Annotated in this window: 92 protein-coding genes (2 of these 92 cut by a window edge); 53 read left to right on the forward strand and 39 right to left on the reverse strand. The window is 48.2% G+C overall.

The window, feature by feature from the left end; genetic code table 11:
• A protein-coding gene (locus KE626_RS23890; protein ID WP_211975529.1) for a DoxX family protein crosses the window boundary here: on the forward strand, window positions 1-338 show its 3' portion. It extends 40 nt beyond the left edge of the window; only the last 338 of its 378 coding nucleotides appear in the window; the start codon falls outside the window, past its left edge; it ends in the stop codon at window positions 336-338.
• A 115-nt stretch (window positions 339-453) separates the two neighbouring features.
• On the opposite strand, the gene KE626_RS23895 is transcribed toward KE626_RS23890, so the two are convergent.
• The gene (locus KE626_RS23895) at window positions 454-1,467 is read right to left on the reverse strand and encodes a LacI family DNA-binding transcriptional regulator (protein WP_211975530.1); all 1,014 of its coding nucleotides are present in this window, start codon (window positions 1,465-1,467) and stop codon (window positions 454-456) included.
• Between the two features lie 339 nt (window positions 1,468-1,806).
• On the opposite strand from KE626_RS23895, the gene KE626_RS23900 reads away from it, so the two are divergent.
• The 10 genes from KE626_RS23900 (at window position 1,807) to KE626_RS23945 (ending at window position 23,052) form a co-directional block, all read left to right on the forward strand.
• The gene (locus KE626_RS23900; protein WP_211975531.1) at window positions 1,807-4,974 is read left to right on the forward strand and encodes a SusC/RagA family TonB-linked outer membrane protein; all 3,168 of its coding nucleotides are present in this window, start codon (window positions 1,807-1,809) and stop codon (window positions 4,972-4,974) included.
• A 19-nt stretch (window positions 4,975-4,993) separates the two neighbouring features.
• Window positions 4,994-6,583 carry a RagB/SusD family nutrient uptake outer membrane protein gene (locus KE626_RS23905; RefSeq protein WP_211975532.1) on the forward strand — a complete coding sequence of 530 codons (1,590 nt, stop codon included), beginning with the start codon at window positions 4,994-4,996 and terminating at the stop codon, window positions 6,581-6,583.
• A 33-nt stretch (window positions 6,584-6,616) separates the two neighbouring features.
• The gene (locus KE626_RS23910) at window positions 6,617-7,507 is read left to right on the forward strand and encodes a DUF5017 domain-containing protein (RefSeq protein ID WP_211975533.1); all 891 of its coding nucleotides are present in this window, start codon (window positions 6,617-6,619) and stop codon (window positions 7,505-7,507) included.
• Window positions 7,508-7,538: 31 nt separating this feature from the next.
• A complete protein-coding gene (locus KE626_RS23915; RefSeq protein WP_211975534.1) occupies window positions 7,539-9,257 on the forward strand; it encodes a sodium:solute symporter family protein in 1,719 nt (572 codons plus the stop codon).
• A gap of 10 nt (window positions 9,258-9,267) precedes the next feature.
• Window positions 9,268-11,883, forward strand: coding sequence for a glycerophosphoryl diester phosphodiesterase (locus KE626_RS23920; protein ID WP_211975535.1), 2,616 nt, complete (start codon window positions 9,268-9,270; stop codon window positions 11,881-11,883).
• Window positions 11,864-15,286, forward strand: a complete 3,423-nt coding sequence (locus tag KE626_RS23925; protein ID WP_211975536.1) for a hypothetical protein — start codon at window positions 11,864-11,866, stop codon at window positions 15,284-15,286. The genes KE626_RS23920 and KE626_RS23925 overlap by 20 nt, the downstream gene beginning before the upstream one ends.
• Before the next feature lie 6 nt (window positions 15,287-15,292).
• A complete protein-coding gene (locus KE626_RS23930) occupies window positions 15,293-16,717 on the forward strand; it encodes an SGNH/GDSL hydrolase family protein (RefSeq protein WP_211975537.1) in 1,425 nt (474 codons plus the stop codon).
• Between the two features lie 149 nt (window positions 16,718-16,866).
• The gene (locus KE626_RS23935; protein WP_211975538.1) at window positions 16,867-18,768 is read left to right on the forward strand and encodes a glycoside hydrolase family 97 protein; all 1,902 of its coding nucleotides are present in this window, start codon (window positions 16,867-16,869) and stop codon (window positions 18,766-18,768) included.
• Window positions 18,765-20,741: a glycoside hydrolase family 2 protein gene (locus KE626_RS23940; RefSeq protein ID WP_211975539.1), complete on the forward strand. Its 1,977-nt coding sequence runs from the start codon at window positions 18,765-18,767 to the stop codon at window positions 20,739-20,741. The genes KE626_RS23935 and KE626_RS23940 overlap by 4 nt, the downstream gene beginning before the upstream one ends.
• Before the next feature lie 34 nt (window positions 20,742-20,775).
• Entirely contained in the window at window positions 20,776-23,052 is a 2,277-nt protein-coding gene (locus KE626_RS23945) for an FAD-dependent oxidoreductase (protein WP_211975540.1), read from the forward strand.
• Between the two features lie 37 nt (window positions 23,053-23,089).
• Here the strand turns inward: KE626_RS23945 and KE626_RS23950 are convergent, their stop codons facing one another.
• The 3 genes from KE626_RS23950 to KE626_RS23960 all read right to left on the reverse strand — a co-directional run bounded on the left by KE626_RS23950 (window position 23,090) and on the right by KE626_RS23960 (window position 25,420).
• The gene (locus KE626_RS23950; protein WP_211975541.1) at window positions 23,090-24,043 is read right to left on the reverse strand and encodes a S41 family peptidase; all 954 of its coding nucleotides are present in this window, start codon (window positions 24,041-24,043) and stop codon (window positions 23,090-23,092) included.
• Between the two features lie 56 nt (window positions 24,044-24,099).
• Complete coding sequence (locus tag KE626_RS23955; protein WP_211975542.1) at window positions 24,100-24,897, reverse strand: helix-turn-helix transcriptional regulator; 798 nt, start codon at window positions 24,895-24,897, stop codon at window positions 24,100-24,102.
• A 70-nt stretch (window positions 24,898-24,967) separates the two neighbouring features.
• Window positions 24,968-25,420, reverse strand: coding sequence for an SRPBCC domain-containing protein (locus tag KE626_RS23960; protein ID WP_211975543.1), 453 nt, complete (start codon window positions 25,418-25,420; stop codon window positions 24,968-24,970).
• Window positions 25,421-25,602: 182 nt separating this feature from the next.
• Between KE626_RS23960 and KE626_RS23965 the strand changes: the two genes are divergently transcribed.
• From KE626_RS23965 to KE626_RS24000, 8 genes are all read left to right on the forward strand, one after another.
• Complete coding sequence (locus KE626_RS23965; protein WP_211975544.1) at window positions 25,603-26,184, forward strand: Crp/Fnr family transcriptional regulator; 582 nt, start codon at window positions 25,603-25,605, stop codon at window positions 26,182-26,184.
• 71 nt (window positions 26,185-26,255) lie between these two features.
• Entirely contained in the window at window positions 26,256-27,059 is an 804-nt protein-coding gene (locus tag KE626_RS23970) for an ester cyclase (protein WP_211975545.1), read from the forward strand.
• A 68-nt stretch (window positions 27,060-27,127) separates the two neighbouring features.
• Entirely contained in the window at window positions 27,128-28,519 is a 1,392-nt protein-coding gene (locus tag KE626_RS23975) for a S41 family peptidase (protein WP_211975546.1), read from the forward strand.
• 96 nt (window positions 28,520-28,615) lie between these two features.
• Window positions 28,616-29,209, forward strand: a complete 594-nt coding sequence (locus tag KE626_RS23980) for an RNA polymerase sigma factor (protein WP_211975547.1) — start codon at window positions 28,616-28,618, stop codon at window positions 29,207-29,209.
• A 100-nt stretch (window positions 29,210-29,309) separates the two neighbouring features.
• Entirely contained in the window at window positions 29,310-30,308 is a 999-nt protein-coding gene (locus KE626_RS23985) for a FecR family protein (protein WP_211975548.1), read from the forward strand.
• A 45-nt stretch (window positions 30,309-30,353) separates the two neighbouring features.
• Window positions 30,354-33,572: a TonB-dependent receptor gene (locus tag KE626_RS23990; protein WP_211975549.1), complete on the forward strand. Its 3,219-nt coding sequence runs from the start codon at window positions 30,354-30,356 to the stop codon at window positions 33,570-33,572.
• A 103-nt stretch (window positions 33,573-33,675) separates the two neighbouring features.
• On the forward strand, window positions 33,676-35,145 hold the full coding sequence (locus tag KE626_RS23995) for a hypothetical protein (RefSeq protein WP_211975550.1): 1,470 nt from the start codon (window positions 33,676-33,678) through the stop codon (window positions 35,143-35,145).
• A 72-nt stretch (window positions 35,146-35,217) separates the two neighbouring features.
• A complete protein-coding gene (locus KE626_RS24000) occupies window positions 35,218-35,964 on the forward strand; it encodes a hypothetical protein (RefSeq protein ID WP_211975551.1) in 747 nt (248 codons plus the stop codon).
• Window positions 35,965-36,291: 327 nt separating this feature from the next.
• On the opposite strand, the gene KE626_RS24005 is transcribed toward KE626_RS24000, so the two are convergent.
• Window positions 36,292-37,269 (reverse strand): GlxA family transcriptional regulator, encoded by a 978-nt coding sequence (locus KE626_RS24005; RefSeq protein ID WP_211975552.1) that lies wholly within the window; start codon window positions 37,267-37,269, stop codon window positions 36,292-36,294.
• 119 nt (window positions 37,270-37,388) lie between these two features.
• Here KE626_RS24005 and KE626_RS24010 point away from each other — a divergent pair, with 119 nt between their 5' ends.
• Complete coding sequence (locus KE626_RS24010) at window positions 37,389-37,820, forward strand: VOC family protein (protein ID WP_211975553.1); 432 nt, start codon at window positions 37,389-37,391, stop codon at window positions 37,818-37,820.
• Window positions 37,821-37,905: 85 nt separating this feature from the next.
• On the opposite strand, the gene KE626_RS24015 is transcribed toward KE626_RS24010, so the two are convergent.
• Complete coding sequence (locus KE626_RS24015) at window positions 37,906-39,006, reverse strand: acyltransferase family protein (RefSeq protein ID WP_211975554.1); 1,101 nt, start codon at window positions 39,004-39,006, stop codon at window positions 37,906-37,908.
• Between the two features lie 217 nt (window positions 39,007-39,223).
• On the opposite strand from KE626_RS24015, the gene KE626_RS24020 reads away from it, so the two are divergent.
• On the forward strand, window positions 39,224-40,126 hold the full coding sequence (locus KE626_RS24020) for an NmrA family NAD(P)-binding protein (RefSeq protein WP_211975555.1): 903 nt from the start codon (window positions 39,224-39,226) through the stop codon (window positions 40,124-40,126).
• A 178-nt stretch (window positions 40,127-40,304) separates the two neighbouring features.
• Window positions 40,305-42,230, forward strand: a complete 1,926-nt coding sequence (locus tag KE626_RS24025) for a glycosyl hydrolase family 8 (protein WP_211975556.1) — start codon at window positions 40,305-40,307, stop codon at window positions 42,228-42,230.
• Between the two features lie 55 nt (window positions 42,231-42,285).
• Here the strand turns inward: KE626_RS24025 and KE626_RS24030 are convergent, their stop codons facing one another.
• The 5 genes from KE626_RS24030 to KE626_RS24050 all read right to left on the reverse strand — a co-directional run bounded on the left by KE626_RS24030 (window position 42,286) and on the right by KE626_RS24050 (window position 47,549).
• Complete coding sequence (locus KE626_RS24030; protein WP_211975557.1) at window positions 42,286-43,311, reverse strand: AAA family ATPase; 1,026 nt, start codon at window positions 43,309-43,311, stop codon at window positions 42,286-42,288.
• On the reverse strand, window positions 43,304-43,933 hold the full coding sequence (gene pnuC, locus KE626_RS24035) for a nicotinamide riboside transporter PnuC (protein WP_211975558.1): 630 nt from the start codon (window positions 43,931-43,933) through the stop codon (window positions 43,304-43,306). Before pnuC ends, KE626_RS24030 begins: the two co-directional genes overlap by 8 nt.
• Window positions 43,933-45,936, reverse strand: coding sequence for a TonB-dependent receptor (locus KE626_RS24040; RefSeq protein WP_211975559.1), 2,004 nt, complete (start codon window positions 45,934-45,936; stop codon window positions 43,933-43,935). The genes pnuC and KE626_RS24040 overlap by 1 nt, the downstream gene beginning before the upstream one ends.
• Before the next feature lie 211 nt (window positions 45,937-46,147).
• Window positions 46,148-46,390: a DUF4342 domain-containing protein gene (locus tag KE626_RS24045; protein ID WP_211975560.1), complete on the reverse strand. Its 243-nt coding sequence runs from the start codon at window positions 46,388-46,390 to the stop codon at window positions 46,148-46,150.
• A 79-nt stretch (window positions 46,391-46,469) separates the two neighbouring features.
• Complete coding sequence (locus KE626_RS24050; protein ID WP_211975561.1) at window positions 46,470-47,549, reverse strand: DUF2652 domain-containing protein; 1,080 nt, start codon at window positions 47,547-47,549, stop codon at window positions 46,470-46,472.
• Between the two features lie 132 nt (window positions 47,550-47,681).
• On the opposite strand from KE626_RS24050, the gene KE626_RS24055 reads away from it, so the two are divergent.
• Both KE626_RS24055 and KE626_RS24060 read left to right on the forward strand, forming a co-directional pair.
• On the forward strand, window positions 47,682-48,911 hold the full coding sequence (locus tag KE626_RS24055) for an MFS transporter (protein ID WP_211975562.1): 1,230 nt from the start codon (window positions 47,682-47,684) through the stop codon (window positions 48,909-48,911).
• 360 nt (window positions 48,912-49,271) lie between these two features.
• Window positions 49,272-50,552: a TCR/Tet family MFS transporter gene (locus KE626_RS24060; RefSeq protein WP_211975563.1), complete on the forward strand. Its 1,281-nt coding sequence runs from the start codon at window positions 49,272-49,274 to the stop codon at window positions 50,550-50,552.
• Window positions 50,553-50,767: 215 nt separating this feature from the next.
• Here KE626_RS24060 and budA read toward each other — a convergent pair whose 3' ends face one another.
• Window positions 50,768-51,598: an acetolactate decarboxylase gene (gene budA, locus KE626_RS24065; RefSeq protein ID WP_211975564.1), complete on the reverse strand. Its 831-nt coding sequence runs from the start codon at window positions 51,596-51,598 to the stop codon at window positions 50,768-50,770.
• Window positions 51,599-51,721: 123 nt separating this feature from the next.
• Between budA and KE626_RS24070 the strand changes: the two genes are divergently transcribed.
• On the forward strand, window positions 51,722-52,975 hold the full coding sequence (locus KE626_RS24070; RefSeq protein ID WP_249207654.1) for a cation:dicarboxylate symporter family transporter: 1,254 nt from the start codon (window positions 51,722-51,724) through the stop codon (window positions 52,973-52,975).
• 2 nt (window positions 52,976-52,977) lie between these two features.
• On the opposite strand, the gene xth is transcribed toward KE626_RS24070, so the two are convergent.
• Window positions 52,978-53,757 (reverse strand): exodeoxyribonuclease III, encoded by a 780-nt coding sequence (xth, locus tag KE626_RS24075; protein ID WP_211975565.1) that lies wholly within the window; start codon window positions 53,755-53,757, stop codon window positions 52,978-52,980.
• A gap of 242 nt (window positions 53,758-53,999) precedes the next feature.
• On the opposite strand from xth, the gene KE626_RS24080 reads away from it, so the two are divergent.
• Window positions 54,000-54,599: a hypothetical protein gene (locus KE626_RS24080; protein WP_211975566.1), complete on the forward strand. Its 600-nt coding sequence runs from the start codon at window positions 54,000-54,002 to the stop codon at window positions 54,597-54,599.
• A gap of 21 nt (window positions 54,600-54,620) precedes the next feature.
• On the forward strand, window positions 54,621-55,166 hold the full coding sequence (locus KE626_RS24085) for a DinB family protein (protein WP_211975567.1): 546 nt from the start codon (window positions 54,621-54,623) through the stop codon (window positions 55,164-55,166).
• A 19-nt stretch (window positions 55,167-55,185) separates the two neighbouring features.
• On the opposite strand, the gene KE626_RS24090 is transcribed toward KE626_RS24085, so the two are convergent.
• Entirely contained in the window at window positions 55,186-57,708 is a 2,523-nt protein-coding gene (locus KE626_RS24090; protein WP_211975568.1) for an alpha-galactosidase, read from the reverse strand.
• Between the two features lie 211 nt (window positions 57,709-57,919).
• Here KE626_RS24090 and KE626_RS24095 point away from each other — a divergent pair, with 211 nt between their 5' ends.
• From KE626_RS24095 to KE626_RS24105, 3 genes are all read left to right on the forward strand, one after another.
• On the forward strand, window positions 57,920-59,212 hold the full coding sequence (locus KE626_RS24095; RefSeq protein ID WP_211975569.1) for a hypothetical protein: 1,293 nt from the start codon (window positions 57,920-57,922) through the stop codon (window positions 59,210-59,212).
• 127 nt (window positions 59,213-59,339) lie between these two features.
• Window positions 59,340-59,720 (forward strand): PH domain-containing protein, encoded by a 381-nt coding sequence (locus KE626_RS24100; protein ID WP_211975570.1) that lies wholly within the window; start codon window positions 59,340-59,342, stop codon window positions 59,718-59,720.
• Entirely contained in the window at window positions 59,720-60,205 is a 486-nt protein-coding gene (locus KE626_RS24105) for a hypothetical protein (protein ID WP_211975571.1), read from the forward strand. Before KE626_RS24100 ends, KE626_RS24105 begins: the two co-directional genes overlap by 1 nt.
• Before the next feature lie 48 nt (window positions 60,206-60,253).
• Here KE626_RS24105 and KE626_RS24110 read toward each other — a convergent pair whose 3' ends face one another.
• The 6 genes from KE626_RS24110 to KE626_RS24135 all read right to left on the reverse strand — a co-directional run bounded on the left by KE626_RS24110 (window position 60,254) and on the right by KE626_RS24135 (window position 65,886).
• Window positions 60,254-60,889, reverse strand: a complete 636-nt coding sequence (locus KE626_RS24110) for a response regulator transcription factor (protein WP_211975572.1) — start codon at window positions 60,887-60,889, stop codon at window positions 60,254-60,256.
• Window positions 60,879-62,888, reverse strand: a complete 2,010-nt coding sequence (locus KE626_RS24115; RefSeq protein WP_211975573.1) for a tetratricopeptide repeat-containing sensor histidine kinase — start codon at window positions 62,886-62,888, stop codon at window positions 60,879-60,881. The genes KE626_RS24110 and KE626_RS24115 overlap by 11 nt, the downstream gene beginning before the upstream one ends.
• Before the next feature lie 490 nt (window positions 62,889-63,378).
• Window positions 63,379-63,936: a dihydrofolate reductase family protein gene (locus tag KE626_RS24120; RefSeq protein ID WP_211975574.1), complete on the reverse strand. Its 558-nt coding sequence runs from the start codon at window positions 63,934-63,936 to the stop codon at window positions 63,379-63,381.
• A gap of 81 nt (window positions 63,937-64,017) precedes the next feature.
• The gene (locus tag KE626_RS24125; RefSeq protein WP_211975575.1) at window positions 64,018-64,809 is read right to left on the reverse strand and encodes a helix-turn-helix transcriptional regulator; all 792 of its coding nucleotides are present in this window, start codon (window positions 64,807-64,809) and stop codon (window positions 64,018-64,020) included.
• 61 nt (window positions 64,810-64,870) lie between these two features.
• Complete coding sequence (locus KE626_RS24130) at window positions 64,871-65,536, reverse strand: hypothetical protein (protein ID WP_211975576.1); 666 nt, start codon at window positions 65,534-65,536, stop codon at window positions 64,871-64,873.
• Window positions 65,537-65,574: 38 nt separating this feature from the next.
• The gene (locus KE626_RS24135) at window positions 65,575-65,886 is read right to left on the reverse strand and encodes a DUF1905 domain-containing protein (protein ID WP_211975577.1); all 312 of its coding nucleotides are present in this window, start codon (window positions 65,884-65,886) and stop codon (window positions 65,575-65,577) included.
• 355 nt (window positions 65,887-66,241) lie between these two features.
• Between KE626_RS24135 and KE626_RS24140 the strand changes: the two genes are divergently transcribed.
• Both KE626_RS24140 and KE626_RS24145 read left to right on the forward strand, forming a co-directional pair.
• Window positions 66,242-67,378 carry an amidohydrolase family protein gene (locus tag KE626_RS24140; protein WP_211975578.1) on the forward strand — a complete coding sequence of 379 codons (1,137 nt, stop codon included), beginning with the start codon at window positions 66,242-66,244 and terminating at the stop codon, window positions 67,376-67,378.
• A 94-nt stretch (window positions 67,379-67,472) separates the two neighbouring features.
• The gene (locus KE626_RS24145) at window positions 67,473-68,048 is read left to right on the forward strand and encodes a hypothetical protein (protein WP_211975579.1); all 576 of its coding nucleotides are present in this window, start codon (window positions 67,473-67,475) and stop codon (window positions 68,046-68,048) included.
• On the opposite strand, the gene KE626_RS24150 is transcribed toward KE626_RS24145, so the two are convergent.
• The 3 genes from KE626_RS24150 to KE626_RS24160 all read right to left on the reverse strand — a co-directional run bounded on the left by KE626_RS24150 (window position 68,049) and on the right by KE626_RS24160 (window position 72,074).
• On the reverse strand, window positions 68,049-69,617 hold the full coding sequence (locus KE626_RS24150) for a serine hydrolase domain-containing protein (RefSeq protein ID WP_211975625.1): 1,569 nt from the start codon (window positions 69,615-69,617) through the stop codon (window positions 68,049-68,051). It abuts the gene before it with no gap.
• A 315-nt stretch (window positions 69,618-69,932) separates the two neighbouring features.
• The gene (locus tag KE626_RS24155; RefSeq protein WP_211975580.1) at window positions 69,933-70,598 is read right to left on the reverse strand and encodes a hypothetical protein; all 666 of its coding nucleotides are present in this window, start codon (window positions 70,596-70,598) and stop codon (window positions 69,933-69,935) included.
• A gap of 9 nt (window positions 70,599-70,607) precedes the next feature.
• The gene (locus KE626_RS24160; protein WP_211975581.1) at window positions 70,608-72,074 is read right to left on the reverse strand and encodes a patatin-like phospholipase family protein; all 1,467 of its coding nucleotides are present in this window, start codon (window positions 72,072-72,074) and stop codon (window positions 70,608-70,610) included.
• 141 nt (window positions 72,075-72,215) lie between these two features.
• Here KE626_RS24160 and KE626_RS24165 point away from each other — a divergent pair, with 141 nt between their 5' ends.
• Window positions 72,216-73,232, forward strand: coding sequence for a DUF3500 domain-containing protein (locus KE626_RS24165; RefSeq protein ID WP_211975582.1), 1,017 nt, complete (start codon window positions 72,216-72,218; stop codon window positions 73,230-73,232).
• A 96-nt stretch (window positions 73,233-73,328) separates the two neighbouring features.
• Here KE626_RS24165 and KE626_RS24170 read toward each other — a convergent pair whose 3' ends face one another.
• The gene (locus KE626_RS24170) at window positions 73,329-74,864 is read right to left on the reverse strand and encodes a sulfatase family protein (RefSeq protein WP_211975583.1); all 1,536 of its coding nucleotides are present in this window, start codon (window positions 74,862-74,864) and stop codon (window positions 73,329-73,331) included.
• A gap of 320 nt (window positions 74,865-75,184) precedes the next feature.
• On the opposite strand from KE626_RS24170, the gene KE626_RS24175 reads away from it, so the two are divergent.
• Window positions 75,185-75,382, forward strand: coding sequence for a hypothetical protein (locus KE626_RS24175; protein ID WP_211975584.1), 198 nt, complete (start codon window positions 75,185-75,187; stop codon window positions 75,380-75,382).
• Here the strand turns inward: KE626_RS24175 and KE626_RS34930 are convergent.
• The gene (locus KE626_RS34930; protein WP_283093173.1) at window positions 75,379-75,510 is read right to left on the reverse strand and encodes a hypothetical protein; all 132 of its coding nucleotides are present in this window, start codon (window positions 75,508-75,510) and stop codon (window positions 75,379-75,381) included. The genes KE626_RS24175 and KE626_RS34930 overlap by 4 nt on opposite strands.
• Window positions 75,511-75,537: 27 nt before the next feature.
• On the reverse strand, window positions 75,538-76,086 hold the full coding sequence (locus tag KE626_RS24180) for an AAA family ATPase (RefSeq protein WP_211975585.1): 549 nt from the start codon (window positions 76,084-76,086) through the stop codon (window positions 75,538-75,540).
• 71 nt (window positions 76,087-76,157) lie between these two features.
• On the opposite strand from KE626_RS24180, the gene KE626_RS24185 reads away from it, so the two are divergent.
• The 9 genes from KE626_RS24185 (at window position 76,158) to KE626_RS24225 (ending at window position 89,774) form a co-directional block, all read left to right on the forward strand.
• Window positions 76,158-77,531 carry a sensor histidine kinase gene (locus KE626_RS24185; protein WP_211975586.1) on the forward strand — a complete coding sequence of 458 codons (1,374 nt, stop codon included), beginning with the start codon at window positions 76,158-76,160 and terminating at the stop codon, window positions 77,529-77,531.
• Window positions 77,532-77,640: 109 nt separating this feature from the next.
• The gene (locus tag KE626_RS24190; protein ID WP_211975587.1) at window positions 77,641-78,084 is read left to right on the forward strand and encodes a DUF7832 domain-containing protein; all 444 of its coding nucleotides are present in this window, start codon (window positions 77,641-77,643) and stop codon (window positions 78,082-78,084) included.
• Window positions 78,085-78,197: 113 nt separating this feature from the next.
• Window positions 78,198-78,881, forward strand: coding sequence for a response regulator transcription factor (locus KE626_RS24195; protein ID WP_211975588.1), 684 nt, complete (start codon window positions 78,198-78,200; stop codon window positions 78,879-78,881).
• Window positions 78,878-80,236, forward strand: coding sequence for a HAMP domain-containing sensor histidine kinase (locus tag KE626_RS34745; RefSeq protein ID WP_211975589.1), 1,359 nt, complete (start codon window positions 78,878-78,880; stop codon window positions 80,234-80,236). The genes KE626_RS24195 and KE626_RS34745 overlap by 4 nt, the downstream gene beginning before the upstream one ends.
• A gap of 409 nt (window positions 80,237-80,645) precedes the next feature.
• On the forward strand, window positions 80,646-83,396 hold the full coding sequence (gene mgtA, locus KE626_RS24205) for a magnesium-translocating P-type ATPase (RefSeq protein ID WP_211975590.1): 2,751 nt from the start codon (window positions 80,646-80,648) through the stop codon (window positions 83,394-83,396).
• Window positions 83,397-83,430: 34 nt separating this feature from the next.
• Complete coding sequence (locus tag KE626_RS24210; protein WP_211975591.1) at window positions 83,431-84,534, forward strand: efflux RND transporter periplasmic adaptor subunit; 1,104 nt, start codon at window positions 83,431-83,433, stop codon at window positions 84,532-84,534.
• Between the two features lie 28 nt (window positions 84,535-84,562).
• On the forward strand, window positions 84,563-87,646 hold the full coding sequence (locus KE626_RS24215; RefSeq protein WP_211975592.1) for an efflux RND transporter permease subunit: 3,084 nt from the start codon (window positions 84,563-84,565) through the stop codon (window positions 87,644-87,646).
• Between the two features lie 33 nt (window positions 87,647-87,679).
• Window positions 87,680-89,026 (forward strand): TolC family protein, encoded by a 1,347-nt coding sequence (locus tag KE626_RS24220; protein WP_211975593.1) that lies wholly within the window; start codon window positions 87,680-87,682, stop codon window positions 89,024-89,026.
• 37 nt (window positions 89,027-89,063) lie between these two features.
• Window positions 89,064-89,774, forward strand: a complete 711-nt coding sequence (locus KE626_RS24225; protein WP_211975594.1) for an SDR family oxidoreductase — start codon at window positions 89,064-89,066, stop codon at window positions 89,772-89,774.
• Between the two features lie 31 nt (window positions 89,775-89,805).
• Here the strand turns inward: KE626_RS24225 and KE626_RS24230 are convergent, their stop codons facing one another.
• Complete coding sequence (locus KE626_RS24230) at window positions 89,806-90,228, reverse strand: 3-hydroxyacyl-ACP dehydratase FabZ family protein (protein WP_211975595.1); 423 nt, start codon at window positions 90,226-90,228, stop codon at window positions 89,806-89,808.
• Between the two features lie 239 nt (window positions 90,229-90,467).
• On the opposite strand from KE626_RS24230, the gene KE626_RS24235 reads away from it, so the two are divergent.
• Window positions 90,468-91,610, forward strand: coding sequence for an FG-GAP repeat domain-containing protein (locus tag KE626_RS24235; RefSeq protein ID WP_211975596.1), 1,143 nt, complete (start codon window positions 90,468-90,470; stop codon window positions 91,608-91,610).
• A gap of 18 nt (window positions 91,611-91,628) precedes the next feature.
• Here KE626_RS24235 and KE626_RS24240 read toward each other — a convergent pair whose 3' ends face one another.
• Entirely contained in the window at window positions 91,629-91,853 is a 225-nt protein-coding gene (locus KE626_RS24240) for a hypothetical protein (protein ID WP_211975597.1), read from the reverse strand.
• Window positions 91,854-91,986: 133 nt separating this feature from the next.
• On the opposite strand from KE626_RS24240, the gene KE626_RS24245 reads away from it, so the two are divergent.
• The 3 genes from KE626_RS24245 to KE626_RS24255 all read left to right on the forward strand — a co-directional run bounded on the left by KE626_RS24245 (window position 91,987) and on the right by KE626_RS24255 (window position 95,827).
• Complete coding sequence (locus tag KE626_RS24245; protein WP_211975598.1) at window positions 91,987-92,466, forward strand: inorganic diphosphatase; 480 nt, start codon at window positions 91,987-91,989, stop codon at window positions 92,464-92,466.
• Window positions 92,467-92,872: 406 nt separating this feature from the next.
• Window positions 92,873-95,140, forward strand: coding sequence for a sensor histidine kinase (locus KE626_RS24250; RefSeq protein ID WP_211975599.1), 2,268 nt, complete (start codon window positions 92,873-92,875; stop codon window positions 95,138-95,140).
• A 171-nt stretch (window positions 95,141-95,311) separates the two neighbouring features.
• Complete coding sequence (locus KE626_RS24255; RefSeq protein WP_211975600.1) at window positions 95,312-95,827, forward strand: hypothetical protein; 516 nt, start codon at window positions 95,312-95,314, stop codon at window positions 95,825-95,827.
• A 4-nt stretch (window positions 95,828-95,831) separates the two neighbouring features.
• Here the strand turns inward: KE626_RS24255 and KE626_RS24260 are convergent, their stop codons facing one another.
• The 4 genes from KE626_RS24260 to KE626_RS24275 all read right to left on the reverse strand — a co-directional run bounded on the left by KE626_RS24260 (window position 95,832) and on the right by KE626_RS24275 (window position 101,909).
• Complete coding sequence (locus tag KE626_RS24260; RefSeq protein ID WP_211975601.1) at window positions 95,832-98,180, reverse strand: ABC transporter permease; 2,349 nt, start codon at window positions 98,178-98,180, stop codon at window positions 95,832-95,834.
• A 19-nt stretch (window positions 98,181-98,199) separates the two neighbouring features.
• Entirely contained in the window at window positions 98,200-98,604 is a 405-nt protein-coding gene (locus tag KE626_RS24265) for a hypothetical protein (protein ID WP_211975602.1), read from the reverse strand.
• 108 nt (window positions 98,605-98,712) lie between these two features.
• Window positions 98,713-101,199: a YfhO family protein gene (locus KE626_RS24270; RefSeq protein ID WP_211975603.1), complete on the reverse strand. Its 2,487-nt coding sequence runs from the start codon at window positions 101,197-101,199 to the stop codon at window positions 98,713-98,715.
• A 92-nt stretch (window positions 101,200-101,291) separates the two neighbouring features.
• Window positions 101,292-101,909: a hypothetical protein gene (locus KE626_RS24275; protein ID WP_211975604.1), complete on the reverse strand. Its 618-nt coding sequence runs from the start codon at window positions 101,907-101,909 to the stop codon at window positions 101,292-101,294.
• Window positions 101,910-102,054: 145 nt separating this feature from the next.
• On the opposite strand from KE626_RS24275, the gene KE626_RS24280 reads away from it, so the two are divergent.
• Complete coding sequence (locus KE626_RS24280; RefSeq protein ID WP_211975605.1) at window positions 102,055-102,765, forward strand: hypothetical protein; 711 nt, start codon at window positions 102,055-102,057, stop codon at window positions 102,763-102,765.
• A gap of 54 nt (window positions 102,766-102,819) precedes the next feature.
• On the opposite strand, the gene bla is transcribed toward KE626_RS24280, so the two are convergent.
• Window positions 102,820-103,536, reverse strand: coding sequence for a subclass B1 metallo-beta-lactamase (gene bla / locus KE626_RS24285; protein WP_211975606.1), 717 nt, complete (start codon window positions 103,534-103,536; stop codon window positions 102,820-102,822).
• 126 nt (window positions 103,537-103,662) lie between these two features.
• Here bla and KE626_RS24290 point away from each other — a divergent pair, with 126 nt between their 5' ends.
• The 5 genes from KE626_RS24290 to KE626_RS24310 all read left to right on the forward strand — a co-directional run bounded on the left by KE626_RS24290 (window position 103,663) and on the right by KE626_RS24310 (window position 109,514).
• Window positions 103,663-104,478: a serine O-acetyltransferase gene (locus KE626_RS24290; RefSeq protein WP_249207655.1), complete on the forward strand. Its 816-nt coding sequence runs from the start codon at window positions 103,663-103,665 to the stop codon at window positions 104,476-104,478.
• Between the two features lie 99 nt (window positions 104,479-104,577).
• Complete coding sequence (locus KE626_RS24295; RefSeq protein WP_249207656.1) at window positions 104,578-106,635, forward strand: TonB-dependent receptor; 2,058 nt, start codon at window positions 104,578-104,580, stop codon at window positions 106,633-106,635.
• Between the two features lie 274 nt (window positions 106,636-106,909).
• Window positions 106,910-107,710, forward strand: coding sequence for an MlaE family ABC transporter permease (locus KE626_RS24300; protein WP_249207658.1), 801 nt, complete (start codon window positions 106,910-106,912; stop codon window positions 107,708-107,710).
• Window positions 107,711-107,714: 4 nt separating this feature from the next.
• The gene (locus KE626_RS24305; protein ID WP_211975607.1) at window positions 107,715-108,488 is read left to right on the forward strand and encodes an ABC transporter ATP-binding protein; all 774 of its coding nucleotides are present in this window, start codon (window positions 107,715-107,717) and stop codon (window positions 108,486-108,488) included.
• 3 nt (window positions 108,489-108,491) lie between these two features.
• Window positions 108,492-109,514 (forward strand): MlaD family protein, encoded by a 1,023-nt coding sequence (locus KE626_RS24310; protein WP_211975608.1) that lies wholly within the window; start codon window positions 108,492-108,494, stop codon window positions 109,512-109,514.
• A gap of 221 nt (window positions 109,515-109,735) precedes the next feature.
• Here the strand turns inward: KE626_RS24310 and KE626_RS24315 are convergent, their stop codons facing one another.
• From KE626_RS24315 to KE626_RS24340, 6 genes are all read right to left on the reverse strand, one after another.
• The gene (locus KE626_RS24315; RefSeq protein ID WP_211975609.1) at window positions 109,736-110,443 is read right to left on the reverse strand and encodes a 3-keto-disaccharide hydrolase; all 708 of its coding nucleotides are present in this window, start codon (window positions 110,441-110,443) and stop codon (window positions 109,736-109,738) included.
• A 58-nt stretch (window positions 110,444-110,501) separates the two neighbouring features.
• The gene (locus tag KE626_RS24320) at window positions 110,502-111,203 is read right to left on the reverse strand and encodes a CDGSH iron-sulfur domain-containing protein (RefSeq protein ID WP_211975610.1); all 702 of its coding nucleotides are present in this window, start codon (window positions 111,201-111,203) and stop codon (window positions 110,502-110,504) included.
• Window positions 111,204-111,337: 134 nt separating this feature from the next.
• Complete coding sequence (locus KE626_RS24325) at window positions 111,338-112,681, reverse strand: alpha-L-fucosidase (protein WP_211975611.1); 1,344 nt, start codon at window positions 112,679-112,681, stop codon at window positions 111,338-111,340.
• A gap of 6 nt (window positions 112,682-112,687) precedes the next feature.
• The gene (locus tag KE626_RS24330) at window positions 112,688-113,872 is read right to left on the reverse strand and encodes a DUF4998 domain-containing protein (protein WP_211975612.1); all 1,185 of its coding nucleotides are present in this window, start codon (window positions 113,870-113,872) and stop codon (window positions 112,688-112,690) included.
• A 25-nt stretch (window positions 113,873-113,897) separates the two neighbouring features.
• Window positions 113,898-115,067: a DUF5000 domain-containing lipoprotein gene (locus KE626_RS24335; protein WP_211975613.1), complete on the reverse strand. Its 1,170-nt coding sequence runs from the start codon at window positions 115,065-115,067 to the stop codon at window positions 113,898-113,900.
• Window positions 115,068-115,100: 33 nt separating this feature from the next.
• A protein-coding gene (locus tag KE626_RS24340) for a RagB/SusD family nutrient uptake outer membrane protein (protein WP_211975614.1) crosses the window boundary here: on the reverse strand, window positions 115,101-115,343 show its 3' end. The gene runs 1,656 nt beyond the window's last position; the window shows 243 of its 1,899 coding nt (coding positions 1,657-1,899); the start codon falls outside the window, past its right edge; its stop codon occupies window positions 115,101-115,103.

Below are 115,343 nucleotides of genomic sequence, written 5' to 3' on the forward strand. Positions count from 1 at the left end.
GCTTGATGTTCATTAATGCGGGGCTGAATAAATTTTTCAATTACATGCCGGTCCCGAAAGACATGCCCGAAAGCCTGATAAAGGCCATGACAGCCATGATGCAGATAGGCTGGCTGATGCCGTTAGTTGGAGTAGCGGAGATTGTTGGTGGCATACTTTTCATTCCCGGCAAAACCCGCGCACTTGGCGCCCTCGTTATTTTACCGGTGATGGTAGGTGTAGTTTTGACAAATATATTTATTGCGCCGTCTGGCCTGCCGATCGCGTTGGTGATGTTCGCCATTAATATCTGGGCGATCATCGATAACCGCGAAAAGTATTTGCCGATGGTCAGATAAAATATTGTGAATTCAAATCAATCTTATTATGGCGCCGGGTTTTCCGGCGCCATTTTTCTAATCAACCATGCGCCATCAACCGTGCCAAAAGGTTAGGAAAATCAACCCCATCCACTCAACTCGAATTCCGCACAATCAACTCCGTCTTCAGCACCCGGATAATACTCTTCCAGTCACTCACATCCCGGCTCATCTGGTCAATAAGCAGCTGTGCTGCGGTGCCGCCGATTTCTTTCACCGGCTGCGATACCGTGGTTAGCGACGGATGAATAAGGCCCGCGGCAAAGTCGTTGCTAAACCCTACTACCGCAATATCTTCCGGTACCTGCAAGCCTCTTTTCTTCACCACCTGTATGATCTCTATCGCGGTAGGATCGTTGATCGCAAAAATAGCATCCGGAGGATGTGGCAGGTTTAGCAAGTGGTTCACATAAATATGTACCTTATCAAGATTCAGGTCGTAGGGAATCACCAGTTCTTCATCCAGCTCAATATTGTTTTTTCTTAAAGCGGCTTTGTAGCCGTTCAGTCGTTTCTCACTGATCTTCAACGACGGAGGACCCGATAAATGTGCAATCCTTTTCCTGCCTCTTTCCACCAGGTGATTCACAGCCCGGAAGGCGCCGTCGTAATCATCTACAATCACTTTGGGTACATCCATTTCATCACATACACGGTTAAAAAATACGATGGGAATACCCTTCCGCTGGAATATCTTTAAGTGGTCGAAGTTCTTTGTCTCCTTTGTAATGGACACCAGCACGCCATCTACCTGGTTAGCCAGCATCACTTTGGTGTTGGCAACCTCTGTTTCATAGGTTTCATTGGACTGACAGATCACCGTGTTGTAACCTGCCTTGCTGGCCACTTCCTGCGCGCCTATCGTTATATTGGGAAAATAGGAGCTGGTGAATTCCGGTACAATAATGCCTATCGTATTTGTTTTCCGGGTAACCAGGCTAATTGCGAGCATATTACGCTGGTAGTCCAGCTTTTCAGCCAGTTCCAGCACCGCCTGCCTGGTAGCCGCGTTAACGCTGGGATGCCCGGTGAGGGCACGTGATACGGTTGATTTAGAAAGATTAAGCGCTTTGGCAATATCAATAATCGTGATCTGATGTCGCTTCATGACCGTTCTTTTTTGTAAAGAAACATAATATTATCAAAAATGGGAACATTCCCAATTTATGGGAATGTTCCCATTCGTAAAATGATCATTTTTTTATTCATCGGGTAACAGTTAGTTATAATCTTTGAACCCAATAAATTCTCACGATATGAAAGAACTGTTGCTCACAACCTCTTTTGTGCCAGCTATGCCTGTACCTGTCACGCTACACCAACCAATTACGGTACACCGGTTACATGACGACATGGAGTAACCGCCCGCAGCCTGTTATGGCCGGGATCCGACAATAATGATGTGAATGAACTATTCTGACTAAAACATTTAAACACGTTTGGGGGTATGCACAAAAATGTTCGCTTATCTGCAGGATACTTATTGATCCTGTTATTGATCACCTTTCCTGCTGCCGTCATAGTAGCACAACAGCCCGTTGTTACAACGGCGGAAAAGAAAGCCATTACCGGCAAAATAACAGAAGCCGCGGGCACGCCACTGGCAGGCGTTACCGTAAGGGTAAAAAATGATAAGATCTCCGCCATCACCAATGAGGAGGGCTTATACAGCATTACGGTAAGCACGGCGCCCGGTACCACCCTCGTATTTACCTATGTGGGGTTTCTCAGTAAAGAAATAAAAGTTTCCGCCGCGAAGAGCGTTTACAACACCGTACTGGAGCCATCTGTAAAAGGACTGAATGACATTGTGGTGATCGGTTATGGCAGCGTAAAACGAAAAGACGTTACCGGATCAGTAGCCGCCGTTAAAATGGCCGATCTGGCCAAAGCTCCGGTTCCCTCTTTTGAAGAAGCGCTGGGCGGCCGCGTAGCCGGCGTACAGGTATCTGCCAGCGACGGGCAGCCAGGGTCATCTCTTAACATCGTGATCCGCGGTAACAACTCCGTTACACAAGATAACTCCCCCTTGTACGTAGTGGATGGATTCCCGATGGAAAATCCTTCCAACAATATTTTTAACCCGGAAGAAATAGCCTCCATCGAAGTACTGAAAGATGCATCCGCTACGGCTATTTATGGGGCCAGGGGCGCTAACGGCGTTATTATCATCACCACCAAAAAAGGTAAAACAGGGGCGCCCACCGTTTCCTATCAAACCTGGATGGGCTTCCAGGAGAATATCAAAAAACAGGAAATGATGAGCCCCTACGAATTCGTGAAATACCAACTGGAGCAAAACAGCGCCTTTTATACACCCATCTACCTGAAAGAAGGCAAAACATTGGAAGATTATAAAAGTGTAAAGGGCATAGACTGGCAGGACCAGGTATTCAGAAAGGCATTTATGCAAAATCATAGCCTCTCTTTAAGAGGCGGCAACGACAAAACCACTTATTCCCTTTCAGGGTCCCTGTTGGACCAGAACGGTATTATCATCAACAGCGGTTTTAAACGATACCAGGGCAGGGCCATCGTAGATCAACAGATCAATGAAAAAATAAAAGCCGGTGTCAATCTTAATTATACCGCCACCAAAACCTATGGCGCCGTAGCTTCGCCAACACCATCCGGACCCACTTCCAGCCTGATGTACAGCGTTTGGGGGTACAGGCCCATCACCGGCGATTCCGCCAGCGACGCCTCCGCCATCGATGAACCATTTGATCCGGATGTGGATCCGTTGAGTGAATATCGTATGAATCCCATCATCTCCACCAAAAATGAATACAACCCGCTGTTCAATAATACGCTGATCACAAACGCGTATATCGAATATAAACCCGCAAAGTATTTCACATTGAGAATAGCAGGCGGGCTCACCAAAGAAACGCTGCGGAAAGAAATTTTCAATAGCTCCAATACCCGGTTGGGAAATCCGAAAAGCAGTCAGCTGGGCGTGAACGGCTCCGTCAGTAACACGGAAAGAACTAACTGGCTTAATGAAAATACGCTCACGTACGCCCGTGTGATCAACAAAGATCATCATCTGAATGTATTGGGTGGCTTCACTATGCAAAAAGCGACCTATTACAACTACGGTTTCTCCGCCAGCCAGCTGCCTAATGAGTCGCTCGGTATGAGCGGCCTCGACGAAGGTATTATCAACACTGCCCCCACGGCGAAATCATCCAGTGCATTAATGTCTTTCCTCGGAAGGGTCAACTACGGGTATAAATCCCGCTACCTGCTGACCCTTTCCCTCCGGGCGGACGGATCTTCCAAATTCCCCGCCAGCAACCGATGGGCTTATTTCCCCTCAGGCGCAGTGGCATGGCGTATTATTGAGGAACCGTTCATGAAAAATATTTCCTTTCTCTCGGATGCCAAAATACGCGCGGGATACGGTACTACGGGTAATAACCGGGTAGGGGACTTCGCTTATCTCACCGCACTGCAGCTGTTTCCTTACTCGGGTTACAGCTTCGGGAACTCCCCGGTACAGGGGATCATCCCCGGCAACCTGGGATATCCAAAGCTGAAATGGGAAACTACCGCACAAACGGATATCGGAGTAGACCTCGGCTTTTTAAAAAACCGGATCATGCTCACGGTAGACTACTATAAGAAAAATACCAAAGACCTGCTCCTGAATGCCACGCTGGCGCCCTCTTCCGGTTACCTGAGCGGTATCAGGAATGTAGGGAAGGTATCTAACGAAGGACTGGAATTTTCGGTGAATACCACCAACATCCAGGGGAAAAAGTTTACCTGGTCCACCGGTTTCAATATCTCCTTTAACCGCAACAAGGTGCTGCAGCTGAACGAAGGAGAACCCAGTTACGCATCGAGGATCACCTGGGGTAATTTTAATAACGCTTATCCCTATATCGCTATACCCGGCCATCCGATTGCATCGCTCTACGGGTTTATGTTTGACGGCGTTTACCAGTACAGCGATTTTGACCAGGTTGGCAGTACCTATGTGCTGAAAGATAAAGTGCCTAACAACGGTAATCCCAGGAGCAGCATACAGCCCGGCTATATTAAGTTTAAAGATATCAATGGCGACGGGCAGGTAGACAATAACGACCTGACCATCATCGGGAATCCAAATCCCATACACACGGGCGGTATCTCCAATAATTTTACTTATAAGAATTTTGATCTGAACGTTTTTTTCCAGTGGAGCTATGGCAACGACATTCTTAATGCCAATCGCATAGAGTTTGAAAACGGCGATGTAACCAGGTCGTTTCTGAATATGTTCGCTTCCTATGCGGATCGCTGGACACCGGACAACCAAACCAATAAGCTGTATAAGGTAGGTGGACAAGGCCCGCTGGTATATTCTTCCAGGACCATTGAAGATGGCTCTTATCTCCGTTTAAAAACAGTAGCACTGGGTTATACCTTACCGGCGCCATTGTTAAAACAGGCCAGGATAAAAGCGTTACGCATATATACATCTGCACAAAATCTCATTACCTGGACAAACTACTCAGGACTGGATCCGGAAGTGTCGGTAAGACAATCAGCCCTGACACCGGGCTTCGACTGGTCCGCCTATCCAAAAGCCAGAACCATCACCGTCGGTCTTGACGTTACCTTTTAATGCACAAAAAGCTGCGATTATGAAATCAGGAACCATAAACATCAAAAAATATCTCCTGCTGCTTTGTCTTATCGGCAGCAGCTTCAGCGCCTGCAACAAATTCCTCGATACCCGGCCGGAGGATTTTGTAACGCCCGAGAATTATTATAATACAGAAGCCGACCTCGACAGGGCTTTAAATGGTGTGTACAACCGGTTAATAGATAATTTCGGGAGAATGTATTCAAGAGGATTGTATTCCTTCCTCGCTATCAGCGACGAGTTTTTCTATAAAAATGTATCGGTCAATAATCTGAAAGTAATGGAATTTGACGCCGGGCAGCTGGATGTAGGCAAGCTTTGGGAAGTGCTCTACCAGGGCATCGACAGGGCCAATCTCCTGCTGGAAAACATAGATAAACCAAAGATGGATGAGAAAAGGCGCGCCGCCATAAAAGGACAGGCATTGTTTTTAAGAGCCTACTATTATTTCGTCCTGGTAGATAATTTTGGCGGCGTGCCATTAAAACTTTCTTCCACCAAATCACCTGCCGATCCTGCGCTGCCACGCGCCTCCGTAGCCGCCGTGTACGACAGGATTGTAAGCGACATGAAAGCCGCCGAGCCCATGGTCAATGATATCAGTACTTATACCAGCAACGAAAGGGTAACCACTACCGCCGTACAGGCCATACTGGCAAAGGTATACCTGGCAATGGCCGGGGAACCGCTGAAGGATGTATCCAAATATGCGGAGGCGCTTGCCTACGCCGATAAGGTAATTACATCTGCCAAACACTCCCTGAATCCTGACTACAGCGCCATCTTTATCAATCATTCCAAAGACATCAATGAGCCGCAGGAATGCCTGTGGGAAATTGGGATGTATGGCAACCAACAGGGATCGCAGCAACTCGCAGGTGGCGTAGGTATCGAAAACGGACTGGAATCAGCCTTTGATGATATCGGCTATTCCAATGGCCCGGTACATCCCACCGGGAGGATCTTCAGTTTGTTTGACGCAGGCGATAAGCGCCGGGACTGGGCCATTGCGCCTTACCGGTACGGTACCGTTAACGGCGTAACAGGCAGGGTAGTATATACAGAAACACAGATCTATGAGCGCACCGTTGGTAAGTGGCGCCGGGAATATGAAACCCAGGTGCCCAAAAACAGGCTTTATAATTCCACCAATTTCCCGGTGATCCGTTATGCAGATGTATTACTGATGAAAGCCGAAGCGGAAAATGCGGTCAACGGACCCGTGGCTGCTGCTTACAACGCTATTAACATGGTAAGGAGAAGAGGATACGGTAAGCCGGTAACAACACCCGATCCCACGGTTGACCTGCCGGCAGGTTTAGGTAAGGATGAGTTTTTTGCCGCTTTACAGGACGAACGCGCCCGTGAATTATGTTTTGAAGGGGCGCGTAAGCATGACCTGATCCGTTGGGGAATATACGTGTCAAAAATGCAATCGCTGGCCACGGAAATTAACGCCACGGCCCCCAGTGCCTGGAGATATGCGGGCAATGCCGGGAAGAATACCACCGCACGGAATGTACTGTTCCCGATTCCAACCACTGAGCTTACCATTAATCACCTGGTGGAACAGAACAAAGGTTGGTAAACAGGAATTAAAAAGCTTTAAATGTATTTTACTATGCGAAATTTATTATACCTGTTGATGGTTGTTTTTATATTTATATCCTGTGCAAAGGAGAAGGTAGAAACGCCGTCGCTGGAGGTTACCACGGCTTCATCGACCTATAAAGCAGGCGATACCGTTACTTTTAACTTTAAAGGCAACCCGGATAATATCACTTTCTATTCCGGTGAGCCAGGCCACAACTACGCGTTCCGGGAGCGAACCAGCGCAGAAAATGACCTGCAGATCAATTTCAAAACCTATGTTCAGTTCGGAATGATCTATAAAAACCTGCAACTGCTGGTATCCAATGATTATAACGGCGTTGCTGATACCACCAATGTGAGAGCGGCCACCTGGAAGGATATTTCCGACCGGGCTGTGTTCTCTGCCGGGCAGGACAACACCGCCTCCGGTGTTATCAGTTTGAAAGAATTTGCAGACCCGAAAAAACCGGCCGCCCGTATTTATGTGGCGTTTAAATATACCGACCATAAAAAGCCGCAGGGACAAAACAGGTGGGTGGTCAGGACCTTTGAAGCCAGCAACATTTCAGCCGATGGGGTAGTGTCGCCGCTGGCGGTAATGTCGTCCGCAGGATGGAAAGCATATGATTTCAAAAATCCGTCGTTTGTATGGTCAATTACCACCGCCCAGTTATTAATGCCCGGCAGTAATAAAGATGCAGACGATAACGAAGACTGGGTGATCACCAAAGGATTCGACCCTTTTTATATTAAACCGGACGCAGGTGTTGCATTAAAGAATATCAGCACTACCTTACCTGCGTATAAATACAGCTACACCAAACCCGGTACGTACAAGGTCGTATTTGATGTATCGGCTGTGCGCTATAACGGGGAGAAGAGAGCAACAAAAGAACTGACATTAACCATCACTCCATAGCCGCAGGCCGGGAGTTAAACGGAAGCATCTGATGAACACTGTAATTGATACGTCTGTCATTATTGTATTTTCCTTATTTATTATGCTGGTGGGATTCTCGTTTTCCAGGACGGGGAGAAACCTGAAATCCTTTTTTGCAGCCGGTGAATCCGTACCCTGGTTCATCGGCGGCTTATCGCTTTTCATGAGCTTCTTTTCCGCCGGCACTTTTGTCGCCTGGGGATCTATCGCTTATAAATACGGATGGGTGGCTGTTACCATTCAGTGGACCATGTGTATCGGCGGACTGGTAACAGGTTTGTACCTGGCCCCACGCTGGAAAGCGACCGGCAATCTTACGGCGGCAGAGTTTATCAGGGAACGCCTGGGGGTAAACGTACAGAAGGCGTACATCTATATCTTTATGGTGGTGTCGCTCCTGATCAAAGGTTCCGTATTGTACTCAGTAGCCAGGTTGGTGAGCGCATCACTGGGGTTGCCGCTGATGCCGTCTACCGTAGTACTCGGATTGTTTATGATAGCCTATACTGCGGTGGGTGGTTTGTGGGCGGTAATGGTAACGGATATATTGCAGTTTGTGATCCTCACTGCCGCCATTCTCATTATCATACCCCTCGCTTTTGATGCTGCCGGCGGTGTGCAGCATTTTCTGCATTTTTCGCCGGAAGGATTTTTCAACGTGGTAAACGGTGAATATACCTGGGGCTTTATCCTCGCTTTTGCATTGTACCATGTTTTTTATATTGGTGGCAACTGGACCTTTGTACAGCGTTATACCAGCGTGGATGTGCCCCGATCGGCTTCAAAAGTAGCCTACCTTTTTGCCGGACTATATATCATCAGTCCCGTGTTATGGATGCTGCCCCCCATGTTGTACAAGAGCATTAACCCGGGTTTGCAGGGACTGGAAACAGAGAACGCTTACCTGATGATGTGCCGGCACGTGCTGCCGGCAGGTTTGATGGGGCTTATTCTTACCGGTATGTATTTTTCTACTTCCGCATCCGCTAACACCGCATTGAACGTGGTGTCGGCAGTTTTTACCAACGACATCTACAAAGGCTCTGTCAACCCGCAGGCTACAGATAAAAAGCTGATGCAGGTAGCAAGGATCTCTTCCTGGTTTTTTGGACTGGGTATGATTGGCATCGCATTGATCGTACCCTATATCGGGGGGATCGTTGAGTTTACATTAAGCATAGGCGCCGTTACCGGTGGTCCGTTACTGGCCCCGCCCATATGGGCTTTATTTTCAAAACGACTAACGGGCAAGGCTACCCTGTATATTACCGGGATCAGCCTGGCTATCAACCTGGTAGGCAAGATCATCCTGCCGCTGGCCACCGGTCAGGGTTTGAGCCGTGCCAACGAAATGCTGCTGGGTGTGGGACTGCCATTTGTAGTGCTGGCACTGTATGAGGCATATGCTTCTTACAAAGGACTCAGCAGCGGGGAATACCGGCAGCTCATTATCCTGAAAGCCCAACGCAGGGAAGCCATACGGGAAATAGATGAACAGGAAGAACTGGAAATAAGAAAGCAGAATAAATTCGGATTGAAAGTCATTGCCTTTTCTCTTTCCTTTATTGCCTTACTGTTATATGGACTGTGTTTCTTTTCCGGCAAAAGCGCCGGGCTGGTAGCGGGTATTGCCACGATGATCCTGTTGTCGGCGGCTATTCCTTTCAGTGCATCCCGCAAGGTGAAAGTTAACCCGGTGGCTGCACCGCCGGCACATTTGGTGAATTAAAAATAATCCTTTGAGAAAGTTATTATCATTCTGCATATTATTTTATGCCGCATGGATATATGCGCTGCCCGCGAATGCCCAGCAACAGGTGCTGCTATCCAATGGTTCGTTACAGCTTTCCTGGGCAAATCAGAACGGGCAATGGCATGTAAAAAATATTTCGGTAAAAGATAAAGACCGCTGGGAGGAGCTGCCGCATGTAAGCGGGGAGTATACATTGTTGTATGCGAAGGAAAAGCCGGGTAACATACCCGTTACATTATATAATAAAACCGGTCAGGCAATTATTTTCCCGGAGCCGCAATACCGGTATATCATACCACTATGGGAAGCGGCCTTGCAGCCGGTGCCCATGAATACCGCCGGGGAAGCGATCCATTTTTATCCTTCTGCCGTAAGGAAAGCCCCCGGCGAGCTTACCTTTACCGCGGAAAATGAGAAGGCGGTTATCACTTCCCAATGGCGCCTCGATGAAACGTTTGGTGGGGATGTACTGGTGGAAATATCACTGGAGGCAAAGCAGGAAGGCTATTATTCTCTTGCCACACCCACGCTGGCTACCGTTGCTGAAAAAGAACTGGCATGGGCGGGAATACCTGGTTATTTTCAAAGTAATACCATAGAAAAAGATTTTATAAAAGCCTACGGGTATATGCAGGGCATCCCCGATAAACCTGTAATTGTACGGGAGAGAACAGCCGCTACATTGTCGCCCTTTATCAGTACTAAAAACAAGCTGACCATTGCGGTTATACCGGCTCCCGGTACGGGAAGGGATCCCTGGGAAACAGATGCCAAAACGCAGAACAGCTGGCAGCTTGGACTGTCGCTTATGAACCGGAAGGCCGCACTTACCCCCACGCTCTATCACCCGGTACTGGGGGAAAAAGGTTCTTTCCTCAAAAAGAATGATACCGTTACTTTTTCCTTCCGGTATACATTGCAACCGGCCGGCTGGTACACCGTGTTTAAACACGCGGTAAACGATGTGTATCATTTCAATGATTTTCTTGCCCTGAAAAAAACACGGCAATCGCTGAGCAGCCGTATACTATCGATGCACCAATACCTGGTAGATACTAAAACCTCTCTTTGGAACATCGAAAATTATAAAGGCCTCGATATCGGTGCGCAATCTTACCTCGGTGGCGTTTACGGGTCACAGAAAGATGCGATGAAAAACTCCGATTATGGCGCTATGTGGATGCTGGCGGCTGTTACAGGCGATTCCGTATTACAGCGAACACGCCTGCCTTATGCCCGCAACTTCAAACTGCAACAGCAGGATACACAGCCCGGCTTTTTTTATGGCGCCGCCGCAGGGCAATATTATCTTTCAAAAAGTAAAAGATTTACGGAAGAATGGGGACCTTATGTGGAACCTATCGGTGTAACCTATTACATGATGATGGATATCGGCAATATGCTGCTCTTCCATCCGGGCGATACCGCATTGAGAAAGGAACTGAAATTAGCTGCGGATCGGCTGCTGGCGTGGATGAACAAGGAAGGGAAGTGGGCAGTGGGATATGATCATGCCGCCGCAAAAGAACTATTCACCGATATAGAAGATCTGCGTCCTACGTTTTATGGTTTACTGATCGCCTGGAAAATATTGAAAGAAGAAAAATACCTCGCAGCCGCAAAACGTGGGGCCGACTGGTATATCCGCGAGGCCGTTGCTAAAGGACATTTCCTGGGCGTTTGCGGCGATACCCGCTTTGCACCGGATTTTGCCACAGGACAAAGTGCACAGGCATTGCTGGACTTGTACGATGTCACTAAAGAACGCAGGTATTTACAGGCAGCTATCAGCACGGCACAATTGTATACTACTTCTATCTATACACATCCTGTTCCTTCCGCCAGAAGTAAGATGGTGAACGGTGTGCCACGGCAGGACTGGGAAATAAGCCAGGCCGGGTTAAGTTTTGAGCATGGCGGTATACTCGGTTCTGCCAACCACCGTGGACCTATTCTGCTGGCCAGTCACGCCGGTATGTTTGTGCGGATGTTCATGTTAACCGGCGACTCTCTTTTCCTGAACATGGCCAGGGCAGGCGCGCTGGGAAGGGACGCATTTGTAGACAGCGCCACCAGCGTAGCCTCTTACTATTGGGATGTAATGAACAAAGGCGCAGGTCCCTACCCGCATCATGCCTGGTGGCAGGTAGGATGGATCACCGATTACCTGTTGTCCGAAGCAGAAATGCGGTCGGCAGGTAAAGTAAAATTCCCGGGAGGATTTATTACACCAAAAGTAGGACCGCATCAAACCTATGGTTTTACGCCAGGTATGGTATATGGCACTCCTGCCGGGTTGCTGTTGAAAGAAGGGTTACTGAAGACAGATAATCCTTATCTCGACTACTACTGCGCCATCAACCCAAAGGAGCAAAAACTGTTTTTGCTGTTGCTGAACGATGACGATGACCCGCTGAAAACCACGTTGCAGCTGGATTACGATAAGGTGGTCAGCGGAAGAAAGATAAAGCCGGTGCATTGCTACCGCATCAGCGCGAACGGAACAAAGGAAACAATCGATAATGGCAGTGCTTTCGGGGTAGCGATACCAACTTACGGGCTGCAGGTAATAGCCATCAATTATGAATATGCCACTGAGTAAATATATTTTCCGGGCGCTGATAGGTTGTCTGCCAGCCATACCGGCGCAGGCGCAAACCAGCTACCTGCTGGAAGCGGAAGACTTTCAGTTTAAAGGAGGCTGGCAACCGGAAAGCGTAGCTGGTGCACAGGTATCCAATCATCATATTCTCCGTGTTTTTTCAGGGAAAATAAAAGCCGCGGATGCCATGACCGTCATCAATATCAAAGCAGCAGGGAACTTTGCTATCTGGGTGCGAACACCGGATTATCCCGCTGACCGGCCCGGCACCCGTTTATTCGGCATAACGGTAAACGGACAAGCCCTTGAAAAAGAATCCGGGCAGCATGGGAAGGACGGCTACTATTGGGAGAAAGCAGGCACCGCTGCGCTGGATGCCGGCGAAAATGTAATTGCCCTGAAGGATACCAGGAGTAATTTCGGACGCTGTGATGCCATTTTTCTGACAGCAGCGGGCGCCGATCCCAACGAAGAAAAACTGGCGACGTTGCAGCGTTTTAAAATAACACCACTAACGGCAACGTATACCCCGCCAACGGACAAAACTGCAGCAGCAGCTGTAAGGGTGCCTCCGGGAAGCGCGGCGATGGCGACCCTCAGCAATGATAGGCTACAATTACAGTTTGTAAAAGCTTTAGCGGCTGACGGAGCACCATGCCTGGCTGCCATCAGCAGTATTAAAGAAAATAACCGGTGGCGCCACCTGCAAAACGGCAGCGATGCCCACCGTATATTCCTGCTAAGCGCCGTTGTGCCGCAGATTAGTTTTGGCAGCTTCTTTCCTTCCTGGAACGGATCCACCGCCTACGGCAGTTTCCAAAGCCGCGGTAAAATATTCCCGGTATTGGCGCCCGAAAGTCTTGCTAATCCTTTCCTGGCAGGGCTGCGCCGGGAATGCTTCCCGGTAGCGGTGAAGCAGTTGAGCAGCAAAACCATCGAGGTGACCTATGAAACCAACGATAAGGAAACGCTCCGCGGCGTATGGCAACTGGAAACCGGCAGCCGCCATTTGTTGCTAACGTTAACGTATATCCCAAAACAAACCGGCTATTATAGCCTCGCTGTTACTGCTTTCAGCGGCGTGGAAAAAGAAGAGGTGACCTCCATACAGCTGCCGCCCATGTTCCAGTACCAGCGTATTCCGGATAACCCGGTGATGTTGCCTTCGGCTTTAATGCCGCAGCCGCTGGCCATGATGGAAACGAAACAGCCGCAGGGAAACCTCACTACATTTATTACAGGAACCCTGGCGGATTTCCCGCCGGATTGGGGCGAAGCAACGGTGTCGCCGATGGGCTTTGCCATTAAGAATGCGGCCAACCAGGTGCAGCCGGCGGCATTTTCACCGGTGCTGGGACTGGACAACTCACAGGTGGAAGCAGGAAAAACACTTACCCGCCAATTTGCATTGGGAGCGTTGGCATCGGGCTGGAACGATGCCATGGAGTATATATCAGACAGCATTTACCACGTAACGGATTATCGTACGCAGGAGCGAACATCGCTCACAGAAACCATTTTCAATATTACAGACCTGATCAGGAACGATACCGCTGCCGGCTGGGCGCATGATCTGAAAGGATTTTACGACATAGAAGCTAATCCCGCTGTGGTACCCACGGTAGTACAGGCGGCGCCGCTGGCGGTTATTTCGGCGGCCATACTGGAAAGAGACGAAGCATTTTATACCAGCAGGGCATTGCCTGCCATTGAGTATACACTGTCACGCAGCGGTTTCAGATGGGCAAAAAACGTTTCCGGTACCTCGTTTAATACAAATAAGCAGTCGTTGTTGCTGAGCCCTTTTAATTCACAGTTTACCACCGCCTATTATGAAGCGTTGCATCAATTGCTGGGCGGGGCTAATCCCTGGCTGGAAGCAATTGCGCTTCCCGGTAATAAGGTCAGGCCAGCCCGGGGATATTCGGTAAACATACCGGTGTGGACGCAGGAGCTGGCTGCTTATCGTCTTACAAAAAATAAAAACTGGTTGAACGCAGCGGCCGCGCATGCAAAAGAATTTATTGCATCCGAAGTATATGGCACTAAAACTGTTCCGCTCGGCAAACAGCCTTTTTATAACGCATCTTTTTATGCTTACTGGTGGGAGCTGCCAGACCTCTACGAGGTAACCGGCGATACGTCTTTCCTCGCAGCGGCCACCACGTCAGCGTTTCAAACCTTGGCAGGAATCAGGGTATACCCCGAAGTAAAAGATCAGCTGCAAACCATTCATCCCGGCGGAAAGTATGAAGGCAACACTACCTTATGGTGGAAAGGCGGGGAAAAGTACCGGCTTGGTTTCCCCCGGAAGCAGGGAGATGCCCCGGAAAAACAGGTGCCACAACGACTGGTATCGCCGGTAGGACTGGGCTTTGAACAGCCTTATACCTTTTTTGATCCGGGTAAACTGGTAAGACCGGTATTTATGAGCAGTTGGGCGCCACATCTGTTGCGGTTGTTCCAGGATGAGCATCGGGAGATATTTGAAACCTATGCGCGTAATGCAGTGATAGGCCGTTTTACCAACTATCCCGGTTACTACGGTACCGGGTATACGGATATTACCATGCAGCCGGACTTTCCCTATAAAGGCCCGGATGTAAGTTCTGTGTATTATCATCACATTCCGCCGCACCTGGCATTTACACTCGATTTCCTGGTAACGGAAGCTATACAGCGTTCCCACGGAAAGGTGAATTTTCCCTATGGCAAACAGGATGGTTTTGTATGGTTTAACAACCGGGTTTTTGGCGGCGGCAGCGGTCGCATATTTGACGATGGAGCCGTACGCCTCTGGATGAAACGGGGACTGGTAAAGGTAGATCAGCCTGCCCTGAATTACGTTACCGCTATTTCCGGCAGCCGTTTTTGGATGCTTCTGCTGAATGAATCACACAGCGAAACTGTCGGCACTGTTCATATCGGGAAAGAAGTAATGGTGAAAGATAGTACTGCTGCCACCTGCTATGCCTGTGCCAATGATTCACTATCAGTGTTACCGATGAGTAACCGGCAACTGCGTGTAGCCGTACCCGGTAAGGGATTCATGGCGTTGTCCTTTCCGCTTTCCGCCCGCCCTGCCTCAATACCGGTTGATCCGGTACAAAATGGTATGCAGGTGCTGGACCTGGGCGCCGGAACCGGGAAATGTTATGCATTCAGGATACGCAGCCCATTTGGATGGGACGCTATTTACACTTACCTGGAATCAGCCCCGGAAGCGGGTTTACAGGCCACCTTTATCATGAACGGAGAAAGCCGCACCGTGGCTGCGTATCCTTTTGAAAGTTCATTTTACCCGGTGAAGATGGCCGCCGGCGCCGTGCTGAAGGTAAAGGTGCGTAATGCCGGTGGAGAGGAAAAAGAAGGGACTATTATTTTTAATAAAAGCGCCAAATAATTGTTTATGAAACACTATTTTATTTGCTGCAGCCTGGTGATCGGGATGTGCATGTCATTGAAAACAACGGCACAAAGCAAGGAAGACATCGAACGGAAACGGCTCATCGAAGCATCGCAGGGAGCCGCTTCTCCTTTATATTTTGATCCGGCCAGCCAGGAAGTATCGCTGGTTATACCCGGCAGCTTTCATAACGCGGCCGAATATACGATACGGGGTGGTTTGCCTCATTTCTTTAAAAAGGTGAATGCAGGAAAACCGCTGACCATCGGCTTTATAGGCGGCAGCATTACCCAGGGGAAGTTTTGCTACCGGCTTCAAACGGCAAAGTATATACGGTCGCTATATCCTTCCGTTGCCATGAAGGCCATCAATGCCGGTGTTTCAGGAACAGGAACGGATCTCGGGGCCTGTCGCCTGCAGGACCAGCTGTTGCAATATCATCCCGACCTCGTATTTGTGGAATTTGCGGCGAACGGCGCCTATACCGATGGGATGGAAGGCATTATCAGGCAGATCAGGAAATATGATCCTGCCATCGACATCTGCCTGATCTATACTATCTATAACGGGCAAACGAAAATCTATGCCGGCGGTGGTATACCGGAAAATATAAAAGGGTTGGAAAAAGTGGCTGCTTATTATAACCTGCCATCCATACACCTGGGTATGGAAGCGTCGATGTTGGAAAAGGAAGGAAAATTGCTGTGGAAAGGAGATAGTACCGAGGCCGCCGGCAGCATCCTTTTTTCAACCGATGGCGCGCATCCATTGCAGGCAGGTGGCAACCTTTATGCTGCGGCCATTGCCAGGGCTATGAACGGTATGAAGCAGGTGAGTGGCGTTGTTACCCCAACAATACCCGCACCGCTGATCGCGGATAACTGGGAAGATGCCGGCATGTATCCGCCACAGGAAGTAGCCACCTTTAGTTCCGGCTGGAATGCTGTTACTACCAAAGGTTCTCCGCAGCAGCAATTCACCGGCTGGTTTCCCTACATCATGAAGGCAACGCAGCCGGGCGCTTATTTTACCTGCCGGTTTAAAGGAACCATGTTTGGCTTCTTTGATATCGGCGGACCAGAAGCCGGACAGCTGGAAGTGCTGGTAGACGGTGCGCCTGTGAAACTGGCCGAACGCGGTATCACCGGCACCCGGCAGCTGGAGGTGCTGGACACCACGGCTGCCAGCGGCAGCCGCCTCATCAACCGGTTTAACAGCTATTGCAACAACCGCTACCGGGGCCAGTACGAATTTATAACATTGCCACCGGGTGTGCATACGGTGACCATCCGCGTGTCCGCTGAAAAGGCCGATAAGAGGAAGATCCTGGGAGAAAAACAACTCGAAGATATCAGCGGTCACCCGGCAAAATATGACCAGACAGTAGTGTATATAGGTAAGATCCTCTTGCGTGGAGTACCGTATTAATAAAACCATGTCCTCTTCCTGCTATGGGAACATTCCCGGGAAATGGGAATGTTCCCACTTTTTTTAGCCACCCGATATTTTGAAGTTACGAAAGGCAGACTGTTAATTTGAAGGATCAAAAAATAACGGATATACTATTTCACGTTTTTATGCGGTGTTTGTTCATCATAGCTTTATTATTAATACCGTTTCAGGTGGCGGTGGCGGCAGATACGCTGTCGCTACAGAGTCCGCATAAAAACCTGTGCGCAAAACTTTACACCAGGGAAGGGCGCCTGTTGTACCAGGTGCAGGCCGGCGCACAGGAAGTGGTGCTGCCATCGGCGATGGGCATAAAGATAAATCATCGCCTGTATGGTACCCGCGTGCACCGGATAGCCATTTCCCGGCAAAAAGTGATCCGGGAAGTACTGCCCGCGCGTTTAAACGCCGCTGCAGCTGTTAATCACTGTGTCGACTATACGATTAGCGTAAATGAAGATCGCGATCAGTACACCATCGCCTGCAGGATGTTTGATAACGGCTGCGCCTTCCGTTATATCATCCCGGGGAAGGAAGAAAAACAGGTACAGGAAGAGATAACCACCTTTACCTTTCCTGTTACTACCGGGGTATGGTATTTTGAACGTAATAACAGCTGGAAACTGCAATCGTATGCTGGTTTATGGCAACGTACTACGATGGATCAGCTGCCGGTAGTTTCCGCGCAGGGGCCCATACAAGGCAAACCTCTGGTGATGGAGCTGCCGGGAGGAAAGTACGCAGTGATCACTGAAGCTGCATTGTATCGCTACAGTGGTATGCGACTGAAGGCCACCGGCAATGGAGCGGTGCAGGTAAACTATACGGAAGGTGATACCGGGTTTACTCTCAAAGGTGAACTGGTAACGCCGTGGCGGACTATCCTTTATGCTAACAACCTCAACGAACTGGTAAATAATCACGTCATAGAAAATCTGAATCCGCGTCCTGACCCGGTATTGTTTGCAGATACACGTTATATAAAGCCCGGGAAAAGTGTATGGAGCTGGATTACCAGAGACGAACACTACATGGAACCCGCGGAGGAATTGCGCTTTATTGACGCCGCCGCCGAACTCGGATTTGCCTATACACTACTCGACGAGGGCTGGGAAACCAAATGGCCGGATAAATGGAAGCAGTTGAAAATACTAAGCACCAGCGCTGCAAAGAAAGGGATACATATATGGGTATGGAAAAATTCAAAGGAAATAAGAGATAGTGTATTACGCAACAGTTTCCTCGATAGCGTGGCTATGGCGGGCGCAGTGGGTATCAAAACGGATTTTATGAACAGCGAAGCCCTGCCGCTGATAATGTTTGAAGAAGCGCTGCTGAAAGGGGCTGCCGCCAGGAAACTGATGGTTAATTTTCACGGCTGCCAGGCGCCTGCAGGAGAAAGCCGCACCTATCCCAACGAAATGACCCGGGAAGGTATCCGCGGCATGGAACTGAATGTGATGAAAGAACCGTTGCCAGCCTGGCATAATGCGGCCTTGCCCTTTACCCGCTTTATCTGCGGCCATGGAGATTATACACCCGGATTATTCAGTCTTCGCGGACCCACCACGGTTACCCATCAGCTGGCGCTGCTGTACCTGTTTAATTCCCCGTTTCAATGTATGGCTGAAAATCCGCTGCGACTGCTGAAAGACAGTACCTGGCAACCCATCCTACCCCTGTTAAAAACATTGCCGGTAACATGGGATGAAACCATCGTTTTACCCGGCAGCGATATCGGGAAAATAGCCGCTTTTGCCAGGAGAAAAGGACGCGATTGGTATGTGGCTATGATCAATGGCACAGACAGCCTGGTCAGTTTCCGGCTGCAGCCCACATTTCTCCGGTCCGGGCAAACATACAAAGCCATGTTAATAACTGATACCGCAAACGGTAACTCGTTTGTATCAGCGACGGAAGACATGCGTAAACGGGATGATAGGAAAGTAACCATTCCGGCTACCGGCGGTTTGGTAGTACGTATAGCCGATACCGGTATACCGGCTGAAAGCGTAAATGAGCACAAATGAAGAAAAGAAATATACTGCTGCTGTTATTGCTATGGCCGCTGTTTTCAGCGGGACAGGGAACTGTCAGGTTGCCGCTAAACGGCGTATGGACGTTTGCGTTAGATCCGCTTAATACAGGGGTGCCTGACAAATGGTATACACCGGATTTTCCGTCTGCCGGGTTCGATAAAGTAACGGTGCCGCATAGTTTTTCGGTAGATAAACGCTACTTTTTTTATACAGGAACAGCCTGGTATTTTAAAAAATTTAACGCGCCTGTTGTACAGAAAGATAATCGTACGTTCCTGCACTTTGATGCGGTATTTTATAAAACCAGCATCTGGCTGAACGGACAACTGGCAGGAGAGCATGAAGGAGGTTACACGCCGTTTGAAATAGAGGTAACGCATTTGCTGAAAGAGAAAAATACATTAGCCGTTTCCGTGAGTAACGCCTGGGATACGACTACGATACCAGGGGCCAAAGCCAGCGATGCCAGTGAATCTCCCGCCATGGCGCAACTGTATCCCTGGATGAACTATGGCGGTATTACCCGGCCGGTACAGCTGCTTACCCGGCCGGCTGCTTTTATACAAAACGTAAAAGTAACTGCAGAACCGGATCTGAAAAAAAGAAATGCACGTATTGCAGTTACCGTGTTCCTGGAAAATTTCCAGGCCTCCGATGCAGCTGTAAAAGTGAGTATCTCCCGGCAGGGACAACCGGGTAATATCCGCTTCAGACAGTTATCCGCAAACGCCGGACAGGTAGTGCTGGAAGGAACAATGCCCGATGCCAGGTACTGGAACCAGGATGCCCCCAATCTCTATGAAGCGGAAATAACGGCAGGTAACGATACCATGCGGAAAACATTCGGTATCCGTAAGCTGGAAATTAAAGGCACGCAGTTACTGCTGAACGGGGAGCCCGTTCGTATGGGCGGCTGCAACCGGCCACTGGATTACCCCGGCTACGGGTCGCTTGATCCGGAAGAAGTATTGGAAAAGGATCTGACCCTGATCAAAAGCGGAAGCATGGAACTTTCCAGGATCAGTCATTACCCGGTATCAGAAAGTATGCTGATCTGGGCCGACAAACACGGTTTACTGATCATCGCTGAAGCAGGTAACTGGCAGATGACGCCGCGGCAGATGGCAGATCCGCTGATGCGAAAAAAATATAGGTCGCAGCTAACGGAAATGATTAAACGCGACTGGAATCATCCCTGTATTGTTGCTTATAGTGTAGGCAATGAATTTCAATCGCAAACACCGGAAGGGATTGCGTGGGTAAAGGACATGGGCGCCTTTGTGAAATCACTCGATGCTACCCGTCTTATTACTTTTGCCAGTTTCAATGTATGGCGGGACTATGTAAAGCATCCGGAAGATGAAGCCTCGCAGTACGTGGATTTTATCAGCACCAATATTTATGGTAACGGGCAACTGGCGCACCTGCAGCATATCCATGAAGTATATCCCAACAAACCTGTTTATATCAGCGAGTTTGGTATGCGGCTGCCGGCCGATGGTCAGGAAGAAGAACGCATCCGTTATTTCAGAAAGGCGGTGGAGGTATTCCGGCAGTGTGATTACCTCATCGGCGCTTCTGTATGGACGTTCAATGACTATATGAGCCGGTATCCCGGAACGGATGCCAACGGCTATCGTGCCTGGGGGCTGATAGCGCCGGACAGGAGTATACGTCCTGTTTACGCTGTATGGCAAGAAGAATTTGCTCCCGCTGTTATTGAGCTGTTGAAGATAAAGGATGGTAATGCCATTGTTAAAGTCGCTGCCCGCCTGGATTTTCCCTCTTATACACTTCGTCGCTACAGGCTTAGCTATGGAGGACAATCGACGGAACTGCGGACACTTAAACCCGGAGAAAGCCAGGAACTTACAATACCTGTTACCGGCAATACACTGACGGTGTCGTTGGTAAAGCCAGGAGGCTTTACTGTGGTAACTAAAACCTTTGATGCCTTGCGTTAGCCGGCGTCATTATTAAAATTATAAATGTACGATCATGATAAAATCTGGAGAAACCAACAGCCGGTCTTTCCCCGGTATCACCATCAGCACGGATCTTGTAATAACAGGTGGTGGTCTTTCAGGCGTATGCTGCGCCATTACGGCGGCCAGGCAGGGAATGAAAGTCGTATTGGTGCAGGACAGGCCTGTGCTGGGAGGTAATTCGAGCAGTGAAGTGCGGCTATGGATATTGGGCGCCACCTCACATATGGGTAATAACAACCGTTGGGCGAGGGAAGGAGGACTGGTAGATGAGATCCTGGTAGAGAACACCTGGCGTAACCCGGAAGGCAACCCCGTTATATTCGATATGGTATTGCTGGATAAAGTGAAGAAAGAGCCCAATATCACGCTGTTGTTAAACACCGCCGTATATGCCGTTGAAAAAAAAGATGCCGCAACCATTCGCTCATTGAAGGCATTTTGCAGCCAGAACCAGAAAGAATATATCCTCACGGCGCCTCTATTTTGTGATGCTTCCGGCGATGGGGTAGTGGGATTTTTGTCCGGGGCGGCCTTCCGGATGGGCGCCGAAAGTCGTGATGAATTCGATGAAAAATTTGCGCCCTCAGCCACCTATGGAGAGCTGCTTGGCCATACCCTGTATTTTTACAGCAAGGACACCGGCAAACCGGTAACATTTATCCCTCCGGAGTTTGCATTAAAGGATATTACAAAGATCCCGCGGTTTAAAACGTTCAATGCAAAAGATTTTGGCTGCCGGCTTTGGTGGGTGGAGTATGGTGGTCGCCTGGATACCGTGCATGATACCGAAGAAATAAAATGGGAGCTGTGGAAGGTCATCTACGGCGTATGGGATTATATCAAAAACTCGGGCAATTTCCCGGAAGCAGATACCCTTACATTGGAATGGGTAGGCGCCATTCCGGGTAAGCGCGAAAGCCGTCGCTTTGAAGGGGACTATATCATGCGGCAGCAGGATATTATTGAGCAACGTACGCATGAAGATGCGGTGGCATTTGGTGGCTGGTCCGTGGATCTGCATCCTGCCGACGGCGTTTTTAGTGAAAAGCCGGGTTGTAATCAATGGCATAGTAAAGGCATCTACCAGGTACCTTACCGGAGTTTATACAGCAGGAATATCAGCAACCTGTTCCTGGCAGGCCGTATCATCAGCGCTTCGCATGTAGCTTTTGCCTCTACAAGGGTAATGGCTACGGCGGCATATGTATCACAGGCGGTGGGCGTAGCCGCTGCAATATGTAAGGAGGAACGTCTTTTACCGGCGGATATTATTCACGAAGGGTATATCGGAGCCTTGCAACAGCGACTCTTAAAAACCGGGCAATACATTCCCGGGCTCGTGCTGGAAGATAAGCAGGACCTGGTGCAACTGGCTACCATTGCGGCATCCAGCGAACTGGTGCTGACAGGTTTTCCCGGTAAACCATTACTGAAGCCATTAACGCTTTCTGTAGCGCAGATGCTGCCGCTGCCGGAAGGCGCTGTAGCGCCGGTTGTTTTTCACGCTGAAGCTACCGCTGACACTACGTTACAGCTGGAGTTGCGCATCAGTAGCAAACCAGGAAATTATACGCCCGATGTAACGCTGGCTACACGAACCATTCCGCTGCATCCCGGCAGAAACTGCATCACGTTGCAGTTTGATGCTGTATTGGAGAAGGCGGGTTATGCCTTTATTACTTTTATAAAGAATCCGCTGGTAGCACTGCATTTCACAGAGAAGCGGGTGACGGGGATACTGTCGGTATTCAACAGCGTAAACAAAGCGGTTTCCAACTATGGGAAACAAACACCTCCGGAAGATATCGGGATGGAAGCGTTTGAGTTCTGGTGTCCGCAACGCCGGCCGGAAGGGCATAACATCGATCTTAAATATCAGCAGGGCATTCGCCTGTTCCAGGCCGAAAGTATACGTAATGGCACCGATCGGCCGGCTGGTCAGCCCAATGCCTGGGTAGCGGACTGGAATGACCCGCAACCTGCGTTGACGCTGACCTGGCAGCAGCCGCAGCTGATCAGTTATATTGACCTGGTGATGGATACCGACTTTGACCATCCTATGGAGTCGGTATTAATGTCGCACCCGGAATCGGTAATGCCTTTTTGTATAAGGCATTACCGGATCAAAGATGCTGCAGGGAATGTGCTGGCAGAAAAAAGGAACAATTATCAAACGCATAACCGCCTTGAGTTTGCTACGCCTGTTACAACAGATACGTTGATCATCGAGGTGGAACATCCATCGGAGCAGGTACCGGCTGCGTTGTTTGCCGTGCGTTGTTATTAAAACAGGCGGGCAGTCTGTGCCCCCGGTTACCGGCTGCCTACCTGGCAATTTGCTTCAATACTTCTTCCATTTCCTTTCCCGGGCTGGTCACGTAATCCGGCTGTACACCGGCGCCTTCCCAGTTTTTTTGAGTACCGGGTAACACCGGTGCTGCTTCGGAAATAGAAATGAAAACATCGTCATTCACTACAAATAATACGTTGTGGTTAGCGCCTCCTGCTGATGGCTGGCCGGTTACCTTTGCCCGGTGTTGCGCCTGCATCACGTAGGCGAATGCTTCCGCTGCGGAGGCGGTTTTTTTGTTGACAAGTATATGCAGGGCGCCTTTGTAAACAAGGGCAGGATCTATGGTAATAGTGCTGTCTGTTTCTGTATCGCCGGTGCGGGAATGAAATGTCAGCAGGGCTTTGTTACCCGGTAAGAAGTAGCTTTCAAGTACCGGTTTTATTTCGCTGCCCCCGCCTCCGTTGTCACGCAGGTCTATGATCAATGCGCGGGTGCGGGATACCAGCGCCATAGCGGCTTGCAGCACCGGTAAACTTTCGTCCGAAATATTAATTTCATCCAGTTTTATATAACCGGTATTCCCCTCCAGCACCTTAACTTCCCGGAAGCCGTAGTTATGTTCCCGGGCCTTGGGGCTGTGAAAAAAATCATCCACGCCATGCGGCTGTTGTTCGGAACGCAGGTTTTTAACTTTCTCGGGACTATACCGCATATATAAATGACCATCCTGGCTATAGCTGCGGAGTATGGCGGTACCCACTGAGTCAAATGTTTTCCAGTTGGGCGTGTTGTTAAACGCACCTGCCTGGTGTTGTTCCCGCAGGTGTTTGGCGATGCTTTCTCCTTTTGCAGCAAAAACATAGTGCCGTTGTATCAGTGCCGCGGCACTGTCTATTGCCCTGGAAATTTCCCGTGGAGGGAGTTGTGCGGCTGCCGGCAGCGCGAAACTTACAGCCCAGCAACAAAGTAATCTTCTTATCAGCATAAAAAATATTTACGCGTCAAAGGTCCGTTTACGGGCTGTAAAGAAATAGTATGAAATTAACCGGCAGATAGTTGCTGAAATTGTTTGGGAAGAAAACCGGTAACCTGTTTGAACGTACGGGTAAAATGGCTTTGGTCAAAAAATCCGCAGGCATGGGCGATCGCCGTAAGCGGCGCCTGATTGCCTTGTATCATCAGTATCGCCTTCTCAATTTTTATCTTGCGCATATACGCTCCCAGGGAGCAATTAAAATAAACGGGGAAGTAGCGGGAAATCGTAACGGGATGTACATCCAGGATCACCGACAGTTCTTCTAAAGCCAGTGTTTCATCCCAACGGTCAAGCAGCAATGCTTTGAGTTGTTGTATCCACGGTGGCATGGCCCGTTTGCCGGCCAGCGGCGGTTCAAAACAAGGCAGTAACAGGGAAGGGATCGTTGCGGCTGCAATAGCATCGCCACAGCTGCACTCCCTGTAAATTTTCAGTAAGGCGTATTTCATATCCGCCCGCTGTTCCGGATAGCGTTCGGATGCGCTGAATTGCAGCTCATACTTCGATAAAAAATCATCCGTTATTTCAACATTGATATTTTTGGAAGGATGTTGGGTATGGCTGTTTTTATGACGCTCGCCGCTATTGTAAAAGAGCAGCTGTCCGGCGCCAACTTCCTGTTCTGCGCCGGAGCGCTGCTCCCGGTTGCCTCCCTTTATCAGCAGGGATATATGATGATGTTCATGACAATGCCAGCCCTGGTATGCCTGTTCATAGTATGCGGCCTCGCTTACTATAATACCTTCCTGCCGGAATAACTCCTGCACTACTCCTAAAAAGCGGCCTTCTTCTAATTGCTGCATCTGTGCTGGTTTTAGATGCCCGGAATATCCCCGGCAGATTTTAAAGATAGGATTTTAGCCGCCTATCCGGTCATGATACCAATACTTTTTTAATGGGTGCTCCTTTTCCGTTGGTGATCAGGTTAAACAGGCTTGTTTTGGTGAACTGATCCCAGCTTTTTACACAGCTGTCATAACACTCAATGCCTGGTACGATGCCGATATGCATAAAATCGATCGTGGTTAAATGTGCCTCCGTGGTAATCTCAAAGCTGATGCGGGTGTCGTTCCATTCCTTTTTGTCTTTAAGCTGGGGGATAAAGCAGTCTGTTACCAACCACACTGCTTTCTTGTTGGGTACAAATTCAACGACGTTAAAGGTCATATAGGTGGCGCCAAAATGTACGGTGAACACGTCGTTCAGGCGTGTAGCAGAGCCTTCGGTATTTTCTGTCCACCAGGCGGCAACGTTGTTAATGCTGTTGAATGCTTTGCCGGCCGTAGTGTTGGCCACTATCCGGGACTGGTAATCTTGCTGGTTCATGTTGTTTGATTTGTATTTAATGATGAGCGTTTAATACGTAACTTTAAAGTTACACAAACTTATATGTAACTTTTGAGTTACCCAAATTTATTTTTGAAAAACGACAGCAAAGGGTACTCCACTGGTCTTCTCCCGGAAAATACCTATCTTCATTGCCTGTTATAACCGCCTGCAACTGAAAAATGGAAGATGAACTTATCCTGAAAAATATTGAACGCCATATTCATCTTGAAAAAGAAGAAGTCAACCTGTTCTACTCCCTGCTAACATCCCGTTCTCTCAAAAAGAAGGCATACCTGCTCCGGCAGGGCGAAGTCTGCAAAACGGAGAACTTTATTGTCAAGGGCTGTCTGAGGATGTACACCATCGATGAAGCCGGTCTGGAACACATCGTGATGTTTGCGGTAGAAGGCTGGTGGGCAAGCGATCTTTTCAGCTTCTTCACCGGCGCGGCATCAGATTACTATATAGATGCACTGGAAGACACGGAACTGTTACAGATTTCAAAGCCCGACCTCGAGCTGTTGTATGAAAGGGTCCCTAAGTTTGAGCGCTTTTTCAGGATACTGCTGCAGAATGCATTTATAGCGCAGCAACGCCGTATTAATCAAAATCTGTCTTTTACCGCAGAGCAACGCTACCTCGATTTTATAACAAAATACCCCCAGCTGGAACAGCGCATCCCCCAAAAACAGGTGGCTGCTTATTTAGGCTTTACTCCGGTATTCCTCAGCATGCTCCGGAAAAAATTAAGCCGGCAATAATTTCTTCAACCAGTTTAATTTTTTTGGTTTTCCCGCGTCGTTTATTTGTGTTTCTAAATACATACAAATAGATGAAACAGCAAATTTTTAGCACACGCAATGACTGGACCGGCCTGATCTTACGCCTCACGCTCGGCTTGATATTATTTCCTCATGGCGCGCAAAAAGTATTCGGATGGTTTGGCGGCCCCGGGTTTACTAATGAAATGGCCTTTTTTACGGATACCCTGCATTTACCCTGGCTGATCGCATTCCTGGTGATCGCCATTGAATTCGTTGGCGCTCTTTCCCTGATCATTGGTTTTGCCTCCAGGATATGGTCGATAGCGATGATCTGTTTGTTTACCGGTATTATTTTTACGGCCCACGCAGAGCATGGCTTTTTTATGAACTGGTTCGGCACCCAAAAAGGAGAGGGGTACGAGTATCATTTACTGGTAATTGGCTTGTCGCTGGCTTTGCTGGTGAACGGCAGCGGCAGGTATGCCATCGATAATAGCTTGATTAAACCGGCAAAGATGCCGTTGCCGGCACTGGTGTTGCCCGTAACCCTGCTCCTGTTATTCACGGCCTGTAATCATTCTGCTCCGGCTGCGGAACAAAAAAATAAGCAGCTGGTAGAACGTTACTTCAACGAAGTATGGAATAGCGGACACGTGGAAGTACTTGATGAATTGCTGAGCCGGGATTATATCAATCACACGCCATCTGTGCCCGATCCGCAAAAGGGCCCGGATGGTTTGAAACCAATTGTAAACGCAATACGGAAAGCTTTTCCGGATCTGCACTATACGATCAAAGATATTATTGCCACCAACAACAGGGTGGTGGCGAGGGTGGTGATGACCGGCAGCAATTCCTGTTTGATCTGTTAATGTAAACTTCACAGCCATTATTTTCTCCTCTACCTGAAAAGGGCTAATTTACTTTTAAATTACCCTATGTGCAATCCGCTGTTAAACTAATCGCCCTTTTTACAGGTTTGTTAATGCTGGGCAGCTGCTCTAAAAAAGAAGCACTGCCGGCGCCCGACTCAACGGATAGTTTGGGTAAGATCAACAAATGGGTATTGGACAGCATGCGCAGATTTTATTACTGGAGTGATCAAATACCTTCCAACCCGGACTATGCGCTCAGCCCGGAACTTTTTTTTAAATCACTATTGTCTGTTAACGATCGTTTTTCCCATATCAGCGGACCAGATGTACCTCCCGCCAGCAATGCCTATTTTACATTCGGATGTCAGTATGCTTTTTTACAGGTACCCGGTCTTGATCAGTATATCGGGGTCGTTACGTTTATAAATAACGGTGGCGCGGCAGACCAGGCCGGATTTAAACGCGGCAGTTATTTTATACAGGTAAACGGCATGCCCGTAAATGCGCAGAACATGGGGAAGGTTAACCAACTGCTGAATAGCAGTGGTCACCTTATGCTAACCACAGCTACCTATCAGAACAACACCTGGAAAGCGGGCGATACAAAGGCGCTGGATCCCTACTACCAGTCTGAAAATGCCGTTTATTATACCCGTCTTTTTTCCGGAAATAGTAACAAAACCGGCTACCTGTATTACACCAGCTTTAATGAAAATGTAGATGAAAGCCTGTTGACAGCCTTTGCAAAATTTAAAAGAGAAGGCGTCAGCGAACTCATAGTGGACCTCCGTTATAACGCCGGCGGGAGCATAGCCTCCTGCGCCAAACTAGCCGCATTAATAGCCGGCAATCTTGGTAGCAACGACATCTTTGCCGTTTACCAGGGTAATCAGCAGGAAGGAAAGCACGCACATAGCCTGCAAAGTGTGCTGAATACCTCGGCAAATGCAACAGGCCGCCGCTTTGCTGACCTGCAGCCCGGGCAACTGCAGCTGAACAGGGTTTTTGTGCTGACAACAAATGCCACCGCCTCATCGGCCGAGCTGCTGGTAAACAACCTGAAACCTTTTATCAATGTGATCCAGATCGGTGAAACAACCACCGGGAAAGACGAGGCCAGCTTTACTATAAAAGACCTGCACAATCCTCCGTTGATCGACTGGACACTACAGCCCATTGTTTACAAACTGTTTAATAAAAACAACGAGGGCGGATATGCCGGCGGCCTGGTACCGCAGTATAAACTCAGCGAAACGGGAACCTTACCGCTGGGCGACATCGGCACCAACAAAGACGTATTGATACATAAAGCGCTGGAAATAATATATGGCGCCGGTTATAACGGTGATCCGACAGATCTGCGGATACCTGCATTACATCCGGTCCTCAGCGCAACAACCATTTACAGATCAGCTGTGGAACAGGCATCCAAAGCCGCGCCGGTACTTATCCGGTAGCCAGCAATGGTATTGCCCCAATTAACCTTTTAATAATGTTGGATAGCAGGGCGGTTGAAATATATTTGCCCGGCTGCTAAAAAATATAGGTAGCATATGGATCTCCTCGCACTCAAAATAAAGAATGGTAACGAGTTAGCCTTCAGAGAGTTTTTTGATAAAACTTATGCCAGGGTGTATGCATACCTGGTAAAAGCATTCGACAGCAACAACATCCACCTCGATGATATTGCACAGGAAGTATATGTAAAATTATGGCAAAACAGGGCACAGATAGATGAAGAACAATTCCTGGAAGGCTACCTGTTTAAAATCCTCAGGAATACCGTTATCTCTCATTTCAGAACACTCGCGAAAGACAAAAAACGTAATAGCGGGTATACCCGGTCCATACAGGAAACCCACCGGAACCAGCTCTATGGCAGCTATACCGACGCTTTTAAAAATATCCACGAAAAAGAAAATAACCAGCACTATGAACAGGTGATGAAGGGAATAAGCCCTTTAAAACAACAATGCTTTCGCCTGCACCGGGAGTTTGGTCTTACCTATAACCAGATTTCACAAAGGGAAGGGATCGCCATCAAAACCGTAGAAAAATATATCCGCCAAACGTCCCGTATCCTGCAGTCAAAATTATTGACAAAAATACAGTTTCTTCTCATCAGCATTATTTTATTGGTAGCCTGAATAGCCTGTCCCTGCTGCATTACACCTGGTTCGCCACCACTTAACAATTCCTTAATACATTTTGAGGAGGGATGACAGGTATTTCCAGCGTACTTCTTACATGGATACCGGAAAAATACGCTCATACCTGGCTGGACTGAAAGCCGGCACCTTAACCGCCGCGGAAGAAACATGGATTTTGCAGTTCCTGGAAAATGCGTCGGAAGAAGAGCTCCTGCAAATCTTTCCGGAAGAGGAATGGCTGGAGCAACAGCCCGTGCAGCTAAGCAGCACGGTACTGGATCATGCTTATGAGCATATTGCTCCGCATGTATCCGGTAAAATAATCCGCCGGCCGGCAGCCTGGTGGAAAAGACCGGCAGTTGTCAGTGCTACTGCGGCGGCAGTATTGGTGGTTGGTATCGTTGTATGGTGGACCAACAAACCAGGCGTCCGGAAAAACAGGGAGGTGGTGATGGAATGGAAAACGGTTGCAACCCTGCCAGGGGAACACATAGTGGTGTATCTCCCCGATAACTCCCGGGTATATGTTAACGGCGCCTCCAAAGTAATGTATCCTGAAAAATTTTCGGCACAGCTCAGAGAGGTGAAGCTGCTGGAAGGCGAGATCTTCCTGGATGTAACAAAAGATGTGCATAAACCATTTAAAGTGATAACCGGTAAAGTAGCCATTGATGTGCTGGGAACATCTTTTAATGTACGAAACTACACAACAGAAGGTACTACGGCCATTGCCGTTAAAACAGGTAAAATAGCCGTCAGCAGCAGCGGAAACCCGGATAGTGTGATGCTGACACCCGGAAAAAGAATTGTTATTTCGGAAGCCACCGGTAATTCACTACTAACGGAAACGGACCAACGTATTGTAGACGGATGGATAAAAAATGATCTTGTGTTTACCGATATGAAGATGCAGGATGTATTCAGAAGCCTGGAATATAATTACGGGCTAACATTCGAAATACATAATTCCGGTATACTGGATAAGCATATCAAAGCTACGTTCCGCCATAAAAGCAAATGGGAGATTGTTCACCTGTTAAGCAAGATGGTGCAGTTCAAATATGAAGTGAAAGATTCATTGATCATCATAAAATAATTGGAAAACCTGTCATATTAGCACACGCTAAAAAAAAGAACAAGAATGCGCAATTGTACAACAAATGGCCCCCGGAAGGGGGAACGGCGGAGTATTGTCAACACTTTTACGGGTCGCCTGCTCAGCTGTTTTATGTTAATTATTTTATGTGGGAACGTTTTGTTTGCACAACAAGGTGCAAAGAAACTGGATGTTTCTTATAACCAGGCGCCGTTAAGCCAGTTAATAAAACAGATTGAAACGCAAAGTAATTATGTGGTAAATGTGGTAAAGGAAGATGTAAACCTGTTGACAAAGGTCACCGTAAACATTAGCAGCGGCACAGTGCCGGAAATACTTTCCGCCGCATTAAAAGGCACAGGGTATAATTTTCAGCTGGAAAATGATGTGATTACCCTTCATAGAAAAGCCAGGGAAAAAACCGCTGCCGGTAAACTCACCGGGCAGGTGCTGGATGCAAAGAACGGAGAGCCGGTAATCGGGGCTACGGTGAAAGTGGGCGCCCAGGGAACCGCCACCGATGTAGAAGGGAAATACCAGCTGGAGCTACCTGTTGGCACTTACGCCCTGCAAATCAGCTCTATCGGTTATATCAGCAAAAAGATCAATGAAGTGATTATCAGGGGAGAAACACCCGCGTTGTTGAACATTACATTAAATGCACAAAAGGGCACGTTAAAAGGTGTTGAAGTAGTGGCTTCTGCCAGGAGGGAATCAATTGCTTCCCTGTATCTCCGGCAAAAAAATAATGCAGCTATATCTGATGGTATCAGCGCAGAACAGATCAGCCGCACACCGGATAAAAATATAGGAGAAGTATTAAAACGCGTAAGCGGGATCGCTACCATGGATAACAGGTATGTGGTGGTGCGCGGCCTCAGTGAACGCTATAACCAGGCGGTGATGAACGGGCAGGTGATGCCGAGTACAGAGCTGAACAGGAAGAATTTCAGTTTCGATATCATCCCCTCCAATATCGTTGAAAATGTAACGGTGATCAAAACGTTGACGCCTGACCGTAGTGCCGAATTTGGCGGCGGATTGGTAGAAGTGAACACGCTGGATATACCAACGGAGAATTTTTTGAACCTCAGTGCAGGTGGCAGTTATAACAGTAAAACGACCGGGAAAGATTTTGTGTCACTTAAAATGGATGGACGTGAGTATTGGGGCCAGGTGTCAAAACACCGGGAGTTGTTTGGCACGCTCGACTGGAAAAGCCGCAACGATATTATCGACCGATACCAGTCACACAGTAACGATCCCGCTATTATCAATAATAACTGGGGACTGTATCGCTTTACGGCGCATCCCTCTCAGAATTATCAGCTGTCGGGCGGCCGTGTATTCCCCGATCATAAGGGAGGGCAATTTGGTGTGGTGGCATCCGTGAGTTATCGCAATACCTTGTCCACACAGGATATACGTATGAGTCGCGATGGTTTTGATGCGCAACTGAAACCGGGTGACCCGGCCGGGGAGTTTGTGGGTTATAATGGCAAACGTTATGGATTTACCACCAATGTGGGCGGTTTGTTTGGAGCAGGATACCGTAATAAGCGCCACAAAATTGGCTTTCAGAGTTTGTATCTCCGCACACTGGATCAGCAGTTGCAATTGGGCGGCGACTCTGTTGCATTAGGCTACTATGATCTTACAACACAAACCAGGCTATGGCAAAACCAGTTGAAAGGAGAGCACCTGCTGGGCAACAAGGGAATAAAGTTCAGATGGATGGGCAGTTATATCCACCTGGATCGCCAGAAGCCCGACAATCATCAGAACACAACAGGTTATACCCAGGTGAATCCGGGTGATCCGAGCGATTACAATATTGGCGAGGCCAAGAGCAGCGGAGTGAGCGCGGGCGCACTGCGCTGGTGGAACCGCGCGCTGGAGAACAATTTTACCTGGGATGCATCCTTGTCGGTACCCTTTAGTTTCAACGCAGGGAAGCTGCCTTTTAGTAATACCCTTAAAGCAGGGTACGCCGGCTGGAGTAAGGACCGGCTTTTTTATGTGGTAAATGCAGCAACGGGTTTTTCATCCAATATTTATACGCCTCCTTTATCAAAAGCTTTCTCTGCGGAGAATAAGGTCACTTTTGCTTTTGATAAGTTCGGCGACAATTTCCACCGCACTGCTGCTTTACACGCATTTTATGCGATGCTGGATGATAAGATCGGCGAAAAATGGCGACTGGTGTGGGGGGTACGGGCGGAGTATTATGATCTCAATAATGCGAACGCCAATCTCGATTCCGCATTTGCCAACATTAACAGTACAAGGAATACCGGCCAGCAGTTTGATTTTTCTGCGATAAAAAGCCGGGAGCCTAACCTGAGGTGGTTTCCTTCCGCCAACCTGACCTATCGCGTTACACCAGCTATGAACCTGCGTTTGGCCTATGCAGAGAGTATTATACGGCCCGATCTGCGCGAACTATCCTATTTCAAGGAATATGATTTTGAGCTGGGCGGCGTTTACCAGGCTAACCTGGTAAGGTCATCCTTGCTGAAACACCTTGATTTTCGCTATGAGTGGTATCCGGCTCCGGGGGAGGTGTTATCTGTTTCCCTGTTCTATAAAAAAATAGATTATCCTATGGAGATATATAAGCAGGGAGATAACCGGGAATATGAACTAAGGAACAATCGTTCTGCAAAAAATTATGGTATTGAACTGGAAGCCCGGAAATCACTGGCTTTCACTAAGGTGCCTGTGCTGCGCAATATCACGCTGTTTGGCAATTTTACCCGCTTATATGCCAGCGTATTACGGATGACCACCAGCATCAACGAACTGGATCCGAATAATCCGTTAAAGATTGTGCCAACAGATGTTATAGGAGCGGAAGAAAAACGCCCGCAGGCGGGCGCCAGTAACCTGATGGTAAATGCGGGATTGTATTACGATACCAGGCCTGTTTCTTTGAGCGTCACCTATAACTATGTTTCCAACCGCCTGTTCAGACCTTCTGAAATATATTTTCAATCGCTGTTTGAACGGCCTATGCAAAGCCTGGATGCCCAGCTGGCAGTACACCTGTTGAAGAGGCGGATGGAACTTAAAATGAACGTTGCGAACCTGCTGAATAGTTATTCGCTGGTGTACTGGAATCCTTTTTCCGGTCAGCTGGATATACTGGATCATAAAAAAGATCCGACCACCAAACAACTTTTATACAAACGAGGTGAAAGCCGGATTGATTATGAAGCCCGTCCTGGCACCACCTGGAGCGGAACGGTGAGTTACCGCTTCTGATGAAGACGGATGGTTGATGCGGAAAGTAAAGAGAAGACATACGCGTATCCCCATATATGTACCCTGATCAGGTATGCTTTTTAACCTAAAAAAACAAAAACAAATGAAAAGAAAACCATTGATTTTTTTAGCATTGCCTGTTGCCGCATTAGGCATGATGTTAATCTCGTCCTGCAAAAAGGATCTTCAACGTACCGACGATCGTCCCCTGAACGCCGGCGTACTCGCTACCGGCTGTCTGGATGCAACTGTCGACAGCACCATTACCGGTGTTATTAATACTAACTTATCTTTAAGCAATACCAAACGCTACAAGTTAAGTGGTATCGTATATGTAACAGCAGGACATACCCTCACTATCCAGCATGGTACACGTATCCTGGGTCTTGCCGGTACTTCCACTACTCCTGGTGGCGGTCTGGTTATTACCCGTGGTGCAAGGATCAACGCGGTTGGTCAGGCTGATTGCCCGATCGTATTTACTTCTTATCGCTACAATGATAACACCGTTTCTGATTCTGCGAAATCAGGTGACTGGGCCGGCGTTATTATCCTGGGTAGAGCGCCTATCAACAATCCAAGCAGCGGCGATTCCGCCCGTATCGAAGGTATTCCTAACGGCTTCCCTGCAAGCCCTTACTATGGTGGTACCAACGATGCAGATAGTTCCGGTATCTTGAAATATGTTCGTATAGAATATGCAGGTTATGAACTGGCGGTTGACAACGAAATCAACGGTTTAACACTGGGAGGTGTTGGTAGCAAAACAGTGATCGATTACGTTGCTGTAACAGAATCAAAAGACGACGCGTTTGAATGGTTTGGTGGTTCCGTAAATGCAACTCACCTGATCTCTATCAATGCACTGGATGACATGTTTGATACCGACAACGGTTACAACGGTAGTATCACTAACGCATTAGGTTTGGCCGATCCGCAACGCGCCGACAAGAGCCAGTCTAATGGCTTTGAAAGTGATAACAGGGCTGATGGCGCCGTAACTACCCGCATCACACATCCTAAGTACAAATTTGTAACGATAGTAGGTGTACAAACGGCTGCAGCAGCACTGGATTCTACCAAAGGACCATCAGGTACCGGACGTTATGGTCGTGGCGCTCAGCTGAGAAGAAATGCAGAGTTTGAAATCACTAACTCTATCTTCATGGGTTACAACTTCGGTGTTTCTATCGACACCGCTTTAGGTAGCACCGGACCTAAGTACCGTGCCGGTACATCCTTTATCAAGAGCAGCTTTGCACATGGCTTTGGTCCAACTCCGTTCGTACTTAATACTACGCCATTTGTAGCAGAAAGTAATGGTCTTCCTAATAAGGGCGTAAGGTTTGATAACGCCAAAACCTGGTTTTATACAATGGCACTGGCAGCCAGCCCAGCTAACGTAGGTATTAAAAATGCAAACCCGAATGCATCTTTGTGGTTGGTTTCTCCGTTTAACAGAACAGCTGTGACCAACTTCCAGTCCAGCGGAGCTGCAAGCGGCTCCGGTTCCCAGATCAATACATGGGCATTGGGTACTACACCTAACAAGTGGATACAGGTTAGATGGTAAAATTCTTTTAAAATTGGTAATAACGTATAAGGTGCTGCCTTATACGTTATTACTTTATCAAAGTAAGGCATTATGCAAAAAATCGGTTTGTTCGTTATATTAGTTGTTATTTTATTCAGCGCCTGCAGTAAAGGTAAAGCACCGGAGGAGCATTATTTCGGCGCCATCAAGGTCACTTACCTGAATCTTCCTGATGCAGGAAAGGCAGACATATTCCTGGGTACGGAAAAACTGGGACAGATAGATCCGGAGGCAGCAGATAACCTTGATTTCATGTTTCCCGCCGGTAAATCCGGTGTGCTTAAAATTTATAAGGCAGGCACCACTTCCCTGATCGCAGATACCAACATCGCTATTGCTGCCAACAAAACACAGCAATTCAGAGTGGGCTACAGCGAATCACTGCAAATAAAGGGTTTCATCAGCGATGTGAACGTACCGGCAGATTCTATCCGGATCCAGTTTATCTATAATGTGAGGAAACCGTTTAATCCTTATCCCGAGGTAGATGTACATCTCTATACGCTTTTTATGGAAGATGCCGGCATAGTGATAAAAGGGCTGAAGCTGAACGACGCTAATCCCAAAGTATGGACATTCCCGAAGTTGGGAGAGGGAGATAATCCTCCCGGCTATTTTTTTAAGCTGAAAGATGTGAAAACAGGGGAGTTTATTAAGCAAACCGCGGATGGCGGCGATATGTTTCCATTGATTGCAGGCACTCCCGATTACTACGGTCATTATCTTTTTGTAAATATCAATGACGATCAGGGGGAGGAAACAGAAAATTACATAACGGCTACCATCACGGTACTATAACTTATTTTTCATCCGTTTGTGACACGCCTTCAAGGCTTCGTTCAACAACTTTTTTAACGCGGGTGCATGGATCTCCTGCTCTGAACCTATCTCCACATACCGGTGTACTTTGCCCGAACCTTTGAGCAATTTAGCAGGATCGGGCAATTCAATGCCTTTGTAAAACCCCGCCTTCAATAAAGCCATCCAGCGATATGGCTAAGTTCAGAATGATCTTTCTCATACCCTGATTTTTTTGAGTTAACAGATAGGGTAATAGAACAAGCGTACCCAAAATATAGGAAAGAGACGTGAATATGCAAACAGCGGCGATCATGAGCGGGCCCGTCAGTCCAGCATTTTCCTGGAATATTTGCTTTTGTATTCCACCGGGGTCATCCCTGTATTACGCCTGAAAACGTCCCGGAAAGTTTGTGTATCCGTATAGCCAACATTCACCATTACCTCCTGGATGGATTTTCTGCCGATTTCCAGTTGCTTTTTTGCGCCTTCAATTTTGACCCGCTGTATATATTCAGCGACGGTGTTCCGCGTAGCTTTCTTAAAGCGCCGTTCAAACGATCTCCGGCTCATGTTGAATTGTTTCGCTAACTCATCCACCGTAAGCTTATGCCTATAATGCTTTTCAATGAATAGCTGTACTTCTTTTATGATGTCGTCGTGATGGTCTTTCAGACCATGGAACACGATGAAGGGCGACTGTATGCTTTTGTCGAGGTCGATCACGAAATACTTGGCTGCATAGATGGCAATTTCCCTGCCTGCATATTTTTCCACCAGGTGCAGCAATAAATTCCAGTAAGCATTACCGCCTCCGCTGGAATACAGCCCATGCTGGTCGGTGATCATGCGTTCATCGGCCACATCGATAGAAGGGTAGAAGTACTTCAATTCGTTGGCATAGCTCCAATGGGTAGTACATTGTTTGCCTTTCAGGAGACCGGAAAAGGCGAGCAGAAAAACACCGGAGCTTAAACAGGCTATTTCCACACCTTCCTTGTATTGTTCCACAGCCCAAAGCGAGTAGGGCGTATTGAGCATAACGGCGGTGGTCATGTCGCCCGTTAACGCGGGAATAATAATGAGATCGGCGGTTTGTATGGCCTCCAGCCTGACATCCGGTGTTACTTTAAAAAGGCCGCCATTGTACTTTACCTCCCCGGTAATGCCGGCCAGCTTTACCTCAAACAGGGGCTTTTTCCCGCGCTCGGTCAGAAAGGTGTTTACCATGGTAAAAACATGCTGGCAGTCAGCAATGGAAGCCACAGCGGCATTTCTTATGGTAAGAATGAATATCTGGATCATGATCATCAAATATAGATCAAATGGATGACGCAAATACCCACCATAAGTTGCCGTATTTACCATTTATACCCATTGCTTTCTGTCTTTACCTTTGGTGCATCATCATTAAACATATTATCATGAAGGCAATAACCACGTATTTTAATTTCCTGGGTAATACCGAGGATGCCATGAATTTCTACAAATCTGTTTTTGGAGGAGAGTTTACTAACCTTGCCCGTTTTAAAGACACTCCCGGCAGCGAAAATATGCAACCTCATGAGCGGGATAAGATCATGAATATTACATTGACTACAAAAAGCGGCGCTATTCTGATGGCAACAGACTTTCTGGAGTCAATGGAGCAAAAAGTGGAGTTGGGAAACAACATACACCTGGTTATTCATACGGATTCGGAAGAGGAAGTAGATAGCCTGTTTAAATCACTGTCGGCAGGCGGAAAAATAGAAATGCCGGTGAACAAAACTTTCTGGGGGGCTTATTTTGGCATGTGTGAAGATAAGTTTGGCATCAAATGGATGCTTAATTATACTTATCCCGCTGCCAATTAAAACAGTTGCCGTTGCCTGCCGGAAGCAGCGCCCGGAATATACGGGACGGTTTTCCGGCAGGCAACGGGATGTTAAATATTCGTCTTTATGATCGTTGTATGGCTGTTTGCTTTCTCCTGGCGCTCAGGTATTTTCTTACCGGGATATCATACGCAATCATTACCAGGTAAGCGAATGCCACTAAAAGCAATGTGCCGCCTATTACAATAAACGTGAGTTGAGTGGTATCAGGTTTATGGCTGTTGTAATAGTTAAGAAACACCCAGATCGCAACGTAATGTGTCATGTACAACGGGTATGATATTTTCCCGGAAAACACACAGATCTTTTTAAACGCTGGCGTAAGCCTGGCGCCGGCTCCGAGGGCAATCAGCAAAGGAAAATAGAATAGTACCACGATCACTTCCGCCAGCCAGTTCCAGCTGAAATAAGGCATTAAAAGGGCCGCTAACAGCAACAGGCACATACCTGCAAAGCCCAGCCTGTTTTTGATAACCAGGTTGAAACGGAATATCAGCAGTCCTGCCAGGAAAGAATAAGAGACACGTGCGCCGCCATCCCAGAAACTATCTTTTCCCCAGCCACCCATCACACCTCCTGCACGATAACCGACATAGGCAAGCGCTGCTGCCGACAGTATCGTTAATATCACCAGGAAACGGCGGCTGATTTTATGCAGGATGACTGCATACACAATATTGGCCACGTATTCCCAGAACAACGACCAGGCCGGCGCATTTAAACCAAACAGGTTAAATGACCGTTCCTGCATTACCGGGAAAGGGATCAGCAGAAGAGACGTGAGGAATATCAGTGCAATCCGGCTAGCTCCATAGGTTTCAGGATGACCGCCAAACGGATCGAAGAGAAAACTTAACAGGCCCAGTACAGTACCCATTAGTACCAATGGATGCAACCGGATGACACGCGATTTGAAAAATTCCAGTATCCCCATTTTTTTTATCCTGTTATCATAGGCATATCCGATCACAAAGCCCGACAGGCAGAAAAAGAAGTCGACCGCCAGGAAACCATGGCCAACAAAATTTTTACTATAGTCAGTAATGGCCATTTCCATAAAATGGAAAACCACAACGGTTAACGCAGCGATCCCCCTTAATCCGTCCAGAATTTCAAAATGTTGTTTTGTTTGCAGCAGATCCGGGCTCAGTTTGTTCACGTTCATTGTACAGTTTTATAGGCAGGTCGCTTACCAGCGCTGTTTTACAGCCCATCGCATGCCGCCCGTTTTTTTTAAATGCCGGGTAAGATACTGTGAACATTTTAAACTTTCACCACTATGCCTTCATTTGTTGAACATCTATGTATAAAACCCCCCACCGATTGTCAAAATCTCCCCCCGCATTGCTGCGGCATAACAAATAGCTTTGTGTAAAAGGAATATGAAGACTTCAGCATCAGCGGCAACACCAAAGATACTGGTGACCGGTGCATCAGGACAAAGCGGCTCGTTGGTGATCAACGAATGTATCAGGCAGGGGATTGCCGTCAGGGCGCTGGTCAGAAACCCCGATAAAGCGGCTGCATTTAAAGGTGCCGCAACAGTGGAAATGTTAGCGGGGGATATGCTTAAACCCGAAACTTTAATGCCCGCATTGCAGGGGGTGGAGCGGGCATTGCTCATTTCCAGCTCCAACGAGGTGATGGTGGACACCCAATGCACGTTTATTGATACATGCAGAAAAGCAGGAGTACCTCACGTGATAAAATTTTCCGGAGAAGAATGCCAGACGGGATATGACTTCAGGAATTTCCGTTTTACAAAAGAACACCGGCAGATAGAAACACACCTTGAGCATTCAGGACTGCAATGGACACACCTATGCCCCAGCCAGTTTATGCAGGTATATCTGAGGGAAGCCGGTTCTGTCAGAAATAAAGGAGCACTGTTCTTATCGCTGGAGGATATCAGCATGTCGCCGGTAGACCTCGAAGATGTGGCAAAGATAGCAGTGGCGCTGCTGCAGCAGGGTGGGCATCAATCAGAACGGTTACGCATCACCGGTCCGGCTGCGTTAACGATGTCGCAAATTGCAGCGATCATCACCAGTGTAATAAATAAACCGGTAAACTATGTGAAGGTTTCCCAGGAAGCCAGAAACCAGCTGCTGCTGAATGCAGGGGTTCCGCTATATCTCGTGGAAGCGATAGCTGCGCAAAGTGAAGAACGAAGAAGACATCCGGATGCATTTGTTGATCTGAGCACACATCAACGCTTTAATATAAAGCCCTCCCATTTTGAAGCATTTGCACTACGCCATGCCGCGGTATTTGGCCTCTCTTAAATACATCTGATGATATCCCCGGAAAATCCTTTCCGGGGAATTTATTTTTTATTGTTTTCCTATGGAAAAATATTAACTTTATTTTTATACAATCGATTGTAAAACCTATTTCTGGATTAGCCCGACAAAACCAAAATTGCTGAACCGTATAATCAATTAAACCCTTCAAAAACATCTTATGACTAAGCTCTGCACTGTAATTGCAGCCGGACTGCTATGTCTCGGCGGTATGCCTGTACATGCCCAAAACAAACCTTACCCACAGGCCCTCAGTTACCCTAATTGTATCAAACCCAATAACGTTACGCAGGCTGCCATGAACAGCAGTGTAAGCAGTTATTATGACTACTGGAAAGGCAAGTACCTGAAAAATAACCTGTCGTCCCTGCCCGGAGGGTACTATGTAAAAGGAGAAATCACCGGCGACGCCGACGGCTACACGCCTTTAGGCTCTTCCGAGGGACAGGGATACGGCATGGTGATCACGGTACTGATGGCCGGTTATGATCCCAACGCCCGCACCATTTATGACGGGCTTTTTAAAACGGCCCGGGCCTACCGCAGCTCGGCCAACAATAACCTGATGGGTTGGGTAGTAGCTGATAATGCCGGCGCCCAGGGGCATTTCGATTCCGCTACCGATGGTGATATCGACATCGCCTATTCGCTCATTTTAGCCCATTATCAATGGGGTTCCGGCGGGACCATCAACTACCTCAATGAAGCAAAGAAAATGATCACCAACGGCCTTAAAGTGAGTAACGTTACTACTAACAACCGGTTAAACCTGGGCGACTGGGATGAGAAAAGCGCATTGAATACCCGGCCTTCCGACTGGATGCTGAGTCACCTCCGCGCCTTTTACCAGGAAACCAATGACGCTGCGTGGCTCAACGTCATCAATAACCTGTATTCGGTATATACACAGTTCTCAAACGCCTATTCTCCCGGTACCGGCCTCATCTCCGACTTTGTAGTGAAGAACCCGCCGGAACCGGCGCCGATGAACTACCTGGATGAATTCCCGGAAACAAACGAATACAATTATAACGCCTGTCGCGTGCCCTTACGCATCGTGATGGATTACGCATTTTACGGATCATCCAACGCGTTAACCATCTCCAATAAACTGGTTACCTGGGTAAAACAAAAAACCGGTGGCAATCCTGCCAGTATTGTGGATGGCTACAAACTGAATGGCAGCAACAGCGGCTCCGGTGCGGAAGCCGTATTTATAGCGCCTTTCGTAGCTGCATCGGTGACCGGCAGCGGCAACCAGGCTTTTCTGAACAGCGGGTGGACCTATATGAAAAGCGCCAAATCCGGCTATTATAACGACTCCTACAATCTCCTCTGCCAGTTGTTTATTTCGGGCAACTGGTGGAAACCGGAAGGCACCACTACGCCTCCTGCCTGTGTGCCGGCTACCGCCAGCAGCGATGACGGCAATGTAGCGGCCAATGTGCTCGACAACAACCTGGGTACGCGCTGGTCGGCCAGCGGCGACGGACAATGGATACAGCTTTGCCTGGCCAATAGTACTTCCGTAACCGGGGTAGACATCGCCTTTTATAACGGCAACACCCGGCGGGCAAAATTCGACATACAACTGAGCAGTGATGCCAATAGCTGGACTACCGCCGCCGCCAACCTGCAAAGCAGCGGCACATCTACGGCATTGGAAACATTCAGCATTACACCCGCCACCGCAAAATATGTAAGAATTTTAGGGCATGGGAATAATGTAAATGCCTGGAACAGCTATACTGAAGTAAAGGTGAAAACTGCATCGCCACTGGCAAAGACCGCCGCAATCGCTGTGGTGAAAGAGGAGCCAAAAGAGGTCCGGCCCCTGGTGATAAAGGTGTATCCTAACCCGGTGCAACAAACCGCCACCATTACATTTACGCTGAAAGAAGCGGGGTTTACCAACCTCGATGTATATGATGCAAGTGGCAAACGGGTATCTCAACTCATCAACGGACAACTGCCGGCAGGGGTACAAAAAACAACCTTACACGCAGGGACTATTCCGGGTGGTGTATATATCCTGAAACTGGTACACAAGGGAACAACCGTTACCACCAAACTGGTGAAGGAATAAATGATTCAGCACAGCCTGCCCCGTCGGGCCGGAGCAGGCTGTGCTGAATTGTTATTCACGATTGCCGCGAAGAAAGTTGTTCACGGTACCAGCTATTTCCTTTACGTTGTATCAGCTGTTCCACCAGTCCTACCGCCTGCTCAAACCTTTCTTCCCAGCTGCCGGAAATAGTTTCGTACCGGATGTTGAATTTATCCAGCACCCGGCGATGCAACAAATCCAGCCGGTCCCGCTCTTCTTCGCTCAGGCGCGTACCGTCCTGCACATAAGGCACATCGTTGTTGAGGTACAGATACAGATCCGCTTTGTTGTCGTTGTAAATGGCAGTAGGAATATCCAGCATTTGTTCAAAGGCGTATTCGCCGTAAGACAAGGTAATATGAACATCGGTGTCAATGATCAGCAGCGGACTCACGCCAACGGCTAAACGCCTGATCCTTGCGGCGTGTTCTTCCGCGATGAGATATAGCTCGGGGATGCCAAAATCATTGGAGTCCGCCACAATATCCCTGCCTGCTTCTGTTACCGCGCTGCAGTTGAAGTGGGCCGCCAGTTTTCCCGTCAGTGTTGTTTTGCCGGTTGACTCTGTACCCAATATAACCACTTTCGTGGCCAGTGATGCTTTTACGCTGTCAGGTAAATATGGCCAGCTGTTAAACAGGTCTGATCTTACCTGGGTGGCGGAAACAGGGTAGTGGTTTTTTTCGATGTTAAAAGGAATATGCCTGATGCCCATAGCGTCGGCCACCAGTTCGCCATAAGGCTCAGAGGTGACCAGGATGCTGTAATCGGGGAATAAGGCTTTGAACTGTTCCGCCCATATCGCTGATACCGCCGGTGATGTTTCGGAAGTATTCGGCAACTGGTCTTCATCGTACGAATACAGGCGGATGGCCATATGCGGCGTATGCTGATAGGTATCTTCCAGCCAGGAAACCCGGATGTTGCCGGGGATCGGTTCCCGGTCGCTGCAACAAACCAGTACCGTTAAAAAATCACAGGTGGTTAAGGCAAAGTCAATCATTGCCTGGTGACCCTTGTGAAACGGCATAAATTTACCAAACACAAATCCTTTAGTCATACTGTAATTTTTTCCGCCATTGAATAAAGCCGCTATAGGCCAGCCCCAAAAAGATCACGTACTCGAGCGATAAAAAATAAATGCCTTTGATAAGATATAAAACGATGCTCACCACATCCAGCGTAATCCACAATATCCAGGTGTCTACCTGTTTCTTTGCCAGCAACAATGTAGCCAGGATACTGGCCGTCATTACAAAAGAATCCACATAAGGGTAAGCGGCTGGTAAAGGAAAGTATGCCGGTAGCCAGTGGTGTACCCGGCTGATCATCATTCCCATCAGCACTGTACCGGCGATCAATATTATACCATATACCGCCACTGCTCCATTACTCAACCGGCTGACCGGCAGCTCCGTGGTTTTCATCTTCCAGTTATACCACCCAAAGATAGTGACGATCAGGAAAAATACCTGCAACAACATATCTGCATATAATTGCACCTGGAAAAACAGGACAAACAGCGCTATTTCATTGATAATACCGGTGGGCCAGGTAAGCACGTTGGCCCTGGATGCATAATATACAGAGATCAGCCCAAATAGGGTACCGATCAGTTCTATGTAGCTGATGGGATAGTCCAGCACCCGGAACGCAACATGATTAATACTAAAGAAGTCCATCAGAAACTATATTTAAAAGCAACATACATATTGCGCGGCGCCTGTACAAAATATTTCACGCTGCCATCTGCTACCACAGATCCGTTATTGTAATATTCCGTATTGGAAATATTATTGATAAAAAATGAGATGATATAACGTTGAAGACTATACTGCAGCCTGGCGTTTACCAATACATAGGCTTTGATGGTGGCCTCGTTGGCAAAGTCGATATAGGAACGGCCCTGGTACCTGCCGGATACCGCCAGCAGCCAATGCCGGTAATGGTACACCGCTTCCTGGTTAATGATCAGCGCGGGCGTTAACACCGGGCTGAAGGTAGCGGTTTGTTCTTTTATACGACTGTAGTTGAAAGAGGAATTATTCGTCAGGCTAAAGGCCGGTGTCAGCTGGTAGTCGGCATACAGTTCCAACCCTGTTCTGAAACTGCGGCTTACTTTATTGGTCAGCAATAAACCATTGGGACCCAGTTGCCCGTTCAACACAATTTCATTTTTGAAATCCATGTAATAGCCATTCACCTGGAATGCCAGGCGGCGGCTGTTGATCCGGATGCCAAGCTCCTGGTCTGTTACGGATTCGGGATCACGGTTATAGATAAACGGTTTCCCGATACTGTCTGCCGACAGGTCATCGTTACCGCCGAAAATATCATTGCGGGTTGGTTCGCGTCCTGTTTTGCCGATGCTGTAATAGAGACTGGTATACCTATCTATGGCAAAGCTCACGCCTGCTTTGGGATTGAGGAAGTGCCAGTTCATTTGCGGAAACGCCACACTGCCTTTGTAATCAAAGGAAGTGTAACGGTATTGCATATCCGCGTAGAGTGTAAACCGGTGCAGGTAATATTCTATTTTGCTGAAGGCGCTGAGATCGTTTTTATAGCCATCGTTTTTATACAACTCACCCAGCAGATCATCGGTGCCCCGGTGCTGCCGGGTGTATATATTACCATGTATACCGCTGATCCATTTGAAACGGTTATAGGTCAGCGTATAGTTGCTGAAAAAGCCGCCAAAGTGAGAACGGAAGTTATAATGAAACAGGTTGCCATCTGTTGGCAAACCACTGAAATTATTGACGTCAAAGCCATAGCCGCCTTTCAGGAAAGTGTAGTACAAGCTGGAGGTAATGGTGCTATGCAGTGCGGGCTGCCATACATTTTGCAGTTGTACCAGGCCCTGGAAAAACTGGTCTTTCTCCGCTTTTGTATTGGCATTTGTTCGTTTGTCTTTCGCAATCAGTGAATCAGCTACGGGCAGCCAGGCCATCCCGTTTTGCTGATGTCCGGCCATAACATTTACTTTCCAGGTGCTTTTATCATAGAATAATCCCCCGCTGATAAAAATGGATTGGGAATTATTAAAAGCATGATACTTATAGCCGTCGGTATATATCTGCGAAGCCCTTACATACAGGGCCTTCCGGTTTTTGATGCCGCTGTTGTATTCACCAAAGATCCTGAAACTGTTGTAAGCGCCGTAGCCTGCGCCAATAGTGGTTTTGGCGGAGTCGCTGAGTTGGGGTGAAAACAGCTGCAGGCTGCCGGCATAGCTGGCGGCGCCATTTTTAGAGGTACCTGCGCCGCGTTGTATCTGTAGCTGGCTCACCGAATTCAGTATATCGGGATAATTGGAAAAGTAGGCGCCCTGGTCTTCCGGTTCATTCAGCGGCATGCCATCCAGCGTAGTGTTGATCCTGGTTTGGTCCATGCCCCGTAAACGGTAATAGGAGTATCCCTGCTGGTTACCGGCGTCGGAATACACGGTGATAGAGGGTGTTGCTGACAACAGAAAAGTAGGTTCCTGGCCGGTATTTTTTTCTTCCAGCATTTTCATGTTGATGTTTTGCCAGGTAACAGGAGTGGTTTTGCCGGCCTGGTAGGTAACCACCACTTCTCTGAGGGTGCGGCTGCTGTCTTTTTGTTGTGATAATGAATCCTGGGCGTTGGCAAACAAACTGCATAACAGCCCTGCCATCAGGGCCAAAAAATTTCGCTTCATACCTGGTGTACTAAACTTACCAGCCGGAAAGCCGTCGCCAGTAAACGACCACTTTCAAACATGATAAAATGCAATTATTGTAATAAGTACACAAATATAGTGAAAAAATAAGAATAAAGAATTACGAATTACGGAGTTGTGTGTAGAGATAAGCGAAGACCATCCGCTAATATCTACACACAACTCCGTAATTCCTAATTCCTAATTCTTTCTATTCCTGTTCTCTTTCCACAGTAATGCTGCATTCGCCGATCAGCGCTGCCAGGGCGCCTACGGCTGCCAGTACAGGTGCGAATATGGCGCCTACCACGCCAAAAGTGAGGGGAAACGACATTAATTCCTTGTTTTCCTTATCGGTGATCGTGATTTTCCGGATGTTGCCTTCCGCAATCAGTTCCTTTACTTTCTTTAGCAGGTTTTCCCCGTGGAGTGTGAATGTTTCTTTTGTGGTCATAGTCGCTGGGTAGATTTTGTTATTTTAAGGTACAAAAAATTGATGTCTCACGATGATACCTACACGAAAATGCAGCTCCTCAGAATTCGAGGGGCAACACCATTTGTGTTACCAGGGGGTCCAGTTTTTCCAGCGAGTCCTTCAAACGCAGTTCCATTTTATGTTTCTCCGTAAGTTTAAAGAATAGTTGTTGTAACGGATTTTTGTGCAAATAGAAATCCATCGTTAACCGGCTGATATGATCAGTAACTTTTTCGATAGTATAAAACATCACGCTCTTCTGTTTTTCATCTGTTTCGCTGAACATGATTTTGTCTTCCGGATCATAGGTAAAGCTGCTGGTATACATCATTACCTGCTGGCCGTTTTCCATGGTATGCCGGTGCCGGCTGCCCACGCCGGGGAGGAAGTGTTCTACCTCTTCCACGGCTTTCAGGCCCGTTTGCCACTGGTGCCGGAATTCAAAATGCACCACGGTAAAACACAATGTTTTGATATCAACAGGGTATTCTTTCGTCACCGAAATCATCTTTACTTTATCAGAGAACGTCAGCTGCGGGTCCGGCTCGGGAGGAATTTCGTTTTTCAGTTGTCCCAGCTGTGTGTAGTGGAAGGTCACATTACCGGTTTCTGTTTCTTTGCTGCTGGCATCCCACTTCATCCATTGTTTCAGATCGGGTGGGGGGCCCTGCAGGAGGTTGTCGGTTACCAGCCAGTATTCATGCTGCGCAATATCGTTTTTCAGCAGCTGGTGGGCCAGTATCACATCTTTCCCGATTAATTTACTGAAATTTTTTACCTGGTAGGTGGTGAACTCGCCATAATGGGTGACCACTTTCAGGGTAAGGTCTACCGCCGACACACAGGCACGGCATTGGCAGATTTTGCGGTGATCATATGCAATAAGGTTCCGGTGAAATTCGCAGAACATTTTTTCTACCTGTTTGTACAAGGCTTCGAGTTCCAGCGGCTCTCCGAATTTATAGAACAGGATGGCATCGCCTTCGATTTCGGATATCTCCAGCCCTGTTTCATTGGCATTGATCAATACTTCCAGCAACTGCTGGATGATATGACGACTGTGGCTAATCTCGATTTCATTCACGAAGCGGGTAAAGCCACTTATATCAGGAATAAAAAGCAGCCCTTGATTTTCCATCTTATTTCTTTACTCAAAGTTAGTAAAAAAGCCAATGGTTCCGGGCGTTTGCTAATATTTTATAAATAGCCGCCGATAAATAAATCATTAAGACCTAATTTTGCCGGGAACGAATCACCAGCAACTGTAAAAATGACTACCGGCACTGTTAATACCAAACGAATTAAAGAGGGGAATGTAAAAATAGCCACTATCCTGGCTTTTGCCATGATACCGATGTCGGGTTTTGCGACAGACATTTACATTCCTTCATTGCCGGGGATGACCCGCGCACTCGGCATTACCGACAGCCAGGCCCAGCTCACCCTGAGCCTGTTCCTGATCAGCTACGGCCTCTCACAGCTTTTCGTTGGCAGTTTGCTCGACAGTTACGGCCGTTACCGCATCGCGCTGGTGTCCATGATCACCTTCTGCGCTTCCTGTGTGGTGATTTCCAACACGCAAAGCATTTATCTTATTTATGCCATGCGGATCCTGCATGGTATTACCATTGCTGCCATGGTGGTGAGTAAGCGCGCCTTTATTGTTGATTTATATTCGGGAGAAAAATTACGGCACTACCTCAGCATTTTTACGATCATCTGGTCTACCGGACCTATTGTAGCACCTTTCATTGGCGGGTACCTGGAAGTGAATTTTGGATGGAGTTCCAACTTCTATTTCCTCGGCGGCTTTGCAGCTGTTTTGCTGGTGCTGGAGCTTATTTTCAGCGGAGAAACCATCAAGCATACCACGCCTTTCCATCCCGAAAAGATCCTGTCTATTTATACGGGGATGATCCGTACCGGCAGCTTTACGCTGGGGATCGTGATGCTGGGATTGGCGTATTCCATGGTGATGATCTACAATATGTCGGGTCCGTTTATCATTGAACATCATTTCAGCCTGTCGCCCGTGATCACGGGCTATTGCTCGCTGATGCTCGGCTTTGCCTGGATGGTAGGTGGTTTCATCGGAAAAGGACTGATCAACAAACCCTTTATCCGGAAAATGAACATCAATGTACTGCTGCAGCTGATGGCCGCTTTGGTGTTGCTGCTCTCATTTTCGCTGCTGGGGCAGTTGTGGACGATACTGGCATTTGCTTTCCTGGTACATGTGGGCGCGGGATTCACCTACAATAATTATTTTACTTTTTGTCTGCAGAAATTTCCGCGGAATGCGGGCATCGCCGGGGGACTTACCGGTGGCCTGTGTTACGTGATTGTTTCCATCCTCAGTTCCAGCCTGATCTATTTGTTACCCGCAAAAGACGGGATCAACCTGTCACTAAGTTATCTATCGCTGATCCTTGCCAGCGCGGTGGTAATGTACCGGGTGTTCCTGCTTAACGGGAAAGAGCAGGTACATGCAGATGCCTGATAGGACACCATTTCCGGCTTCGCCGGAATGTCGTAAACAGCCCGGTTATTGTCTTGTTTCACCCTTTCTGTTGATATCAAAACGAATAACTTTGTGAAAGAAAAATGAGAAGGGAATTTTTATGCGTCAACATTTTTACCGGTAAAATCAAGACTTTCACCGGTAAAACAATGATCCTGACCGGAAAGCTTTTCGATACTATATTTATCAGGTCTATCTTTGATGCGTATCGTTGAAATGCCGTCATCGTCGTTTGATATTTTTATGTAATCCGCTGCCAGTGAGGAACACCTGTGACCCGTTAAACGCCCTGCATGTCATTTGAAGCCAAAATTTTGTACAATTTTCCAAAACAGCAATATGCATACATCAAGAAAAGCCGCTATCAGCTTCATTTTTGTGACGTTACTGATTGACATAATGGGCTGGGGGCTCATTATTCCGGTAATGGCGGATCTTATAGCGCAGTTAAAACACATCCCCGTTAACCAGGCCAGCACCTATGGGGCCTTATTGTTATCCGTTTTTGCCAGTACACAATTTTTATTTGCGCCGGTGATCGGTAACCTGAGCGATAAATTCGGTCGCCGCCCGGTATTATTACTTTCCCTGTTTGGTTTTGGGATAGATTATATTATCCTGGCACTGGCGCCGGCCTACGGCTGGCTGTTCCTGGGCCGCGTTATTGCAGGTGTTACCGGGGCCAGCTTTACCACTGCTACCGCTTACATCGCCGATGTAAGCACCGATGAAACATCGAGAGCGAAAAATTTCGGACTCATTGGAGCAGCCTTTGGTCTTGGTTTTGTACTCGGTCCCGCCCTCGGTGCACTACTGGCCAACTGGGGTATCAGGGCGCCGTTCTATGCCGCCGCCACACTTTGTTTGCTGAACTGTTTATATGGCTACTTCTTCCTGCCGGAATCATTGAGCAAAGAAAACCGCCGCCCGTTTGAATGGAGAAGGGCGAACCCCTTTGGCTCCCTGAAATTCCTGACCAGGCACCCGGAAATCGGCGGACTTGCATTCAGCTTTTTCCTGATCTACCTGGGCGCGCAGGCCGTTCAGGGCAACTGGAACTTCTTTACCATTTACCGTTTCAACTGGACCGATAAAATGGTGGGTATATCTCTCGCCGTAGTAGGCGTACTGGTAGGGGCTGTACAGGCGGGATTGACGAGGGTGATCAATCCAAAAATAGGTAACGAAAAAAGTATCTACCTGGGATTATCGTTATACACCCTGGGATTGGTACTGTTTGCCTTTGCCACACAAGGATGGATGATGTTTGCTTTCCTGATCCCTTATTGTTTGGGCGGCATCTGTGGTCCTTCTTTACAATCCGTTATCTCAGGCCATGTACCACCCAACCAGCAGGGCGAATTACAGGGCGCACTCACCAGCCTGATGAGCCTGACCACCATCATCGGACCACTCATCATGAACAGCACCTTTGCGTACTTCACCTCCGAAAGCGCGCCTTTCCATTTCCCCGGTGTACACTTCCTGATCGGGGCCGTGTGTATGTTATTTAGCATCATTATCACCAACAAGGTGCTAAACCGCGAAAAGAAAGAGCGGCCGGAATTGCTGGACGTGATCAAGGGTGGCGAAAGCGTAGGCAGCTCTGCGATGCATTAATTTTTTCCTTGCGCGGATTTTTTTCTTGCCCAGGATTAACGGTGATTATGATGATTCCAAGGATTTTTTCTTTTTTGATTTTAAAAGATTCGGGAAGATCTGAGCGAATTTATCCGCTTAGATCTTCCCGAATCTTTTAAAATCAAATTATAATCACCCAAAAAAAATCCTAAAAATCATTGAAATCAGTTTAATCCTGGGCAAGAAAAAAACAATTATCGTTTTCCGCGTTCCACGCTTTTGATATCCTCTGCCCTGTCTTTCTTAAAATCAAAATGATTAAATGCCGGATTGGAAGGCACCTGTACGGTATAACTGTCCAACGCAGCTATTTCTATTACGATATCGCTGGTAATGAGATCCACGATATGTCCGCCCGCAGTTTTCTGATCCGATAAATAATGGAAGTGATAGCCGGAGATGTTGGTATTATCCATATAAGCCGGCAGGCGATAGCCGATCAGATCACCACTGTCGTCGTTAAACTGGAAGAAGCGTTGCCGGTCCAGCATCCCTGCCAGTTGCGGATAAGGCTGTTCGCTTACGGGAGGGAAGGCCCTGGTTTTCAGATACCGGAATTTACCTTTTATATGAATAGCATACATACCGTTTATATTAGGCAGGAGGCTGTCGAGCAGATGATAAAAAGTGGTTTTGTCCATTTGCTGCTGCACATGGATGGTGGTACCTGCCTTGAAAAAATTTACCATAGCAAAAGGAATGCGCTGGGTATGATCATGTACCTCAAATGTTTTCCCGGTATATTGGGTCTGGTAAATTTTTCCATCCAGCACCAGTAACTCGCCATCGAGTTTATCCGGGGCGCCCAAACCAAAATCCCCTTTTGTTTTCAGGGAATCAACCGGGTAGAAGCCGTCGTAAAGCCCACCCATTAACCCGCTGGCTACGCCTGCGGTAAAAAGATGGTGGTAGTCGTGGTGTGCTTTGCGTGCCTGTGCATTGGCTAATGTTGGCAGTGCCAGCAAAACGGCCATGAAGGCGCGCGCAGGAAACATATTACGTTTGCGCAGAAGAGAATTAAGCATTTCCATAGGGGCTTAAAATGAGCCCGCAAGTTAGCCGTTTCTAAATTAGAATGAAAATATCTGTTGAAATTTCGTTACTTGAGGAATGAATTCAACTGCATCTATATAAACTAACATAAACCTATGCTGAAAGATATTTCAGTTCATCCAAAAGAAGTAACCGTTCAACGACCCTTGCACATCCGTGTTTTAACCAATCTTACCTTCTGGGTGCTTATTGCGATCATTACCGCTGTACTGCTGGGCAGCTGGGCGCCTGCAACCGCGGTGAAAATGGAGATCATTGGCAAAACCTTTATCGATATCATCAAATTGTTTATTGCGCCGATTATTTTTCTGACTATCGTACTGGGCATCGCCGGTATGGACGATCTGAAAAAAGTGGGCCGGATAGGAGTGAAGTCGCTGCTTTATTTTGAGATTGTGTCAACTGTTTCGCTGGCCGCCGGCGTGCTGATGGCTTTACTGATACAGCCGGGAAAGATCGATAAGTCGACATTACAGATTCAAAATGCTTCCAAATATACCTCCGGGGCGGCGAAGGACTTTAACTGGCTGGAGTTTTTTATGAACAACTTCACCTTGCAGGTGTTGCTGGCCGCGGTGGTGATCGGTATCCTGCTGAATTATTCGCGGCATCGTCAAAAGCTCATCGCAGTATTAGGCCGCTTATCAAAACTGGTATTCACCGCCCTGAAATACGTGATGTACCTGGCGCCGCTGGGGGCGTTTGGCGGAATGGCCTATACTGTGGGTAAATTTGGTTTACACACACTGGTGCCGCTGGCCAAGCTGATGGGCTCCGTATACCTCGCGATGGCCATATTTGTATTCCTGGTACTGGGTGCTATTATGCGTTACTATAAAATGAGCATCTGGAAGTTCCTGCAGTATATCAAAGAAGAGCTGCTGCTGGTGCTGGGTACCTCCTCATCGGAATCAGCGCTGCCATCTATCATGCAGAAGCTGGAGAAGATGGGTTGCAGCAAATCAGTGGTAGGGTTGGTGGTGCCTACCGGTTATTCTTTTAACCTTGATGGTACTTCTATTTATTTATCGATGGCAGTGATCTTCATTGCACAACTATACGATGTACACCTGAGTATAGGCGAACTGCTCAGCATTATCGGGATATTGATGATCACCTCGAAAGGGGCGGCGGGCGTAACGGGCAGCGGATTTATTGTGTTGGCATCTACCTTAACAGCATTACACCGGATACCGGTGGAGGGCCTGGCTTTCCTGCTGGGTGTCGATAAATTTATGAGCGAGGCCAGGGCCATCACCAATATTATTGGCAATGGCGTGGCCACTATCGTCATTGCAAAAAGCGAAAAGGAGTTTCATCCGGAAGCTGTGCCGACGGATGCAGCATAGCATTATTTAGCATTCGCCAGCTCAATCCACACAGGTGCATGATCACTGGATTTTTCCCATCCGCGCACATGCCGGTCTACGCCGGCGGCGCGCAAACGCCCTGATACAGCCGCGTTCAGCAGGAAATGATCGATGCGTAAACCGGCATCACGCCCATAGGCGTCCCGGAAATAATCCCAGAAGGTATAGATCTTATCTTCCGGATGCAGCTTGCGGATGGCGTCGGTCCAGCCCTGTGCCACCAGCTGATGAAAGGCTTCCCTTACTTCCGGGCGAAACAGCGCATCATCTACCCAGCGCTCCGGTTTGTATACATCAAATCCCGTAGGAATCACGTTATAATCGCCGGTTAACACTACCGGCATATCCTGGTTCACCAGGGTTTGGGCATGCGCGGCAAAACGTTTAATCCAGTTGAGTTTGTAGTCCAGTTTAGGACCGGGAGCAGGATTACCATTGGGCAGGTACAAACAACCCACCACCAATTTGTCTACTTCCGCCTCAATATAACGGCTGTGCAGATCTTCCGGATCACCGGGCAGCACCCTTCTTACTTCCTTCATCTGCCCGCTGCGCGACAGGATGGCTACGCCATTCCAGCTTTTTTGCCCGTGCCAGATAGCATGGTAACCGATATCCCGGATGGCTTGTTCGGGAAATTTTTCCTGCGGTGCTTTCAGCTCCTGCAGACAAACAACATCAGGAGTGGTTTCCTCCAGCCAGCGGAGTAATACGGGAAGACGACCATTTACGCCGTTTACATTATAGGTAGCTATTTTCATGACATGGATCTTTTTATCTGATCAGTAAATGATAATCGGGCTCGTTAAATATAGGAAGTATTTACACACAACGGCGCGGTTTATTTCTTTCTGCGGCCAGTCGCCATTCCGGTTGCAGGGGTGCAAAAAGTACCGTTTCATTTTTCGTAAAACCTTGCAAATTGTTTATTTTCAGGAATATGTTTTGGAAGAAGTGTACCGGGGCAATACTCGGGAAACACGAATCATCAGCACTTAATTGTATGAAAATGATCTTTAGCAAAGTATTACCGGTATCAGCGCTTGTTTTGCTGCTGACCTTTTCTGTCAATGCGTTTGGACAGGCGGACAATGCCATGGTCACCGATGTAACGGTAAATATGCTGACCTGGGTAAAACACCTGAATAATGACGTGGATAAGTACTTTAACCGTGAAAAAGCAGATGACCTGAAGCAGCAGCTGGAATTTTTTAAGCAAGACTTGAAAAATTATATGAAAACGCGGAAAGCCCTGTCGGATAGCCTTTTCCGGAATAATATTGCTCCCGGCAAAAAAGATGAGACCAACCTGGAAATCCTTAAAATAAAAATGAGCGCCGTAATGGAACGGGCCAGGGGTGTGTCTGACCTGGTAGGAGAAGAATTACAGAAGGAAGGAGACAACCTCAACAACCAGCTGTATAAAGTGTTGTATGAAGACCAGGGCCGCTACCTATCTTACCTGGAAGCATTTTTAGCGGGCATCGATGTTACCAAAAAAGAACTGGCGGTGGATGGAAGCGTATGTTATACCAGGCTGGAAGAATGTACTACTCTTATTACCACCTTGGAAGGTAAGATCGACAGGAAGATGAAAAAGTAAGTGTTTTGAAATTCGACCCATATGAATAACTATCTGCAACAGGGCCTCTGGAGCCAATTCGGCGCAGTGATAGACATGTTCAGGAACACCCTCGTACTTTGTCCGGAAGAGACCTGGCATACCAACAAAAAGTTTTTCTATACGAGTTATCATTGCCTGGTATTCCTGGATTATTACCTGACCATTCCACCCATTAACTATGTTGCGCCATTGTCTTATACCATTGCTGCTTCCGCTGATGAAATAGATGAGGCGGCCCTGGACGACATTGTGCCGGACCGGATGTACAGTAAAGGAGAGATGCTGCACTGGCTTCAATTGGCCCGTGAAAAGTGCAGGCATTTAATGGCCGGTTTGACGGAAGAACAATTGCAAGGCCCATGGAGGCCTGTGTCTGTTGGCGCGGATGAACTGGTATCCGGGCAGGTGTTGGATTATTCTGTATTGGAAATATTGCTGTTCAATATGCGGCATGTGCAGCATCATACGGCGCAACTGAACCTGCTTTTGCGGCAGGAAGTGAATAATGCGGCGGAATGGGTTTCAGCGGCTGAAGACAGCCTGTGAAACCCACGCCGCCGGGCTATTAAAACAACCTGGTGGTTTGCCGTCTCGTATCATTTGTTAGCGGCCATAACCTTGCTTTACCCTCTTTCGCTGCGGGTGCTTTTACACGGCGTTCTGCCAGCAGGTGACTTTCAAACCCACTCGTTTTACTGTAAGTAATCGTAATTTTTTTCCCCGCGTAGGGCAACAGGTCTATCGATACCATGTTCCATTCGTGTGCTTTGCTGCTGGGCATACCGGTAACGGCGTAAGAAGAAAAGCTATTGATGGCGGCTTTATTACTGCGTGTAGTCTTTACCGTATTTCCACCGATCTGAACAGTGGGCACTTCGGGGTAACCGATGAGCAGCAGGTCACAGCGGCCTTTCACGTTGGCCGGTACGTCCAGTATGGTGGTATTTCCGGTTGTCCGGAAATTTATTTTTCCCGGAGAAGCAATACTGCTGCCGGCTTTCCCTTTCTCAAATTCAAAAGCCATGGTAGCATAACCGGGGAGGAGTATGCGAATCGTTTTACCGGAAACAAACGTCTGCGGATATACGTCCTGGTAAGGAAACACTACGGCAGCATGATAAGCTGCACCGAATGCAGCGGGAAAATTGGTGCTGCGGTCGAAAGGGATAACCAGTTCCTGCGGCGCGGCCTGTGTGTTACGGGCTACCAGCACGCCTTTTTCACCGTCCCATCCCATATAGCCGTATGCGTTACCTTCGTCGGGCCGTCCTCCAATAAACACGGTATTATTCAGCGCTGCCCGATGAGATGCCGCCCAGTTATTGACCGTACAGAGGGCTTTCCATTCATCGGGGCTCATTACTTCAGGAGAAATGTACCATTCTTTCAGGAGGGTACCGCGGCCATAATGCATGAGCACATATTCCAGCCAATCCTGTAAGTTATCCTCTCTGCTTTCCATGCGGCCATCGGATGTTTTGATGATGCCATGTGTCATCAGCCTGGAAATGGGTACCAGCGGCCTGTCGGCAGGATTGCCAAACATGCGCCAGATATAGGTATCCCGGTCGGTGCTTGCGGTAGCACGGGTAGAGAGTTCCGGCCAGTTGCCGTTGGTGCCGTCATCGCCGGATAACATCCAGAGGTAATCGGCATACATCAGCCAGTATGGCGAAAACCAGATCCAGTTGGTGAGGTTCTGATAAATTTCCGGGTTTACTTTGCGGGTGGCCAGCAGGATGTCAATAGCGGCATCCAGGTTGGCTTCATGCCCGTGCCGGTCCGTGGCAGGGTGGCTGTTGCCTTCACCCAGGTCACTCAGCTCGTTGAAGTCATGTTTGTAATAGATCGCGTGGGTTTGCCGGATAATGTCCGGGATCTGCTGCAGTAGTTTTGCCTTATTCTGCGGAGCGGATAAACTGAGGTACCTGCCATATTGTTTAAAATAATCGTTGGGTATAGCCTCTTTATATCCCTGTTGTTTGGCCCAGTTGATATCGTTCGTGTAGTTGTTGATGGCCAGCCACAAACCAAAGCCGGTGCCTTCTGCCTGGAGTTTGGCACTGAGTTTTTTTACATCTTCCAAACCGTTGGGGAAATATTTTGGCGACGGATCCCATACCGATTTCCTGTTCTGCCATCCATCGTCCGCCACCATCGCATCCATTTTGATACCATAGGGGGTGATGGCTGTTTTGAATTCCCGCCATATGTTGATCAGTCCGTCGCCGCTCAGGTCTTTTGCCCTGGGTTCAAACCAGTTGTTGTAATGGAGGAAGGAGCGGGGCGCCTTCCATAAAGTCGACAGATACTGCATGAATGCCTGTTCTACCGATCCGTTTTCTTCGCGGCAACCTGCCACCACTGTCTTGCTAAAAATATAATAATTGCTATCCGCCTGCTGTACAGCATACCCGGGAAAGTGCATCAGCCGTATCATACCTTTTACGGCTTTCTGCGCTATATCGCGGCCCTCCAGGTTGATGAAGCTGTAGTTGCCCACTTTGTCGTAATGCCTGGCATAGCTGGCGGGAGTGTTGCCATCACTGTGACGGGTATACGATGCGGGGTATTCCATGCCGAAAAACCATCTGCCATCAGCAAATACAGGTTCTCCTCTTCCTCCGCCGGTAGCCGTTTGGCTGATCACAAAACGCTCCGCTTCGAGCCGGTCGATGGTGGCGGGTTGTTGGTAACGCAGTACCAGTTTCTTCCTGCTGTATGCTTCCCCTTTTACAATATAGTACTGTATGAGCAGCTCGTTGGGCAGTACCGTGGAGGATTTCAGGGGTTTATAAGTGATTTCGATAAATGAGGTATCCTGTTTATTGAATACATGGGGGGCATTCACTGCTTTGAAATCTGCAATGGAATAGCTGTTATCGGTATCCATGGGAAGGATATTCAACTCTTCGCTTTTTACCGGGAGCGTAACATGTTGGCGCAGGTCGGTAAAAGCCGTGGTACGCCATACCTGGCCATCGAAGGACAGGGTCCTGGAAAAACGGTCGTTGCGAAGGGAAATATCCTGTGCCTGTAAGATAACAGGAAAGCCACAAAGCCATAGGGCCAGGTGCAGTTTTTTCATTGTTCAGTTTTTTATGGATGCGATGTTCCAAAGATAACTGTTCATGAAAAGAGGAATGATAGCATTTTCGCAGATGATGGCCACATTTTTGCCAAAACCTTGCTGCTTCGTAATTGACAGGCATTGTGTTTCTTCCTGTTCCTGCTTTTCAGGTATTACAAATCAAATGTAATGATTTAAATTGTGTGATATTAACCATCATCTTTACGTCGTGAAATGTAAATTACTCATATTGTTTGCCCTGTTAACCTGCAGCACTAACGTATTAACCGCTCAAGCAGATAAATGGACCGGTGTATGGCGCACCACCGCCAAACCCTATGCCGCCGGCAGCACTATCACCATGGAACTGAATATTGGCGAGCCGTTACAGGGAATGTTATACCCGGCTACCATCCTGCTGAAATATGGGGCGTTCACTGGCCGGTACGAATTGTTGCTGGCCAGGAAAACAGATGGACAGCTGGGTATTGGCCGTAATAAATATCCCTTGCAGGAAACACCCTACAAGCTGGGTATCTGGATGTGGTATCTCAATGGCACGCTGGACTACCAGGATGGGAAAATATCCCTGCATCGCATGTGGATAGATAAGTTCGATATCTGGATGCATGGACTGTATAGTGAAGATGAAATATTTGTGAGTTCAAAAGTAGAGTTGCGCGATTTTCTGTACCGGAAAAATATGACGCTGACCAAAACAGGAAACGCGCCACTGGCCGATTCCAGCGTGCAGCGGATACTTTACCCCGAAAAGAACAAGGTGTATTTTGGTATTTATCACAGTATTGTGTCGAAAGACAGTCTGCTGGCGATGAACATTGCAGACCAGGACCAGTACGATAAGGATACGGTGACCTTACTGCATAATAAAAAGGCCATTTTTACCAGGGAGCAGATCAATGATCATAACCGCAGTTTCAGCGAGCGCCTGGATACCGGTAAAAACATCTTTATCTTTTTTGCGGATAACTATGGCGGGTTGCCGCCTAATACGGGTCTTTTGCGGACTACTATCGACGGTAAGGTGCATGATTTTGATTTTAGTGAAAGGGCCAATGCCTATGCTACTTTCCTGGTAGCCGATATCTATCATGCGCCCGCAACCGGAAGGGACACAATATCCCATAATGTGACAAATGCCAGCGACACGATGACCAGCAACGTGATCAAAAGGGAAACTGTGCCGGTAGCCACTATTCCCGTAAATACCGCAGATATTGTATTGGAGTTGCGCGACACAAAGGTGCAGGATGGCGACAGCATCTCGTTGTCTTTAAACGGGCAATGGGTAGCGAGGGGCTTTCCTGTTAAAACCGTTGTGCAGGAGATCCGTATCCATTTACAGCCCGGAGAAAATATCCTGTTGTTCACCGCCGACAATCTTGGCGCTATACCGCCAAATACCGCTGAACTGCGTATCCGCTACGGCCGGAAAACCCGGACATTTAACCTGAGCACGGATATGCGACGGAATAATGAAATCAAATTACTACTGGAATAGGCTCGATAAATTCAGGTTATTTCATAGTAGTTAAAATGAGCATATTTCATAGCTTTGCCGTCGTAGTATTTTAATTTCTAACCATTTTGCACGCCCCGGGGCGGCATATTTTTTTAATAAGAAAATTATGGGATTTTTTTCGGGACTGCTGGGAAATGCAGGTGAGGTGAGCCAGGAGCAGCTGATGAAGGATTATAGTAAGTTGCTGATTGCATCAGAAACAATAGAACTTGGGTTTAAACTGATCCGGGATACGTTTATTTTCACGAACAAGCGCCTCATCCTGATCGACAAGCAAGGCATCACCGGCAGCAAAACAGAATACAGGAGTATTACCTATAAAAGTATTTCCCGGTTCAGTGTGGAAACGGCGGGCACTTTTGATTTGGATGCGGAGCTGAAGATCTGGATCTCCGGTGAGCAGCAGCCGAGTATTGTTAAGCAGTTCACTAAATCGGTGAACGTGTATGAAGTGCAGAAGGTGCTGGCATTTTATGTGTTGGGTTAATGGAAGCAGACGATACATCGATTTTTGACAAGGAATTTATCCGGGAAACCTGGATACGTCGCCGGCAGTTGATGCCGGTGGCATTACGCATGTATGTATGGTTTTTATTGATTATCACTCCGGTCTCATTGGCTGCTCGCGGTTGGGCACATTATAAATATAGTTCGTTTCCCAATCTGACTGCTGTTGATTGGGTTGAATTGACTTTAGGGGCCGCGGGTATTTGTTTGAGTATAGCCCATTTTCTGGCAGCCCTTTTTCTTCTGCTCGAAAAAAAATGGGCAGTCCGGTTTGCTATACTGCCAACAGTTGCTACCATTCTGCTTAGTGGTTATTCTATGGTGCAGATGAATTTGTCGGGTGTGGTAGCGTTGGTGCTGATAATGAATATTGTTTTTTTATTACTGGATCTTTTTTTTCTCTTGATGTTGTTGAGAATAAGGAAGGATTGGGAAACAAAGGCTTTATCCCGCAAAGGAATATAAACGTAGGACAAAATGAGGGTGCCTCATTTTGTCCTAAAAATTTGTCGTCTACACCAATCCCTGCTGAGTGGCCAGTTTGATCAGCGACGCTACATTTTTTGCCTGAAATTTTTGTATCAGATTTTTGCGATGCGTTTCAATGGTCAGCGGACTTAAGTTAAGCTGTTGCGCGATATCAGGTGTGGTTTTGCCGTCGGCGATCAGGTGCAGTATTTCCTTTTCCCTTTTGGTGAGCTGGGGGGCACCTTTTAATTCGCTTACAGAGGGGCGGGCCATAATTTCCCGGGCGGCCTTGCTGAAAGTGACTAACCCGTTGAGGGCTTCCTGTATACAGGCTATTAATTCTTCCGAAGAAATATTTTTCAGCAGGTAGCCGGTGGCGCCATGCTGGATCATTTGTAAGATCATGCTGCGCTCGGAGTGATTACTGAGTGCCAGTACATGCGTGGCGGGCGACATCTCCTTGACTTCCTTACACAGTTCAATACCATTTACATCCGGGAGGGTGATATCGAGTAAAAGCACGTCTACCTTATTTTCTTTCAGGAAAGAAATAAAAGCCGACCCGGTGGTAAAACAACCCGTGATCTCTATTTCCTTCACATTTGCCAGTAGTTTCTGCAGGCCTTCCAGTACAATAGGATGGTCGTCTACAATCGCGAGTGTGGTTCGTTTAGTCAACATGTAGCTCTATATTTATGGTAGTTCCTTCATTGGGAACCGAGTCAATATCAATTTTTCCTTTCAGAAATCCAACCCTGTTTTTAATATTACTTAAGCCGATACCTTTTACCTGCTCGGTGGCTTGTGTGTCGAAGCCTTTGCCGTTATCTTCCTGGGTAATAAAAAACAGGCTGCCGTCCTGGCTGCATTGTAATATAATGTTGGTAGCCTGCGCATGTTTAACGGCATTGGACAGCAGTTCCTGGACAATGCGGTAAATATGGATCTGTACTTCTTCCCGCAGGGTATCAGCTATATTCAGGGCCTGGAAACTAATGTGGGTGGTATCGCTCATCAGCGACTCGCACAGGTCTTTCAGGGCGGTTTTTAAGCCGAATTTAAGCAGGTTTACCGGCATCATATTATGTGCAATACGGCGTAGTTCGGTGACTGAATGATCCAGTTGCAGGGTTATTTTTTCCAGTTCGTTGCGTTGATCCTGGGAGTAGGTATCTTCGATTTGCGCGGATAAATTGATTTTAGCGCCTGCCAGCATGCCACCAAGACCATCGTGCAGGTCACGGGCGAGCCGGCGGCGTTCCTGCTCTTCTCCCTGTAATACGGCCTGGCTGAACTGGAGTTGTTGCTGCTGTGCCATTTCGTTCAGGTGTTGCTGATAGCTCAGTTCTTTTTGCGCCAGCAATTTTTTCTTATCATTATAGATGATGAGGGCAAACACCAGAACGATCAGTAAAAAAAGGCTGGCTGATCCCAGCAGCCAGGTAACCAGCCTGGCATTTTTGGCGGCCAGGGCTTCCTGTACGCGCTGGGCTTTCAGGGCATTGATCTCTTTTTGTTTTTCTGCGTCCCGGTATTTTATTTCAAGGGCGTGTACATCATTTTTCAACTGGGTTTGCGACAGGCTGTCGCTTAACTCGCTGTAGCGTTTCATCCATTCATAGGCAGGCGCCCATTGCTTCAGGCCTTCGTAGGTAGCCGCCATGCCATAATACAGCTGTATGCGGTTAGATGTTAATGTTATCATCATCTCCTGCGTGAGCAGGTAGTTGAGCACTTCTTTGGCCTGCACATAGTTTTTATCGTTGTAGTAGGCATAGAATTTTTGCATCAGCAAACGTAGCTCTTCATAGTGCAGGCCCAGTTTTTTGGCGAGAGTAACGCCTTTCTCCAGGCTGGCCAGCGCATTTTTATACTGTCCGGGTACCGTTTGTCCTTCCACGGTATAGTACATCCCTTCGGCTGCATAATAGTCCAGGTAGTACGTTGAATCGGAGTAGGCTGCCAGTATGGGCCGTACGCTATCCAGCGCGGCTTTGGCTTTCGGGTTCTTCCCGGAGAGGGAATAGGTTTCTGCAATGGTATGATAGGCATCGATCAGTTCCGGTAAAGGGTTGCTGGAGGCCTTTAATGTTTCAATGGCTTTCAGACAGTAGGTTTCGGCTTTGTCGTACTGGCCGGCATTTTTAAATACGATACAGAGACCGAGGTAATTTTTTCCCACCAACGTTTTGTTGCCGGAGGCTTCTGCCAAGGGAATGGATTTGTTCAGTATAATATCCGCAAATGCTTTGTAGTCGTCTTTTCGCTGCGCTATTCTGCCGTAACCGTACCAGGCTTTGGCGCGGAACAGGAAAGCCTCTTTGGTCTTGTATTTACTGAGCAGGGTATCTGCCAGCATAAAACTTTCCTGGCTTTTGTCCGACTTCCTGATATCGAGCAGGTAACCGTTGTAATAATGATATATTGCCTGTAAGTAGGGAGTCTTTTTACTTTCCTGCATGCCCGCTTCCAGGTACTTCATTGCTTTGAGGGTATCTTTCGGCGCCCAGTATTCAGACAGCGAGAAATTGGCCCTGCCCCGGGCACTGTCAGATGCAGCTGTACCAAGCAGATGTTCCAGGCTGTCCACCAGTTTGCGTTCGCGCGGTGTTGCCGGCGCCTGGCCCTGGCACCATAGGGTTACTGACAGCAGCAATAAAAGGGAAAACAATTTTCTCATAAAGGCAAAATAATAACAATTGCGGACACAATATATTCCTGCTCTAAAATACCTGAAAACAGGGAGATGTAAACACCGGTATCCGGGTATTGTCCGGCAATGTAGCTCAATTTATTTTTGCATCAATACTGTTGAATGTTAACCGTAATATATTCCGGGAAACAGGGAAGCCGAAAACTGTTAGTGAAAGAGAGTAGGCATACTATCAATATCAAAACATGAAATTATTAAAAAAAGCTTTTGCTACCAGCGTTGCTGGTGGGTAGCCAGCGGCGCCGCCGGGTCTACACTTAAGGTGCAGATTTATGTAGATGATGTATTGAAAAAAGAAGGCACTTCTTCCGGTGCGGCCATGGCTGCTATTGCACAACACTATTTTTAACAGTCAATAGTGTGAAAGAGGAAGACACGCAAATATAGTATTTGGGGAACTCTGAATAAAAAACCAGTGAGGTACTGAGGATGCGGTACCATCACTGGTTTTCTCTTTTTATGACTTTGCGGGCTGATAGCATAACAGCATAACCCCTTTATCCAGCGTTTGTGTTTTAACCAGTTGTAACCCTGCCATATGCTCACTATCCTGGAAAAAACGTTTACCGCTCCCCATAATAACAGGATGCACCAGGAAGCGGTATTCATCGATCAGGTTAGCTGCCGCCAGCGATTTGATGAGGTCGGCGCTGCCTTCTACCTGGATGTCCTTGCCCGGTGTTTCTTTGAGCCTTGCAATTTCATCCGCCACCTGGCTGTTAATGATAGTGGAGTTGTGCCAGTCCGCTTTCTGCAATGTGGTAGAAACAACATACTTAGGCGAGTTATTCAGCTGATCCGCAACGCCCATTTCATTGTTCTTCAGCGACGACCAGTAAGGCGCCAGCATTTCATAGGTTTTACGTCCAAAAATAAATGCGCCGGAATCCAGGATACCATCGCGGATGTAATTTCTTCTGTCTTCGCTGTCGTAAGGAGCAAACCATTGTCCCATTGATTCAGCATCAAATACGCCGTCCAGCGTTAACCAGGTAGAAACGATTATCTTTCTCATATACTTGTTTTTTTATGATACAAAGTAACGACGGCCGTCAGCCAATTGATAGAACAAACCCGACAATTTTAGCGAAACGGGTTAACCGGGGAAATCAGCAGCTGCTTTCTGGTATTCGAGCGGGGAGTATTTCGTAAATTCTTTAAATGCACGTATAAGGTGACTTTGATCGGCATAGCCATTGGTATAGGCGACGTCAATCATCCCGGAAAAATTGTTCCGGCTGAGCTGTTGCAGTGCCGAATGGAACTGGCATATCCGGCTGAAAGTTTTGGGAGAAACCCCTACATGCGATTCAAAAAGCCGTTGCAAGGTACGTTCGGTTACGCATAATTCCTTCTGGATTGCCGGCAGAGAAGCCAATCCGCCCTTGTGTTGTATAATACGGGTGGCAAAAGCAATAGCTTCGCTGGTATATTTTTTCCTGGGCGCTGCCAGCTTTAATATATAACTGTTGAGAAGTTGTAACCGTTGCGCAAGCGAAGTGGCATTCACCAACTGTTCCTTAAGACTCATACCCCTGGCTGGTTCTGTCAGGCTTATATCCATGCTGATATCTGTGAGCTCCCTGGCATCCGGTCCGAAGAGGGTTTTTAAAACATGCGGATACAGGAAATAGGCGATGATGCTGACATGCCCCGCTACATATAATTCTATCGGCTTTATATTTTGTCCGTACAATACCAGCGTATCCGGTTTGTTAGCCGGATCCGTGATGAGCCGGGGATCGGTAAGCTGAAAGGTAATACTGGGATAGCCCCTGGCAATAAGCGGTAGCACTGCCTGCCGGAAAATATTATTATTCTCCATCACCACTATGCTGCTCACATAGCTTGCTACTGCGGGATCAGGAAGGATAAATTGTATGTTCATGGCGCTTGTTGATAAGCTAATTTACGGAAATGCGGGTAAAGAACGGGTGATAATGTTGGTACTACAAATCCCTCACATTCAGCCCCCTGATATTTTTCCACCGGGGTGATCTGTACAACGTATCACGTTTTATATTTTTATTATCCGGGAGATAACGACGCAGTTGCCGTTTTTCAACATCACCTATATACATAAAGGGCGAAAAATCATGATCGTTCCTGGTAGTACCTGTCAGTATAAAATCATGATCGCTTATCCATATTGCTTCTTCCAGGGCATTGGTGGCGCCCATGAATAGAATGCGGGAAACTTTCCGGGCAGTGTAGTCGCCAAGAAAAAGGTACTGGTCTATGTCGGCCGATACAGTGATGATTTTTTTTCCGTTGGACAGCAACGTGTCAAAAACCAGTTGCCCGCTGTAAAAGTCCAGGTATTTCTTTTTGTTGGGTGAATAGCTCAGCAGCTTCCCAAAGGTTTGGTTAAAAGAATTATCAGGCTGCGGGAGACTATCATTTATCAGCATGTTTTCAAAATCAACGGTGCCGGAATATTTAAATGCAGACAGCCGGAAACCGGCAATAGTAGCAGCCCATTGCTTAAGATACGGGTTAGTTTGAAAGAGCGGCCGATAGGAACCCATATTGTTTTGTGCGCGGGCGGCGGCTGGCAAACAAAACAGGAGTAACAACAACCACCGGGTGTACATCGTTTTCGGGGAATGGTTCATGACAACAAATTAAAACAATTTGGCGCATACTGGTATCGTTATAACCGCTCCTCCAGCCGAATAGTAACGGTATCGTTTGCTTCTTTACCGATCAGCTTGCGCAGGTCTGATTTGATGGGCAGCTTATGCGTGCCGTCGCCCAGCGCCATAAAGGAACTTTCAAACGGGTGACCATCTACGGTTGCCCGTACTTTTACCAGTCCGCGTGTACCAAAAAATGCCGCGGACTCAGGCCACATGACATAAGTCCAGCCCCCTTTATTCGGGCTTTTCAGCAAGGTGGTGGTGAACTGTTTGTTTAACAGCCCTTTTGCAGGCGCTGCTTTGCCGGAAGTGATGGAACGGGTCATAACATTGCGTTTTAGGATTGGAAATGATTGGGAACTGTTGCTGCCAACAGCTGTTTCATTCCAAAGGTATGCCTGATCAGGAAAACCAGGGAGGGGCAAACACGCACTTTTACGGGTCAATTGCGACAAAATGGAGCCGGTCACCTGTTTATGGAAAAACAGTGATCCTGCATCTTCCCGCTAAAGTATAACGCTGATGCATACACTCCATATCCATGTTTCAGAAACCGCGAAATCCAAGGTAATAAATCCTGTCCTATTCATTCTTTTCGTTTGTTTATTGTTCCCGGGGAGGCTTTGTGCCCAGGCAACCGTTATCAGGGCAGGGTATGTTTTTAACAGCCGTACAGGAAAGATGCTCGAAAAGCAGATGATTCTTATCAGGGAAGGTAAGATCCGGCAAATAGGCCGGGATATACCCTATTCGCCGGAAGACAAGTTGATTGACATGCCGGACGCATGGATACTCCCCGGGCTGATGGACTGCCATGTTCACCTCACAGTCGGATTTCCCTATAAAAAAATGTCTATCGAACAAATGTATACTACGGAAAGCACGGCACTGCGCGCCCTGCGTGGCGCCTATAACGCCCAGGTGATGTTGACCAATGGCTTTACTACCATCAAGGAAATTGGAAACGACGGAAACTATGCATCTGCAGATGTGATTAAAGCCATCAGGAAAGGATGGATACAGGGACCAACTATTTTTTATGCAGGGAAAATCATCAGTCCTTATGGCGGGCAAACCGCTACCAACATTGAACACGAACATTTATGGGACGACGAATATTTAGATGCTAATAGTCCCGATGAAATAAGGAAAGCAGTCAGAAAAAATATTTACTACGGCGCCAATGTCATAAAGCTGGCTGCAGATTCCTATGCTTATCACTACAGTTTGCAGGAAGTACAGGCCGCCGTTAATGAGGCACGCAGTGCCGGTCTGAAAGTAACGGCGCATGTAATGGGCGGGGAGGCGGCCGACAATATCATCCTGGGTGGCGCCGCCGCTGTGGAGCATGGCGTATACCTAACAGATGAACAGCTGCGGCTCATGAAATCAAAAGGTACTTTCCTGGTGGGAACGGATCTGGCAGTCAGTAATAGTCTTACTTATGGCGTAGATACTGCTACAGCGCTGAAATATTACCATCTGAACATTGACAGGCTCAAACGGGCCTACAGGATCGGTACCCCCATGGCTTTTGGCTCCGATATCATTATCGATATCCCCGGAAAAAACAGGGCGCAAAGTATATTGGAGATCCTGCAAACATGGAAAGATGCACAAATACCCAACAGCTATACCCTGCAGTGCATGACTATTTACGCCGCGCAGTTGCTGGGCGTGGAAAAGGAAAGAGGCGTTATTGAACCCGGCTTCTTCGCGGATATGATTGCGGTACAACAAAATCCACTGGATAGCATTGAAACATTAAAGCGTGTTAGTTTTGTGATGAAAGAAGGAAAAGTAGTCCGGCAGGATTGACCCGGAGATCGCCGCAATAATATCAAACAACGAAATATCATCTCCCCAAAAAAAACTTTATTATTTTTATTACCGGCAACAATACACCTCGGTTATGAAAAACAGGATAAAATTATACTACTTGCTGTCAGCAGCGTTGCTGCTGCATTACACCGCTTTTTCGCAGCAGCATTCAGCAGATGTGCTAAAAAATATCCATGTTAAATACAGGGAAATAAATGCCGGCCGGCAAACTTACCGCAAGGTATACACCTCGCCGGAGGAGCAGTATTCGGAAGGCGGGGAGATCATCGGTTATTTCTTAAAAGACAGCATCCGGCTCATAGAGGAAGTGCTGTATGCAGAAGGAGGGAAGTCTACAACAGCTATTTACTATGATAAAGACCAGCCGTTTTTTATCATTGCCGAGCAGTATAAATACAATGTTCCGTTTTATGATTCTTCGTTTAACAGTAAGCTTACTACTATTACTGCCGACAGGTCCTATTTCCATCATGGAAAGATGATTAAATGGGTCAACGACCGGCAGCAGGCTTTTACCGCGAGGAATAAAGTATACGTTGAAAACGAGCAGGGCGTATTAAGTGTAGCCCAGCAATTATACGATCTTATACGGACGGCAGATACGATCAAAAAAAATCTGCCGCCCGTCCGGAAAAATATACAATAGTTATCCCTGCATCACCGCAGTCAGCGGTTTTCGTTTATCCGTTCCAGTTGGATTCATTTCCGTGATGCTGTCTAAAAAAGTAACAGATAACTTATCTCCTTCAAATGTACAGCGGATCTTATCGCCATGGAATGTTTCCACAAAACGCAGGTTCAATTGTAACGTGTGATCGTTAACCCAGGTAGCGGTACCCGCCACCTGCGTGGGTGCATGATTGTTGCCGGCTTCGGGGAAACTATATAGCTGCCTGTCTTTGTTCATTACCCATTTTTCCCAGCCACAACGTAGTGTAGTAACGCCCGTAGCTATTTTGGCAGTCCAGGTGCAACCTTTATCGGAAAAATTAAATTGCATGCTGGTAACATTAAAGTCATTGTTATCCGGTACCCAGTTTTTGTTTTGATAACGGGAGATAAGCGGAACGCTTTTAGCCCCCGTTACTACGGGCAGGACTAAACGTTCCAGTGCTTTTTGCAGTGTTGCCTGTTGCGACGGATTATCGGGCAGCGGGTTGTCGTGGATGGCGGGCAGCAAATGTTCCCACATGATATCGAGCGAACGCTGCATATCGGGCGTTTGACTGGTAACTGCGAGCACCACATCTTTGCCGGGAATCACAATGCAGTACTGGCCGTAGGCGCCATCTCCCCGGAAGGCGCCATGCCGGCATTGCCAGAACTGGTAACCGTATCCCTGGGCCCAGTCGCCATTGCCTTGCTGAGAGGAGGTTTGATAACCGGTAGCCTCTTTCACCCAACTTTTGGTGAGCAATTCCTTTCCGTTCCACTGTCCTTCCTGCAGGTAGAGTTGTCCCAGTTTGGCAATGTCCTCCGTTTTTACGCGCAGGCCGTAGCCGGCTACGTTTAGTCCCTGGGGTGATTTTTCCCAATCGTACCCGGTCATCCCCAGGGGTTCGAATAGTCTTGGCGCCAGGTATTCCTGCAGGGTTTGCCCGGTGATGGCATATAGGATAGCCCCGAGCATATAGGTGGCGCCGGTGTTATACAGAAAATGGGTCCCGGGTTCAAATGCCACGGGTTGCGCCAGGAAAGCCTGTGTCCATGGGCCTTTGGCCTGCCATAAAAACGGCAGGGTATCTGTGCCGTGGCCCGTGTTCATGGTCAGCAGATGCTTTACGGTCATTTGCTGCAGGTTGGCGGAAGGCTGTTCCGGCAGGTCTTTGGGGAAAAAGGATATTACCTTTTGATGGATATCCAGTTTCCCTTCTTTTACGAGCATACCAATGGCGGTACTGGTAAAGCTTTTTGACAATGAGTAAAGAGAATGTACATAGTCGGCGGCGAATGGCTGCCACCATCCTTCTGCCACCACCCGGCCATGCCGGAGCAGCATAAAGCTATGCCAGCTGATACCCGAAGCATTGGCGGCATTAATAAACGCCAGGATACCTTCGGATGAAATACCCAGCGACTCCGGCAGGGCACGGGGAAACCGGGTGCTGATCAAACTGCCGGAAAGCTGTTGGAATGGACGGAGCACAGGAAGTAAGCCTATTCCGGCCAGCCCTGCGCCAGCGGTTTTTATAAAATGTCTGCGACTGGTTTGCATGTGGGTGAGGCGTGTTTACGTGGATAATAACAATGTACAGGTAAATATATCCTTTATCACGGAGTAATAAAAGCACCCGTTTAAGGAAAAGGCGGATGGCCTTCACCCTTTTTTACCAGTCTGTTGCCTTAGTAGCGGATTGCCGGCTATAGCCAGGCAAAAGGTGAATAGCTCCTCTTTCCATCCGGTAACCGATTTCATAGCCCCAAAATAGCCCTCAATTGTCACACGAGTGAAAAACGAGGCCGTTGTAAAACGGTCTCGTTTCATTTTTAACAGCGCATAATACATCATCCCGGAAACCGGTGATTATTCTCAAACCGGAAGCGGTTCCTTCCCGGGCTGCGGTATAAATTGCAGCGCTATGAATACAGCTGTTTCTCCCACTATAATCAGCAGGTAATGCAGCGAAGCCACCTCAAAATCGCCGGATAACCAGAAGAATAATAAAGCCGATAAACCGCAAACCATACCCACCTGCGAAATACCCCACTTGACGATTTCAAGCCACTGGTAGGCTTTATGTACCGCTTGGGATGATGGTGGAACAGCTGGATATGTTTTGCGCAGCAGGTAAATATTTTCTATGATATCGCATAGCCAGGGCAATAATTGCAGCCAGGCCAGCCAGGTAAATAAAGAAGTACCCGCCGGGTTCATCTTCTCCGCCACTTTTATACATACCAGGAATATACTACCATAAGCCGCCGGCATAAAGAGGAAATCTACCCACAGCTGCCCGCGTAAAGCTGATAAGGTTCTTTTTTGCTGCGCTGCCGGTAACGCATATACGCCTTTGATGATGTCCGGTATTTCCTTTGGGGAACCGGGAAATTCCAGGTCCAGTATACTGAATTTACGTATCACCACATCCATGGTAAAAAACTGCCGGCTTTGCCGCCTCATGATAAATGTAGTGAGCAGCATCACGCCCATCGACAGGCATAACCAGCTCCAGGCATCGTGAATAAGTGTGTCCATGTTCGATCGTTATTTGGTGAGTTGCTTTTGCAGGGCGGTCCTGTTGGATTTGTACGTGTCCCAGTCGAAAGTTTGGAGGAATTCACAGGCGGCCTGTGCGCCCTTTGCAAACATGTCTATTTTGTCCTGGTCCGACAGGAAGAAATTTAACCAGTTGTATTTATCATCCGACAGGTCTACTTTCCCAACGCCTTTCTGGTACACTTCATTTTTTAACAGGAAGTCTTTATCATAATAATTGCGGATGGTATTAAACATGCGGCCCAGGTAACCGGTGAGCGACCAGTTAAACGCGTTTTCTCCTTTATCGCCGGGGCCGGCATCGTCGAGGTCAATACCAAACGAAGGAAGCCGCGGAATAGGAATACTGGCATTGTAAAAAATGCTGATCGGGAAATTCGATAAAATGCCGCCATCCACAAACCGCGCGGTGGAAGGAGGAGCGGTGTTATGAAAGAAACTGTTCCAGGCGGTAATGATGCGGTTGTCGCTATACGGAATATCATTGATCATATACGACTCAAAAAAAACGGGGATCGACATCGATGCGCGGATAAATCCGGCAGGCGGCATTGTGTCAGCGTCCGTACTAAAAAGATGACACATAGCCGGAAACTGTATCTTATTTTGTGTAACCAGCTCGGAGGCAATAAAGGTAACATCCCCTTTCAAATCGTCGATGCCACATTCATTATGTACTCTCAGTTTCAGCGGGGGACAGGTCTGCGCTTTTTTGTTCAGATCGCTTACGGTAGCCACGTTGTTGTCCAGCAGCAGTTTTTTAACCCAGTCGTAAAATACATCACCGGGGTTGATGCCAAATCCGGAAGTCTTCAGCCGCTTCAGCAGGTTAAACACGTAGGAAACGCCCATACCGATCAATAACGACCAGAAGCCGCTGAGTATAAAACAGGCGCCTGCCCATGCCGAAAGCGCCGGGAATTTAGCGCGCAACCCCATCAGCGCCACATCGCCAATGATCAGCAGCACAAAAAAGCCTAACAGGAAGAGAACCCAGTTTTTGACTTTGCCTACAAAATTCTTTTTGGTAATAAATTTCCGGATCAGCCAGCGGGCAGCCGGGTGGCCGTCCACCAGCGAAAAGAAATCAAGGTCGCAGATCGCCTGCAGTACTTCTGCCGATTTTTTGTCCTGTTTATTTTTGATGACGGTAATCAGCGCCGTGTTGATAGCTCCCGCGCTGGTACCAGCCAGCCGCAAAAAACGGATGCCCATTTCTTCCAGCACATAAGTATAGCCCACCAACGCAATCCCGAATACCCCACCGCCTTTTTGCACTAGGTTTACATATTGATGCCCCTCGGTATCCAGCACGTCCGATACTACCAGCGGCCTGCCGCCTTGGGCCGTGTCAAAAGTCTTTTTTAAATTCCCGAGATCTTTTATTACCCTGCTGTCATTGATAAAATCGCTGATAGACAGCCTGGATTTGGCAGTGGTGTTTTTAGGGGACATAAGATGCTTTTATAAGGGGTACGCTTCTAAATTACTCTTTTTTTTGATTTTTTCAGATAGCCGCCGCCAAGGTTGCAGATTCCCGGTTTAACCTTTATATTGAGGGGTATTTTATTTCCACGTTATATAAACAGCCAGTATATGCACCGGTCTCTTTTGTTATTTGTCTTTGGCATTTTTCTCCTGTTGTCCGCCAGCGCCCAGGATATGGCGGGTAAGGCCAACCGGTTTATTCAGTTGCTCACTAAAGAACAACAGGCCCAAACCCTGTATCCCTTCGACACCGGAGAGCGTTATCATTTTTCCTATGTACCCCGCGACGACCGTAAAGGTATTTCTGTAAATGAACTCAGCGACGTGCAGCGCAAAGCGCTTTTTGCATTGCTGACAACTACGCTGAGCGGGGAAACAGTAAAAAAAGTGAATGATATTATGCAGCTGGATCTTGTGCTGAAAGAACTGGAACACCGGCAGGATAACGATCATTACCGGGATCCGGGTAAATATTTCGTCACCATTTTCGGGGTGCCATCCGCGCATACTATCTGGGGCTGGCGCTTTGAAGGCCATCATGTGGCATTTAATTTTTCGGCAGATAAAAATGAACTGGTGGCCGGCACGCCAGGTTTCCTCGGCGCCAATCCCGCCATTGTGCTGGAAGGCCCCCTGAAAGATAAGCAGGTGCTGAAAGCAGAAACGGAGCAGGCGTTTGACCTGTTGCGGTCATTATCTCCGGAAGAACTGCAAAAAACACTCATCGCTGCCAGCGCCCCGGCAGAAATTATTACCGGCGCAAGCAGACAAGCCATGATAGCCCATCCTGCCGGTATCCGGTATAGCGAATTGAGTCCGGCACACCAGCAGCAACTGTTGGCACTCATCAGCCTGTATGTACACCGGTTTACAAAATTGTTTGCGGATAATATGCTCAAAGACATTCAGAAAGCAGGCATGGACAGCCTATGGTTTACCTGGGCAGGCAGCACCGAACACGCCCTGGGTAAACCTTGCTACTACCGTATCCAGGGGCCTACGCTGATCATAGAATATGACAATACGCAGAACAATGCCAATCATATTCACACCGTGGTGCGGGATCTGAAAAATGATTTTGGCGGAGATATGTTGCTGGAACACTATAAAGCAGCGCATCGGTAGAGCAGAAAGGGTAAAGTAAAAAGCATAAAGCTATTGCAGCGAATGATCTCAGCGGGCACTCCGCATTAATCATTCGCTGCAATAGCTTTATGCTTTTTACTTTCTGCTTTCCGCTTTCTTTGTGATCGCTTCCAGTTCAGCAGCCAGCGCTTTTACTTTTTCAGGATATTGATCCGCCACATTTTTTTCCTCGTGTACATCTGCACTCAGATGATAGAGTTGTGGTGCGGCATCGTTACCCAATTCAATATTTACATCACGTGCTATTTTCGGCCCCTTTGAAGGCGTTACATATTTCCAGTCGCCGGAAACCAGCGACAATGTGCCGGCGTGTGTAACCAGGTAAGGACGGTTGTTACGTGATTTACCAAGTAGCTGGCTGAGCATATCATAGCTGTCGGGTGCTTCATCCGTTTGCAGCGATTGTTTGGTTAAACGGGCAAAAGAGGCAAAGAGGTCCACTTGTCCGATCAGTGTGTTTGAAGTATTGTTGCCCTTTACACCAGCGGGCCATTTTACGATAAACGGTACGCGGGCGCCGGCTTCAAAAGCGCTGTATTTACCACCACGCAGGGGACCTGCGGGTTTATGCGTACCTACCAGTTCTGCAGCTTTGTCCATATAGCCATCGTTCAGCACCGGACCATTGTCGCTGGAAAAAATAATCATGGTGTTTTTTGTCAACCCCAGGCTGTCCAATGCTTTTACGATTTGCCCTACCGTCCAGTCGAGTTGCAGAATAGCATCGCCACGTAGTCCCATACCGCTTTTGCCACGGAACTGGCTATGCGGGTAGCGGGGCACGTGGATATCGCCGCTGGCGAAATACAGGAAGAAAGGCTGCTGTTTATTGCGGCCAATAAACCCGATGGCTTTCTGTGTAATGATGCCTGCAATATCCGCGTCTTTCCAGCGGGCGCTGTTGCCGCCGGTCATCCAGCCAATTCTGCTGATACTGTCTACGATCGTTTGGTTATGTCCCTGCTGCGGATCGGGCAGCATGCGCAGTTTTTCAGGGTTTTCCTTACCGGTAGGATCAGTGCCTATTTTATGCTGATAGTTGACTTCTATAGGATCGTTCGGATCAAGGTTGACTACATGATGATCTTCTACAAACACACAAGGCACCCTGTCGAGGGTAGCGGGCATAATAAATGAATACGTAAAGCCTACTTCGAGGGGACCGGGTTGAATGGATTTATTCCAGTCTATCCCTTCTTTGGTACCAAGGCCCAGGTGCCATTTGCCGATGGCGGCGGTTTGGTAGCCGGCATCTTTCAGCATGCCTGGCATAGTACGGTGATCAGTAGGAATGATCAGTGATGCATCTCCCGGGGCAATCCCGGTGTTTTTTTGTCTCCATGGATATTTACCTGTAAGCAGGCCAAAACGGGAAGGCGTACACGTAGCAGACGTGGCATAGGCGTTGGTGAAACGAACACCCTGCTTAGCCAGCTGGTCGATATGCGGGGTCTTAATCTTTTTCATCCCATAACAGCTTACATCGCCATAGCCCAGATCATCGGCATAGATGATGATGATATTGGGCTTCTGTTGCGCCGCAACTGTGAGGGTGAGCAGTCCGCATAAAACACTGCCACTGATCTTTTTAATAAAGGATGTTTTTATCATCAGGATATTATTTACGGATGGATGGTCGCGTTAAAAGGTACTTCAGATTTGGATTGATGTTGGTTTCTCTTTGCAGGATCGGCCATTTTTCATTGGTACCTTTCATCATACGTAGTTAGCTTTTCCACTGTCAAATATTAATAGTTTCTACTGCCGGCAGCCTGAAGCCCGGCTTTTATGTATTAACATAAACCTGGTGGGGGTGTTGGTTTTAGTTGTTTGTTCACTTATGTTCTCCCCATTAGGGAGCGCTCTTAGCAAAGATGCAGATAAAATTAGTTATTCCGGATTAATATTTTCCGGGAATTTTCTGTGAAGGCATGGAGTGGTTGTTATATTTTAGTACCAGGGAAGAAGTGGGAACCGATAATCCGGAAAAAAATATCCTCCTGATGACTAAAGTCAACAAAATTCCCGGCGCTGATCTGCCCGCTGGATTAGCTCAGCCAGCCATCGTACCGGAGAAAGCGGGACCCAACGGGCGTTGGGTAGAAGATGTATCCCTGCGTTTCCATTAAACGTATATGCGTGGCCGTAGCTTCCGGGCTGCGGCCATCACCATCCAGGCCACCGGGGAGGCCAGCAGGAAAGCGATGCCTATCAGTTTCATAAAATCCCTGGAAAACAGCGCCACTATATGCGTCATACCGGCGCCCAGTATTTTGTACAACACTTACCCGGGCAGCCCCGCAGCCGACAAAATAAAACGGATCCTTTCGGCGATAGTGGCGGTGGGTAGTACTGTCAGCTCATATTGCAGCTGTTGATAGGTAGCAACCATGCTGTTGCAGGTTGCTACCGCCAGGTCAAAAGATTGTTTTCGTTCGCTGTCCTGCTCGTAGATATCTTTCCAGGGAGGCGTCAGGAATACTTTGTTGTTAAACCGGTATAACGCAGCAGCCTCGCGCATGGCGGCGGGTACCGGCAGTCCGCATAACTCCAGGTAACCAATGGTATCGGCAATACCCCGGTCAAAAAATACAGGCGCCGTTTGCCCGACCCTTTGTTGGAAATCGGCCAGCGACTGTTCAAACATCAGGCGGGCAAATGCTTCCCGGTCGCCCCAGGGGAGCGCATTTCCTCCGGCGGCTACCTGCTGCCGGATAATATCACGGCCGGTTTCCGGAACACAATCGTAGCCACGGGCGGCCAGCGCTTCGATTAAAGATGTTTTGCCCATACCGGGCCCACCGGTAATAATGAAAAAGTTATCTTTTTTCATAGTAAATATTTAGCTGAAAAAATGAAAAAGGGAGAGGAGCGGGGGGAGGAGTTTGTAAGATAGGGAAAAAAATGGGGTTCACAATTTTGCCGTTTAAGCCTATCTTTGGGCTATCTATGCTGAAGGGCCTGAAGCAATCACTATACCAGCATGCCGTACACTACTGGAATAACATCGTAAATGTAGGTGTTCATCCCGCTATGCCCTATATCGAATCCCGGCGAACCATGCTGCTTAACCTGCTGGCGCTGCCCTGTATTCCTTTCATGTTTTTTTACAGTCTTTTAAATGCCTTCCAGGGAAGATACCTGCTCTCGGCTTTAAACCTGTCAACTACCCTGGCAGCCATAACAGTACTGCTGTTGCATAAATACCGGCTGTACCTGAGCGCCCGCGTGGTATTGATATTCTTCAGCGCGGCACTGTACACCTTTACCGGTTTGTATTTCCACAACGGCGCGGAATATTTCCTGTTGAACATCCTCGTGGTTACTATACTCATCTATGATAACAAATGGATCGTTGGCTGTTTTGGCGTTTTAATTATCGCCGCATTTATGCTGATCGTTTTTATGCCGCAGTCCTGGTACCTGGCCCCGCCGGTACCCACCGAACGGGTATGGTCCAATGTGGCGGTGTCGCTCCTGTTCCTGATTGTAGCGCTCAGCTATTTTAAATATGTGCAGTCCGATTACCAGCAGGAAATAGAAAAACAACGCGAGGCGTTGCTGGCCATGAACAAGGATAAGGAAAAGCTTTTTTCTATTGTGGCTCACGATATACGCAGTCCCCTGGCCACGCTTGAAAGTTTGCTGGATATGTTCCAGAAGGGGCAATATCCCCGCGATGACATGGAAGAAGCCGCCGCCATACTGCATTCCAAAGTAGCGCAGCTGGGAGGCACCCTGGATAACGTGTTGCGCTGGAGCACAAGAAGCATGAAAGGAATCCAGACAAGGCCCCGTAATTTTTTGCTGGCGCCGGTGATGACAGAGGTGCTGCATTTTTTTGAACTGATTATCGAGCAAAAGGATATTTCAGCGGATGTACAGGTACCCGTGAATATAGCCCTGTATGCCGACAGGGACCAGGTATCCGTGATTCTCCGGAACCTGTTCAGCAATGCGTTGAAATTTAGCTACGGCGGCAGTAAGATAAAGGTAACCGCCCTGCAAACAGACCACCAGGTATCCATCAGTGTTACAGATTACGGTACAGGTATGGATCTGCAACAACTGAAAACACTGTTTACCTCACAGCAGCACCCCGCTTATGGCACCGCCGGCGAAAGAGGTACCGGGCTGGGACTGATATTATGCCGCGAATTTGCCGAACAAAACAATGGGGCCATTGACGTGGAAAGCACCCCTGAAAGCGGTACTACTTTTACGTTGTGGCTTCGCAAGGGCGATGTGCCCGTCAATGAACCATCTGCTTCTTACTAACTATTCAAATTTCAACAGGCGTAATTTCAAAAATTACATATTTATTCTATATTTGTAACCGTTATTCCGGCTTCCTATTCCGATCAAGACATAAATAAAATAACTACCTATGGCCAAGTACGATGACGCCTCCTGGCATTATGGCGGCGACTATCCTAACAACTTACCTATCATCAATGCCTATACGCATATTGGCATGTTCCTCACCTGGTGCATTGACCGCAACCTGATGTCGGAAGACCAGATGGAAGAAGCCGGAGAAGCGTTAACACAGGTACGGAACAGAACCCTCAACGGGGCGGAATTTCTCGACAGCGTTTGCGATGGAAAGTTTACCACTGATGACCTGGACGATACCGGGAACAGTTTTGCCAGGGCTTATTATGGCCGCAAGGAAGGCAAATACGCCAGCTATTTCGACGACTATAAAAACCTGTTCCACACCTCCGCCGGTGAATTTATCGTGTACAGCGTAGATAATTCCTGGGAAAATTACGAGCGGATAAAACCTGTTATTGATAAGCGGTTCGAAGACTGGAAGACTTTCCAGTAATTGACCGATGCAACCCGGATAATGGTACGGATTCCCCGCAATCTATACCCTGTTTTTGTGTGCGCTGCCGGGAAGCTGATTTTGTTTTACATTTGCCTTTTAAATAAGGCTTTATGCAGATCCTGGTTATTGAAGATGAACAGCGGGTGGCGGAAATGATCAAGAAAGGGCTCGAAGAACAGGGCTTCCGGATCTCCCTGGCATACGACGGGGAGATGGGAAAGAAACTGGCCCTGTCGCAATCCTTTGATCTCATCATCATGGACATCATCCTGCCCAAGATCAACGGATTGGATTTGTGTAAACAGATACGCAGCGTACTGCCGGATTGCCCCATCATCATGCTCACCGCCCTCGGTACTACCGACGATAAGGTGGAAGGCTTCGATGCCGGCGCCAACGACTACCTCGTAAAACCTTTTGATTTTCGTGAACTGCATGCCCGTATCCGCGCACTCATCAAGCGTAACCAGGCTAATACCAACACCTATAGCCAGGGATTTCTCCTCCGTTTCGCAGATATGGAAATGAACCTGCAAACAAAAATCGTTAAACGCAATCAAACCGTTATAGACCTGACCCCTAAAGAATTCCGCCTGCTCGAATACATGATGAAAAACCCGGAAAGGGTATTGTCGCGTACCGAAATTGCCGAGAAAGTATGGGATACCTTTGACTCAGGTACTAACTTTATAGACGTATATATTAATTACCTCCGGAAAAAGATAGATAAAAATTTTCCCACAAAACTCATCCACACCCGGTCTGGCATGGGTTTCATATTTAAAGCAGAGTGAAGATAAGAACCCGGCTCATATTATTATTCCTGGTGCTCTTCGGCGTACTCTTACTCGCTTTTGCGGTATTCGTTTACCTCTCGTCTGCCAGTACCCGGAAAGATGATTACTATGAACACCTGAAACGGGAAGCGATCACCAAAGCAAATATGCTCCTGGATGCCAAAGTGCCGCCGAATGTATTACAACTGATGTATAAGAATGCCGATAACGCATTATTCGGCGAAGAAGTGGCCATCTACGACACCGCTTTCAACCTCCTGTATCATGATGCCGTGCAGATTGACAAAGTAAAGGAAACCAGGGAGATGATCCACCAGGTAATAGCGCAACAGGAAATCAGGTTTGACCAGGGCGCCTTACAGGTGGTAGGACTCCTCTATGCACACGATGGGCATCGTTATGTGATCACCGCCGCAGCTATCGATAAATATGGGCTGCAGCGCCTGCAACGACTGCTGTACAGCCTTATTTTTTCATATACCGGCATTATCTGCTTTACCATCGCCGCCGGTTATTTTTTTGTGGGCAGCGCCCTTAAACCGGTAGAAGAGATGGTAGATAAGGTAGAAGAAATTACCGCTACCAACCTGGATCTGCGCGTGCCCGTGCAAAATAAGAAAGATGAGATCGGGGAGCTGGCTACTACCTTCAATAAAATGCTGGATCGCCTCGAGCACTCTTTTGATGCGCAAAAACATTTTGTCAGCAACATCTCCCATGAACTGCGTACCCCGCTGGCCACTATTGTAGGAGAATTGCAGATCGCGCTGATCAAAGACCGCTCCGCTACGGAATATAAAGAGGTGATTGCCCTGGCCCTGGCCGATGCAAAGCGCCTGGTACGCTTGTCCAATGGCTTGCTGGATATGGCCAAAGCCAACTATGACCAAACGGAAATAGGCCGTAAAATATTACGGGTAGATGAACTGCTGATGGATGCCCGCAATACCGTGATCAAATCGACAGAAGAATATAAAGTAGATATACAGTTTGAGCAGGAAATAGAAGATGACGATTTTATTTCTGTCAACGGTAACGAATACCTGCTGAAAGTAGCGTTTATTAACCTGATGGAAAATGCCTGTAAATTTTCCCCCGACCATCATTGCACGGTATCTATCGGTTACCGCGAAAATCGTCTACTGTTAAGCTTTACAGACAAAGGTGTCGGTATCAGTGAAGCCGACCTCCCGAATATCTTCTCCGCTTTTTACCGGGGTACCAATATGGGTTTTACCCCTGGCAATGGTATCGGTCTTTCTCTAACACAAAAGATCATCGCTATGCATCAGGGCACTATCACCGTTAGTTCCCGCATTGGCGAGGGCAGCGTGTTTGTTGTTTCTCTTTGACCAGGAATTGCCTTGCCCAGGATTTTTTCTTGCCCAGGATTAAACTGATTTTGATGATTTACAGGATTTTTTCTTTTTGATTTTAAAAAGATTAGGGAAGATATAAGCGAGTTTTTGCCTATCTCTTTCTTAATCTTTTAAAATCAAATTATAATCACAAAAAAAATCCTGTAAATCATCAAAATCAGTTTAATCCTGGGCAAGAAAAAATCCTGGGCAAGGCAAGTTCTAATAAATTTCTAATAAAATTCTGTTCCTCCTCTAACGGCCTTTGTTACAGGCCTGTTTTACATTTGCATTGAATTAAAAACAAAGATTATGGACGCTGGTCCGGAACCTCATTTTATTTATTAATCTCCTGCCTGGTACCATAGCGCTGCTGTGTCATCTGCAGGGAAAAAATAGCGCTGTGTTATACTTATCAAATGCTGTAAACAAGCACCCACATTTCGTGCGCAACTATGCCTTCAGAAGGAAATCCGGTATGCCGGAGATCTGGAAGATCATGCCCGGCGGCAACGGGGAAACCGCTGCTAACAAACTGCAACAGGTAGCCGCTGCCGGTCAGGCGGAATACCTGTCGCTGCTCGATAGTCATGCCGACGGACTAACCGCCGTCCAGGCCAGGAAACGATTAACGCTGAGTGGCCTGAATGAGGTGCATCATGAAAAAGCTCCGTCCTGGTACAAACAGCTGGGCGCAGCTTTTATCAATCCTTTTATAGCCATTCTGCTGGCCATTGCCGTGATCTCCTTTATTACGGATGTTTGGCTGGCGGCGCCGGGAGAAGGGGATTATAAAACCGTGATCATGGTAGGCATCATGGTGATGGTGAGTTCCCTGCTCCGCTTTTTCCAGGAGTACCGCAGCAACCGCGCGGCAGAGCAACTCAAAAGCATGGTGAAAACCACTGCCACCGTATTACGCAAACCAGGGGAGAAAGTGGAAATCGCCATCCGTGAACTGGTGCCGGGTGACATCATCTTTTTATCGGCCGGAGATATGATACCGGCGGATTGCCGCCTGATGCAGTCGAAAGACCTGTTCGTGAGCCAGGCCATGCTCACCGGCGAATCCCTGCCCGTGGAAAAGAGTTCGCTGCCGGTAACAGACGCCTATTGCAAAACCGTACTGGAACTGGATAACATCTGCTTCATGGGCACCAACGTGGTCAGCGGCGCCGCTACCGCCATGATCGTAAATACCGGTAACCAAACTTACTTCGGCTCACTGAGCAAAGCCATTACGGGCAAGCGCGCAGAAACCAGCTTCGATAAAGGCGTTAATAAAGTAAGCTATCTCCTGATCCGTTTTATGCTGGTGATGGTTCCGCTCATTTTCCTGATCAACGGACTGGTAAAAGGTAACTGGTGGGATGCACTGCTGTTTGCTATTGCCGTAGCAGTAGGACTTACACCGGAAATGTTGCCCATGATCGTTACTGCTAACCTGGCTAAAGGTGCGGTGAATATGAGCAAACGGAAAGTGATCATCAAACGGCTCAATGCCATCCAGAACATCGGGGCCATGGATGTACTGTGTACCGATAAAACCGGTACGCTCACCATGGATAAAATTGTGCTGGAAAGACATCTTAATATTTTCGGGGAAGATGATGAGGAAGTACTAAAATGGGCCTATCTCAACAGCTATCATCAAACAGGCCTGAAAAGCCTGCTGGACGTGGCAGTGCTGGAACATGTAGAACTGCACGATTACCTGAAAGTAGAAGAACACTACCTGAAGGCAGATGAAATTCCGTTCGATTTTCAACGGCGCCGTATGTCGGTGATCCTGAAGCAGCGCAACGGAAAACAGCTGCTGATCTGCAAAGGCGCTGTGGAAGAAATGCTGCAGCTATGCACTCATGCCTTTGATCCGGGCGAAGATAAACAACTGCATATCGAATCCGATAAGGTGATTGCCATCGATGAAAAGGTAAGGGAAAACATCCTGCGGATATCTGCCCGGTTAAATGAAGAAGGGCTGAGAGTATTGCTGGTAGCCATCCGCGAGTTCGGTGACCGCGCATTGACCTATACCGTAGATGACGAAAAGGAGATGATCCTGACCGGCTTTATCGGCTTCCTCGACCCGGCAAAACCTTCGGCGCGTATCGCCATAGATGCCTTGCAACAATTAGGCGTACATGTAAAAGTACTCACCGGCGACAATGAAATTGTGACCAAAAAAATATGCCGCGAAGTTGGTATCCCATTTACCGAAATATTGCTGGGTAAAGAACTGGAACAAATGAACGATGAGGCGCTGTCGGCAAAAATTGACGACGTATCCATACTGGCAAAACTCAGCCCCGTGCAGAAGTCAAGGGTGGTGAAACTGCTGCAGGCAAAGGGCCATACCGTGGGCTTTATGGGCGACGGCATCAACGATGCAGCGGCTCTCCGCGACGCCGATGTGGGCATCAGTGTAGACACCGCCGTAGATATCGCCAAAGAAAGCGCAGATATCATCCTGCTGGAAAAAGACCTGATGGTATTACGCAAGGGTGTTATTTATGGCAGAAGAACTTTCGGCAATATCATCAAGTATGTGAAAATGACCGCCAGCAGCAACTTCGGCAATATGTTCAGCATGATCGGCGCCAGCGCACTATTGCCTTTTCTGCCCATGCTGCCCGTGCAGATATTGGTGCAAAACCTGCTGTACGATATTTCGCAGGTAGCTATTCCCTGGGACAAGATGGACCAGGACTTTATAGACCAGCCAAAGAAATGGGATGCGTCGGATATTTCCCGGTTTATGCTGTGTATTGGCCCGGTAAGCTCCATTTTTGATTATGCCACTTTCGCGGTGATGTTCTTTGTATTTAAAGCAGCCAGTCCTGAACATCAGCACCTGTTCCAGAGCGGTTGGTTTGTGGAAGGTCTGTTGTCCCAAACCTTGGTGGTACATATGATCCGTACCCGTAAAATACCTTTTATCCAGAGCTGGGCTACCGCACCGGTAGTGGCGCTGACCAGCACCATCATGCTCATTGGCATTGCCATACCGTTTACGCCATTTGCCACGGCCTTGAAAATGCAACCGCTTCCGCTGTCTTATTTTCCCTGGCTGTTCGCGATTCTGTTTTGCTATTGCCTGCTTACCCAATTTATAAAAAACAAGTATATCAACAGGTTTAGCCGTTGGCTGTAAGTACTGTACTGTTCATTTTCAATTTGCCAATATCATGAAAACAAGATTAATAGCCGTGGGTATGCTGACGGCCGCCGCCTGTCATCCTCTAAAGAAAGAAGAGGCTGCCGCCACCATCCATCCGCAGGGAGATACGATTATATTGCCTGCGGGATCGCCGCTGCAACAAAAACTTTCCATCCAGGAAGTACGCAGCGCACCTTACAGCCGGCAACTGAGTACAGCCGGTACCGTTAGAGCCATCCCCACGCAATATGCGGAAATAGCCCCGCCCTTCCAGGGAAGAGTTACCCGGTCATTCCTGTACCTGGGAATGAAAACGCAGCCGGGAACACCCCTGTTCGAAATCAGCTCCCCGGATTTTATCGCCGCGCAGAAAGTTTTTTTCCAGGAGAAAACCCAGCTGCAACAGGCAGAAAGAACCTGGAAGCGCCAGCAGGACCTCCTGGCCAATGGCGTAGGTACGCAAAAAGACCTGGAAGAAGCGCAAACAGCTTATGAGGTGGAGAAAAAGGAATATGAAAATGCGGTGATGGCGATCCGTATTTTTAAAGCCAGCCCTGATCAGTTGTCGCTCGGCCAACCACTGGTGGTGCGCGCCCCGCTGGCCGGCGAAGTAATAGATAATAAAGTGGTGATGGGCCAGTTCATTAAAGACGATGCCGCCGGTGTGGCCACCGTCGCAGACCTGTCAGCTGTGTGGATTGCCGGCCAGGTAAAGGAAAAGGATATACGTTTTATTCGTACCGGCAACGAATGTAATATCGATGTAATGGCGCTGCCGGGTGTGTTACTAAAAGGAAAAGTATATCACATAAATGCAGTGGTGGATGAAGATACCCGCAGCGTATCCGTATTGATCGCAGTACCTAATCCCGGTTATGCCCTGAAACCCGGGATGTATGTTACCGTACATTTTACTGACCAACCCGTATCAGCCCTGCAAATTCCCGCTACAGCGCTGCTGCAGGCGAACGATGCTCCTTATGTTTTTGTAGCCGTGGCCGCAGGCAGATTTGTGAAGCGCACAGTGACCATCAACGGCAACAACAATAACAATGTGGTGGTGACAGCCGGTTTACAACCCAGAGAAAAGATCGTTTCCGAAGGCGGGTTCTATCTGCCTGCCATCAAATAAATACTCCCCGTTTTATCAATGAATTTTTATGAAGAAATTATTATCCGCCGCGATTGAAAAGCGATGGCTCTTTGCTGTGCTGTTTTTGCTCCTGGGGGTGTTTGGCTATTATTCCTGGAAACAGTTATCTGTAGAAGCTTATCCCGATATTGCCGATGTTACTTCACAGGTAGTGACACAGGTGCCGGGGCTTGCGGCAGAAGAAGTAGAACAACAAATCACCGTTCCCGTAGAACGGGTGCTCAACGGCATGCCCGGTATGCACGTAATGCGCAGCAAAAGCACCTTTGGATTATCAGTGATCACCGTCGTGTTTGAAGACGGGATGGATGATTACTGGGCGAGACAACGGATTACGGAAAGACTGAGCGATGTGGAACTTCCCTACAGTGCAAAGCCAGGACTGGACCCGCTGACATCGCCTATCGGGGAAATATACCGCTACATTATTGAAAGCAGGGACCATGATCTGAAAACGATTACTGACTTGCAAAACTGGACTATTATCCCCCGCATTAAGCAGGTGCCGGGCGTAGCGGATGTGACCAACTTTGGCGGTATCACCGTGCAGTACCAGGTAGAAATTGACCCTCAGCTGCTGGAGCAGTACCATATTTCCCTGGCAGATGTACAGGCAGCTATCAGTAACAATAATACCAACGCAGGCGGCAGCGTGCTCAATATCGGCGACCTGGGCTACGTAGTGCGTGGAATTGGCCTGGTGAAAACACTGGAAAGCCTCGGCGACGTAGTAGTAAAATCGGCAAACGGCGTCCCTGTATTTTTAAAGGATCTGGGCCGCCTTAAACTGGGTAACCTCGAACGTAAAGGTATCCTGGGGTACACCGATCGCTCCGTTAACTACAGCGAAGGGGATGAAGGCATCGTGTTGTTGCTGAAAGGACAAAATCCTTCGAAGGTATTGGATGGCATCCATGCAGCGGTAGATGATCTTAACCAGCATATTTTACCGGCAGGGGTTACCATTCGTCCTTATCTCGACCGCACGCAGCTGATCAGCAATACGCTTGATACCGTATCGCATACCTTGCTGGAAGGTATCGGACTGGTGATCATTGTACTGATTATTTTTCTCGGCAACTGGCGCGGCGCGCTGATTGTAGCCATCACCATTCCGCTGTCGCTGCTGATCGCATTTATCCTGATGCACCTGACCAATATCCCGGCCAACCTGCTTTCACTCGGCGCCATTGACTTCGGGATCATCGTAGATGGCACCATCGTAATGATGGAGGCCATCCTGAAGAAGCGGGAGGAACAACCGGAAGGAGAACTGCCGGCCAATGCCATCATCCATAAAGCAGCCCAGGTAGCGCGACCTATACTCTTTGCCACCATCATTATCATTACCGCCTACCTGCCCCTGTTTTCCTTTGAAAGAGTAGAGCGGAAACTATTCACCCCTATGGCATTCACCGTAGGATATGCCCTGCTGGGGGCACTCGCTGTGGCATTGCTGCTGATACCCGGACTTGCATTTGCGGTATATCGCCAGCCTCGTAAACTGTATCATAACAAATGGCTGGAGCGCCTCACCAACGCCTACCAGTTGCGGTTGCAGCAAATAATGAGAAGACCGGCGAGGGTGCTTATCCCGCTGGCTGTGGTGCTGGCCGGCGCTATCGGTTTATCCGTTACCGTAGGAAAAGACTTCCTGCCTCCGCTGGACGAAGGCTCTATCTGGCTGCAGGTGCAGTTGCCTCCCGGTATCTCCCTGCAACGCTCCAGAGAAATGAGCGACAGCTTGCGGCAACGCACCATGCAGTTCGGAGAAGTGACCTATATGATGGTACAGGCGGGGCGTAACGACGATGGCACCGATCCGTGGACGGCCTCGCATTTTGAATGTTCCATTGGTCTTAAACCATATAATGAATGGAAAAATGGCCGGACAAAGGCTGACCTGATCAACGACCTCTCTGCCGCCTACGCAGCCATGCCGGGGTATAGCGTCGGGTTCAGTCAGCCGATGATTGATGGCGTTATGGACAAAATTGCCGGGGCACATAGTGAACTGGTTGTAAAAGTGTACGGCGAGGATTTTAAAGAAACCCGCCGCATCGCAGAAAACATCGCTGCCGTGCTGAAACAGGTAAAAGGCGCTGCCGATGTAGCCATAGACCAGGAGCCACCTTTGCCGCAGCTGCAGATTTCTGTCAACCGGGAAGCCATCGCACGGTATGGGCTAAACGTAAGCGACGTAGCAGAACTGATTGAAGTGGCCATAGGAGGAAAGGCCATCTCACAGGTGTTTTCCGGCAATAAGGTATATGATGTGATTTGCCGGTATACCGATGAAAGCCGCAATACGCCGGAGAAAATTGAAGGCCTGATGCTCACTTCTGCTACGGGCGCAAAAATTCCATTGTCGCAGGTGGCTACCGTGAAAACCGCTACCGGCGAAAGCACCATTACCCGGGAATTGAATAAGCGACACCTCACAGTAAAACTTAACCTGCGCGGCAATGACCTGACGGCATTTCTTCAAACAGCGCAGCAGCAAATCGAAAAAAACGTGCAGTATAATCATGACCAGTACCGCGTTAAGTGGGGCGGACAATTTGAAAACCAGCACCGGGCTTACGCCAAACTGATCGTCGTAGTGCCGTTGGCGTTAGCCATCATGTTTTTACTGCTTTATGGCGCCTTTGGTAAATTCCGGCAGGCGGCACTGGTGATCAGCATTGTGCCGCTGGCATTATTTGGTGGTATGCTGGCGCTCAATATCCGTGGCATGACGCTGAATGTGTCTTCCGCAGTAGGTTTTATCGCATTGTTTGGCGTAGCCATTCAAAATGGGGTGATCCTGGTTTCGGAGCTCAATGCGTTGCGGAGGCAGGGTTATGATTTGCTGCCGGCTGTTGTTGCAGGCGCCCGAAATCGCTTCCGGCCGGTGCTAATGACCGCTTCCGTAGCGGCGCTGGGTTTGCTGCCGGCTTCCTTTGCCACCGGCATCGGCTCCGATGTGCAGCGCCCGCTGGCTACCGTTATTGTGTACGGGTTGCTGGTGGCTACCGCCATCACCTTGTTTGTGCTGCCTGCTCTCTATTATCTCATCGAAAAAAAATGGCGTGTTTCATCTGCTGAATAAATTGATCGTATGCAATTATTAAAAAGATATTTTATGTTGCCAGGAGCGTGGCTGCTGGCCAATATAACCACATTTACATTACAACCAGCTGTTGCACAAGGATTGCCTCATGCCGGTGCATCGGCGCTGTCATCGCTGCATCAGCGTGATACTGCGGTCTTATCTCCCGACAGCCTTTTTAAAACCTGCCCGGTATCCCTGCAACAGTATCTGCACCTGGTGAGTACCCAACACCTGGGCTATGCAGCACAGCAATATAATGTAAGTATAGCCGCCGCTGGTATTGAAAGCGCCAAAGTATTCCCTGATCCGCAGCTCTCGCTCGACGGTTTTGATAACCAGCACCGCGTGCTGAAACTTTCCTACGGGTATAATGCCGGTATCAGTACCACCATTGAACTGGGCGGCAAAAGAAAAGCCCGCACCCAGCTGGCCCGCAGCGGGCTTGAACTGAGCAGGGCCCTGTTGCAGGACTACTTTCGTAACCTGCGCGCCGATGCGGCCATCGCCTGGTATAACGCTATACAGCAACAACGCCTGTACCAGGTGCAGCAACAATCCTATGTGTTGATGCGCCAGCTGGCAGATGCTGATGTTATCCGCTTTCAGAAAGGCGTTATCACGGAAACGGATGCACGACAATCAAAACTGGAAGCAGGTAACCTGGGAAATAATTTGTACCAGCAGGAGGCAGACTGGAAAACCGCGCTCGCCCAGCTGAATATCAATACAGGACAGGCAAGGGCAGATACCCTGTTGTTACCATCGGGTAACTTTGAACACCTGGAGCGGGTATTCATCTTACAAGATCTTATCAGCACCGCACAGGAAAACCGCGCAGATGCAGTGGCCGCAAATATTAATAAAGTAATGGCGGGTAAAAGCCTGGTTCTTGCCAAAGCCAACCGCACCATTGACCTTGGCGTAAACGCCGGTGTGGGATATAATGCCGAAGCCACCAGTGATATTGCGCCCACGCCCCGCTATATTGCCGGCAGCGCCGGCATCTCGGTACCACTGAAATTATCGAACCATTATAAAGGAGAACTCCATGCCGCGCAGTACGCTGTAAAACAGGCGGTACTGGACTATGAACAGGTGCTGTTGCAGATCCGGACAGAGGTAACACAGGCCTGGTTTAACTACACTGCGGCCACTCAACAGGTAAAACAATTTGAAAACGGTTTGCTGGCAGATGCTGAAAAAGTATTGCAGGGGAAAATATACAGCTACAAACGGGGAGAAACTTCCTTGCTGGAAGTGCTCAATGCACAACGTACCTGGAACAACCTGCAACATGATTATTACCAGGCCCTCTATAGCCATGCCGCTGCATTGATCGCCCTGGAACGCGCCGCCGGGATATGGGATATCGTGTAAAAAGTAAAATTATTATCTTGCTGTAAACGCAAGCATCATGAGTAACGGACAAAAAGTATGTCTGGTAACAGGGGCCAGCAGCGGTATTGGCTATGCCATCGCCAAAGCATTGAGCGAAGATGGGTATACGGTAGTGGCTACGGCCCGGCGCGAGGAGCGGCTCCAACAACTGGCAGCACCCAACGTAGTCGTGCTGACCGGCAACCTGGTGGAAACAGCTTTCCAGGATAGCATAGAACAGTTGCTGTACACGAAATACGGCCGCTGCGATTATCTTTTTAATTGTGCGGGCACCATCGCCACCGGCGCCATCGAAGAGATCGATATTGAAAAGGTAACGGACATGATACAATTAAATATCACCGCCACCTTCCGGCTTACTTATAAACTGTTGAAACGTTTCCGGCAACAGGGCTTCGGTCATGTGATCAATATGTCGAGTATACTCGGTACCAAAGTGCGGCCCACCGCCGGAGCCTACGCCGCCACCAAATACGCCATGGAAGCCTGGTCCGAAGCCCTCCGGATGGAGCTGGCCGGCAGTACGGTACAGGTGTCCTGCATTGAACCCGGACTGGTGATGACGGAGTTGCATAAAGACTGGGAAGTACATCCAAAAGAGGCTATGGGCATTCATGAACCGTTGCATACGGATGATATAGTGGCCATGGTTAAATTTATCATGCAGCAACCGGCCCATGTGAGGATTCCGAGGTTGATGATCCTGCCAAAGGACCATAATATTTAACGGCGGTAGCCGACGGATAGCTAAGCCGTAGCTATTCAATCTTTATACAAAGCCAACGGGCTTCCATTACGGGTTTCTCATCTACATATGCCACACCGGATTGCTTGATGAGTTTATCGCTGACGCGGATGTTCCGGATTACATATTTGACCGGTTGACGGTAGGGCGTACCGCTTAGAAAGGTAGCAGTTTCAATAGCCGCCAGTCCGAATAATCCATCTGCCAAACCTAGTATTTTGATGCCAGCCCCGCCGCATTGTGCCATCGATTCTATTAGGATAACGCCCGGAACAAAATTGAATTCCGGAAAGCTACCCTTTAACATATCATCCGTGTCATCAAAAGTTTTTATGCCAACGATTTCTTCCTGTGTGGTGGAAATAATTTCATCTACAAACAGAAATGGCGCCCGGTGTGGAATCAGTTGTTCGATATTAGTAACGGCGGATTGCATGCTGAGTTATTTTAGTAAATATAGTATTTAATGATATGTTGTAGGTAATCCGGTAACACTGGACAAGTTCGGTTGCTACCGCAAATAAACCAGTGCCCCGGGTGTTGTCGCCGGTCAATCTTTTTTAGCAGCGGATGGGCTTATCCGGTGAAATGATGTATTCCGTAAATTTACAGGACACTACAGGATAGTTTTATAAGGTACTTCGGCTATATTGTTGTTTCATGATTCCACGGTATATGAAAAAACAACTGCTTAAGATATGTGCCCTGTTAACACTAAATACCGCTGTTGATGCCCAGGGCAGTCAACCGAAAGCAGCGGCGCCACTGAAATTTACAAAGCTGCAGGTATCAGCAGAAAGCTATGAGTCGGTAGCGGTGTTTGACGTGAACAACGACAAAATCCCCGACCTGGTATCGGGTGCTTTCTGGTATGAAGGCCCGGCTTTTTTTAAGCGTCATTATATAGGCCCGGTAAAACAATTTGGAGAATACTGGGACGATTTTTCCACTATCCCCTTTGATGTGAACGGCGATGGCCGTATGGACTTTGTTACCGGTGGCTGGTTTGGCAAAACGTTGGTATGGAAAGAGAATCCAGGTAACGACCAGGAATGGAAGGAACATATTATTGCCACGCCGGGTAATATAGAAACCACCCGCGCTTTTGATATCGACGGCGACGGGATCCCGGAAATAATTCCCAATACGCCCAATGATCCGCTGGTGATTTACCGGCACAGCAAAGGCGGCGGCGCTTTTACCGCTCATAAAATACTGGACCGCAAATCGGGGCATGGACTGGGATTTGGCGATATCAATGGCGATGGCCGCATTGACCTGGTGGTGCCGGAAGGCTGGGTAGAGGCGCCGGCAGCACCCTTTAGCGCCGCCTGGACCTTTCACCCGGAGTTCAACCTGGGCACAGCCAGTGTACCCGTGATCGTTACAGATGTAAATAATGATGGTCTTGCCGACCTCGTAGCAGGCCAGGGGCATGACTACGGACTCGACTGGTATGAACAAAAGAAAGACGGCAAAACCGGCAAACGTTCCTGGATCAAACATGCGATCGATCCCTTTAACTCCCAGTACCACACCATGGCATGGGCAGATATAGACGGGGATGGAACGGCAGAACTGGTGACAGGAAAGCGCTATCGCGCGCACAACGATCATGATCCCGGCTCCGCAGATCCCTGCGGCATCTACTATTTTAAATGGAATGGTACGTCTTTTACCAAACAGGTGATCAGTTATGGTGAAAAAGGGGCGGGGCTCTATTTTGACATATCCGACCTGACCGGCTCAGGCAAAAAGGACCTGGTAGTAGCCGGTAAGGACGGACTGTTTATTTTTTACAATAAGGGAAATGAATAGCATCGCACTTTAATGCGGCTAGTCATTATGTTGCGCCAGCCAGGTTTCAATGGCTGTTCCAATTTCGCTGGTTTGTGTGGTTTCATTGTCTTTCCCTTCTTCAAACCAGTGATTGGCTCCTTCATTATCCTCGCGCTTTTCCAGGTGAATCGTTTTCTCCGGAAGCCGCACGATAAAAACATCTTCATCCTGACGCACAACGCCGATTTCGTGGTTATTCAGTTGAATATGAAAGCTGCTCATGGTGTTGGATTTTAAATAATCCGTACAATCATTATGCCCTCCTGTGTATTATATATTTACCGGTTGCTGCTTTTTTTGTTTCTTCGCACCTGAGTCCTCTTTATCCTATTTACTTGACCTTCAAAATGTGCGTATGATCATTAAAGAGTTACCTGTTGTCATTGAAACCCCGAAAGGGAGTAGTGAAAAATATGATTTTGACCCGGTATCCAGGTTTTTTGTCCTCAGCAAAATACTACCCGCCGGTATGGTTTTCCCATATGACGTAGGCTTTATCCTTGGTACAAAAGGAGCAGATGGCGATCCTTTGGACGTAATGGTGATCTCGGAATTTAAAAGTTTTCCGGGTTGTTTGATGAAATGCCGTTTACTGGGTGCTATCAAGGCGGAACAAAAAGAAAGAGACGGCGCCATTATAAGGAACGACCGCTATATAGCCGTACCGGTATTATCTAAAATTTATAAGGGTGTAGACGCGGTGGCTGCACAGATGATCAGGGAGATAGAGCACTTTTTTGTTTCCTATAATGAACAGGAGGGCAAGCAGTTTATGCCACTGGGTTATATCGAAGCCGCTCCGGCATACGAGCAGATAAAATTTCCTGATAAATAAATGGGGTAACCCATCAGCGAGGTATTACTGGTATCCGGGAGGGTAGTGGTAATACATTTTGTCGTGTCCGGGCCCGAAGGCCGGGCGCAAGCGCATTTTTTGGGAAAGTATGCTTTCGACACGATTATTGTAATAACTATAAGATCGGTACTGGTCAGGACTATCGGAGGGGCGCTGCCATTTGGCCGTACAGCAGCTGTCACCGCCCTGGTAATAGGGATCAACAATGGAACGGGAATGCGGGGAAACAATTGAAAGGATCAGTTTTATCAGGAGGAAAGTGTAGCATCACAACGGTTAAGTTTTGGGAATTTTTTTACCCAGTTTTAAGCTGACTGTGGAATTTGGTGGCATCACCGTAGCATGGATCAACCAACATAAACCTTTACGATCTTATTTTTTGCACATGATAAATGCCCCTTTGAAGGTAACATTGAGTGGACACGCCGCTGCGGCATATGGGTTTCTCTCCGGAGGGGGAGAAACCGGTGAACAGATTCGTTCCTTTGACTGGGAATCGTCGCCGGTAGGGCCTGTGGAAGGATGGTCACAAAGTTTGAAAACCTGCATACGCCTGCTGCTAACCTCGCCGCATCCTATGTTCTTATGGTGGGGGAGCGAAGCTGTTTATTTTTATAACGATGCCATGATCGCCTTGCTGGGAGATCTTCATCCCGGTTCGCTGGGACGCCCTGCTGCACAGGGCTGGGGAGATTTATGGGATCAGCTGGAACCCCAATTTAGCAGCCTCATGGCATCTGGTATGCTGGCAGCCGACAGGCCCCTGCTGCAGGTGATGCGTGCCCCGGATCTTTCCTATCATTTCAATGGAAGCCTGGTTCCGGGCGATACCGGCGATATGGCCGGCGTAATGGCTGTTGGCGCGGCTGTTAGTCCTGCTGCGCCGCCCAGGTTTGTCAAAACAGATATTAGCGGCTACACCAGCGAACTGCTGAAACATTTTGAAGGTACGATCAGGAAAGCAGGGCTCACCCTGGTGGTCAATATTCAACCGGTGAGTGAGGAGGTGTATGTAGACCGCCATATGTGGGAGATGATATTGTTTACCCTGTTATCTAACGCGCTCAGGTATACGTTGTCCGGTGGCATTGCTGTGAGGTTAAGCCAGGAAGGGGACCTGGTGCAGTTATCCGTGTCTGACAGCGGTGCTGGCATGAGTGCTTCCCTGCTCGCCGCTGTCCGTGAAACCCTGCTGCACAACGATGACGGTAACAGTGGAATTACCCTTATAAACAAGCTGGTAGCCAGGCATGGCGGGCAGCTGCAGGTGGATAGTACGGCGGGAGCCGGCAGTCATTTTTTGATCAGCATCCCAACTGGGAAGACCCACTTGCCGGCAGATGAGGTGATGAGCGCAAGTGGCGCGGTGGTATACCGGTATTACCAGGAATTTTTACCGGAGATGGAATTCGCCCCGGAATTACCAAAAAACGAGCTGCAACCCGCTGCTGATCCGGCAGCAATTTATACCCTGGCCGCCATCGTTGAAAGTTCTGACGATGCCATTATCAGTAAAACCCTGGACGGCGTTATCACCAGCTGGAACCCTGCAGCGGAAAAGCTATTCGGATTTACCGCGGCAGAAATGATCGGGGAGGTCATTACCCGGATTATCCCGGCGGATAGAATGGAGGAAGAACCCCGGATCATCGCAAAACTCAGGGCCGGCGAACGGGTAGACCATTTCGAGACGAAACGGCTGACCAAGAGCGGAGGACTGGTCGATATTTCGTTAACCATCTCCCCGGTAAAAGATATAGAAGGAAATATTGTTGGCGCCTCCAAAATAGCCAGGGATATTACCGGGCAACGAAGGCTGTTTGCCGCCCTGAAAGAAAGCGAAGCCAAATATATGCAGCTGGCGCTTAAACTGGAAGCCCTGGTAGATCAGCGTACCCGGGAGTTGCTCGACGCGAATTTCTATCTCGAAAAATCAAACCGGGAACTGGAACAGTTCGCCTATGTAACCAGCCATGATTTGCAGGAGCCGCTGCGCAAGATCCACACTTTTGCCGGTATGTTGTATAACGTAAATAAAGAGATCCTGTCGGAAACGTCCCGTATGTACATCGATAAAGTGATGTTCAGCGCCAGGCGCATGTCGCAGCTGATCAATGAACTGCTGGATTACTCCAGGCTGGTACACGTGAAAGACCCCTTTGTAGAAACAGACCTCAATGAAATCCTGAAAAATGTGCTGACAGACTATGAAGTAACCATAGACCGGCATGATGTACAGCTTGAGCTGGGTGAATTGCCGCGTCTTCTCGTAAGCCCTTTGCAGATGAACCAGTTGTTCCATAACCTGCTGGGCAATGCGCTCAAATTTTTATCGCCCGATCGTAAGCCACTGATAAAAGTATATGCACAACTGTTACCCGCCCACGAAAGAGCTGTGCTGCAGGACCTGGATCCGGAAAAAGACTATTACATGATCACGATAAAAGATAACGGGATTGGATTTGAGCAGATGTATGCTGCAAAAATCTTCCAGATTTTCCAGCGGTTAAATGAACGTACTGCTTTTGAAGGAACGGGTATAGGTTTGGCCCTGTGCAGTAAAATTGTGCTGAATCATAAAGGCGCCATTTATGCCAACGGCGTACCGGATGAAGGCGCTGAATTCAATGTTATTTTACCGGTGTCTGCATAACGTACTGTTGCTATTTTGTTAATTGTTGTTGTTTTTTGAAAGATGGGGTTGCCTGATTTTTTCAGGAACATTTCCGGGTGTAGTTTTGCAGCAGAGAACAAAAATTGAGATCGCTTGTTTTCAAGAGATAGTTGTTACGAAATTTTATCCTGCCATTAAAACTGCCCTGCAATGAGTGAAAAGCTAACCTCCTTATTAATTGACCCGGACCGTGACCGGCGTAACCAGTTTTATCTTGCACTGGACCTCTTAAACATCAGCAAAGCCTGTATATCGCAGGACAATACTTCCAGGGCACTGGACTATTTAAAAAAGCATGCGGGCTTTACGCCTGATTATATTTTTTTAGATAGTTTGCAGCCATCAGACGAAGCCGTTTTCTTTTTACAGGAGATGAGAAAGATCAAACGTCTGAAACAGGTGCCCTTGATCTGGTATGCGGCATCGTTCGAACCGCTTCAGCAACAGGCCATCCGCGAAGCGGGTTTTGCAGCCGGTTTGGCGAAGCAGGAAAATGTACATAAACTGAAAGAGAACCTGAAGGTCCTCTTCCAGAGTGAACTGCTCGACACGGTGATACCGGAAGAGGTGCCTGCCACCACCCGCTTTAAAATGAAGATGAAAGAAATGCTGCTGCAAACACAGTCGTTGCTGGAAGCGCCTGAGCAGCTGCTCACACATCCCTAGCTGATTACTCCGTTTTTAATGCCTTTACGGGATTCGTCCTGGCGGCTTTAATACCCTGGTAACTAATGGTGCCCACTGCAATGATCACCGTTAAAATACCTGCTGCCAGGAACATCCACCACTGCAGTTCAACACGGTAGTCGATACCCTTCAGGGCTATACGCAGGGCAAAAACAGCCAGCGGCACGGTTACCAGGAAGGCTATCAACACCGGTTTCAGGAACTCTTTTGCCAGCATAAACCAGATCCTGCTTTCGCCCGCCCCCATAATTTTGCGGATGCCGATTTCTTTACCGCGCCGCTCGGCCAGGAAAGAGGACAGGCCAAATAACCCCAGGCAGGAAATCAGGATAGCCAGGCTCCCGGTCCAGTTCAGCATGAAACCGGAAGACCTGATGCCATTGAATTTTCGCTGATAGGCTTCTTTGGTAAAATGAAATTCAAAAGGAAACTCAGGATTGTGTTTCTTTACCGCCCCTTCAATTTTAGTCAGCGCTGCCTGTGGACTGTCTGTTTTTCTGAGGCGTACAAAGAAATGTCCCATGCCGCCTTTACCAAGATATACCACCATAGGGCCGGGAGAGCGGTATGGATTATTTGAAATAAAATCTTTAACAACACCGATAACGGGGTTGGATCCCAATAGGGTACCTATCACCGGTTCTTTCAGCCCCATCTTCCTGACAGCCGCTTCATTAATAATACAGCCAACGGAATCGCGGCCATAGTCTGCGCTGAAATCGCGCCCTGCCAGCAGCTGCAGTCCGGCTGTTTTTACCCAGTCGTATTGCACCCAGGTAATCGTTACCGGGAAGTTCTGGTCCGGTGTTTTTCCCGGCCATTTCACATCATCGGTACTGCCGCCATAGCCCAGGAGGTCGTCTGTTCCGGCCGACACGCTTTCAATTTCGGGTATCCTTAACAAGTCCTCTTTCAATATGGTAAACTTGTTAGCCATATCACCCCGGGCGGGTATTTCCACCAGGTTTTCCTGCTGATAACCTACTGGTCTGTTTTCGCCATGTCTTATTTGCTGGTAAATAACAATGGTAGAAATAATCAGGAAGATAGAGATGATAAACTGGAAGGTGACCAGTCCTTTGCGGAACATGCCGCTACTGCGTGGTTGGGTGACCACTCCCTTTAATACTTTTACGGGTTGAAAGCTGCTGAGGAAAAAGGCAGGGTAGCTGCCCGATACCAAGCCGGTGAAGAGGGAGAGCAGTAAGAGTCCTGACAGGATGCGCCAGTTGCTAAAATCAAAACCAATGCTCCTTCCCGAAATACGGTTTAGTCCGGGGATGGCCAGCTTGGCCAGCAGTATGCCGAGCAACAGGGCGAGGAAGGTAATGAGCAAAGCTTCCACCAGGAACTGCCCGATGATGGTTCGCCTTGAAGCGCCCAGCGCCTTGCGCACGCCTACTTCGCGGGCACGATGTTCCGAACGTGCGGTAGACAGGTTCATGAAATTGATACAGGCAATCAGCAAAATAAACAGCCCGATGGTGCCCAGCAGCAGGATAATTTCAATACGGCCCCCATTGGGCCGGCCATTTCTGAAGGAGCCATACAGGTGCAGATCGGCAGCAGGGTAGGCAAACAGGTATCCTGACTTATCGCCTGTAGCCTGCTGTATGACCGTTTTCAATTTCGCGTTAAAACCGGCAATGCTGCTGCCGGGCTGCAGCTGTACCCAGGTGCCGAGCCGGTTATTATCCCATTTGTTTATCCAGTCCGCATTCTCTAGTTCAAAAAGGCGGAAGGGGAGTATCAGGTCGAATTGTGCGGTACTGTTGGGAGGCACGTCCCGGATCACAGCGGCTACTTTCAGGTTATGCTGGTTATTATGCCGGATAATTTTACCCATCGGGTCATCCTTGCCAAACAGCCGGTCCGCGGCACTTTCCGTGAGCACCACATTACCCGGTTCCCGCAGGGCCGCCACCGGATCGCCCTGTATGGCGGGGTAGGTAAACATGTTGAAATAGTCCGGGTCGGTGTACAAACTCTCCTGGTAAATGTTTTTATTGCCGGCGCCAACCAGCTGCTGACCACCCCAGGCGCTGCGGGTAACATATTTTATTTCCGGCAGTTCCTGTTTTATTTTGGCGGCCAGCGGCGCTGGCGTTACGTCGCCGGTAGACCAGGAGCCTTCGCGCTGCTGGTTTTGCATAAGCAGGAAAATGTCGGCGCTGTTTTTATGGAAGGTGTCGAAGCTGTATTCATCGTTGATCCACAGCAGGATGATGATGCCGGTGGCTAAACCGATGGACAGTCCCCCGATATTGATAAGGGTGGATAATTTGTTTTTCAGGAGATTTCTCCATCCGTGTCTGAAATAATTTTTGAACATGGAAACAACGTTTTAAAGATCAGAAACCTATTTCTTCGACGGAGCAATTCCCGGAAATCACATGCTGATTGCGGCCATTAGGGGTTTTCATGGATACGCTCAGTGAAAAATGATGCTCATTTTTTTCCAGCTCGTATTTTTCGAGTAACAGGGTTTTGCCCTGTTGATCCCGTACTTCAATATAATGAGTGCTTGATGTTAAGAGTACAAAGCGTGTTTTCTGATCCAGGTCAGGGTCCCCGCATTTGGGAGGCTGCTCCTGGTAGGGAAGGGTTCCTTTCAGGGTGTCGTTGATGTAGAGATAATAGGGGCCGTTATTTTTACGTGTCCAGAAGTACCCCCTCATTGTGCTACCTCCTTTCCTGCAGTGGCTGAGAAAAAGCAGGAAGAAGGAAGCACAGAGGAGAGTAAATATGATTTTCATGGTAGTATTATTTGGAATAAGAAACTTTCCAAAAATTACATTAAGCCATGATCGTTTTTATTCAAATGTGACAGAACAAGCATTATCTGTTACGAAAGCAGCTTTGTTTTATTCGACAGCTGAACGCGATTTCCAGGCAGTCCAGCCAAAGCCGGCAGCCACCAGTACCAGCAACAATACCGACGATATCCCTGCTATCTTTCTTCCAAGGAAGAAGGTGGCGGGTTCAAATTTAAAATCGATTTCGTGCTTGCCTGCCGGTATTTTCAGACCGCGCAATGCATAGTTCACCCGGATTATGGGCGATTCCTTTCCATCGATGTATGCTTTCCATCCGGCGGGATAGTAGATGTCGGAGAATACCGCCAGTCCCTCGCCGTTGTTTTGGGCGGTATACTTTAAGGCATTCAGTCCGTATTTGGTCAGCGTAATTGTTGCGCTGCTGTCGGCAGCAGGTGTGAAAGCTCCTGTGGTGGCGCGGAAGCGCTGATCAATGATCACCGTATCTTTCGGATTAAAGTGATCTAGTGCGCGCATTTCGGTGTTAGCATCCGGCACCCAGCTGATGGCTTTTACAAACCAGGCGTTACCCAGTGCGCCGGGGTTCAGTTGTGCTATGGGTTGTCCGGATTGCTGATCCGGCACTATAAAGTATTTGGTGTTAAGCATATTAAACACCGCCATATTGTTCTTTGTGAGCTGGTGCTCGATCAGGTCTTCATAGATCCACAATTTGGCGGGACTTTGTCCGCCTACTGATTTATGAAAGTACGAGGTGTTGGCATCCAGGAAAGGATTAGTGGTAAGATTAATGACGCGGTAATACGGGTCCTTATCTTTCAGGATCTGTTCATCGGCGGCTGATGGCGTAATATAATCGGCCATTTGGACAGCGTCGTTGAAGTTGTTTTCATTCATGTAGGTTTTGTCGATCTGGAAAAGATCAAACAATACAGCCGCTGTGATGATCAGTACAGCATACCCGGCTTTTAATTTGTCCTTCAGGAAATACCACAGGGCGGCAAAAGCTACTATGATGAGGATCAGTGCGCGGATACCGTCGGTTCTCAGTGCTGCGCTGCGGTCCTGTTTCAGGGCGCCCAGTAAGCGGGCTGCCGGTGCATCGCCTCCCAGCTGCCGGGCGTAACGGGCCAGGAAGGCATTATCGGCCGGACCACTGAAGGGATAAAGCACACTGCCACCCAGTGCCAGTAATATCACAAGGCCGGTAGTAACATAGAAGGCCATTTTCAGGTATTGCTGTAGTTGTGCTTTTGACTGATTCCCATATACCAGTTCCTGCAAAGCCCAACAGGCGAGGATCACCATGGTTACCTGCGGAATGGCGAGGGCCATAGTAGGCGCCCTGAATTTGCTATAGAGCGGAAGGTGATAAAAGAGGAAGTTATTCAGCTCCGGGAAGTTGGCGCCCCAGCTTAACACAATACCAATAACGGTAGCAGCCACCAGCCACCATTTATGCCAGCTTTTTATAATCAGCAGGGACAGTACAAACAGGAAGCAGATGATAGCGCCAATGTAAGCAGGTCCGGAGGTAAACGGTTGTGCGCCCCAGTATAGCTGCCAGCTGGCGCTGTTCACCGCCGCTTCTGCCCTGGCCGGTGGTACGCCGATTTCTATCAGCGCTTTATAGGTGCTGGAATTGGTAGACAAGGCTTCGCCGGTGGAGCCGCCAACGAGGTGGGGTAGCAGCAGGGTGAATGTTTCTCCCTTACCATAACTCCACTGAAATGCGTAGTTAATATCCAGCCCGCCTGATTTTTTATTGGCCAGGTCCTGCTGATTAAGCGTTAACTCCGACTGGCTGCCGCGTATCGTATAGTTGGTATACTCTTTCATGATCAGCAGGTTGTCCATGGCAGGCAATACGGCCATTCCACCGGCAATGGCCAGCAGTACCGATGCCTTGAGAAAACGCGGCAATTGCTTCTCCCGGAAAGCGTTTATACCGGCAGCCACAGCAAGACAAACAGCGATCAGCAACGTATAGTAAGTGATCTGCGGGTGATTATAATAGATCTGTACGGCTGCTGCCACTGCGGTGAGCGAGGCGCCGGCGATGTAACGACCCCGGTAGGTGAGTATCATTCCTGCCAGCACCGGCGCCATATAGGCCATGCTCATTACCTTGGTAATGTGTCCGGCATCCATGCTTACCACTGTAAAGGTGGTAAAGCCATAGGCAATGGCGCCCATTATTCTTATCCAGTAACGTACATCCATTACCGTGAGAAATACATACATGCCCATCATCAGCACAAAAAACATATCTACCGGGTTGGGCAATCCAAGGGTGAGGATTTTATTAAGGATACCAATTTTGTTGGTAGATGGACCTGTGAAGATGACATAAGAGGGCATACCACCAAACATGCTGTTTGTCCACATGGGTAAATCACCGGTCGCCTGGTAATAATCTGCCGCTTCTTTTTGCATCCCCTGGTAATGCATCATGTCCGACTGGAACAGTTTTTTTCCGTCCAGTACCGGGCTGCAAAACACAAAACCCAGCACTAAAAAAATCAATAATGCTGCCAGGTGCTCTATTAAAGCTTTGGTCCACGTTGATTTCATATCTATTTGATTTTCTGTTTACTCAGATATTTATCTAAAGTTATTTTTAATCAAAATTATCACTTACTTAAAGTATTACTTTAAGTTCTTCATTAACGCAGCATCGCCTTCTTTTTCACCAGTTTCAAATGCTCGTCATTCAGGTCTGTGTCGAGAAAATAGAGGATATGGTTTTCAAGGAATACTCTTTTTTGGAGTTCTCTATCCGCGATAAAATCTCCTCCTGTAGGAATCAGAAACGGGTCGGATAATTCTCTCCAGCGTTGTTCGTCAAATGTCCAGGTGCTCATTTTATAAGTATTGCCATTGGGCGGCGCCTGGAATACGCTGACCTCATCGGCATTGTCGCTGTTAAGATCGCCTTCGTTGATGAGTCTTGCCTCACAACAGCCAATATTGACCGCCGGCAGGGTGCTGTCTGAAAACCGCAGGGCATATTCATCGGGTACGCCATCTTCTACAGGGTTACCGTTTCCCCGTTTGGCGAGTACCACAAACGCGGACTCCGTTTGTCCGTCGCCGTTAAAGTCGCCCGTAATGATGTTGCTATCAGCAGCCGGTAGTGTGGTTGCTGCCACCGCCACCGGCACAGCCACAGGGGTAGCAGTATCAATGGTTACAGGGCTGTCTTTCACAGGATTGCTTTTCGCCGGTGAATTCGTATTACAAGCTGTCAGGATGCCGGCAAAAAATAGGATACTATACTTCATATGATAAATTAGCGGGTAAATATATTGAAATATACAGGGAGCCTTGTAGTTTTTTGGAGGGCTACTGTCAAGTTACCTTGACGATGACAACAAGGTGTTATTGGATTTCATGCTTATGGCCGTTACCTTTATCACTATACATTTTATGAAACACCTGTACCCTTTACTGCTGGCATATAGCTGCCTGGTTATGAGTTGTGGCCAACCACATGCTGTTAACGACCCGGGTAACGGTAAAGTTGCTTTAGCAAGGAGAGTGCAGCCGGCGCCGGAAATGGGTAACCGCTTCGTTTTAGAGGGAGACTTTGACGGCGATGGCCGTAAGGATACCCTGACCGAACATTTTGTTGATCTGCTCACCCGGCAGGAAACCAATAAGTATTATCATGATGTGGACTATGACCAACAGGTACGGCTAAACGCCGCTCGCTCAGTAATGTCATTTGTAAACAGCAACAATGAAATGCTAGATACACTTTATATTTCCGGGGGATTGTCATTCGGATTGTCATGGATAAAGAATGAAGGAGACTTAAATGGGGATGGCACGGATGAAATTTCATATGTGGTAAGTCTGGCGGACTGGTCGGCACTCAATCATTGTACCCTGGTCACCTACCGCAATCATCACTGGGAAGAGCTATATCGGTTTTCTGTTTGGGATTGGCAATTGCCTGATCCCCCGGCGTTAAATAATGAATATGGCTTCTTTGGTAACACAGCACAGTACATTGATAGCAGTAGTAGCTCCCCGGGTTTCCCGGGGTTCATAAAAAAAGTAGCTCCGGGTAAGATCCGGGTGTGGTTTGAAAATGAGGGGTTGCAGGACAGCGCCATTGTAGATTTACGTTTGTAACACAAGAATTGTACAGACGACCGGAGTAGTTATGATTGGCGACGGTTGTCTATATTACTTCAGCAATTCCAGTGTATGCGTCACCGCTCCTATGCCACCCTGCCAGCCATCATGACCAGGTATCACATACGCCGGATGCGGGAACCTGGCCATCATCCGTGCTACAGACCCCGGCCATGCCTTCACGTTACCATCGGCCACATTGCCCAGGTTAGTGGCTTCCATACTTTTTATAAAGCAGCCGCCATACAGCACTTTGTTTTTGGGCAGCCAAATTACCAGGTTGTCTTTTGAATGGCCTTCCCCGGGGTAATATGTTTGCAGGGTCACGCCATCAATACGAAAGCTGGTATCCTTGCGGAATACAAACTCCGCCAGTTTATTATCGTTTGCTTTGCACAGGTCCAGCGTTTGTTGGGTGCTGTACGTTTTTACGCCCTGCTTCCGCAATACTTCCAGTCCGGCTGTTTTGTCTTCATGAAAATGGGTAACGATGCAGGCAACAATTTTTTTATGATACCGCTGCTCCAGTGTGTCTGTTAACTGCCTGGTCTGATCTTCGCTCCAGGGGGTATCTATTAAGATGATCCCGTTTTTGGTGACGATGTATAATCCGTTGGCGGCATATACTTTTCCTTTGAATCCGCCATAAGAAACATGTACAAATACATTTCCGGTTACCGGGGCGGTTTTTATCCGGAATGCGGTATCCTGTGCAGCTGCTGCAAAGATGCCTGACAGGCAACAAATTGAGAGGAGAATTTTCTTCATGATTTCCACTAATAAACCACGAAAATAAGACATTCATCTGCCGTGGCATTTTTTAATTTTTCTCTCCCAAAACATTATCCTACTAATTTAGTAGATTATTCATATCTTACTCTGAAATCAACCGTTTTGGATAGTCGTCATACACAGTCGCTGATAAACCTGTTGCGGAAAACGCATCATGCAGAGTGGGAGGCAACGCCTGCTGCCCAGGACGCCATTACCTGGTTGAACGACCTGGTCGGTTTCCTGTTTCCCGGCAATCATCTCCCTAAACAAACCTCCTATGAAGGCATCCTGAAAAAGAACCAGATAGACCTGGAGAACATCCTGTTAAGTTACCTGGATCCCCGGGAAGTACCTATAGAAGATATTGTACACGCCTTCTATAACTCATTGGGAATCATTTATCAGCATCTCCGCCAGGATGCGGCTAAAATCCATGAATATGACCCGGCGGCCACCAGCGTAAACGAAGTAATTGTGTCTTATCCGGGCTTTTATGCCATTACCGTTTACCGGATTGCAAACAGGCTTACCCGGTTGGATATACCTGTGCTGCCACGCATCATCAGTGAATATGCGCATGGCAAAACAGGTATCGACATTCATCCCAACGCCACCATAGACGTACCCTTTATCATTGACCATGGCACCGGCATTGTAATTGGCGCCACCAGCATCATTGGCTCCAACGTGGTGATTTACCAGGGCGTTACCCTGGGCGCATTGCATGTAACCAAAGAGCTGTCTGATGTAAAAAGACATCCCACCGTGGAGGATAATGTCATCATTTATGCCCGCAGTACCATCCTTGGCGGCAACACGGTTATCGGGAAAAGCAGTATCATCGGCGGCAGCGTATTTATTACGAAAAGTGTTCCTCCCTTCTCACAGGTATTTAATACACACCAGGTAAGAATCACCACAAAAACAGGCGTATAGGGCATTCCACACAAATACAGGTGCAATTCGCAGAAATATTTATATATTAAGCCTTGTTGAAAGATGACCGCCGCGCGCGGAACAAGAACTTATACAAACATGCGAATAAGAATTTTACCGGTTGGCATTTTATTAACGATGTTAAGTATCACTAACGGGTTACAGGCACAGCGGGATACTTTGCAACAGCTGCCCGAAGTAGTGGTACAATCCTATTTTTCAAAAGCTTCACTGCAGCGGGTACCCACGGCCGTGAGTGTGTTATCGCCGGCAGCGTTCCGCTTGCAACAGGGCGCCTCGCTGCTGCCCGCTCTTAATACGGTGCCGGGTATACGAATGGAGGAAAGATCTCCCGGCAGTTATCGTTTATCCATCAGGGGTAGTTTGCTCCGTTCTCCCTTTGGAATACGTAATATAAAAATTTATGCAGATGATATCCCGCTGACCGATGCGGGCGGCAATACCTATCTGAACCTGGTAGATCCCGACGTTATTTACCGGGCGGAAGTACTGAAAGGACCGGATGGCAGCCTGTTTGGGGCTAACTCCGGCGGCGTGGTGCGATTGGATCTGGCGCCGCCGCCAAACGATACGCATCACCTGCAGGTAAACCTGCAGGGGGGCAGCTACGGGCTTTTTCATGGCAGCATTGGCTGGCAACAACAATTTAAAAATTACCAGGTACAGGTTTTCCAGGGATACCAGCGGGCAGATGGCTACCGCCAGAATACTGCTATGAAAAGATCGTATACCCAAACCGCCCAGCGATGGGAATACAAACCCGGGTATGCGTTGAAGTTACTGGCCTTTTATTCGGACCTGTCTTACCTCACACCGGGCGGATTAACGTTGGCGCAAAGCCAGGCCAATCCGCGGTCGGCCCGCCCTTCTTCACCGGCTGGCCCAGGCGCCCTTGCGCAAAAAGCGGGCATCTACAATCGTACCTTCCAGGGAGGACTGATCCACGAAGCGCAGTTTAGCCCCCGGCTGCAGCATGTGCTGGCGGTGTTCGGCGCCAACACGCATTTCGAAAATCCCTTTATCACTAACTATGAAGCAAGAGACGAAAATACCGCCGGCTTTCGTACCTACCTGCAATGGGTGAATAACCCCGAGCAGCAAAGCACCTTCCAATGGAAATGGCTGAACGGCGTAGAGTGGCAGCAAACCAGCACCGATGTTATCAACTATGGTAACCGGGGCGGAAAACGTGATACCGTGATAGCTGCCGACAAGCTCAAAGCCCGCCAGTATTTTTTCTTTACCCGCTTTCATGCCACTGTTAACAATTTTACCTTAGAAGCTGCCGCGAGTTTAAACTACTATGGATACAGCTATAACAGCAACGGTCATACGAATATTCGTTTTACGCCACAACTGATGCCGCGGCTGTCGATGTCGTACCTGTTTACGCCGCTTGTTACCGGCAGACTAACGGTAAGCAGGGGCTACTCGCCGCCCGCCACCGCGGAAGTTCGTGCATCCAACAACGTTATTAATACCTCCCTGCAGCCGGAAACAGGCTGGAACTATGAAGCCGGTATCCGGGCGGCTACCCGCCGTGGCCGTGCCTCGATTGATGCAGCCTTCTTTTATTACCAGATGCAAAATGCCATCGTAAAACGGCTGGACAGCAACAGTGAAGAATATTTTGTGAACGCCGGCGGCGTTCACCAGAAAGGCATAGAAGTGCTGGGCGCCTGGTGGCTTGTAAAGCCAGGACAACAGGGTCTGCTGCGCGGTATAAAATGGCAGGAAGGATACACCTTCAGCGATTTCACTTTCAGCGACTATATCAGCTCGGGGAAAAATTATTCGGGTAACCGCTTAACCGGGGTGCCGCAGCATGTGCTGGTGAGCAGCCTCTTATGGCAGCTGCCGGCCAGCGTTACGTTGTATACCCAGCATACTTTTACGAGCCGCATTCCGCTGGATGATGCGAACAGCACCTACGCAGGAAGTTACCACCTGCTGCAGGCCGGCGTTAGCTGGAAACTGCCGCTGCATACCCGCTACAGTCTCGCTTTACGCGCCGGGGCCGATAACCTGCTGGATGTAAAGTATAGCCTGGGCAACGACCTGAATGCCTTCGGCAACCGTTTTTATAATCCAGCCCCCGGAAGAAACTATTTCGGCGGCATCAGCCTGCAATTATAAGCATATGCACGAAAAAGCTATCCTGACCAATCTTGCCAAACATAAGCAACAGGCGTATTTGCAGGGCTTACCGGCAAGCAGGGCGATATAGTGGGGAAGGAATTTACCGTAGTGGGAACTGACATCCTCAAATTTAAGGACGGCAAAATTACCGAATGCTGGACCATGAGCGTACCGCTGGAAATAAATCCGCTCCCCGGCTGAGACGGACATAATAATGCTCCCGGTTTAACAAAAGCGGCATAGAATTGTAATTAGTGTGTAAGCTATTTACATGACGATGAATTCTAATAACGGAAAACAGGATAAGCCGGTCATTACCGCTAAAATTGATGGTTTTTTTCTCGTCTTTTATAACATTGCCGTCTTCTTAGGCCGTTTTTTCCGGGAAGCCTTCCGGCCTCCCGTGGAATGGGGTGAATTTGTGCGGCAGTGTTACCAGGTGGGATATAAATCGCTGGCCCTTGTCACGGTAACAGGGTTTATAACGGGCGTGGTGTTCACAGAACAATCACGCCCTACGCTTTCCGAGTTCGGTGTTACCGCCTGGCTACCTTCCCTGGTAGCCATTGCCGTTGTAAGGGCGCTGGCCCCGCTCATTGCAGCACTGATCTGCGCCGGTAAGGTAGGATCCAGCATAGGCGCGGAGCTGGGCTCCATGAAAGTAACAGAACAGATCGATGCCATGGAGGTTTCTGCCATTAACCCATTCCGGTACCTCGTGGTGACCCGGGTAACGGCAATGACCATATGTTTACCGTTGCTCATGTTCTACAATGCGCTGATCGGCTGCCTCGGATCTTATATTGATGTGCATGCCCATGAACAAACCAGCCTGGTATCCTTTTTTGACAACGCTTTTGCCCAGATCACTTTCCTCGATTACACCACGGCTTTAACCAAAGCCATTCTTTATGGATTTACTATCGGTATTGTAAGCTGCTACCAGGGTTGGAACGCGTCGCAGGGCACCATGGGCGTAGGTAAAGCCGCCAATGTTTCCGTGATCGTATCCATGTTCCTGATCTTTATTGAGGAAGTCATCATTGTTCACGTGTTTAACTCTATCCGCTAACAGTATGAAAGAAAATAATCACCAGGTAGACCGGAATACCACTGTTATCAAAATACGGGAGCTGTACAAGTCGTTCGGCGAAAAGCACGTATTACAGGGCATTGACCTCGATCTGTACAAAGGAGAAAATGTAGTGGTGCTGGGCCGTTCCGGTACCGGTAAATCGGTGCTGATCAAAATTATTATCGGGTTATTGAAACAGGATGCCGGCACCGTGAATGTGCTGGGCGAAGACGTGGATCAGCTGAAAGATGCCGACCTCCGGGCGCTGCGGCTCAAAGTGGGCTTCTCTTTTCAAAGCAGCGCCCTGTACGATAGTATGACCGTGGGCGAAAACCTGGCCTTTCCGTTGCAGCGTAACAACCGGAGTTTTACGAAAGACCAGATCCGTAAAACGGTCGACATAGTACTGGAGGCCATCGGGTTGCCGGACACCATTAACCAGCTGCCCTCGGAGCTGTCGGGCGGACAAAAAAAGCGGATCGGTATCGGGCGCACGCTGATCCTGCGACCGGAAATTATGTTGTACGATGAACCTACGGCAGGACTGGATCCTATTACCAGTATGGAACTCAACAAACTGATCATCGCAGTGAAAGAGCGTTTCAATACCAGCTCCATCATTATTACACACGACCTCACCTGCGCTAAAGAAGTGGGCGACCGGGTGGCCGTAATGGATGAAGGGAAGTTTATACAAACGGGAACTTTTGACGAAGTATTCAACGAAAAAACCGGCCTGATAAAAAGTTTTTACGACTATAATTTTATACAATAAGCTATGGAAGGAGGAAAAAAACGTGCTGTCATTGTAGGCATCTTTGTATTCCTGGGGTTGGCCATCCTTGTGGCCGCCGTTATGATGCTGGGCAAGCAACAAAAATTATTCAGCAAATCGGTCCAGGTAAAAGCCGTATTTAAAGATGTGAACGGTTTGGCCGCAGGCAGGAACATCCTGTATTCCGGTGTGAAGATAGGAACGGTCAAAAAAATAAGCTTTGTAAAAACAAATGAAATCCTGGTGCTGATGAATATCGATAAAAGCTCCCAGGAGTTTTTACATAAAGATGTGGTAGCCCGCATCAGCTCCGAAGGCCTCATGGGAAATAAGGTAGTGATGCTCTCCGGCGGCACGCCGGATATGCCCGTGATTGAAGACGGGGACCAGTTGACGGTGGGCAGTGGTTTAAGTACAGAAGAAATTATGAATACACTGCAGGTCAATAACAAAAGTCTCGTGGAAATAACCGACAACCTCAAAATAATTACCAAAGGGATGGTAGACGGAAAAGGAACCCTGGGAAAACTGCTCACAGATGATTCGGTATATAAGAACCTGAACACCACCATGGCGGGATTGAATGATGCAGTGGCCAATACACGCCGGCTTACCAGCGCCCTTTCTTTGTATGCGGCTAAACTGCAAACCAAGGGGGTATTGTCAAACGACCTGATAACGGATACCATGGTGTTTGCCAATTTACGCATGGCAGTAGCGCAAATGAACAATGCGGCAAAGAATGCAAATCAAACCGTGGCAGATCTGCGGGAAACAAGTGCCGGCATCAAGGCAAATATGGCTAACAGCAACGCGCCCATAGGCATGTTGCTACAGGACACCTTGCTGGCAGATGCATTCAAAGCCACTATCTATAACCTGGAAACCAGCACAGAAAAGCTGGATACCAATATGATGGCCGTCAGAAATAATTTCCTTTTCCGCGGTTACTTCAGGAAGCAGGCGAAGCGGGAAAGAAAGGCTCAGCAGGAAAAAGAGAAGGCGGCCAGGCAGGCGCAGAAATAGCGAAGCGAGTTAGAACGCCTTCGGCGTTTGTCTTTGGGCAGGATTAGTGTGATTATGATGATTATATTGATTTTAGCTTTTTCTGATCTATGTCATTATCTTTCTGGTAAACAATTTCGAAAAAAAGAAAGCTTCTTTCAAAAAAAGAAATAAAATCAGCACAATCATCATAATCACACTAATCCTGCCCAAAGACAAACGCCGAAGGCGTTACTTCCTGGTCAATCATGTCCTTTTGCGGAAAGTGTTGTAATAGGAGTGAGGTCTACTTTACGGAATTCCACTTCGGAGCCTTCTGCCTGCAGGGCAATTTGTCCTTTGGAAGCGGTAGCGCCGGTACCATAGTTAACAAGATCGCCGTTTACCCATACTTTCACGGCATTGCCCACACATTCTACGATCATGGTGTTCCACTGGCCCAATGGTTTTTCAGAGCCATCGGTGAGATTGATGATGCGGCGTTTTTTACCATCCACAGCGCCCCATTCACTTTTGGGACCGCGGCGTTTCTCCATGTCAGGAACGGTGATGTCTTCACCTATACACCAGAAATCGCCGGCATCCTTATTTTGGAGCTGCACTTCGATAGATTTTGGAAACATATCATACAGCACCCGGGGGGTAGACACAAATACCAGTACACCGCAGTTGCCGGGTTTGGCGGGGAAGCGGTACTGTACCTCCAGTCGGTAGTTCTCATAGCTGTCGTCGGTAATGATGTGCCCCTGCGGATTGGCCAGGCTCACCACTACGCCGTTGCGTACAATAAAAGGGCTTTTAACAGCAGCGTCTTTGTCCATGGCGGGTACGTCGATGTGCCAGCCGCTGAGGTCCTTAAAATTGAATAAACTGCGCGTTTGTGCGTTTACGTTGGCAGCACCGCCAAACAGGGCCACTGCAATGCAGGAGGATAAAATGTATTTTTTCATAAAGGAACTTACCGGGGATTTAGGGACTAAATATAATAAGTTTCCGGTTCCTTTTCTTTTATGGCGCAATATGATCTTTAAAACCCATCGACGCATGAGAGCCGTCGCAGAAAGGTTTGTTGGCAGAGGCGCCGCATCTGCAAAGGGTAACGCGGTTACGGATTTCATAGGGCACGCCTTCGGCATCCAGCACTTCAATACCACCCTGTAACCACAACGGCCCACTGGTATCTTTGGCCGGATCTTCTATAATACCGATGGCCGGCTTCAGTTCGGGTTCTATAGGCGTTTGGGTGGCCCGGTCCCAGGATACGAGGCGGCCGGAAGGACATTCGCCCACCTGCTTGATAAACTGCGCCTTCACGGCAGGATCGTCGGTATCATTCACCATATTCCATACCTGCCCGTTAGGATCACAGAAGCGGGCAAAGGCGCAGAGGTGTTGCACATCCGTGAGCAACATGTTGGGACCTTCCAACAGTTCGGCCTCTTCTACATAGGTGGTATGACCGGCTGTTTCCGTGCCTTCAAAATCGATCTTTAAATGGGTGTTGTCGCAGAAAGGTTTGTTTTTGGAGTGGCCGCACCTGCACAGATAAAAGGGCTGCTCTTTTGGTTCAAAGGTTTTACCGGGTATCCACTTAACGGATTCCTTGTGGATATTGGCGCCAATGGTTTCTATACGAAGCGGAACCTTACCGGTTACCTCGTATGGTCCGTTCAGCGTTACTTTTACCTGTATGCCTGGCGCTGCTTTCATGATGGCTGGATTTTAAGGGTGATGATAATGGTAGTAGTCAACAACCAGGCACAAAAAAAGTTGCTGAACACCGGGAGGATTTTTTAGGATAAAAAAAACCGCGGTATTCAGCAACTTCCAACCAAAGGGTTGTTTTATTGTAACACTAACTCAACAACAGGTATCTCCATGTTTGGCTTTCTTTCCGGAAGCTGTAATTCCACATCGTCTCCCTTCGCAGAGAACTTCACTTCGGAATTGTCGTGCAGGAACTGGGCATATTTTACTTTGCCGTTGTATCCCGGAAGTACCAGTTTCCCGTTATAATCCAACAGGTGTACATACAGTTTTTTAGTGGTTGGATTATAGGTGAGCATGGTTTTTTCAGGTGTTTGATATGATTCCGGTGCATAGGTACAGCCATAAATAGATTCGCTGTTGCCTTTCATCCAATCGCCGATATTGCCCAGCGCGTTTTGGGCGCGGTAGTCAAAAACGCCGCGGGCAGTGGGGCCTACATTAAGAATGAGGTTCCCGCCTTTACTTACGGAGGCGATCAGCAGCTGCAGCAGTTCGTGCGTGCTTTTCCAGGAATTTTCATCGCGGTAGTAGCCCCAGGAACCGGAGAAGGTTTGGCAGGTTTCCCATGTTTTGCCGCGGTACTGCGCCAGCTCTTCTACTTTTACCTGTTCAGGGGTCAGGAAGTCGGCGCCGTCTTCATATTCATCCAGGTTTAACCGGTTGTCTACGATGATGGAGGGTTGCAGTTTGCGGATCATTTTCAGCAGGTTCACTGCATCCCAGTCATCTTTGCCTTTACCGTGTTTGCCGGGGTAAGAAAAGTCAAGCCAGAGGATATCTATTTTACCATAACGGGTCAGCAGTTCTGTGATCTGGTTTTTCATATACTGCCGGTACTTATTCATATCCTTGCCTTTGTTCAGCCGGTCGTAGGCGCTGTCGGGCATATTATCGCCGCGCTGCGGATGCACACCGTCGATCGTGAAATCCGGATGGTGCCAGTCAATCAGTGAATAATAAAATCCAACTTTAATACCTTCTGCGCGAAACGCGTCCACAAACTCTTTTACGAGGTCGCGTCTGGCGAGAGTATTAGTGGCTTTATAATCCGTATACCTGGAGTCAAACAAACAAAAACCTTCATGGTGTTTGGTGGTCAGTACGGCGTACTTCATACCAGCGGCCTTTGCCTGTTTGGCCCAGGATTTCGGATCGAACTGATTGGGGTTAAATAAGTCGAAATATTTCTGGTATTGTTCGTTGGTCAGGCGCTCATTGTGTTTCACCCATTCGTGCCTGGCCGGGAGGGCATACAGGCCCCAGTGGATGAACATCCCAAAACGGTCGTGCGTCCACCAGGCCATACGTTGTTCTTTTTGTGCGGCTGTTTCCGTGCCTATTCTTTTTTTCTCCTGTGCCTGCAGGGAGAAGAGCGGACCCAGTAGCAAAGCTGCTACCAGCAGTTGTTTCATTCGCATGTGTCTTTATTTGTCTTTGATCAATAATACTTTGTTTACGCGGATTGTTTGTTCTGCCGGCGATGCATAGGTACCCACAAATCCTACGGTAACGGTGGTTGTGGCCTCCAGCGTAAATCCGGCCGAAGCGTATTTGTTGCTGTTATTAATAATTTTTGCGGAGCCGATGGCGGTACCTATCTGGGCAATATCCGGCAATGCATTACCGGTAGCTACGGCCAGGTAAGTGTTTTCGAGGGTGTTATCGATATTGGATATATCTGCCTCAAACTTATAATTACCGGCAGGCAGCGTAATGGTCTGGTATATTTTACCGTTGGTGATGGTACCGTTGTCCCAGATCCCGAGCGTTAAGCGGCCTTGCCCGCCTATTTCGTCATAGGTGCCGTTTCTGCCGGCTTCACTGTTGTATTTCCAGTCTTTCAGCTGTCCGAAGCGACCGCCGGGCATCTGTACGGGATCCCGCACAAAGGGGGCGCCCGGATTTAGTATATACTTCGCCGTTAGATCTTCCTTTACGCCGGAGGTGGTAAAGGCGGTATGAAAGGTATCCACCGCAATCGGGTCTGGCAAGTACAGGGTGCGGTAGCTGAAGTTGCTGCCGGACAAATAATTGGGGAGTGTGGTTACCTGGTCTTCCGGTTCTGCGCGGATGATGGTATCATGCAGTACATGATCACTGGAGGTATACTGCACTTGCATGCCAATGATGCCGCCGGTGGTATCTATGTTTACCCAGGGTATTACCGCATTCCCGTTTTTCATTTCTGCGCTGCCGAAGGCCCTGGTGAGGAGGGCATCTTCATAAAAACTGCCATAACAGAAGCCGGTGATCTCGGTTCTTACGGAGGTGTTACCATCTTTATCAAAATTATAGATCTCAAAACCGTAGGCTCTTTCTTCCAGGTGATCTATAAAAACGCGGATGGTATCCACGCCGGAGGTACGCTTAATATCAATGGTGGTAGAGTCTTTCCGGTTGTTCCAGTAAATTTTTGATTTCGTGATTTTAGGATCGGCAATCAGCAGCCAGGATAACTGCACGCGGTTACGGCCCGGGTGTAATTTCAGGGAGTCGGCTTTGCCGGTATAAAGTATTTCCCCGTTTTTTATATACTTTTTATAGTCGTCCTGTTTGGAGCAGGCGGTAAACAGCAGCAGGGAAAGTATGATATAGCTTATTGTGCGCATAAATTTTTTTTTAGGTAGATGATCATCATTTGTCGTTACCCCAGAATTTCATTTCCTGTATGTTGGCAGCGTATCCGCCGTCTGTCCAGGTACGCAGGATCTTAATACGGATGTATCTCACGCGGGGCGCGTCCAGCGGAACGGTCATCTGTTCCCCGGCGATGCTGGCATCGATATCGTCCTGTGTTTTTTGTCCTACAGGCAAACCCGATGGTTTTATCACGGTATGCTCTACCAGTTTTGTCCAGCTATCCCAGCTGCCGTCAGAGGCAGGGTTCACGGAGCCCCAAATTTCAAATTTGCGCAGATTATTTTGCAGATAGATCCACTCGTTGGGGCGCTGCCACAGCGTGATGCGGCTCAACTGGGCAGTTACGCCGAGGTCAAAGGAAATAGACATGGGGAATCCGTCGAGTTTATCGGCAGAGTGCCACATGGTACCGTTCCATAAACCGGAAATAGGGAAGCCCCATCCAAAGTCGGTATCTCCCGGAAGTTTTACTTCCCGGAAGGTGGATTTATCGAGCAACTTTTCAAAGAGTGGCTCCACTTCCTGGAACATGGTATCAGACTGGTTGCCCCAATGGTCTCTTACAAAGAATCCGAACTTTGTTTTTACCGCTGCAAATCCTCTTACAGAATAGCTGCCGCCGGGTAGTTTGGTATAGTGTACATCAGAAGGTACCAGTGCGCCGAGAGAATCGGTCACGAGTGTAACGATGGCCAGATCTGCCTTTGTTTCATTAGCAAATTTGATGTTGATACCACCGAAATCCTTCTTCACCAACAGGGATTTTCTTACGTCCATCATGGGGGGCGACAAGGGTTTTACGGCCGTGGTTACCGCATCGGAGGCTACTTCATTACGGCTCACCACATAGAGCGCAATGTCATGCGTGGCGGTATCACCAAAGCCATCTACTACCAGGAAGTTATTATAGTAAGATGAACGGATTTCCCTGGCCTGTTGTCCTGATTTGATCTTATAGACGGCTTTTACATAAAGGATATCTTTGTTTGTTGGAAGGCTGTAGCTGATTTTAGCAGCGCCGGGCATGTTGGTGATGACGACATTTTTCAATACATCCGGTTTTTCGCCTTCGGTATTGACAGGGGTATGTGTTTCTTTTTTACAACCAGCCAGCAGCAAGGATATGGAGCTGGTGAGCAGTAGCAGGAATTTATATGGTTTCATGTTATTAGCAGTTTAAATCAGTAAATAAAATAGTTACCATCCAAAGCTTTGCACCAGTTTGGGATTGTTCAGCAGATCCCAGTTGTCGAGCGGCCAGAAGTAGTTGCGTACCTGGAATGTTTGGCGGAACAGTGTGCGTACGCGGTAGTAGAAATTGGGATCCGACTGATCCACATCCCATCCGGTAACGGGTTTGTTCAGTTCTTCCATACTTTTTTTCCAGCGGCGCAGATCCCAGAAGCGGGCGCCTTCAAACGCGAGTTCTATCAGTCTTTC

The organism is Chitinophaga hostae (assembly GCF_018224885.1).
In the GTDB taxonomy this organism is placed as follows: domain Bacteria; phylum Bacteroidota; class Bacteroidia; order Chitinophagales; family Chitinophagaceae; genus Chitinophaga; species Chitinophaga hostae.

Coding starts and splice junctions, on each gene's coding strand:
- KE626_RS23910 (WP_211975533.1), top strand. CDS start 6,617: ATGCGAAATTTATTATACCTGTTGATGGTTGTTTTTATATTTATATCC.
- KE626_RS24175 (WP_211975584.1), top strand. CDS start 75,185: ATGGAGTGGTTGTTATATTTTAGTACCAGGGAAGAAGTGGGAACCGAT.
- KE626_RS23985 (WP_211975548.1), top strand. CDS start 29,310: ATGGATACCGGAAAAATACGCTCATACCTGGCTGGACTGAAAGCCGGC.
- xth (WP_211975565.1), bottom strand. CDS start 53,757: ATGAAAATAGCTACCTATAATGTAAACGGCGTAAATGGTCGTCTTCCC.
- KE626_RS23990 (WP_211975549.1), top strand. CDS start 30,354: ATGCGCAATTGTACAACAAATGGCCCCCGGAAGGGGGAACGGCGGAGT.
- KE626_RS23935 (WP_211975538.1), top strand. CDS start 16,867: ATGCGGTGTTTGTTCATCATAGCTTTATTATTAATACCGTTTCAGGTG.
- KE626_RS24170 (WP_211975583.1), bottom strand. CDS start 74,864: ATGATAAAAACATCCTTTATTAAAAAGATCAGTGGCAGTGTTTTATGC.
- KE626_RS24110 (WP_211975572.1), bottom strand. CDS start 60,889: ATGTTGACTAAACGAACCACACTCGCGATTGTAGACGACCATCCTATT.
- KE626_RS24115 (WP_211975573.1), bottom strand. CDS start 62,888: ATGAGAAAATTGTTTTCCCTTTTATTGCTGCTGTCAGTAACCCTATGG.
- KE626_RS24060 (WP_211975563.1), top strand. CDS start 49,272: ATGCATACATCAAGAAAAGCCGCTATCAGCTTCATTTTTGTGACGTTA.
- KE626_RS24295 (WP_249207656.1), top strand. CDS start 104,578: ATGCGAATAAGAATTTTACCGGTTGGCATTTTATTAACGATGTTAAGT.
- KE626_RS24220 (WP_211975593.1), top strand. CDS start 87,680: ATGTTGCCAGGAGCGTGGCTGCTGGCCAATATAACCACATTTACATTA.
- KE626_RS24300 (WP_249207658.1), top strand. CDS start 106,910: ATGACGATGAATTCTAATAACGGAAAACAGGATAAGCCGGTCATTACC.
- KE626_RS24140 (WP_211975578.1), top strand. CDS start 66,242: ATGCTCGAAAAGCAGATGATTCTTATCAGGGAAGGTAAGATCCGGCAA.
- KE626_RS23925 (WP_211975536.1), top strand. CDS start 11,864: ATGAATATGCCACTGAGTAAATATATTTTCCGGGCGCTGATAGGTTGT.
- KE626_RS23905 (WP_211975532.1), top strand. CDS start 4,994: ATGAAATCAGGAACCATAAACATCAAAAAATATCTCCTGCTGCTTTGT.
- KE626_RS24240 (WP_211975597.1), bottom strand. CDS start 91,853: ATGAGCAGCTTTCATATTCAACTGAATAACCACGAAATCGGCGTTGTG.
- KE626_RS24120 (WP_211975574.1), bottom strand. CDS start 63,936: ATGAGAAAGATAATCGTTTCTACCTGGTTAACGCTGGACGGCGTATTT.
- KE626_RS24215 (WP_211975592.1), top strand. CDS start 84,563: ATGAAGAAATTATTATCCGCCGCGATTGAAAAGCGATGGCTCTTTGCT.
- KE626_RS24040 (WP_211975559.1), bottom strand. CDS start 45,936: ATGAAGCGAAATTTTTTGGCCCTGATGGCAGGGCTGTTATGCAGTTTG.
- KE626_RS23915 (WP_211975534.1), top strand. CDS start 7,539: ATGAACACTGTAATTGATACGTCTGTCATTATTGTATTTTCCTTATTT.
- KE626_RS24050 (WP_211975561.1), bottom strand. CDS start 47,549: ATGGAAAATCAAGGGCTGCTTTTTATTCCTGATATAAGTGGCTTTACC.
- KE626_RS23950 (WP_211975541.1), bottom strand. CDS start 24,043: ATGCTGATAAGAAGATTACTTTGTTGCTGGGCTGTAAGTTTCGCGCTG.
- KE626_RS23955 (WP_211975542.1), bottom strand. CDS start 24,897: ATGCAGCAATTAGAAGAAGGCCGCTTTTTAGGAGTAGTGCAGGAGTTA.
- KE626_RS24025 (WP_211975556.1), top strand. CDS start 40,305: ATGACTAAGCTCTGCACTGTAATTGCAGCCGGACTGCTATGTCTCGGC.
- KE626_RS24010 (WP_211975553.1), top strand. CDS start 37,389: ATGAAGGCAATAACCACGTATTTTAATTTCCTGGGTAATACCGAGGAT.
- KE626_RS24160 (WP_211975581.1), bottom strand. CDS start 72,074: ATGTCCCCTAAAAACACCACTGCCAAATCCAGGCTGTCTATCAGCGAT.
- KE626_RS24260 (WP_211975601.1), bottom strand. CDS start 98,180: ATGTTCAAAAATTATTTCAGACACGGATGGAGAAATCTCCTGAAAAAC.
- KE626_RS24305 (WP_211975607.1), top strand. CDS start 107,715: ATGAAAGAAAATAATCACCAGGTAGACCGGAATACCACTGTTATCAAA.
- KE626_RS24180 (WP_211975585.1), bottom strand. CDS start 76,086: ATGAAAAAAGATAACTTTTTCATTATTACCGGTGGGCCCGGTATGGGC.
- KE626_RS23970 (WP_211975545.1), top strand. CDS start 26,256: ATGAAACAGCAAATTTTTAGCACACGCAATGACTGGACCGGCCTGATC.
- KE626_RS24265 (WP_211975602.1), bottom strand. CDS start 98,604: ATGAAAATCATATTTACTCTCCTCTGTGCTTCCTTCTTCCTGCTTTTT.
- KE626_RS24125 (WP_211975575.1), bottom strand. CDS start 64,809: ATGAACATACAATTTATCCTTCCTGATCCCGCAGTAGCAAGCTATGTG.
- KE626_RS24330 (WP_211975612.1), bottom strand. CDS start 113,872: ATGCGCACAATAAGCTATATCATACTTTCCCTGCTGCTGTTTACCGCC.
- KE626_RS24235 (WP_211975596.1), top strand. CDS start 90,468: ATGAAAAAACAACTGCTTAAGATATGTGCCCTGTTAACACTAAATACC.
- KE626_RS24015 (WP_211975554.1), bottom strand. CDS start 39,006: ATGAACGTGAACAAACTGAGCCCGGATCTGCTGCAAACAAAACAACAT.
- KE626_RS23940 (WP_211975539.1), top strand. CDS start 18,765: ATGAAGAAAAGAAATATACTGCTGCTGTTATTGCTATGGCCGCTGTTT.
- KE626_RS24195 (WP_211975588.1), top strand. CDS start 78,198: ATGCAGATCCTGGTTATTGAAGATGAACAGCGGGTGGCGGAAATGATC.
- KE626_RS24190 (WP_211975587.1), top strand. CDS start 77,641: ATGGCCAAGTACGATGACGCCTCCTGGCATTATGGCGGCGACTATCCT.
- KE626_RS24315 (WP_211975609.1), bottom strand. CDS start 110,443: ATGAAAAAATACATTTTATCCTCCTGCATTGCAGTGGCCCTGTTTGGC.
- budA (WP_211975564.1), bottom strand. CDS start 51,598: ATGCTTAATTCTCTTCTGCGCAAACGTAATATGTTTCCTGCGCGCGCC.
- KE626_RS23945 (WP_211975540.1), top strand. CDS start 20,776: ATGATAAAATCTGGAGAAACCAACAGCCGGTCTTTCCCCGGTATCACC.
- KE626_RS24225 (WP_211975594.1), top strand. CDS start 89,064: ATGAGTAACGGACAAAAAGTATGTCTGGTAACAGGGGCCAGCAGCGGT.
- KE626_RS23930 (WP_211975537.1), top strand. CDS start 15,293: ATGAAACACTATTTTATTTGCTGCAGCCTGGTGATCGGGATGTGCATG.
- KE626_RS23900 (WP_211975531.1), top strand. CDS start 1,807: ATGCACAAAAATGTTCGCTTATCTGCAGGATACTTATTGATCCTGTTA.
- KE626_RS24325 (WP_211975611.1), bottom strand. CDS start 112,681: ATGCGAATGAAACAACTGCTGGTAGCAGCTTTGCTACTGGGTCCGCTC.
- KE626_RS23995 (WP_211975550.1), top strand. CDS start 33,676: ATGAAAAGAAAACCATTGATTTTTTTAGCATTGCCTGTTGCCGCATTA.
- KE626_RS24230 (WP_211975595.1), bottom strand. CDS start 90,228: ATGCAATCCGCCGTTACTAATATCGAACAACTGATTCCACACCGGGCG.
- bla (WP_211975606.1), bottom strand. CDS start 103,536: ATGAAGAAAATTCTCCTCTCAATTTGTTGCCTGTCAGGCATCTTTGCA.
- KE626_RS24000 (WP_211975551.1), top strand. CDS start 35,218: ATGCAAAAAATCGGTTTGTTCGTTATATTAGTTGTTATTTTATTCAGC.
- KE626_RS24005 (WP_211975552.1), bottom strand. CDS start 37,269: ATGATCCAGATATTCATTCTTACCATAAGAAATGCCGCTGTGGCTTCC.
- KE626_RS24055 (WP_211975562.1), top strand. CDS start 47,682: ATGACTACCGGCACTGTTAATACCAAACGAATTAAAGAGGGGAATGTA.
- KE626_RS24275 (WP_211975604.1), bottom strand. CDS start 101,909: ATGAAGTATAGTATCCTATTTTTTGCCGGCATCCTGACAGCTTGTAAT.
- KE626_RS24105 (WP_211975571.1), top strand. CDS start 59,720: ATGGAAGCAGACGATACATCGATTTTTGACAAGGAATTTATCCGGGAA.
- KE626_RS24090 (WP_211975568.1), bottom strand. CDS start 57,708: ATGAAAAAACTGCACCTGGCCCTATGGCTTTGTGGCTTTCCTGTTATC.
- KE626_RS23960 (WP_211975543.1), bottom strand. CDS start 25,420: ATGAACCAGCAAGATTACCAGTCCCGGATAGTGGCCAACACTACGGCC.
- KE626_RS24185 (WP_211975586.1), top strand. CDS start 76,158: ATGGGGTTCACAATTTTGCCGTTTAAGCCTATCTTTGGGCTATCTATG.
- KE626_RS24100 (WP_211975570.1), top strand. CDS start 59,340: ATGGGATTTTTTTCGGGACTGCTGGGAAATGCAGGTGAGGTGAGCCAG.
- KE626_RS24335 (WP_211975613.1), bottom strand. CDS start 115,067: ATGAAACCATATAAATTCCTGCTACTGCTCACCAGCTCCATATCCTTG.
- KE626_RS24320 (WP_211975610.1), bottom strand. CDS start 111,203: ATGAAAGCAGCGCCAGGCATACAGGTAAAAGTAACGCTGAACGGACCA.
- KE626_RS24080 (WP_211975566.1), top strand. CDS start 54,000: ATGAAAATGATCTTTAGCAAAGTATTACCGGTATCAGCGCTTGTTTTG.
- KE626_RS24250 (WP_211975599.1), top strand. CDS start 92,873: ATGATAAATGCCCCTTTGAAGGTAACATTGAGTGGACACGCCGCTGCG.
- KE626_RS24165 (WP_211975582.1), top strand. CDS start 72,216: ATGCACCGGTCTCTTTTGTTATTTGTCTTTGGCATTTTTCTCCTGTTG.
- pnuC (WP_211975558.1), bottom strand. CDS start 43,933: ATGGACTTCTTTAGTATTAATCATGTTGCGTTCCGGGTGCTGGACTAT.
- KE626_RS24070 (WP_249207654.1), top strand. CDS start 51,722: ATGCTGAAAGATATTTCAGTTCATCCAAAAGAAGTAACCGTTCAACGA.
- KE626_RS23980 (WP_211975547.1), top strand. CDS start 28,616: ATGGATCTCCTCGCACTCAAAATAAAGAATGGTAACGAGTTAGCCTTC.
- KE626_RS24270 (WP_211975603.1), bottom strand. CDS start 101,199: ATGAAATCAACGTGGACCAAAGCTTTAATAGAGCACCTGGCAGCATTA.
- KE626_RS24030 (WP_211975557.1), bottom strand. CDS start 43,311: ATGACTAAAGGATTTGTGTTTGGTAAATTTATGCCGTTTCACAAGGGT.
- KE626_RS24045 (WP_211975560.1), bottom strand. CDS start 46,390: ATGACCACAAAAGAAACATTCACACTCCACGGGGAAAACCTGCTAAAG.
- KE626_RS24135 (WP_211975577.1), bottom strand. CDS start 65,886: ATGACCCGTTCCATCACTTCCGGCAAAGCAGCGCCTGCAAAAGGGCTG.
- KE626_RS34930 (WP_283093173.1), bottom strand. CDS start 75,510: ATGACGCATATAGTGGCGCTGTTTTCCAGGGATTTTATGAAACTGATA.
- KE626_RS24145 (WP_211975579.1), top strand. CDS start 67,473: ATGAAAAACAGGATAAAATTATACTACTTGCTGTCAGCAGCGTTGCTG.
- KE626_RS24130 (WP_211975576.1), bottom strand. CDS start 65,536: ATGAACCATTCCCCGAAAACGATGTACACCCGGTGGTTGTTGTTACTC.
- KE626_RS24255 (WP_211975600.1), top strand. CDS start 95,312: ATGAGTGAAAAGCTAACCTCCTTATTAATTGACCCGGACCGTGACCGG.
- KE626_RS24310 (WP_211975608.1), top strand. CDS start 108,492: ATGGAAGGAGGAAAAAAACGTGCTGTCATTGTAGGCATCTTTGTATTC.
- KE626_RS24245 (WP_211975598.1), top strand. CDS start 91,987: ATGATCATTAAAGAGTTACCTGTTGTCATTGAAACCCCGAAAGGGAGT.
- KE626_RS24020 (WP_211975555.1), top strand. CDS start 39,224: ATGAAGACTTCAGCATCAGCGGCAACACCAAAGATACTGGTGACCGGT.
- KE626_RS23895 (WP_211975530.1), bottom strand. CDS start 1,467: ATGAAGCGACATCAGATCACGATTATTGATATTGCCAAAGCGCTTAAT.
- KE626_RS24155 (WP_211975580.1), bottom strand. CDS start 70,598: ATGGACACACTTATTCACGATGCCTGGAGCTGGTTATGCCTGTCGATG.
- KE626_RS24085 (WP_211975567.1), top strand. CDS start 54,621: ATGAATAACTATCTGCAACAGGGCCTCTGGAGCCAATTCGGCGCAGTG.
- KE626_RS24210 (WP_211975591.1), top strand. CDS start 83,431: ATGAAAACAAGATTAATAGCCGTGGGTATGCTGACGGCCGCCGCCTGT.
- KE626_RS24280 (WP_211975605.1), top strand. CDS start 102,055: ATGAAACACCTGTACCCTTTACTGCTGGCATATAGCTGCCTGGTTATG.
- KE626_RS23965 (WP_211975544.1), top strand. CDS start 25,603: ATGGAAGATGAACTTATCCTGAAAAATATTGAACGCCATATTCATCTT.
- KE626_RS24150 (WP_211975625.1), bottom strand. CDS start 69,617: ATGCAAACCAGTCGCAGACATTTTATAAAAACCGCTGGCGCAGGGCTG.